The following is a 115,343-nucleotide window of genomic DNA, read 5'->3' as shown; positions in this document are numbered from 1 at the left end:
GTGGGCCGAATGGAAAAGCGTGATTGCGCGGATGCGATCGGATACTCGAGCACGACGTCGAGCATCGCCTGCGTCCAGACCAATTCGACGTCGTTCGGCAGCGCGTCGGAAGACAGCGTATGCGCAAGTGCGGCATCGTACGTCGTAAACGAGCGATCCGACGGGAGCGAGATCCTGGTCGCGACGACGGTCGGCACGGGCAACGGCGCGTCGTTCTCATAGAGCTCGACGTCGTTCGCCAGCCACAGCGCGGCCGCATCGTGCAGCAACGGCTGCGCGCGCGCGATGTCGAGGTAGCCCGGACCCGTCTCCGGAAAGTTGACGTCGCGCATCGAGGCAAGCGGCACGCGAACGACCATCCGCAGCCGCTGCGCTTGGGGCTTGATGAAAGCCAGCACCGTCACACGACTCGGGATATCGTGCGCGTACTGCGTGCCGGGCAGCAGGAGCGTCAACGCGATCGCGAGCGCCAGCGCGAGTGGCGCGAAGGCGACGCGATGCACATCTGGACGGACCAGCCTGACGCGGGGTAGAATCACCGCACGATAATACCGCTCGGTCCCACGGGACGGAACGGGACGCTCGCTCGATTTTGACTGACGAAGCCTGACAAAGCCTGACGAAGACCTCGAAGACCCAACGGAGACCTAATGCTTCGACGTAGTCTCGTGCTGCCCTTGAGCCTTGCGGCCTGTCCGGTGTCCTGGGCGGCCGCTCAGCGGGCCGCGCCCGCCGGTCCCGCGCGCGACGTCCCCGCCGCCGTGGCCCGCGCGCCACGCTTCGAGGTCGAGATGATGTGGCCCAAACCCATGCCTAATCGCTGGATTCTGGGCTCGTCGACGGGCGTCGCCGTGGACGCGCGCGATCACATCTTCGTCGTCCACTTGACCGACAGCTTCAACCAGCGCACCGAAATGGGCTCGGCCACCACTCCGCCGACCGGCGAGTGTTGCACGCCCGCGCCCAACGTCCTGGAGTTCGACGCCGGCGGCACGCTCGTGAATCATTGGGGTGGGCCGGGCGCGGGCTACGATTGGCCGGAGCAGAACGCCGGCATTGCCGTAGACGACAGCGGCTACGTGTGGATCGGCGGGGCCGGCGGTCAGGATTCGAGAATTCTAAAGTTCACGCGCGACGGCAAGTTCGTCGCGGAGTTCGGCAAGCAGCCGCCCGCACCGACGCTCGCGGCCGCACCGGGACGTGGCGCGGATACGGCGTATCAGGGCGTTTCACCCGGGCGGGGCGGACGCGGTCGCGGTGCGCGGGTGGTGAAACCGTCGCTCCCGCCGAACAGCACGAGCATGGAGTCGTTCGGCGGCCCGGCGGGCTTCGCGTTCGACACCAAGGCCGGCGAAGTGTTCGTCGCCGACGGATATCGGAATCATCGCGTCGCGGTGATCGACATGCAGACGGGCGCGATCAAGCGCTTCTGGGGCGCCTATGGCAAGCCGCCGGTCGACGCCGACAGCGCGCGGTATTCGCCGAGTAATGCGGCGGCGAAACAGTTTGGTCCCGTGCGCTGCGTGGAGCTCGCGAAGGATGGCCTGCTCTACGTGTGCGATCCACAGAACGACCGCATTCAAGTCTTCAAGAAAGACGGCTCGTTCGTCACCGAAAAAACGATCATGCCGAACACGCTTGGCCTGGGCGCCGTGTGGGACATCGCCCTGTCGCGCGATCCGCAGCAGGCGTACCTCTACGTCGCCGACGGGCAGAACATGCAGATCCACGTGCTCGACCGGAAAACGCTCGCCGTGTTGCGAAGCTTCGGCGACGGCGGCCGGCAGCCGGGCCAGTTCTACGCGCCGCACAGCCTCGCGACGGATTCCAAGGGCAACCTCTACACGACCGAGACGTACGAGGGCAAGCGGGTGCAGAAGTTCGACTACAAGGGCGTTGCGCCGGTGACGGCGAAGGATCCCGCGGTGGTGTGGCCCTCGAAGGCGTCGGGAGGCAAGCGATGAGCCGCCTGATGCGAATTCGCGCGCTCGTCATCGTCGTCACGATGGTCGCCCTCTTCTTCGCGCAGCGCGTGCTCGACGGCAAGGCACGAGTCGAGACGGTTCGCGCGCCGCGCTTCGAGGTCGATCCGATGTGGCCCAAGCCGCTGCCGAATCACTGGGTGCTTGGCAACGTGATCGGCGTCGGTGTCGACGCGCAGGATCACGTGTTCATCGTGCACCGCAACGACACGTTCGACGCGCAACACGAGATCGGCGCCGTCGCGCAGCCGACGCCGTTGTCCACGTGCTGCGTCCCTGCTCCGCCGGTGCTGGAGTTCGATCCCGCGGGCAATCTCGTGAATGCGTGGGGCGGCCCCGCGCCCGATCATGATTGGCCGCAGTCGAACCACGGCATCTCGATCGACGACAAGAACAACGTGTGGATTGGCGGCAATGGCACCTGCCCCGCCGGCGGCGACAAGAATTGCCCGCCCGGCGCCGGCGATTCGTTCATTCTCAAGTTCACGCACGACGGCAAGTTCCTGGCGGAGATCGGCGAGCCCGGACAGAAAGTCGACAGCCGAAGCCTGACGCACTTCGGGCGGGTCGCGAAGATCTCGTTCGACACGAAAGCCCAGGAAGCCTTCGTGGCCGACGGATACGGCAACAAGCGCGTGGCCGTGCTGAACATCGGAGATGGCAAGATCAAGCGCATCTGGGGCGCGTATGGCCACGTGCCGAGCGATTCGAACCCGGGCCCGTACAATCCGACCGCGCCGCTCGATCCGCAGTTTCGCAACCCGGTCCACTGCGCGGAACCGACGAACGACGGCCTGGTCTACGTGTGCGACCGTCCGAACGACCGCATTCAGGTCTTCAAGAAGAATGGAGAGTTCGTTAAAGAGAAAATCATAAAGCCCGAGACGCGGGGCGACGGATCGGTCTGGGACATCGCGTTCTCGAAGGATCCGGCGCAGAAGTACATCTTCCTGGCCGACGGCAAGAACGAGCGGATCTACGTGATGGACCGCCAGTCCCTCGAGATCATCACGCAGTTCGGCGACGGCGGCCGGCAGCCGGGCGAATTCTTCGCGGTCCACTCGATCGCCACGGACTCGAAGGGCAACATCTACACGACTGAGACGTACGAGGGCAAGCGGATTCAGAAGTTCGTGTACAAGGGGATGGCGATGGTCGAGCCGAATCAGGGTGTCGTGTGGCCCAAACCCTGACCACGGACGAACGTCGGACGACTGCTTTACCACGGACGGACGTCGGACGATCACGGAAAGGCACGGAGACGGCGTGAACTGCCGTTGACTGCAGTTTCATGACTTTTTAACAAAACCCTCAGGACGCTCCGAACCTCGAAGCATCCTGGGGGTTTTCTAAAAGAGCTCACGTCAAACGCAGTTACAAACGGTGAACGCCGTCTCCGTGCCGGTCCGCCGTTGTCCGCCGTCCGTCCGTGGTCATTGACTACACCGTCGCCCGCACGATCGCCGTTCGACGCGGCACCAGCAGCCCGTCGCTCCGCCCCGCAAAATACCGTCGCTCGGCTTCATCTCTCTCGAGCAACGCCACACTCGAGAATCCGTGGCCCTCGAGCAACGTGCGCATCTCCTCGGGCGTGAAATAGCTCACCCATGGCTCTCCCACCGCCGCCGCTTGCTCGGCGAACCGCGCGCCGGGATCGTCCGCGCCGCGGGGCTGCGCAAACGTCAACACGATCTCCGAGCCGCGCGGAAACGACGCCACCGTCGCGAGCACCGCATCGATCGCCTGGCGCTCCAGATACATCGTGACGCCGAGCCACGAGAAAAAGGTCGGCGTCCCGGTGTCGATGCCGTGGCGCGCGAACGCCGCGGCGAGCGACTCGCGCTCGAAGTCCACGTCGGCATACCGAACGTTTCCAGGAACCACGACGCCAGCCGCATCGAGCATCGCTCGCTTCATCGCCTGGCTCGCGGGCTGATCCACCTCGATGATCTCGATGTCGCGCGCCCATGCCGGCTGGCGATATGCGAACGTATCCAGACCGGCCCCGAGCAACACATACCGGGATACCCCGCGCCCCACCGCGTCAGCCAAACAATCCTCGGCGTATCGCGACCGAAGCAGCACATGTGACCTGAGTCCGCGCGCCGTGGGATTCTGCAGTTCATCGATGCGCTCGTGAACCTGCCGCTCGAAATCGGGACCGAGCAGTCGCCCGATCACGTGATCGTCGAGAATCGGCGGCTTGCCGTCGACGATCGAATGCGCTGCGCGAAGCACCGCGACACCACGCGCCGTGAGGCTCGCCGAACGCTCAGCCATCAGTCATCCGCTCCAGGAGATCGATCAACTCGCCAACCACGCTCGCCGGAACGCGCGGTCTCGTCAGCAGCTCGCAGAGCGCCGGCGCGTCCATCAGGCGCGCGATCATCAGCCAATCGTCAGGAAGCAACATCCCGCCGTCGCGCAGGCCGCGTGAGAACTGCGGCTCGTAGCACGGACGCTCCGGCCGGTGGTACCGAAGGAAGTTGCCGACGTCGACGAACGGCGACGCATCGATCGCGAATTCCCAGTCCAGCACCGCCGAGACACGCCAGCCATCCCCGTCGCGCGCAACGAACACGTTTCGAGAATTGAAATCGCAGTGCACGAGACCATGCACGAGCGAAACTTCCTCGAGCCGCGGTTGCCACGCATTGACGACGGCGAGCAGTCGTTCATGTAACGCCGCCGGAACGCGCTGCTGGTAGACTGCCGTGCCACCAAACCGCTCGACGAGCGAGCCGACCGTCTCCGCCGGCGTCGGCGGTCCGGGAAATTTTCCGATCGACGGCAGCACACGTCCCGCGGCATACGAGGCCGCGGCCAGCGCCTCGTCGTCACCCATCGACCGCAGCGTGAAGAGCGAGATGCCGTCGACCGCCGACAACACGGCGAGCGGAGGACCGTGCTCGCCCGCTTCATCGGCGTAGAACACGCGCGGCACCGGCACGTCGCGGCCGATCATGCCGAGCACGGCCACCTCGCGCGCGCACGACGACGGATCGCGATCGTAGACGCGCAGCACACACTCAGCTGGCCTTCCGCTGAGGCGCAGCAGAACATTTCGATTCATCAAGCCGCCCGACAGAAGCTCCGCGTCGAGCACGTCGCGTCCGGCGAGCCACGGATCGAGCAGCCGCGTGATCTCCGCGATGCTCAAGCGGGCGGCCGGTTCGTCGCGTTCCCAGTTCTGCTTCTCGTCGGCCAACACGCCTACGGTGTCGCGGGAATGAGTCGAAGCTTCGCGCTGACCGTCACCTTCCGATCCACCGGCTCGACCGCGGTTTGCGCACAGACCTGGACACCCGCCGAGTTCGTCGTATAGCGAATGCACGTCGTCTTGTTCTCGGTGACGGTCGTTTGCAGGACGTAGGTTGCGCGCCCCACCGGATCCCGTCGATCGAAGTTGAGGTGCACGTCGGCGCACGCATACACCAGGGCCTCGGTCGGCGTCGAAGCGGCAGCGTCGTAGTGGCATGGGCCCGGCTGCGCCTCGACGAGGATCGTGTCGCCCGTGAAGTGTACCGTACCCTGTATCGTCGTCACCGGCGCGCCGGCCGCCGCGGTGACTCGCTCGTCGAACGTGTAGGTGCCGGATGACGGCACGACGGTCGTCGCCGGAGACGCGTGCGGCTGGCATGCCGCAATGACGCACGTCATCGAGAGCATCAGAAACGTTCGCATGGACACAAGTTACCGCCTGTGTCGGCGGACCGGCCACCTATTGACGAGATCGTCCCGCACGGCGCAGTTTCGCGACTCGCGGCACATCCTTCTATCGAGCATAACATGAGTCTCGCGACGCCCTTCCGCTTTGCCTGTGCGATCACCGCGCTGTGCACCGCCGTGCTTTCGGCGCAAACGACGGCGGTCAGCGGCACGCGGCCCGCGCGACTGATCATCCGCAACGCCATCGTCGAAGACGGCAACGGCACGCCGGCCCGCGGACCGTTCGACATCGTCGTCGAGAACGGCATGATCACCCAGGTCGTGCCACTCGATCCGGTCGCGCTCAGCCGCGCCGGCAGGAGTCGTCGCCCTCGCGCCGACGCGAACACGGCGGAGATCGATGCGACGGGAAAGTATGTGCTGCCCGGGTTGATCAACGTGCACGCGCACATGCAGGATGAGCGCGCGGGCGTCGCGCAACCGATCGAATACGAGTTCAAGATCTGGCTCGCGTGCGGCATCACGGCCATCCGCGACGTCGGCAGCGATACGAAGAAGGCGCTCGCGTGGCGTGAGGCGAGCAGCAAGGGCACGATCGCAGCGCCGCGCATCTTCGTCTACCCGCAGTTCGGCCGGCCGACCAACGCCGATTCCGCGCGCGCGCGCGTGCGGGCGATCAAGGCGATGGGCGCGGACGGCATCAAGCTCTTGGGCATCGACCGCGACATCATGCAGGTGATGGAGGACGAGGCGCACAAGGAAGGCATGCGCATCGCGCATCACGTCGGCGTCGAAGAGACGAACGCGTGGGACGACATCCACTTCGGCACGACGAGCATCGAGCACTGGTACGGCATTCCGGATGCCGCGATCCTCAACGGCGTCCAGGATTTTCCGTCATACTACAACTATAACAACGAGACGGATCGCTTCCGGTGGGCGGGGCATCTCTGGCGCGAAGCCGATCCGGCGCGGTTGCAGATGGTCCTCGACTCGATGGTCTCGCATCACGTCGCATGGGTGCCGACCCTCGACATTTATGAGGCGTCCCGGGACTTACAGCGCGCGCGCACGCAGCCCTGGTTCGCGGACTATCTGCATCCGACGCTCGAGGACTATTTCCGCCCCGATCCCGCGAATCACGGTTCGTACTTCTTCGGTTGGACGTCGACCGACGAGACGTTCTGGAAAGAGAACTATCGCATCTGGATGAACGCCGTGCGCGACTTCGAGCGAAAGGGCGGCCTGGTCGGCGCCGGCGACGACGCGGGCTTCATCTATCAGATGTACGGCTTCGGCCTGCTGCGCGAGCTCGAGCTCCATCAGGAAGCTGGCTTCCCGACGATCAAGGTCATTCAGCACGCCACCGGGAACAACGCACGCATCCTCGGCAAGGAAACGGAGCTCGGACGCGTACGCCAGGGATTTCGCGCGGACCTGATCGTCGTGAACGGCAACCCATTAGAGAATTTGAAAGTGCTGTATCCGACGGGCGTCGACGACATCAAAGACGGCAAGCCGGTGCACACCGGCGGCGTCGAATGGACGATCAAGGACGGCATTCCCTATCACGGGCCCACACTGATGCGCGAGGTGAAGCAGATGGTGGCCAAGGCACGCGCCGATCGCGGCACGAAATAATCGTCCGGGAACTACAAAGGGCGGCCCGCGACAAGCGGGCCGCCCTTCTTCAACCGATCACACGATGTACTTGAAGTAGAACCATTGCGAGGTCACGATCGGCTGGCCGTTCGCATCGACGGCGGTCACCTGCCAGCGGCCGGGCTGCGCGCCGACGAACCCGCTCTGAAAACTCGTCGTTGGCGCGGCAATCGTGTTTGTCGTCCACGCGTGCCAGGGATTATTGCAATTGCGCCAATCGCCGGTTTGCGGCCAGCTGTCGCAGAACTGCACGGTCACCGTGTACGTCGCCGCGTTCGGCACGGCCGGCCAGTCCGTGCTGAACGACCGCGGGAACACGTCGAACACGGGCCCGAACAGCGCGATCGAATTCGAGCTGTACGTGAAGCCGGCGAGACGATCCACGAGATCGTAGTGCACCGCCGCGGGCGGCTGCGACCAACGCGGCACGCCGACGAACAGCCCGGTCGGATCGCTCAGCGCCGCCGGCAGCACGCAGAATGTCTGTAGCGGATTGTTGCCGCCGTCGAAGAACGTCACCCACGATCGCGACGCCGACGTGACCTGCCCGCACGGCGGCAGGTTCGCTGCCGCCGCGAACATGACCGACGGGAAGGAGCCGGCATTGATCGTGTTGATCTGATAGCGATCGACTTTCTGCCCGGCTTGGTTCACGTCCTGGACCGTTGAATGAAGGCTGATGACCGGCGGGCTCAGGACGTTGATCGTCGTCGTGCCTGTCTTCGATTGATCGAACGTCGACCGCGCCGTGATGATCGCGGTGCCCGGCGAGCCGGCGGTGACGACGCCTGTGGCGCCATTCACCGTCGCCACGAAATTGTTCGACGAGAACCATGTCACCGTCTCGGGCGCGCCGCCCACGACCTGCACGCTCGCCGTCAGCGACACCTGCGCATTGGGCGGCAGCTGCGCGCTCGGCGTATTTGTTGTAACCGACTGCACCGCCGGGGCCACGTTCACCGTGATCGCAGCCGACCCGGATTTCGTGGCATCGAAGGCGGACGTCGCCGAGATCGACGCTGTCCCGGCAGCAACGGCTGTCACGAGACCCGCACCGCTAACCGTCGCCACGCTGGGATTGCTCGATGACCAATTCACGGTCGTCGGCGCGCCGCCGCTCTGCACGACGTTCGCGGTGAGCTGCTGCGTCTGTCCCACGAGTAGCGACGGAGTCGCCGGCGTCACACCGACGCTCGTGATCGCGGCGCCGCTCGCGTTGAACGTCACTTCGCCCGGCAGTGTCACGACCGTGCCGTCGAGATTCGCCTGGATGGTCGCGTCGAGACGCGCCGACGTCACCTTGAGCGTGTTCGCGCCGGCCGCCTGCGACAGCACCCACGACGGACACTCGTACGTCCCATCATTGCTCGGCAACTCGGTCGCCGGCGCACTTGCCAGTACGGCATTGCCAACGAACAGGCCCCCACCGGTCCCGCTCGTGACCTGACAAGTGACGCCGGCGCCCGTAACACCCGCCGGATGCGTCGGCCCGCCCGTATCGTGCACGGCGAGCACGCGCACCGTCGGTCTCACCGGCAACGCGGCGCCGGCAAGCCCGAACTGATTGTCGCCAGTCACCGGCACCATCGTCGCCGGAAGACCGAGCGTGAACACGCTGAAGTCGTCGCCGATCTCGACGAGTCCACCGACGCCAAGATGAATCGCGTACGCCGGCTTCACGCCGAGCGCCCAGTTCACCGCGGTGCCGGCGCCGGAGAACACGGCCGCCGCCAACCGCTTGAGCGGATTCCGCTCGTGCGTCACGGCGCCAACGCTCACGGGACACGGCGAGGGCGGCGCGGATTCCCGCAGGAATTTCGGCGTTTCGCCGACGTCGTACTTGAGCACCATCTGACGCTCGTCGCCCGGATGCTCCCGGCACAGACCGATGACGACCGGCTGCGTCAGCACGACGTGCGGCTCGATCGAGATGCGGACGCAGAACTGCGTCGACAGTCCAAACACACCCTGCGCGTTCTCCTTCGTCAATCCGAGGCTGCAGCCGTTCGGCTGCGCCGTGTATTGGCTCGACACGTCCTCGATCGTCACCACCACGTTCGACGTGCCCGCCTGATTGGGGTCGAACCAGTCGCCGCTGAACGCCGCCATGTTGTTTCCGTCGGGCGACGTTACGACGATCTTCTGCCCCGGCGGAATCACCGGTGGCACCACCTGCGAGACGCAGCTGTTGTTGTTGACGCAGTTCCAGCCCTTCTCGATGCGCACCTTGATCGGCAGCGTACGATTGCCGTTCAGCTGGACGGCCTGCTGCGTGCCGTTGTTCTTCATGCCGTCACCGTCCTTCGACACGTCGGCGAACGCCAGCACCTTCTGTGCGATCGTCACTTCGATGCGATACGTGTGCGACGAAATGAGATTGTCGCTCTTCGTGTCCCAGTTCGCCTGATACATCTCACCATCCGCCTGCGCGGCGAGCGTGCGAACGACGTTGCCGTTCGCGGTCATGTCGCGAATGACGTACACCACCGGCAGCCCCGGCTGAAACGGATCGCCGTAGCCCGGCGAGCCCTGCGGGTTCGACACCATCGGCGGCAGGAACCACACATCGTCGTTGCCGTTGGTGTGCGCACCGTCGGAGATCGTCGAGCTGCGATCGCCGGGTACGATGGTACGCCGCTCGGTCGGCGCGCTCGAATCCCGGCACGCCGCCAGAACGAACGCGGCGACACTGAACAGCACGGCACGAGCGAGAGAGGGACGAACCCGCATTGGTACATCCTCGGATTATGAGAGAACTATAAAGCGGCTAGCGGCCGGTGCCGACCAGCCTCAGAAAACGCGGATCGGATTGGAGATCGCGCCACCACCAGGAGTTCACCTTCGCGAAGCCCGCGCGGTGATCGGGGTGGTTCGTCAAATAGCGGGCGAGCAGTTGCAACGCCTGGTCGCGCTCGCCCAAAAGCGTTCGCGCCAGCGCCTCGGTGCCGATCAATTCGCCCGTCGGATCGACGTCGGCGCCCGCCCGCGCCGACGCGATGACCTTGTGCGCGCTGTCGGCGAGGTTCGCGCGCCCCAGCACGACGGCCGCGAGCATCTCGGACGTGCGATGCTCCAGCGCCCGATCCGACTTCGGCACGAGCGTGTCGAGCTCCGCGACCAGCCGCCACGCCTCGCCCGGATTCGGATCCACCGCGCGCGACAGCATCAGATACAGCCGGCACTGCACGAAGTGCGGATCCTGCGGAAAACGGCGGCCGCCTTCGTCGCACCACTTCTCTGCGTTCGGGAACTGCTCGAGATCGTACGACGTCGCGTACAGACGCCACAGAATCTCCGGCGCGGCACGGAGATATGAATCGGCCTCGTACGCCTTGTTCGCCGCGAGATACGCCTGCGGCACATCGTTCTTTCCGTATTCGACGACGCTCAGCGCGTTCCACGCCGTCGCCAGCCGCGGATTCACCGCCACCGCGTCATTCAACTGCTTCTCGGCCGTATCCACGGCGAGCTTGATCGCGGCGTTGTCAGTGATCAGTCCGCGCTGCACGCGATAGTACGTGAGCGTTCCAGCAAGTTCTAACGCGTCCGCGTTTCTCGGATCGAGCGCCAGCGCGCGCTTCGCCGCATCCAGCCCCGCCGCGATGAATGCCTCGACCTGCTTCGTGTCGGTCGCCAACTTCGCGCGGCGCTGCGCCACGCGTCCGGTCTCCACCACCGGCTGCGCCCACTTGGCGTCTGCCTGCGCCGCCAACGCCGCCAGCGAGTCCGCCGACGTGAGCTGATGCTGCGCGTCGTCGGGTTTGCTCGCCGCCACCGACTCATCCGCGCTCTTCATGTCACGTTCGGTACGCTGCACCAGCGCCCACGCCTCCGGACTCGTCGTGCCCCCCTGCAGCTCGCGGAGATGCACCTCGTCTCCGAGACGCGAGCGGAGCAGCTCGGCCACCGCCGCCGCGAGCGAGTCGCGTGCGTGCAGGAACTGGCCTTCCGCGACGTTGAAGCCGGCGCGCTGAATGTCGGAGCCGGTCGAGCCGTCGACCAGCTCGACGGCCACGTGCAGCTCCTTTCCGTTCCGCTCGATGTTTCCTCGCACCAGCGTGCCGACGTTCAACACTCGAGCAATGCTGTCCGGTGAGAGATCCCGGCCGCGATACGCCGCCACAGCACTCGCCGGCGCCACCTGGAGCCCGTCGACGTCGCCGAGTTGCGCGATGAGCGATTCCGTGAGACCGTCCGCGACGTGACGCAACGACGAGTCGCGGCTCTGGTCGTCGAGATACAGCACCGCGAGTCGGCGCAGATCGGCGCCGCCAGTCACGGACGCACGCTTCGCCGTGCGATTGCGCGCGTACAATCCGCCCGCGGTGAGCGCGGCGACGGCGACGACTCCCGCGGCAATGAGCATCGCTCGCCGGCGCGAATTCGTCCGCGGCACCGGCGCGCTGACCGCCGCGTAGCGCGTGGTGCGCCGCATGTACGGATTGGAGCTCGTACCCGTAGGCCCGGCAAACAGTGCGGCCTTGAAGTCCGCGACCGACGCGAAGCGATCGGCCGGGATCTTCTCGAGCGCGCGCATGATCGCGCCTTCGATCTCATCCGGCACGGTCTGCCGCACGATGCGGATGGACGGCACCATCTCCATGGTATGCCGTGCCATGATCGCCATTGCGTTCGGGCCCGTGAACGGCACTTCGCCGACGAGCAGCTCGTACAGCACGCACGCCAGGCTGTACATGTCGCTGCGACCATCGACGGTCTCGCCGCTGAACTGCTCGGGACTCATGTACGCCGCGGTGCCCACCGACATCCCGGTCTGCGTCAGCTTCTCATTGCCCGATTCCTGAATGACGCGGGCGATGCCGAAGTCGGCGACGACGGCGTGTCCGCCGTGGATGAGAATGTTCTCAGGTTTGATGTCGCGATGGATGACGCCGAGCCCGTGTGCGTACGCCAGCGCGTCGGCGACCTCGCCGGTGATGAGCAGCGCGTCGTCGATGCCGAGCTGCTTTTCGCGCTCGAGGCGCGCCCGCAGCGACTCTCCCTCGACGAACGGCATCGTATAGAAGAGGAGCCCGTTCGCTTCGCCCGAGTCGAATACGGGCAAAATGTGCGGATGGCTCAGTCGCGCCGCGATCTGGATTTCGCGCTTGAAGCGATCGCCGTCGATCGACGACGACAGCTCGGGTGACAAGACCTTCAATGCAACGCGGCGCCCATGCTTGAGGTCTTCCGCGAGAAAGACCGTCGCCATCCCGCCGCGTCCGATTTCGGACTCGACGTGATAGGTGTTGCTTAGCGCGTGTTGAAGTTCCTCGAGCAAGTGCGTCATCCCACCATCAGTCTGCGTCGAGGGAAGTTGGTCGGCGATAAATTGTTGTTTACCCGGGTTGCTCGCTAGGGCGCGCATCTGTGTGGCCTCGAACGCCAATACCGACCGGTGGGGACCGATCGTACGGATCAATGGGCGGAACTTCCTGCCTGGTGAGATCACAGGCGGGAACGTACTGACGGCCCGTTCGACAAACGTCCGTTCAGCGTTCCTTTGGCGTTCTTTTTCCGGCTGGCGTTCAGTCCACCCGAAGTGCCGTCGCCGGATCGACGTGGGCGGCACGACGCGCCGGCAGCCATGACGCCGCGAGCGCGACCCCGAGCAGCGTGACACCGACGCCCGCGAACACGAGCGGATCGCGCGGCGACGTCTCGAACAACAACGGGGCGAGCCAGTGCCCGGCGGCGGCCGACACCGCCAACCCGATCGCCACACCGACGATGACCACCCGCACGCCGTCGCGAACGATGAGCGCCACGACGTCGACAACCCGCGCGCCGAGCGCGATGCGCACGCCCATTTCATGCGTGCGTTGTGTGACGCCGTACGCGACGACGCTGTACAACCCGATGGCGGCAAGCGCGAGCGCGAGCATGCCGAACACCACGAACATCGTGGCGCCAAGACGATACGACCGCGTCGCCGGCGCGAGCACGTCGGACAGCGGCGTCGCGATGATGTATCCCCCGCTCGGCAAGACGGTCTGCAGGTCGCGGCGAATTGCATCCGTCTGCGACGAAGCGTCGCCGCGAGTTCGGACGTACAGCGATCCGAATCCAGCGTTGACCTGCGCAACCGGCAGATACGCAATCGCATCCGGCGGTCCACCCAGATCGCCGAGCTTGATGTTTTCGGCAACGCCGACGACCGTGCGACATGGCATGGTGTCGTCGCTCATCCGCAAGCACTTGCCGATGGGATCCTGATTCGGCCAACCCGCGCGCGCCATCTCGGCGCTGATGACGGCAACGCGCGCGCTTCCCTCGCGATCCTGTGCGCTGATGTCGCGACCACGAATGATGCGCGTGCCGACGGTCGCGAAGTAGCCTGGCGACCCGGTCTCCATGATGCCGCTCTTGATCTGGCGCACCGAGTCGGTGCCCGACGCGAAGAAGTCGTCGCTGAACGTCATCGAGAATGGGACAGTGACGACGCGCGTGACACCGGCCACCGACCGATTTGCCCGTGCGCGGTCCATCAGCGCGTCGTACAATGCCTGCTGCTGCGCCGAATCCAGCTTCACGCCGCGCAGACGCGGCGAGAGCCAGATCAGACGGTCCGCGTCGTACCCAAGGTGCAGCGTGTTTACCGTGCGTACGCTGCGCACGAAGAGACCGGCCCCGACAAGTAACACGACGGACATGGCCGCCTGGACGATCAACAGCGCGGTCCGGACGCGCGAGCGTCGCCCGTAGCCTTCACGAGCGCCCGCCTTGAGAGCAGCGGCAACGTCCGATCGCCCCGCCTGAACGATGGGTGCGAGCCCGGCAAGCAACCCTGCGCCGAGCGCGCACGCACCGGCGAAGAGAAGCACTCGTGTGTCGCCGAGCGTGTTGTCCCATTCGACATCCGGCACCAACGTGCTGCGCAGCAATCGCCCGCCCCACTGCGCGATCACGAGGCCCGCCGTTGCCCCAAGCACGGCGAGCAGCATGCTCTCGACGAGAAGCTGACTCACCAAACGGGCACGACTCACACCAAGCGCGATCCGTACCGCGATCTCGCGCCGCCGCGCGAACGCGCGAGCAAGCAACAGATTGCCGACGTTCGCGCACGCGATGAGCAGCACGATCGACGCGACGCCCAGCAGCCACGCCGCGACTTTCGTATCAGCGGAGAGCGTCGGCGCGCGCTGCTGAAGAACCGACCCGGCAATTGCGCGCGGCTTCACCTTCGCGAGCGATCCGATCCCCGGGCTCATCGCGAAGTTCGCGGCCCAGCTTTGACGGTACGCCTGCGTGAGGTCCGCCGTCGCCGCGTCCGCGGACACGCCGGGCTTGCGGCGCGCGTACACCTCGAGCCACGAGATGTTGTAGCTCTTGCGGTACTTCGTCCACATCGTCGAGAATCCGTCGACAGCCGCGGCCGTGATGGGAATGAACGCGGACGGCGTCGTGAGCTCGAATGCCGAGAAGTGCCGCGGCGCGACACCGATGATCGTGTAGATCGATGAGCCGAGCGTCATGGTCTTGCCGATGACGTCCGACGCGCCGGCGTACTCGGATTGCCAGTAGGGATACGACAGCACGACGACGCGCGCGGCGCCCGGATCCTTGTCCTCCTCGGCGGTGAAGAAACGGCCGAGCGCCGGGCGTGCGTCGAACATTTGCCAGAGACTCGCGCTCGCGGCGCCGATCTGCAGCTCACGCGCGGCATCGCCGCTGCCGACGGCCAGACGGCGGCGCGAATATGCCGCGAAGCGCTCGATCGTCCGCGACGACTGCGCGAGATCCAGGTAGCGCTGGTACTGCGAGCTCGGTCCGACGAATTCCTTGCCGTCGACCATCCGCGCGAAGTAGACCTTGTGCGTCCGCTCCGGCGCGACGAGAAAGGCCGGCGGCCGGAACAGCAGGCGATCGACGATGCCGAACATCGCGGCGTTGGCGCCGATGCCCAAGCCCAGCGTCAGGACGACGAATCCGGCGAACACGGGCGCGAAGCGCAGGCCACGGAGCGCGTAGCGCAGATCCTGACTGAATGCGCCCCACCATTCCGCGCGGCGCTCGCGTTCGACCCGCGCGCGGTCGATTGCCTCGAGCCGCTCGCGGGTGCGCTCGACGTTCCCGAAGCGGCGCTCGGCTTCGCGCCGCGCGTCGTCCGGAGACATGCCGTCATTCATGAGGTCTCGCATGGTCATCTCGAAGTGAAAGCGCAGTTCGTCAGCGACGCCCCGCTCGATACTGCGTCCGCCGCGGTCGAGGTGCATGAAGCGCCGGAGGCCTGGAAAGCGGTGCATGACGCTGTTCCCCTGAAACGTTGATGGGAAGCTACAAAATCCGGGCTTCCCATGAAAGGTTCAGGGAAGAATCCGTACAACCTGTGACAGGGATCGCCGGAAAAGCGTTGGGTGGCCGCCGAGCGCGGTGCGCCGCTAAACCATCTCGACGGCCGACCGACGCTCGCGAAGCCACAGCCCGAACAGCACGAGCGGCGGCACGCCGACGAGCAGCGCGATCGCCAGCAGATGCGCCGAACCGGTATACGTCGTGTGCCCATTCGCCTGCACGACCAATGAAAACAGGCCGTTGCTGAAATTCAGCGACACATTTCCCTGTCCCGGACCGGACTGCGTCGCCTTCCAGATCGCGACGATGCCCGGTCCCATCGTGATCGCCGCCAGTACGACCCAGTAGCCGACCCACGACGCAAGGAGCGTCGCGGGCCGCCACCGCCCAAGAAAACGAAACATGAATTACCGCTCGCGCATGGGTGCCATGACGGACACATCGCCCGGTTCGACACGTATTACACGAAGCACCTGCGCTTGTTTCTGCCCGCCCATGTCGAGCACGACGCGATAGTCGCCAGTCGCCACGGGCTCGAGATTGCGGCCACCACCAGCGCCGCGTCCACCGCCGCCGCCGCGTCCACCACGTCCACCACCCGCGCCGCGCCCCTCGATGTCGCGCGCCTGCGCCGTCGGACTCCCCGTCGTATCCGGCGGGTTGTTCTGCTCGGCCGGACGCGGATTGAACCCCGGCGGGAATCCCGCGACGTTCGCCGGCGGCTCGGCAGCGCGTCCACCGCGACCGCCGCCGAAGAATCCGGCGATGCCACCGGCGGGAATGACCTGCTCGCCGGTCGGCAGCAAACTCCACGACACGTGATTGATGCCCGCGCTGTTCGTCCCCGTGATGCGCGCGATCGTGTCGCCCGCGGCGTCCACGATCGACACGCGCGGTGCGCTCGGCAACGGCGACGACAACCGATACTCGATTTCCGCGCCGTTCGGCCCACCGTCCGCCTTCCACGGCCGCTGCGCGCGCGTCTCGGACGCGGGCAGCATCTGGCCATACTCGAACGCCGGCGATGGCGCGAACAAGTGCGCGGAGGCCGAGAGCACGCTCGCACTCATCTGCTGCAGCGGCGCCACGTCGAGAATCTGCACCGCGCGGCCGTGCGTCGCCGCGATCAACTCGTGATCGCGTGGATGAATCTCGAGGTCATACACCGGCACCGTCGGCAGATTGCTCTGCAGCGGGAACCAGTTCTGTCCCTTGTTCAACGAGGCGAACACGCCCGTCTCGGTGCCGACGTAGAGCAAACTGTGATTCACCGGATCCTCGCGAATCACATAGACGCTGCCCGGGCGGTCCGTGCCCGCGGGGAGATTCGCCGTAATCGAACGGAACGTCTTCCCGAAATCATTCGACACGAACACGTACGGCTTGAAATCGCCGCGCCGGTGATTGTCGAGCGTGACGTATATGGTGTTTGTATCCGCATGCGACGGCTCGACGGCCGTCACGTGCGTCATCGCGGGCACCCCGGCGAAACGATCGCTGATATCGATCCACCGCCCGCCGTCGTTCGGCGAGATCCACACCTTTCCGTCGTCCGTGCCGACGAACAACATGCCGGCCTTGAGCGGCGATTCATTCATCACGACGATCGTCGCGTTCTCCTCGGCGCCCGTCGCGTCGCGCGTGATGCCGCCCGATCCATCGGCCGCGAGGTTCCCGTCGGCATCGTACCCGCTGGACACGCGCAGCCACGTCGGGTCGTGCGCCGTGAGATCGGGCGAGATCGCGATCGGATCTCTTCCCTTCTTCACCGATTTGAACACCTTGTCGGCGCCGCTGTAGAACACGTTCGGGTCGTGCGCCGAGACGAAGAAGGGCGTGTTCCAGTTCCAGCGGAGCGCGGCGTTGGGATCGGCCATGTCGCGCTTCATGCGAGTGCGCACGTCGGCGAGCTGGCTCTCCATGTTCGGCCCGCCCTGCGCCTTGATGTTCGCGATCTGCGCGCCGTACGTGTTCTCGTTGATCGTGCGCGGCTTGATGTTCACCACCTCGCCCGTGGCCAGGTTGCGGCGCTGCATGTTGCCGCCCTGTGACTCGAAGTACACGATGTTGGGATCGAGCGGATCCTGCGCCGTGTAGAGACCATCCGCCGCGAAGAGCGCGAACCAGTCGGTCATTTGCAGCTGGCCGTTCAACCGCCGGCTCCAGCCGCACGACGAGCCGTTGTCCTGCAACCCGCCGCACACGCGATACGGCACCTGATAGTCGTAGCTCACGACGTAGAACTGGCCCATCGCCATGTTGTTCATCGAGTCGTACGTGCCGCCGCGGTCCCACGTCTGGAAAATCCCCGCGTCGCCGCCGATGATGAAATGCTCGGGATCGTTCGGGTCGATCCACATCGCGTGATAGTCCTCGTGATTGCCGAACATGCCGGTGCGCCACGAGTAGCCGCCGTCATCAGAGAACTGGAAATCCACCGCCATGCGATAGATGCGGTTCGGATTCTTCGGATCGACGCGAATCTGCGAGAAGTAGAACGGCCGGTTATCGATGGTGCTCTGCCATTTCCAGGTGCGACCCGCGTCGGTCGACTTGTACAAGCCGCTCAAGAGCCGCTGCGGCTTCGCGCCGCGCACCGAATCCGCCTCGACCATCACGTACACGATGTTCGGATTGCTCGGCGCGATCTGAATGTTCATGCGGCCTTTCTGCGTCTCGGGAAATCCGCCGCCTTTGATCTCGTGCCAGGTCGCACCACCGTCGGTCGTCTTCCACAGCGCCGACCCCGGTCCGCCGCTCTTGAGATAGTAGGGACCGCGCGAGCGCTCCCACGAGGCCCCATAGAGCGTGTTCGGATCGCGCGGGTCCATCGCGACGTCGATGAAGCCGGCCTTGTCGCTCACGAACTTCGACAGCTTCCACGTCTTGCCGCCGTCGGTCGTCTTGTACAACCCGCGTTCGGGATTCGACGCCCACGTCGCGCCGACCGCGGCGACGTACACGATGTTCGGGTTCGTCGGATGCACGACGATGCGCCCGATGTGCTGCGTCTTCTCGAGCCCGACCGACTGCCAGGTGACGCCGCCGTCGGTCGACTTGTAGACGCCCCATCCCGGCGCGACCGAGTTGCGCGCGTTGTCTTCGCCCGTCCCGAGATACAGCGTTTTCGGATCGCTCGGCGCAATCGCGATGTCGCCGACCGACGCGATCGGCCCGTGATCCCACAAGGGAATGAACGTGGTGCCGGCGTTGATCGTTTTCCAAACGCCGCCCGTGGCGCCGGTCACGTAGAACGTCTTGGGATTGTGCGGGTCCGCTTCGACGTCGGTGATGCGGCCGGCCATGTTCACCGGGCCGATCGACCGCCATTTCATCGATGCGAGCGTGGCGGAATCAGGCGTTTGAGCAGCGGCCGAAGTCGCCGCGGCGAACACGAGCGCAAGAAGTTTTTTCATTGGGGGCAGAAGGGAGGATCGCCGATTATGGCGCGTCCTCGCGCCACTCGCCAGATTGGGGCGTCAACTCGGCGACGCACGCGCGTCTCGACGACGGACCTTCAGCTTCCCCCTCCATGCCCTCTCGCCGCGAGTTCTTCACCAAAGCAGCGTCCACCGGTCTTCTTGCGGCGATGCCGATCGATCGCGCGCTCGCCCTGCACGGCGATGAGCGCGCGCTCGGCGCGAACACCGCGGTGGACGACACGGATTTGACCTGGGTCAACCGCCTGCGCGGCAAGTCACGCGCCGTGTTCGACTCGCCGCAGGTCGACGAAGGCGGGGCGCTATTTCGCGCCGTGATGTGGCGCTCGCAAATCAACAAGGTCTTCGGCACGCCGAAGGAAGAGGTCACGCCGGTCGTCGTCTTTCGGCACGACGCAATCCCCATGGTGATGGATGACCAGTTCTGGGATCACCTGGGCATCGGCAAGGACGTCAAGTGGAAAGATGAGAAAACTGGAAAGTGGATCAGGTACAATCCGCTCTCGAAGATTCCAACCGACGGCCCCGCGGCGATGAAGGACTACAACATCCCCGCGTTCATCCAGAGCGGTGGCATCGTGCTCGCCTGCGGACTCGCGTACCAGTACGTCGTGTCGCAGTACGCCGCGAAGGACAAGCTCTCGCACGACGACGCCGCCAAGCGCGCCAGGGAACACCTCATTCCGGGCGTGATCATTCAGCCGTCCGGATTCTTCGCCGTGCTCAAGGCGCAGGACGAAGGCTGCAAGTACATGATGGGCAGCTGACGACTCGTTCTCGGGGCTCGTTCAGGGCAGCAGCGCCAGGCTGCGCGCGTGCCCCGGACGTACGACGGCGAAGTGCCGGCGATCCGTCGTCAGCACGTCGCGCGTCCCCAACCGCTCGGCCACGGCGATCACCGACGCGTCGACGAAGCCGAGCGGAAGGTCGCGGTACCCGCGCATGATGTCGGCAATGCGCGGCATGTCCTCGTCGAGCAGTGGCTCGACCACGAGCTCGGCGTCCGCGATCGAGCGCACGAACGCCTCTTCGGCCACCGCGCCGATGCGCCGCTGTAGCAGGTAGGCGACTTCGGGAACGATCGTCACCGGCAGGACGATGTCGTCAACGGCTGCCGCCCACCACGCGGTGACGTCGTCATGCCATGCGTCGCTGGCATCGATCAACGCGTAGATCGCCCCGGTGTCGGCGACGACCGTCATCGCTCAATACGGCTTTCGTGCTGGCCGTCGTGGCACGGACGGCTCATGCGTGCGGGTCGGTCCACAACAGCTCGTCCACGCGTTCCGACGTGTCGGCATGTCCGCTCCGAAATCGTCCGGCGATGGACGGCACGCCGGTGTTCGCTCCGGGCGCGGTGAGATACTGGGCCAACGCTTCGCGCACGACGGTAGCGAAGCTCACGCCGCGCGTGCGGGCGAGCTTCTGCAGCCGTTTGATCAGCTGATCGTCGATGAACAGGCTCGTGCGCTTCATGACATATATATTACTCCATGGATATGCCGGTGTCCAGGGGGGCGCTGGCATCGGTGGCCCCGCTCAGGCAAGTTCGGGAATGCTCAAATCCCTGCTCTTCTCCACGGCTGCGGTCGGCTCGTTCATCGCAATGCCGGCGTCGGCGCAGCGCCCCAAGCTGGCTCCCGCGGTTCGACAGTTCGTCGCGATCGACACCGACGTCGTGGCGATCACTCACGTGCGTGTGATCGACGGCACGGGTGCTCCGGCGCGCGCCGATCAAACGCTCATCATTCGTGACGGGCGCATCGCCTCGCTGGGCGACGCCGCGCAAGTCGCCGTCCCTGCGGGCGCGCGCGTCGTCGACGGCACCGGCAAGTCGGTGATCCCCGGTCTCGTGATGATGCACGAGCATCTGTTTTACCCGACGTCGCCGGTGCTCATGGGCGCGCCGCCCGTCTATGCAAATCTCACCGAATCGTTCGTGAGGCTCTATCTCGCCGGCGGCGTCACGTCGATGCGCACCGGCGGCAACATGAATGGGTTCGCCGAGATCGAGATCAAGCAGGCGATCGACCGTGGCGATCGCGCGGGACCGTGGATCGATGCGACGGCGCCGTACCTCGAAGGCCCCGGCCTCAACTTCATGCAGGTTCACGAGCTGAAGGATGCGGCCGACGCGCGCGCGCTGATCGACTACTGGCACGGGATCGGCGCGACGTCGCTCAAGGCGTACATGCACATCACGCGCGACGAGCTCAAGGCGTCGGTGGCCGAGGGGCACAAGCTGGGCATGAAGATCACGGGACATCTCTGCTCGGTGACCTATCGCGAGGCCGCGGCGCTCGGCATCGACGATCTCGAGCACGGATTCTTTGCGTCGACCGACTTCGCGCCGAACAAGAAGCCCGACGTGTGTCCCGGGCAGGCCGCGACACAGGCTGTGATGGCCGCGATGGACCCCGCCTCCGATTCGATCAAGTCACTGATTCGAGATCTCATACAACATCACGTGGCGCTCACCTCGACGCTGACGGTGTTCGAGACCTATACGCCGGGCCGACCCGTGCCGCCGGGCATCGACGTGCTCGATCCGCTCCTCCGCGACCAGTTCCTGCAGCTCAAGACGTTCATCGACCACAATCCGGCATCGCTCTACGGCAAGCTCTTTCCCAAGATGCGGCAGTGGGAGGTCGACTTCTTCCATGCCGGCGGCCTGCTGCTCGCGGGCACGGACCCGACCGGCGGCGGCGGCGTGATTCCCGGCTATTCGGATCAACGCCAGCTGGAGCTGCTCGTCGAAGGCGGGCTCACGCCGCTCGAGGCGATCAAGGTCTGCACGCTGAACGGCGCCACCTACCTGGGGCGCGCGAACACGATCGGATCGGTCGCCGTCGGCAAGCAGGCCGATCTGGTGCTCATCGACGGCGATCCGTCGGCGCGCATAGAGGATGTGCGCAAGGTGAGTGTCGTATTCAAGGACGGCATCGGCTACGATCCCACGAGGCTCATCGCGTCGGTGAAGGGCCGGGTCGGGCTGTTCTAGAACTCTAAATAGCGGCGGGTGTCGGGATGACGGCGGTCCTCGATCGGCTGGTCAGCGACGGGCGCTTTGCGCTGCGCGGATTTCGGCGCACGCCGGGCTTCTTTGTGACCGCGGTGCTCATTCTGGGGCTGGGCATCGGCATGTCGGTGGCGATGTTCACGGTGTTCCGCACGGTGCTCGTGCGCCGGCTGCCCGTGACGGATCAGGATCATGTCGTGGTGATGTGGACCTATCGCAACGATCCGAGCGCCGACTATGCGGTGGGCACGAAAGAGCTGTCGGTGGTGCGGAAGCAATCACACACCATGCGCGACATCGCCGCGGTGGCGCACTGGCCGGCGACTCCGTATCCGTTCATCGACGGGAATCGGTCGGTCACGCTCAATCGCGGCATGGTGACGGGCAACTTCTTCGACGTCCTCGGGGTGCGCCCCGCGCTCGGACGATTGATGAAGCCGAGCGATGATTATCCCGATGGGTCGTTGCAGCGATCGAATCAAGCACCGTCGGCGATGGTGTTGAGCTATCGGGCGTGGAAGGAGCAGTTCGGCGGAGACCCCGGGGTTATCGGACGACGGTTGGTCGAACCGTACCTGCATTCCGTGTTCGAGATCGTCGGCGTCGCACCGGCGGGATTCGACTATCCGGCCAACGCGGATTATTGGCAGCCGATGTGGGCGGGATGGCAGTCGGGTGTATCGGCGTTCGCGGTCGCGCGGCTCCAACCGGGAGCAACGCTCGCGAGCGCGCGCAACGAATATCTGTCGATGGAGCAGCGTCTCGCACCCGACGCCGACTTCAAGGGCGCCCACGCGGCGACGTTCACCGAGACCGTCGTCGGCAACGTACGACCGGTGATCGCACTGCTGAGCGCCGCGGTGGGATTGTTGCTGCTCATCGCGTGTCTCAACGTCGGCAATTTGTTGTTGTTGCGTGCGTCCTCGCGCATGCGGGAAATCGCCGTGCGGCGCGCGTTGGGAGCCTCGCTCGGCGACATCGTCGTGCAGCTGCTCGTCGAGGCGTCGGTCATCGCGATCGCCGGCGGCGCGCTGGGGCTTCTCGTCGCCATCGCGCTGCTCGACGCGCTCGTGCGATTCGCGCCATCGAATCTTCCGCGCGTCGACGACATCCAGCTGTCGGGAACGCCGCTGGTGCTCGCGGTCGGCGTGTCGGCCGCGGCGGTGTTGATCTTCGGATTGGCGCCGGCGCTGATCGCGGCGCGCGGGAGTCTCGCGTCGCCGTTGCGGATGGACGGACGTTCCGGCGGCGAGACGCGCCGCCGGCGCGCGATTCGACAGTCGCTCGTGACCGCGCAGGTCGGGCTCGCGATGCTGATGCTCGGCGGCGCGGCGCTCTTGGCGCGGAGTCTCGCGCGCCTCGAAGGTCAGGACGCGGGGTACACGACCGACCACGTGTCGAGCATGGGGTATTCATGGAACGCGAAGCGCCAGGATTCCGTCATCAAGATGGTTCAGCTGGGCGATCGTCTCGTGCATCGGCTGCGCGAGATACCGGGGGTCACTGCGGTCGCGCAGATGGTGGCACCGCCGCTGCTCGGCGACGGGGTGTGGTTCGCGAAGTTCCAGGTGGAAGGCCAGGCCGATGCGGACGTCGCGCGGAGTCCGTCGTTCGTGCTCGAGTGCGCGGGTTCAGACTTCTTTAAAGTGCTCGGCATCCATATCGAGCGTGGACGGGCGTTCACCGATGCGGACGGTCCGGGCTCGGAGCTCGTCGCCATCGTGAGTGAATCGGTCGCCAACCAGCTCTGGCCCGGGCAGAATCCGATCGGCAAACGCATCAAGATGCCTGGTGGAGATCAGGCGGGTTACATCGGTGGCGCGGCGTGGCGCACCGTCGTCGGCGTCGCCCATGACACACATCTCCGAACGGTGCGGAAGGCGTCGCCCACGGTCTACATGCCGTCGATGCAGGGGTATTGGCAGGGCGTTCTCATCTTGCGGAGCAGCGTCGATCTCGCCGCGCTCGTTCCCGCGCTGCGCACCGCCGGCAAGGACGTCGATCCCGATTTACAATTGTGGAATCCTCGCACGATGGATGACGTGCTCGCCCAGCCGCTGGCGCAGCCGAGGTTGGGCGCGTTGTTGATGTCGAGCTTCGGGCTGGTGGCATTGCTGCTCGCGGCGATCGGGTTATACGGCGTGATGGCGTCGCTCGTGCGCGATCAAACGCGCGAGATCGGAATTCGTCTCGCTCTTGGCGCGCCGGCGTCGGTCGTGCGACGCGCGGTGCTCGGACGGGCGGCGATCGTGACAGGCGTCGGGGTTGTGGCCGGCCTCGTGCTCGCGCTGGTGTCGTCGCGCCTGGTGACTTCGCTGCTCTTCCAGACGAGCCCGACGGATCCCGTATCGCTCGGCGCCGCGTGCCTGGTGTTGCTCGGAGTCGGCGCACTCGCGGCGTATCTCCCGGCGCGGCGTGCGACGCGAATTGACCCCGTGCAGGCGCTGCGGGCGGATTGAATCGCTCGGTACGTCGATTGCCCTCGGTATGACCGACCCATACGGAGCGAACATGCGCGAGACTGAAAGGAACGTCGGGCGAGCCGATCAGAGCCGTGCGGGCACGAGGTCGACCGCCGAGGGCGAGACGCAGGAGCCGGAGAAGGTCGTCGAGGATGACAACGTGCGTCCCGAGCGCGCGATCAGTGCGTCCGAAGGCAGCGAGGGATCGTCGTCGACGGGGCCGGACAAGGGCAGAAAACCAAATGCGTGAAGAGCGACTGCTGGCGCACGCGGACTAACGCGGGCACTTCGCGGGCTCACGCGGACGACACCAGAACACCAGAACACCAGAACGACAGCACACCAGAACGACAGCACACCAGAAAAAGCAAGAAAAAACCAGGGCCTCGGCGACCGATTCTCGACTCGGCCACGGGCCCCTGGTTTTGTCCGCGTTAGTCTGTGCCGTGACAGCGTTAGTCCGCGTGCGAGCTGTTGTCGTTCACCGCCACGCCGCCAAAATGATTCCCGCCACGACCATCGACACCAGATTGTACCCGGAGTTGATCATCCACAGTCCGCGGCGCTGAAACGAGAAAAGTCCCGTGCCGTAGCTCGTAACGCCGGCGACGAGCCAGAGCAGCACCCCGACCATCAGTCCGCGCGCGATCGTGAGATTGATGAAATGGTTTTCGATCACCGCGACGACGTACGCCACCACCAGCCCGCAGATGAAGACCTGCAGGAGCATGACGGGCGTCGCGCCCTTTTTTCCTTCCGTTTCGAAGTCTTCCATCGTCTTGCCCTGCAGCGCGACCCACTGCTTCGCGAACAACGCTTTCGAGTACCACAGGCCGCCGAGCATGAAGATGACGACGGCGGTAACGAGGACGGCGACGTAGTTGACATGCGATGGCATCGGCGGCGCTCCGGAGGAAGGGATGACAGCGGGCGATGGGCGTACCACTGCGTTCGGTGCGACGCGAGGCGGGAAGAACGGCAACAGCATGGCGCGCACTGCCGCATTCGCGCAAGATTAGGTGTCCCATACTCCCTACCCCCGGAGCGCGACACTCATGTCACGAATGATGTTTGGAGCTGGTATAGCAGCAGCGGCATTTGCCACCGTCGCACCGATCGCCCCGCGCGTGTCGACGTTCGTTCATCGCCCGGCGTCCGCGGCGACAGACACCGTGCTGGCGAAAGGGCTTCGTTGGCGAAGCATTGGGCCCGACCACGCCGGGCGTTCGATCGCCATCAGCGGCGTGAAGGGACAACCGAAGCTCGGCTACGCCGGCGCAACCGGCGGTGGTTTGTGGAAGACGACCGACGGCGGCGCGTCGTGGACGAACATTACCGACGGGCAGATTCACAGCTCGTCGGTCGGCGCGGTCGCGGTCTCCGAGACCGATCCGAACATCGTATTCATCGGCATGGGCGAAGCCGAGATTCGCGGCGACATCCAGCCGGGCGACGGCGTGTACAAGTCGACCGATGCCGGCAAGACGTGGTCGCATATCGGCTTCTCGAATTCCGACGCGATCTCGCACATTCGCATTCATCCGACGAATCCCAACATCGTGTTCGTCTCCGACTTCGGAAAATACGGCGCGAACTCCGACGAGCGCGGGATTTACAAATCGACCGACGGCGGCAAGACGTGGCGGCGCGTGCTGTACAAGGGACCGGAGTCTGGCGGCATCGACGTCGAGATCGATCGGCAGAATCCGAACGTGATGTACGCCGCGCTGTGGGAGGCGTATCGCAAGGAATGGCAGATGTCGAGCGGCGGTCCGGGATCGGGCATGTACAAGTCGACTGACGGCGGCGAGACGTGGACGGACATCACGCGCAATCAAGGCTTGCCCGCGGGCGTCGATGGGAAGATCGGCATCTCGGTGTCGCCCGTCGATCCGAATCGCGTGTTCGCGCTCGTCGAGAACGAGAACGGCGGGTTGTTCCGCTCCGACGACGCCGGCGCGACGTGGACGCTCGTGAACAACGAACGCCGCTTCCGGCAGCGCGCGTTCTACTACACGCACGTCTTCGCCGACACGAAGAACAAGGATCTCGTGTACGTCGAGAACGTCGGCACGTATCGCTCGCGCGACGGTGGAAAGACCTTCGCGCAACAGAACTTCGCCGGCGGCGATTCACACGATTTGTGGATCGATCCGGATGACGATAACCACGTGCTGCATGCGGCGGATCCCGGCGGCGACGTGACGTTCGACGCGCTGGCCGACAATCCAACGTGGAGCGCCAAGACGTATCGCACGGGACAGTTCTATCATGTCGTGGCGACCGCGCACTTGCCGTATTTCGTCTGCGGCTCGCAGCAGGACGCGAGCGAGACCTGCGTCTCGAGCGCGCAACCGGGCGGCGGCCGCGGGTTTGGCGGCGGCCGAGGCAATGCGGCGCCGGAGACGTTCAGTCCGGGCGGCTCCGAGGACGGATACATCGCGCCCGATCCGCGCGACCCGGACATTTTCTATTCCGGAACGAACGCGAACGGTGGCGGCTTTCTCACCAAGCTCAATCGCCGCACCGGCGAAGTGCGTGAGGTCAGTCCCTATCCGCGCATGTTCTCCGGCGAAGAGTCGGCGGTGATCAAGGAGCGCTGGCAGTGGACCTATCCGATCGTCTTCTCGCCCGTCGATAAGAAAACTCTCTACGCCGGCTCGCAGCACGTGTGGAAGACGACGAACGGCGGCGACAGCTGGGAGCGCATCAGCCCCGACCTCACGCGCCACGATCCGAAGACGATGGGACCGTCGGGTGGTCCGATCACGCGCGACATGAACGGCCCCGAAGTGTACGCCGTCGTGTTCTCGATCGCGCCGTCGAAGCGCACGACCAACGTCATCTGGGCGGGCTCGGACGACGGCATCATCAGCGTCACGAAGGACGGCGGGAAGAGCTGGAGCAACGTCACGCCGAAAGACATGCCCGACTTCGGGCGCGTGAGTCAGATCGACGCATCCGCCTTCGACTCGGCGACGGCGTACGTAGCGGTCAAACGCTTCCTGCTCGACGACAAGGCGCCGTACGTCTATCGCACGCACGACATGGGCAGGACGTGGACGAAGATCGTCACCGGCATTCGCGGCGACGATTTCGTTCACGCGGTCCGTGAGGATCCGACGCGCAAGGGCCTGTTGTACGCGGGCACGCAGCACGGCATCTACGTCTCGTACGACGACGGCGATCACTGGGAGTCGCTCAACTTGAACCTCGCCGACATTCCCGTGTGGGACCTCATCGTCGTGGATCACGACCTGGCGATCGCCACGCACGGGCGTGGATTCTACATCCTGGACAACATCCAGCCGCTGCGGCAGTACAACGCCGCGGCAATGGCGAGCGCCGATCCGGTGCTGTTCAAGCCGGCCGATGCCATCCGCTCGCAGCCGGCGACGATTCAGTATGTGCTCAAGCAGCAAGCCCAGGCCGTTCGATTAGAGATCCTTGATAGCAAGGGCCAGGTCATTCGCTCGTACCCCGACACGGCGAACGCGGCGAACGCGGCGAACGCCGCCGGCCGCGGCGGACGCGGCGCGGCGCCGGCGGACTCCGAAGCACCTGCGGGACGCGGAGGACGGGGTGGTCGCGGTGGGTTCGGCAACGTGAATCCCGGACGCAATGCCGGGTTGAACTCGTTCGCGTGGGATCTGCGCTACGCGCCCGCGACGACGTTCCCGAACATGATCCTGTGGGGCGGATCGACGAACGGACCATTCGCGCCGCCCGGGAAATACACGGTGCGCCTGACCGCCGACAACAAGACGATCACGCAGCCGCTCGTCGTGAAGCGCAATCCGATGCACGAAGCGACCGACGCGGATCTGCAAGCGCAGTTCGCGCTCGCGATTCAACTCCGCGACAAGGTCAGCGAGGCGAACAAGGCGGTCCTCGAGATTCGCGACGTGCAGCGACAGGTCACCGACCGACTCGCGAAATCGCAGGACGCAAAGCTCAAGTCGGCGGGGGACAAGCTGACGAAGGACGCAACCGCGGTCGAGGGCGATATCTACCAGGTGCGGAATCAGAGTGGACAGGATCCGCTCAACTTCCCCATCAAGGTCAACAACCGTCTCGCCTCGCTGCTTGGCGTCGTCAGCAACACCGACGCGAAGCCGATCGCGAGTGCATACCCAATCTTTAACGATCTCAAAGCGGAGCTGAAGGTGCAGACCGACCGGCTGCAGCAGGTGATGCGAACGGACCTGCCGGCGTTCAACGTCGAGGCCAAGCGACTGGGGCTGGAGCCGATCGTCGTCTCGAAGCCGGTGGTGTTCTAAAGAGGCTCGTCCGACTCGCGCTGCGCGCTCGCTCAGGATGACACGAAAGGCGCCAGCACTTCCCGCATTCCCTCCGTCAACTCCTTCGCCGTATTCGTGTCGTAATCGAAGTGCACCACAACAGACTTGACATCGGCCGCACGCGCGTCGTTCGCGTAGATCGTTTGCGCGAGTGTCATGCTCGTGCGGCCGAGCTTTTCCACCCACGACTCGACGCGCACGCGGTCGCCGAGCGCGACCTGACGGCGAAAGTCGATGTACAGGCTCGCGAGGATGAGCGACCGCACCGACCCGCCGAGCGTCGACAAGAAGTCGAGTCGCCCGAGCTCGGCGTATGACGCGAAGCTCGCATTGTTGATGTGGCCGAGCGCGTCGGTGTCGCCGAAGCGCAGTTGAACGTCGGTGCGATGCGTGCGCATTCGGTGCAAACTATACCGCACGGGAACGGGCTAGGTTTCCGCCGATGGACGAACCGCCGTCGCCCGCCGAACCACGGCTTCCCATCCGCCTGCTCTCGTTCACCGCGGGCGCCGTCGTCGCGAACCTCTACTATAGTCAGCCGCTCCTGCCCGAGATCGGCCGCACGTTCGGGCTGACGAACGGACGCGTCGGACTCGTCTCGACGGCATCGCAGCTTGGCTACGCGGTCGGGTTGCTCTTCTTCGTCCCACTGGGCGACATCATCGAGCGGCGGAAGTTGATCGTCGTGCTGCTGTGGTGTGTCGCGGCGTCGCTCGCCGCGTCGGCGATCGCGCCGAACGTCATGCTTCTCGCCGCCGCGAGCTTCGCCGTCGGCGTCACGACCGTGGTCCCGCAGCTGGTGATTCCATTCGCCGCGGGACTCGTCGATGCGTCGAGTCGCGGGCGCGTCGTCGGACGCGTGATGGGCGGACTGCTCATCGGCATTCTGGCGGCGCGGGTCGTCGCCGGCGCGGTCGGCGCAATCGCCGGCTGGCGCACGATGTTCGCGCTCGCGGCGGGGCTCATGGTGGCGCTCGCGTTTGCACTCGCGCGTGCGCTGCCCCGCGAGGCACAGCGCGCGCACGTGCCGTATCCCGCACTCATGCGATCGCTCGTCACCGTCGCGCGCGAACAGCCGGTGGTGCGCGACGCCGGCGCGATCGGCGCGCTCTGCTTCCTGGGCTTCAGCGCGTTCTGGACGACGCTCGCGTTTCGGCTCGAGCTGGCGCCGCTGCACTACGGCAGCGCGGTCGCCGGCGCGTTCGGGCTCGTCGGGATCGTCGGCGCGTCGGCGGCGCCGCTCGTCGGCAAACTCGCCGATCGACGCAGCCCGCGCGCGACCGTTGGAGTCGGACTCGGCATTATTGCCGCGTCATTTTTGATATTTGCGCTTGGCGGCGCAACGCTCGCCGGGCTGATCGCCGGCGTGATTTTGCTCGATGCGGGCATGCAGGCGGTGGGCGTGTCGAATCAGACGCGGATCTATCGCCTGCCGGCGGAGCAGCATAGCCGATTGAACACCGTGTACATGGTCACCTACTTCGCGGGCGGATCGATCGGCTCGGCGCTCGGCGTCTGGGCGTGGGGCCAGTGGCGATGGACGGGCGTTTGCACGGCGGCGCTGGCCTCGATCGTGGCCGCCGCCCTGGTCTACTGGCGGGGGCGGACAACCCTTTAGCCAATCGCGTTGTCTGACGGTATGATCAAGCTGAGCATAGTATACTCGGATTGATCATATACCTCCTGAAAAGGACCGTCGGATGACGCCAAGCCGCCGCCGCGAGCGCGACCCGAACGCGCTGCTGCCGCTCAAACCCATCGAGTTGCTGATCCTCACCATGCTGAGCGTGGGCGACCGGCACGGCTATGGGCTGCGCCAGGACATCGTCGACCAAACCGAAGGGCGCATCGCGCTCGAGGCGGGGAATCTCTATCGCCACGTTCGGAAGCTGCAGGCGGATGGCCTGGTCGACGAGACGGAGCCGCGCCTGGTCGATGCGGATGCGGACGAACGGCGCATCTATTACCGCCTGCTGCCATTCGGGCGCCACGTCCTCGCGGCGGAGATGTATCGCCTTCGCGCGCTCATGCGCATCGCCGAGGCGAATCGCGTACTCGTGCCGGGGCGGCCGTGAGCGGCGCCGCCGAACGGTGGTACGCGCGGCTGCTGTGGTTGTACCCGGCCGAGTTTCGGCGACGCTACGCGCGCGCCATGCTGGACTTCCACCGCGACCGTGTCGCCGCGGCGCGCCAGCGCGGCGAATCCATGCTCCTGCTTTGGACGAGCACCGTTCTCGACGTCATCGTCACCGCGGCGGCCGAACGCCTGCGGCCACTCACCACTCGCTCCACCCGCGAGCCCGTCATGCAAACCATGATTCAAGACATTGAATACGGCCTGCGCGGCTTTCGGCGACGGCCGGCCTTTGCCGCGATCATCATCGCGACGATCGCACTCGGTGTCGGCGTCAACGCGGCGATCTTCAGCGTCGTCAGCGGCATTCTCTTGCGTCCCCTGCCCTATCCGCATGCCGAGCAGGTGTTCTCGTTCAGCCACGAGGCGCCGACGTGGCTGAGTTCGGAACCGGATTTCATCGATTACAAGCGTGGGATGAAAACGCTGTCGGGCCTCGCCGCGTACACTCGCGGCAACGCGACGCTGACGGCCGCCGCGACGCCCGAACGTGTTCGCGCAATTCGGGCGACCGAGGAATTCTTTCCGGTACTGCAGGTGAAGCCACTGCTCGGGCGGACGTTCGTGAGTGAGGAGTACGGGCCTCGTATCGCGCCGTCGGTGGTGTTGAGCTATGGGCTGTGGCAGCGCGACTTCGGCGGCGATCGCCGCGTGCTCGGGCAGCGCGTGCAGATCGAAGGCGTCGCGCGAACGATCGTCGGCGTGATGCCGCCGAACTTCGCGTATCCCGAAGCGCGCACGGACCTCTGGATGCCGATGCAACGTTTTCGCGTCGACAGCGCCGGCGATCGGCAGAACAACTACCTGTTCATGGTCGGGCGTCTCAAACCGGGCGTGTCGCTCGAGCGGGCGCTGGTCGAAGCGAAAGGGGTCGCCGGCCGAATCATGGCGGCGGAGCCAAACCGCTTCGACCCAAAGCGACCGCTCACGCCCCACTTTTCGAGCGTGAACGACGACGTCGTCGGAAGCACACGACCGTATTTGCTGTCGCTGCTCGGTGCCGTGGGTTTCGTGCTGCTCATCGCGTGCGCGAACGTCGCGAACCTGCTGCTGGTGCGCGGCGAAGCGCGGCGGCGCGAGATGGCGGTGCGCAGCGCCCTCGGTGCCTCACCGCGGCGCCTCGCGACACAACTACTTACCGAGAGCGTTGCCTTGTCGTGCATCGGCGGCGCGTTGGGCCTGCTGCTCGCGTGGTCGGGCGATCGCGCGTTGATTGCGCTCGCGCCGCCATCAATCCCGCGCCTCGACGAGATCGGTATCGACTGGCGCGTGTTGTCGTTCACCGCGGTCGTAGCAATGGCGACCGGTGTGCTCGTTGGCGTGATGCCGGCGTGGCGTGGCTCGCGGTCCGATCCGGTGAGCACGTTGAACGAAGGCGGCAAGACCACCGCGATCGACAGCGGCCGCGGAATCGCGCGGCGCGGACTCGTGATCGCCGAAGTTGCGCTCGCCGTGATGATGCTGACCGGCGCGGGCATGTTGTTGCGCAGCCTGTGGCATCTCGAGAAGGCGGGCGTGGGTTTCAATCCCGCAAACGTGTTGACGGCGAAGGTCTCGATCTCGCCGCGAGAGTACAACGACGCACGCGCGGCGGTTTTCTTCGATCAATTGGTGAGTCGACTGCGCGCCGTGCCCGGTGTGCGGGAGGTCGGAGCGTCGGGATGGCTGCCGGTCGTGGATGCAGGCGGATTGTGGGGCTATCGTCCGGAAGGCGGCGTCTTTCCCGATGGGCGTTGGCCATTCGCGGTGCCGCAACAGGTCACGCCGGGATACTTCAAGGCGGCGGGCATTCCATTGTACGAAGGGAGATCGTTCACCGCGCAGGATCGCGCCGACGGCGAGCTCGTCGTGGTCGTGAGTCGCAAGCTCGCGGAGAGTGCGTGGCCGGGAGCGAGTGCGATCGGCAAGCGTATCCAGCTCGGGGGCGATGACGCGCCGTACCTTCGCATCGTCGGAGTCGTCGGCGACATCCGGGCGCGCGGCTTCGGCGACGTGGTGGAACCGACGATGTACTTCGCGTACGCTCAATCGGCGAAGAGCGCGTACTTCATGCCGCGGTCGATGGCGCTGTTGCTGCGCGTGAACGGCAATCCACTCGGCTACACGGCGCAGGTGAATCGCGTCGTGCATTCATTGGACGCGAATGCGCCGGTCTCGGAGGTGCGAACCCTCGAGGCGGTCGCGGGCCAGTCGGTGGCGGTGCGCCGATTCAACACCGCGCTGCTCGCGGGGTTCGCGGGGCTTGCGCTGCTGCTCGCGGGCATTGGTGCGTATGGCGTGATCTCGTACGGCGTGTCGCAGCGGCGATTCGAGATCGGCGTGCGTCGCGCGCTCGGCGCCGCCGATCCGTCGGTGATGATGCTCGTGATGTCGGATGGATTGCGGTTGGCGGGCGTCGGACTGGTCATCGGGCTGGCCGCATCGATCGCGGCCGGTCGTGCGATTCGGGCGATGCTGGTTGATGTTCCGATCGTCGATGCGCCGTCGCTCGCGGTCACGATGGCGGCGTTGATCGTCGTCGCTTCGCTCGCGTCCCTGCTTCCGGCGCGGCGAGCGCTGCGGGTGAATCCAGCGGAAGCGTTGCGCGGAGATTAATCGAGATTAATCGAGGTTAATCGCCGAGTGCGAGCCGATACCCTTCCACGCGCTCGGCGCCGGGGGGTTGGAAGTCGGATTCCGGTGCGCGCTCGAAGCCCATTGCGCGATACATGCGGATGGCGGCCTGCATGCTGTGGGACGTGTGCAGACCGATCTCGGTAGCGCCGGCCGCGCGCGCGCGGCGTACGCATTCGGCCATGAGCGCGCGCGCGATGCCGCGTCCGCGCATGGCGGGATCGACGGAGACGAGCCGCACTTCCGGCCAACGCACGCGGCGCGCGGCGTCGCCATAGGCATTCGCGGCCGGCGGATAGAGCATCGCGGCGCCGACGATGCGCCCGTCGTCCTCCGCGACGATGCGTTCGGCGGGCTCGCTCGATGCGAGCGCGGTCTCGATCGCCGCGGACAGTCCGGCCCATGACGTCGGGCTCATGATCGTGCCGTACTCCGCATAGGCGCGCCGAATGAGATCGGCGACGACGGGCAGCTCGTCGTCGCGAGCGGCACGAACGGTGATCACCGAGTCGGCTGCGCACCGCGCCGCGTCGATGCGCTCCAATCGACGACCGGCCCTTTCGGCACGATGCGATTCGGATTGATCTGATCGTGCGTCATGTAGTAGTGCCGCTTGATGTGATCGAAGTTGACGGTCTCACGGAATCCCGGCTGCTGATAGAGAAAGCGCGCGTAGTCCCAGAGATTTGGATAGTCGATCAAGCGCCGGATGTTGCACTTGAAGTGGCCGACGTACACCGCGTCGAAGCGGACGAGCGTCGTGAAGAGGCGAATGTCCGCTTCGGTGAGCTGCTCGCCGACGAGATAGGTGCGCTCGTCGAGATGCGCCTCGAGCGCATCGAGCCGAGCGAAGAGCATATCCACGGCGCGCTCGTAGACACGTTGCGTCGTCGCAAAGCCCGCCATGTACACGCCGTTGTTGACGTCGCGATACACGTGCGCGTTCAGCTGGTCGATTTCGGCACGCAGCGGTTCGGGATAGAGATCGGGAGCTCCCGGCTCATCATACTTCTTGAATTGCTTCTCGAAGTCGATCGTGATGTCAGGATAGTTGTTGGTGACCAGGCGACGCGTCTCCCGATCCCAGAGACACGGCACGGTGTAGCGTCCGGTGTACGACGGATCGGTCGCGAGGTATGCCTCGGAGAGAAATTGAAAGTCGCAGACCGGGTCGTGCGTATGACCGTCGCCCTCGCGAAAGGCCCAGCCACGTTCGTCGCGAATGGGATCGACGACGGACATCGAGATGACGTCCTCGAGCCCGAGCAGCTTGCGCACGATGATGGCGCGGTGCGCCCACGGACACGCGAGGGACACGTAGAGATGATAGCGCCCGGGCACGGCGGGAAATCCCGAGGATCCGTCGGCGGTGATGCGGCCGCGAATCGAATATTTCTGTCGCACGAATGCGCCGTCGGTGGACATCTCCGCCGGGAACTGTGCTGAAGCGGTCATGTCGAAATAGTAGTGACATCGCCGTTGGTCATCCCGAGCGGAGGCGCGCAGCGGATGACAAAGACGTAGAGCTACTTCCTCGTCGTGTCGGGCCGCACGCGCGTCGTATCGGGGCGCGTACGTCCCGTGTCCGGACGTGCGCGCGCCGTATCACGCGGGGCGGTCGCCGTGTCGCGGCGCGGTGTCACTGGCGCCGGCGGGGGCAGTACTGGCTTCGCCACGCTGTCCGCCGGTGGATCAGGAATCGGACGCGGCGTCGGATTCGTGAAGTCGCGCTCGGCCGCCGCGCGTTCGCGAGCGGCTTCGCGCCGTGCGGCCGCCCGGCGTGCCGCGGCAGCGGAATCAGCAGCCGGATTCGACGCCGTTGCATTCGCGCGATGCGTGCTGTCCGTGTGCGCGGACGTGCTGTCGATCGGAGCCGCGGCGGCGGCCGGATTCGATGAATCGGGACGCGTGAACGGCGTCGCGCTGAACTTGTTCGGTGCGAGCGCGCCGCCGGCGGTTTGAGTGAGGAATCCACCGCGTGGAGTCACCGCGGGTGCCGGCGGAATTCCGGGCGCCGTCGGCACGACCGTCGAGTTGCCGAGTCTGATCGCCGGCGCCGAATTCGTGCGATGCGTCAAGCTGAATATGCCGGCGACGAGAATGATGAGCATTGTCGCGATGCCCGCAGGAATCATCCAGCGCGGGCGTCCGCCTTCGCCGCCCACCGCCACGAGATCCGATTCGTCCTGGTCGATCGCCTCGAACTTCTCCCAATCCGTCTTGGGTGGCTTCTTGAGATGCGGCGGCGGCGCGGGTACCGCCGTGGCGGCGACAGCCGCGCCCGCGGCCAACGCTTCCTTGCGGACGCGCTCGACTTCGAGACGATACGCTTCGAGCTCCGACAAGCGGCGCTCGAGATCGGCACGCTGTTGATCGAGCTCGGCGCGCACCGCCGCGAGCTTGTCCTTGCGCTCCTTCATCAAGCGATCGAACTCGGCGCGCTCAGATGCCATCGCGGTGCGCTCGGCCTCGATGGCGGCGCGCTCGTCCGACATGATGCGATCGAATTCCTCGCGTTCTCCCGCGAGAATCGATGCCTGCTCGGCCGCGTGCTGCTCGGTCTCCTGACGCTGCACCTCGCACTTCTGGAGCTCGCGCGCGTGCTGTTCGTCGTACTCTTCCTTCATCGCGGCGATCTCGACTTCGGCTTGCTTGAGCACGTCGGCGGCGGCGATCGTCGCGATGAAGGTCGCGACGTCGGGGGCAGCCGCGTGGTCCTTGGCCGCGAGCATCTTGGTCACGGCGTCGGTCACGCGCGTCGCGAGGTTCGGCGCGAGCGAGGCGAGCGGCTCGACCGAGTCGCTTTCGCCGTACGGCTTGCCGGCGTACATGGCCCAGGCCAGCATGGCGATCGTGCGCGCGTCGCCCGCGCCGTCGGGCACTCCACTCATGGCAATCGGCGTCGGCCCCAGTGACACACGGACACGATCGCTGCCCTGCTCGAAGATCAATGTGTCGGGCGTGACGCCGCGATGCACTACGCCTTTGTCGCGGGCCCAGTCGAGCACGGCCTTCACGTCCTCGAGAATGGCGGCGATGCGCGGGCTGCTGAATTGCTCGCCGCGCTCGAGCCGTTCACCGAGCGAGTCGCCGTTCACCCGATCGGTGACGACGGCGAACGCGGTGGTGCCGAGCCAGCAGCCGTCGATCACGCGAATCATGCCGGGGTGCGACATGTTCACGAGCATGCGTGCGTCGGACGCGAGGTGTGACAGCTCGTTGTTCTGCCCCGGCGCGCGGACCACCATGATGGCGACCTCGGCCGCGGGGTCTTTCATCCTGCCGATATATGTACGAACGGCGTCGGTGCCGCGGAGCTCGCCAAGCACCTCGTAGCGTTGATCCAGCCCGCGCAATTCGGCCGTGTTCTGCCCTTCGCTCATCGAGCGCACTCCAGTCAGACGGTGGGGGTCCCGCGCGGAGAGAAGTGCGGAATCCGTGCCGCGGCGAAGTGGGCCGTGGACAAGGTCCGGCGCTGCCGGACTCGGGCGGGGATACCATCGGCGAAGAACAGCAGGGAAACAGCAACCACGGACCACGTCTGACGAGATCTGAAAACAGCTTGCTGTGCTGTTGTGGTTTTCTCAGATCTGGTCAGATCTGGTCTGTCATTGTCGTTTTTTTCGCGTTCATGCACCGACCGCCAGCCTGTCACGGTTCCAAGCGGCCCTCCTCGAGGGACCACGCGACAGCGCTCGGCCACGACTCGGCTTCATACCGCAACACGCCTCTCCGCGCGCGTGCACAGTCGTGACGAAACAGACTCGGTCCGCCCACCGAAGACGTACATCATCTGAACATCCTCATTGAACCTCGCGTGTGTCTCATCACGTAGAAGAGGTCACTGCAGGACGTCCGTTATTCTCAGAGAGAGAGAGAGGTGCACCATGTTGTTCTCCGCGCTGCTCGCCGCTTCGCTGCTCGCCGCTCCGTCGAACGCGTGTCCGACGCCGACACAAACCGGCACCTATCGATTCACCGCGCTCACCAAGGACAGCACGAACGCCAAGATCGGCATGATCGTGCTCGAGAACATCGAAGGGTGTCTCGAGGCGACGATGCTCACCGACGACGCGGGTCCCGCGATCATCGATCACCTCGCGGTGAACGACGGCGTGCTCACCGGCGTGCTTCGCGTGTCGAACGGCATGGCGAAGGTCACCCTTCGGTTCACTCCATCCGGCATCGCGGGCTCCATCGTCGATGGCAAGAAGGAATGGAACCTCGCCGCGCGTCGGACGAGCGGAACCGCGCTGGACGTCGCCGTGAAGTAGTCGTTGTACGGCGACTGGAGTCGGCCGACCCAACCCATACGTGTTCCGGGCTGTCAGATACCGTGGAACTCTCGTCCCGCCGATCGCGTACGGCCATGGGCCATCACCGACTCCAATGCGCCATCTGAAGCTCGCTTTTCGGACGCTCTTCAAGACGCCCTTCGTCACCGTCGTCGCCATTCTGTCGCTGGCGCTCGGCATCGGTGCGAATGCGGCGATCTACTCGATGTTCAATCAGATTCTTCAACGGCCGCTTCCGGTTCCGCATCCGGAGCGGCTGGTGAATCTGGGGAACCCCGGACCGCAGTACGGCTCGAACTCGTGCAATCAGGCGGGCGGCTGCGACGAGATCTTCAGCTATCCGATGTTCCGCGATCTCGAGAAGGCAAAGACCGCGTTCTCCGGCCTCGCGGCGCATCGCTTGATGAGCGCCAACGTCGCGATGCCCGGACAGACGCCGCTCAACGGCGAGTTGATGCTCGTCTCCGGATCGTACTTCGACGTCCTCGGCATCAAGCCGACGATCGGCCGGCTCATCGCGCCCGAGGATGATGCGACCATCGGCGCGAACTACGTCGCCGTGCTGAACTATGCCTACTGGGAAAACCAGCTCGGCTCGAATCCCAACGTGCTCGGGCAGAAGATGACGGTGAACGGACAGCAGTTCACGATCGTCGGCGTCGGCCCGCGCGGCTTCAACGGAACGACGATGGGTGCGCGTCCGTACCTGTACATCCCGATCAGCATGCGCACCGCGATCGACGGCGGCTTCCATGGTTTTGAGAACCGCCGCAACTACTGGGTGTATCTGTTCGCGCGACTCAAACCCGGCGCGTCGATCGAACAGGCGACGAACGCGGGCAATACCGTCTACAAGCCGATCATCGACGACGTCGAGGCGCCGTTGCAAAAAGGAATGAGCGCCGCCACGTTGTCGCGATTTCGCGCGAAGACGTTGAAGCTGACGGACGGCCGCAAGGGGCAGAGCTCGATCATCAAGGAATCGAAGACGCCGCTGCTGCTGCTCTTCTCGATCACCGGCATCGTACTGCTCATCGCGTGCGCGAACATCGCCAATTTGCTGCTGGCGCGCGCGGCAAACCGCTCGATGGAGATGGCGGTCCGCCTCTCGCTCGGCGCGCTTCGGCGACAGCTGATCACGCAGCTGCTCACCGAGTCGGTGCTCCTCGCCGTGATGGGCGGCCTCGTGGGAATTGGCGTCGCGGTCTGGACGCTGCGCGGCATGACCGCGATGCTGCCGCCCGAGGTGACGTCGACGATGCCGTTCACGTTGAGCGGTGCCGCAATCGCGTTCACGGCGGTCGTCTCGCTCATCACGGGCATTCTGTTCGGGCTCGTTCCGGCACTGCAAAGCACGCGGCCCGATCTCGTCACCGAATTGCGAAACAACTCCGGCAAGTTGTCGGGCGGCCGCGGCGCCGCGCGCTTTCGTACGTCGCTCGTCACGGCGCAGATCGCGCTCTCCATGGCGCTGCTCATCGCCGCGGGGCTATTCATCAAGAGCTTGCGCAACGTGAGCCGTGTGGATTTGGGGATCACGGTGGACAACATGGTGACGTTTGGCATTTCGCCCGGACTCAGCGGATACGACAGCACGCGCGGCACGGCATTGTATGCGCGCATCGAAGACGTCATGCAGTCGCTGCCGGGCGTCTCGGGCGTGACGACGGCGATGGTTCCAATTCTTGCCGGCAACAACTGGGGCAACGGAGTGTCCGTCGAGGGATTCAAGAAGGATCCCGACACGGACGACAACTCGCGATTCAATGCGGTCGGCCAGAACTACTTCAAAGTCCTGGGCGTGCCGCTGCTCTCGGGTCGCGACTTCACGGCGAGCGACGGCACCGGCCAGCAAGTCGCGATCGTCAACGAGGCGTTCGCCAAGAAGTTCAACCTCGGCCGCAACGCGGTCGGCAAGCACATGTCCGTCGGCAACGACTCGCTCAATATCGAGATCATCGGGCTCGCGAAGGATTCAAAGTACTCGGAGGTCAAGGATCAGATTCCCCCCGTCTACGTGCTTCCGTATCGTCAGGTGGGCCGTGTCCCGAACATGACGTTCTATCTGCGCAGCGCGCTGCCGACGGATCAAATCGTGCGGGCGATTCGCTCGTCCATGCACAGCATCGATCCCAACCTGCCGATCGAGGAGCTCAAGACGATGCCGCAGCAAGTGCGCGACAACGTCTTCCTCGATCGGATGATCAGCACGATGTCGGTGGCGTTCGCCGTGCTGGCGACGATCCTCGCGGCGATCGGTCTCTACGGCGTGCTCGCGTACTCGGTCGTGCAGCGCACCCGCGAGATCGGCGTTCGCATGGCGCTCGGCGCCGACGGCTCGCGCGTGCGCTCGATGGTGCTTCGGCAAGTCGGCGTGATGACGCTGATCGGCGGCATCATCGGACTCGCGGGCGCGATCGCGCTTGGCAAGAGCGCGCAGTCGCTGCTCTATCAATTGAAGGGCACCGACCCGCTTGTATTCGGAATGGCGGCGTTGTCGCTGCTCATCGTCGCGTTCGCGGCGGGGTACGTGCCGGCCTTGCGGGCGTCGCGCATCGATCCGATCCAGGCGTTGCGTTACGAGTGACGCCCGGCTGGCGGGACCGGCTGGGCGATCTCGCCGGCGAGGTATTCAACGAGGCCGAACGTTTGGGCCTTCGCATCCTCGCCGGCTCCGGTCCGCAGCCGTATGAGATTCAGGCGTACCGCGGGTTCGGCACGCACCAACGCATGCTGGTCCAGGGTCGCGTGCTGGAATCGCGCGACATCGGTCCGTCGCGCGACAGCGACAGCGCGATCGGCAATCTGATCAACACCTATAAGCGAATCGGCAGCGCGGGCGTCCCGCGTGCGCGCGTGCGAGTCACGTTCGACGACGTCGTGCGCGAAGTGGTCGCCGACGACGAAGGATTCTTTCGCGAATGGATGGAGGTCGTTCGACCGGTCTCGGCTGAGGACTGGCAGCGCGCGCGACTGCGCTTGCTGGCGCCGCTACGCGCGAATCAACCGGACGTGCTCGCGGCCGCCGACATTCGCGTTCCGCGGGAGACGGCGTCGTTCGGCGTGATCAGCGATCTCGACGACACCGTGATTCAATCCGGCGTATCGAATGTGTTGTCGGCGGCGCGCGCGCTCGCGTTGGGAAATGCGCGCACGCGATTGCCATTCGAGGGTGTGGCGTCGTTCTATCGGGCACTCGAGCGCGGCGGCGACGGCCAGCGTCGCAACCCGATCTTCTATGTCTCGTCGAGCCCGTGGAACTTGTACGACGTCATCGCCGAATTCCTGGAGCTCAAGGAAATTCCGGCGGGCCCAATTCTGCTTCGCGATTGGGACGTGAGCATGAACGCCCTACATGGCGAAGAGCTGCGGCGCTACAAGGAGCCGTTGATTCGAGAGATCCTGACGCTCTATCCGTCGCTGCCGTTCATTCTGATCGGCGACACCAGTCAGCATGATCCGGAGATCTACCGCGCGATCACGCATGAATTTCGCGGGCGCATTCTCGCGATCTACATTCGCGACGTCAGCGCGAATGCGGAGCGTTCGGCGGCGGTGCGTGCACTCGCGGACGAAGTGCGCGCGGCGGGTTCGTCATTGGTGCTGGCCGAGGATACGAGTGGCGTCGCGCGGCATGCGCGGGAGAGCGGATGGATCGCGTGACGATGCGTGACGATGCGTGACGATGCGTGACGACGCGTAATTACGCGGGCCGCTGCGATTCGTCGGCGGGCGACTTGGGCGGTGCTTCGGCGCTCACCAACTCGTTCAGATACTCGAGCGTGACGAGCGGCGATGCCTCGCCCTTCTTCCGCCGTGCCTGAATGTGCGTGGAGATCTCGAGACGCTGCGCGCCCGAGAGGGCGTCGAGCGTGATGTGATAGCCGGGGATTTCCACCCGGAATTTTCCGCACTTCGGACAGTCCACGTCGATGACGCGGCTATCCTCGGTGAAGTGCACTTTTGCGGTCGCGACGCGGCACAACCGACACGTTGATTCGGCGAACGGCTCCATCACCTGGTAAGTTAGTCGATCTCTCAGCCTCAGCCGAGCCCAACCATGCCTCTGCGCGAGCTTCCTGACTTCGTTACGACGACCGCGAACGACATCGCGGGCTACGACATCGTGCAAACGTTCGGCGTCGTCCGCGGGATCGTCGTCCGCTCCCGTTCCATTTTCGGCACCATCGGCGCCTCGCTACAGACTTTGGGCGGCGGCAACATCACCTTGCTCACCGAGCTGTGCGAGCGAACGCGCGCCGACGCCTTCGAGGCCATGGTGGAGCACGCGAGGGCGCTCGGGGCGAACGCGCTCATCGCGGTGCGCTATGACGCGACCGAAGTGATGAAGGGCGTGAGCGAAGTGCTGTGCTACGGCACCGCGGTTCGCGTGGCGCCGAAGATGCGGACCCCGGACGTGTGACCAATCGCGCCGATGCGGGTGCCGGATATCTCCGGCCGCGCTGGATTTTTCTGCGTGCGCTTGGCGCGATCTTCTTTTCCGCGTTCTACTCGCTGGCGTTTCAGATTCATGGACTGATCGGCGAGCGGGGCATTCTGCCCGCGGGTCAGTATTTGACCGACGTCGCCGCGGCCGCCGGCGCCGCGCGCTTCTGGTACGTGCCGAGCCTCTTCTGGCTCGGCGCCGGCGACCGTGCGCTGACGATCGTCGTCGCACTCGGGCTCGTGAGCTCGATCGCGATCGTGCTCAATATCTGGCCGCGCCTGAGTCTCGTCGTGGCGACGCTCCTGTTTCTGTCGTGTGTCACGACGCTGCAGGATTTCTCGTCGTATCAATCGGACGGGATGCTGCTGGAGGCCGGCGCGATCGCCGTGTGCTTCGCGCCGCGCGGTCTTCGCCCCGGACTTGGGGGCGGTGATCCGCCGTCGCGGATCAGCCTCTTCATGCTCCGCTGGGAGTGGTTTCGGATCTACTTCGAGTCAGGGCTCGTGAAGTTGATGAGCGGCGACGTGCACTGGCGCAACTTCACCGCGATGGACGACTACTACCAGAATGGTCCGCTGCCGGCGTGGCCGGGCTGGTACGTCCAGCATTTCCCGCACTGGTATCACGCGTTCACGGTCGGCGTGACGCTCGGCATCGAGCTGTTCGTGGTGTGGGCGGTGTTCTTGCCGAGGCGGTTGCGGCTGTGGTGCGCGTTCGGGACGACGTTGTTGCAGATCGGGATCATCGCGACGGCGAATTATGCGTTTTTGAATTATCTGGTGCTCATGCTCGGGGTGTTGTTGGTGGATGACAGGGTGCTGCAACGTGTCGCCCTGAGAGGGCGTAAGGGAGCGTATGTCATCCCGAGCGAGCGTCAGCGAGTCGAGGGACCCCCGTACGCCGAGGAGAGCTCCTCCGCCGGGACGGGGGTCCCTCGACTCGCTCGCTTCGCTCGCTCGCTCGGGATGACAGGAGGGGGGAAAGGCTCGCTCGGGATGACGCGAGGGGCGGTCGCCGAGACTTTCTTTCTCGCCTGGATCTTCTACGCCACGCTCTGGGCCTTCCTCGCGCCGGGCTCGCGCAGCTTCTTCGCCGCGCCCGAGCGCGCGCTCGAGCCGTTCCGCATCGCGAACGCGTATGGCCTCTTCGCCACGATGACCGTCGCGCGCTACGAGATCGAATTTCAGGGCACGAGCGACGGCGGAAGGACATGGACTGTCTATCCCTTCCGCTACAAGCCGCAGGATGTCATGGAGCGGCCGGGCGTCTACGCGCCCTATCAGCCGCGCTTCGAGTGGAATTTGTGGTTCGCGTCGCTCGGGCCGTGGCAGGGGTCGCCGTGGGTGGTCGCGGCGCAGGAGCGGTTGGTCGAAGGCAGCCCGTCGGTGCTGCGGCTGTTTCGCCGAGATCCGTTCGGAGGGCATCCTCCCGCGGCGGTGCGCACTGTGCTGTGGCAGTACTGGTTCACCGACTGGGCAACCAAGCGGAGAACCGGAGCGTGGTGGCGGCGGCAGGAGTTGGGCGTCTTCTCGGGCATCGTTCAGCGGGATAGCACCGGAAAGATCGAGTTCATTGGCGCGAGGTAGCAAGCGCCAACAGCGCGGCGCGCGTCGGCAGGATCCAGCAAGATCCAGCAAGATCCAGCAAGGTTCAGCAAGGTGCAGCAAGATTGAGCACGGTTCAGCAACGCGTAGCGAGCGGTAGCGCGGGGATGACCGTGCGGGGGCCGCAAGCCGCTTCAGGCCAATTGGTTGACCCGTTGTGTATACAATCTGCGCCTTGCGATGGCCGTTTAAACGCCGGACATTGCTTGTACGTAGAAGCAACTATAGATGGCGAGAGGCGACTTGCGCGGATTTCTGGCCCGGTCGTCCCACCCATCGATTCTGGCAAGTGCAGTCGATCGACGCGCGTGGTTTGTAAGGCCGTACCGCCCCTCGTCCCCTTCGTAAGCGCGGAGGAAGGCTCAGCGTGAAGGTCCTCTTTGCGATCGTCGCGGCCAGTACGGCCGTTCTCGCATTTCGCGTCGGCACCGCGATCGGCGGCAACCCCGCGCATTCGTTCTTCGCACCGGCGGGTCCTGCGCCTTCGGCCGTTCATCGCCCAGCGCCCATCGCCCATCGCCCGTCGCGCGTCTCCTCCGCCGCGCTCAATCAAGTCGTCGCGCAGTATTGCTCCGTGTGTCACAACTCGAGTGACATGACCGGCAATCTCTCGCTCGACGATTTCGACGTCGACAAGATCGTCGCCCGCCGCGACGTCGGCGAGCTGATGATTCGCAAGCTGCGCGCGCAGATGATGCCGCCGCCGGGTGTGCCGCGTCCGGGCGGCGACACGCTGCTCTCGCTCGTCGAGACGATCGAGAACGTGATCGACCACGGTGCGCCGGTGAACGCCGGCACGCGTCCGTTCCAGCGGCTCAACCGCGACGAGTATGAGAATGCTGTAAAAGATCTGCTCGGCGTCGACATCAACGCCGGCGATTATCTGCCGCTCGATACCAAGAGCGCGAACTTCGACAACATCGCCGACGTTCAGGCGCTGTCGCCGACGCTGCTCGAGTCGTACTTGAATGCCGCATCCGCGGTGAGCCGTTTGGCCGTTGGCGACACGAAGGCCGCGGTCGCGCAGACGACGTATCCCGTGTCGTCCTACATCTCGCAGCATCCCTGGGATCATATCGAGGGAACGCCGTACGGCACGCGCGGCGGCATCGTCGCCGATCACGTCTTCCCCGCCGACGGCTATTACCAGTTCAAGATCAACATCGAAGGCGGCGTGGGCATGGAGCTGGAGGACGTCGACGTCTCGATCGACGGCCAGCGTGTCTCGCTCATCAAGTACGAGCGCAACGTCGACAAGTCCGTGAACTCGGCGGATCTGCCGCTGGGCGTCGACAAGTTCGTCACCGAGCCGATCCTCGTGAAGGCGGGCCAGCAGAAAGTGTCCGCGGCATTCGTGCGTCGCTTCGAGGGGCCGTACGAAGATCTCATTCGTCCGCACGAATGGTCGCTGGCGTCGAACGGCACCGCGAGCGCCGGCACCACCGCGCCGCCGCATCTGCTCGACCTGTCGGTGATCGGGCCGCAGAAGACCGTCGGCCTGTCCGAGACGCCGAGCCGGAAGATCATCTTCTCGTGTCGCCCGTCGGCCAAGTTGAGCGAGACCGCGTGCGCGCAGCAGATCGTCAACCGGCTCGGCATGAAGGCGTATCGCCGTCCGTTGACGAAGCACGACGTCGACGGCTTGATGTCGTTCTACACGAAGGGCGCGGCGAAGAGCAATCCGGACGGCGGCGGCTTCGAGGAAGGCATTCGCTCGATGCTGCAGGCCCTGCTCGCGAGCCCCTACTTCGTGTTCCGCATCGAGACGGCGCCGCTGAACGTCACGAGCGGGACGAATTACGAGCTGAGCGACTACGAGCTCGCCTCCCGGCTCTCGTTCTTCCTGTGGTCGAGCATTCCCGACGATACGTTGTTGGCGCTCGCCGCCAAGCATCAGCTGTCGAACCCCGCGATGCTCGAGAAGCAGGCCAAGCGCATGCTGGCCGATCCGCGCGCCGCGAATTCGCTCTCCACGCGGTTCGCCGGCCAGTGGCTCAGGCTCTCGGACATCGACAAGGTGCGGCCCGATCCGTTCTGGTTCCCGGATTTCACGCAGCAGCTGGCCGACGACATGCGGCGCGAGACGGAGCTCTTCTTCGCGGACATCGTGCACCGCGACAAGAGCATGATGGATTTATATAACGCTAATTATACTTTTGTAAACGAACGGCTGGCCGAGCACTATGGAATTCCCAACGTGTCGGGCGAGGACTTCCGGATGGTGCAGTATCCGGACTCCAACCGCCGCGGCATTTTCGGGCAGGGTTCGATGCTCGTGCAAACGTCCGTCGCGAACCGCACGTCGCCGGTGCTGCGCGGCAAGTGGGTGATGCAGGTGCTGCTTGGCTCGCCGCCGCCCCCGCCGCCGCCGAACATACCGACGCTCGACGAGACGGCCGACGGCAAGGACGGCCATCAGCTCACGACGCGCGAGCGCATGGAGATCCACCGCCGCAATCCGACGTGCAACGCGTGCCACCAGTTCATGGATCCGATCGGCCTGTCGCTCGACAACTTCGACGTGACGGGACGGTGGCGGTATCGCGAAAACGGCGTGTTGCTCGACACGCAGGGCAAGCTGTACGACGGCACGCAGGTCGCGAGTCCGACGGAGCTCATGAACGCGCTGCTCAAGCGACCGATTCCGCTCGTGCGCACGTTCACGGAGAATCTCATGGCCTACGCGATCGGCCGCCGCGTCGAGGACTTCGATCAGCCGACGGTGCGCGCCATCGCGCGTGATGCCGCGCGGAATGACTACAAGTTCTCGTCGTTCGTGATGGGAATCGTGAAGAGTCCGGCGTTCCACATGAAGCGCGCCGAGGCCCAGACGGCCGACGCGGAGAAACAGTAGGCATGTCACGGGGAGATCAATAATGGAAATCATCACCGGTAAGAGCCTTCCGCGGCGCACGTTCCTTCGGGGAATGGGCGCGATGGTCGCGCTGCCCTACCTCGACGCGATGGTCCCGGCGTTTCGCAATCTCAGCCGGCTCGGTGAGTCGGCCGCGGCGGGCGCGAAAACGCGGTTCATCGCGATCGAATCGGTGCATGGCGCGGCGGGCTCCAACCTGTGGGGCTCGAGCAAATACCTCTGGGCGCCGCAGGGCACCGGGTCGAGCTTCGACTTCGTCGCCGACTCGGCGCTCAAGCCGCTGGAGCCGTGGCGCAATAATCTCGCGATCATCAGCAACACCGACGTCCGCATGGCCGAGGCGTTCGAGGCGAGCGAGATCGGCGGCGACCACTTCCGGTCGAGCGCGGTGTTCCTGACGCAGTCGCATCCGAAGCAGACGCAGGGCTCGGACGTGTACGTCGGCACGTCGATGGATCAGCTCATCGCGCGGCGCATTGGGCATGACGCGGCGATTCCGTCGATGCAGCTGTGCATCGAGAACCTGGATCGTGGCGGCGGTTGCGATTACAACTACGCGTGCGCCTACACCGACACGATTTCGTGGGCGGGTCCGAGCGAGCCGCTGCCGATGATTCGCAATCCGCGCACGGCGTTCGATCTGTTGTTCGGCGCGGGCGACAACAACGCCGATCGCGCGGTGCGTCGCAAGGCGAAGGGCAGCATTCTCGATTGGGTCGCCTCCGAGGCGAACGATCTCAAGCGGCAGGTCGGGCCGGAAGATCGCCAGCGCATCGACAAGTATCTCGAGGACGTCCGCGAGCTGGAGCGCCGCATTCAGACGGTCGAGGCGCGCAACTCGAGCGGTGAAGCGCGCGAGCTGCCCGAAGCGCCGATCGGCGTTCCGGATTCATTCGCCGAGCACATGCAGTTGATGTTCGACTTCCAGGTGCTCGCGCTGCAGAGCGACATGACGCGCGTGTTCTCGTTCAAGACGGGTCGCGACGCGTCGAGCCGCTCGTATCCGGAGAGCGGCACGGACAAGGGATTCCATCCCGCGTCGCACCACGGCGGGCGTGAAGCGAACATCATGGATTTCAACAAGATCAATCGCTATCACGTCGGCATGCTGCCGTATCTGCTCGAGAAGCTCAAGAACACGCCGGACGGCGATTCGAACCTGCTCGACAACACGGTCGTCATGTACGGCTCGCCGATGGCGGATGGCAACGTGCACAACCATCGCCGCTGCCCATTGATTCTGATGGGCGGCAAGAACGTGGGCATGCCGAGCAACACGCATCTCAAGGCGCCGGACGGCACGCCGATGGCGAACGTGTTCGTGTCGTTGATGCACCAGCTCGGGTGCGATGACGTGAAGCAGTTCGGGGACAGCACCGGAGCGTTCTCGTTGAACGGCTAGGTGTTGACGAGAGAGAGTGTACAACGACAAAAGCGTACCACGGACAACATCGGGACGTCCACGGACGGGCACGGAGACGGCGTGAACTGTCGTCAACTGCCGTCGGAAGACTTTTTTAAGAAAACCCTCATGATGCCCCTCGGCGCGAAGCGTCTTGAGGGTTTTCTAAAAAAAGAGTTTTGAACTTCAAACGCCCTTCACCCGTTTTAACGCCGTCTCCGTGCCGATCCGTGGACGTCCGACGTCGTCCGTGGTCATTGAGGACTTTATGAATCGTACGCAGCTAGCCGCGCTCATCTGCATCGTTGCGGCCGGTCCCGTTCATGGTCAGGACACCCGGAAGGCCATGTCCCTCAAGCTTCCCGCGCCGAAGACGTCCGCGGTTGCCGACGCGGCCATGCGCGGAGACGACGGCGCGGTGAAGAAGCTCATCGCGCAGGGCGCCGACGTGAACGTCGCGCAGGGCGACGGCATGACGGCGCTGCACTGGGCCGCCGAGCATGGCGATGCCGAGCTCGCGAGCGCGTTGATCAAGGCGCACGCGAGCCTCAAGGCCACGACGCGCATCGGCGCGTACACGCCGCTGCACATCGCGGCCAAGTCCGGCAACCCGAACGTCATCAACGAGCTGCTCGAGGCCGGCAGCGACGCCAAGGCGATGACCGCGACGGGGGCGACCGCGCTCCACTTCGCCGCGGCGGCGGGCAATCCCGAAGCGGTGGAGTTGCTGATCAAGGCCGGCGCCGATCCCAACCTCAAGGAAGCCGCGTGGGGGCAGACCCCGCTCGTCTTCGCGGCGGAGTTCAACCGCGCCGACGCCATCAAGGTGCTGTTGAAGAACGGCGCGGACGTCTCGGTGCACACCCGCGTGCAAAGCGTGCAGGAAGAAACGGCGCGCGAGCAGGCCGCGGAGAAAAAGCGGAACGAGGTGCTGCTCTCGTTCGAGCCCAAGGCCGTGCGCGATTCGATCATGAACGCGTTCAAGCGAGACTCGGCCGCGCAGGTCGCGCAGCAAGCCACCGCGGCGCAGGATGCGGCCAATTCCGGCTACGGCAATGCGGTCCAGCAACAGGCGCGCGTTTCGTTTGGCCGCGGACCGCGCACCCCGCAACCCAAAGGACCGTTCACGCCGTCGCAGATTCAGATCGCGATCGACTCGGGCCGCACCGTGCTGCTCGATCCCAAGTCGGCGAAGGGCCCGGCGGTCGAGCAGGTCGATACGCTGAACGGCGGCGTCGCCGGATTCGCGAACGCGGTCGGCGGCGTCGGTGGATTGTCGGCGCTCGATCACGCGGTACGCCAGGGCAATCTCGCGTCGGTCGTCGCGCTGCTCGATGGCGGCGCGAACATCAACGATGCGACGGTGGTCGATCACACGACGCCGCTCAATCTCGCGGTGATCAACGGCCAGTTCGACGTGGCGATGGAGCTGATCAAGCGCGGCGCCGATCCGAACCTCGCGGCGACGAACGGCATGACACCGCTCTACGCGGCGATCAACACGCAGTGGGCGCCCAAGTCCCGCTATCCGCAGCCCGAAGCGATCCAGGTGCAGAAGACGTCGTACCTGGAGCTCATGAAGGCGCTGCTCGACGCGAAGGCGAATCCCAACATGCGGTTGACCGCGCAGCCGTGGTACTTCGCATATAACAATTGTGGCAACGCCAACTGCGGCCTCGAGAACATCGAGGGCACGACGGCGTTCTGGCGCGCCGCGTACGCCGTCGACGTCGACGCGATGAAACTGCTCGTGAAGTACGGCGCGGATCCGAATCTGCCCAGCCAGCGTGTCGCGGCGGCGGGTGGCCGCGGCGGGCGTGGCGGCGGCGGACGTCGTGGTGGCGGCGGTGGCGGTGGCGGCGGCGGCGGCGCGCCCGGTGATTCGGCCGGCGGTGCGGCGCGCGCGCCGCGCGGTGGTGGAGGCGGCCGCGGACAGATTGCGGCACCCATTCTCGATCCCGAGATCGATTCAGCCGCGAAGGCCGTCCCGCCCGGCATCGGCGTGTATCCGATTCACGCGGCGGCGGGCGTCGGCTACGGCAACGGTTTCGCCGGCAACTCGCATCGTCACGCGCCCGATGGCTGGATGCCGGCGATGCGGTATCTCGTCGAAGAGTTGCACGCCGACGTGAACGCGCGCGACAACAACGGCTACACGCCGCTGCATCACGCCGCGGCGCGCGGCGACAACGAGATGATTCTGTATCTCGTGGCGCACGGCGCCGATGTGCGCGCGGTCGCGCGCAACGGGCGCACGACGCTCGACATGGCGAACGGCCCGGTGCAGCGACTCAGCCCGATTCCCGACACGATCAAGCTGCTCGAGAAGCTGGGCGCAAAGAACACGCACCATTGTGTATCTTGTTGGTGAGGTAACGAGGTAACTCGGAAGCATGCCCATCTTCGATTATCGCTGTCGTTCCTGCTCGCACGCGTTCGAGGTCTTCATTCGGGGCGCGAAGATCCCGTCGTGTCCCGAGTGCGGAAGCGAGGAGCTCGAGAAGCAGTTTTCGCTTCCGGCCATCAAGTCCCAAGGCACGCACGACAAGGCGATGCGTGCCGCACGCGCGCGGGACAAGGCGCAGGGCAAGGAGCGCGAGCACGCGCAACGGCAGTACGAACTGAATCACGACTAGGCAGGCATATCATGTTCCCGCTCCTCTTTCGCGCCGCCACCGGCTGCGCGCTCGTTCTCGTCACCTGGGCGCTCCCACGAGCGGCCGATGCGCAGGCGCCGATGTCCGGCGTCGAGCAGGCACGCCAGGACAGCATTCGCCGCCCGTACACCAAGGCCGACATCGGGTTCATGTCGGGCATGATCTACCATCACGCGCAAGCCGTGAAGATGGCCAACTGGGCGCCGTCGCACGGCGCGAGTCCGGCGCTCCAGATCTATTGCGGCCGCGTCGCCATGGCGCAGACCGCCGAGATCGGGTTGATGTCGGACTGGTTGAGGGATCGCAATCAGCCGGTGCCCAATCCCGACGCCGACGACATGGGCGGCATGCCCGGCATGTCGGGAATGTCCGGGATGCAGAGCCACATCATGCCCGGCATGTTGACGCCGGAGCAGATGAAGCAGCTCGACGCCGCGCGCGGTCCCGAGTTCGACCGTCTCTTCCTGACCTACATGATTCAGCACCACCGCGGCGCGATTCAGATGGTCGATACGTTGCTGGCCACGCCGGCGGCGGCGCAGGACGAGATCGTATTCAAGTTTGCGAATGACGTACAGGCCGATCAGTCGACGGAGATCGATCGGATGCAGCAGATGCTGGACGCCATGAAGGCCGGAAGCAGATAGTTCCCTCCTCCCTCCCCATTCCAATGAAGTCACTCCGCATTCTCATTCCCGCCGTCTTCGTCGCCGCGGCGTGCACGAAGACATCGTCCACGTCGGTCATGCAGTCCGGGTCGACGGGTCCGGACATGTCGGCGCCGCTCGTCGTCGCCCCGTCGCCCGATCCGCGCGTCGATCTCAAGGGCGGTCTCCAGGACGCCGGCGAGGCGATCTGGAACATGCGCATGGTCTCGCACACGCCGGCGCCCGAAGGATTCGCCGGCATCACCAACTCCGATCTGGCGTTCAGCGGCACCGACGTCATTCAGGGCAACTACAACGGCTTCCAGATCTGGGACATCTCGAATCCGGCGCAGCCGCGCCTGCGCGATGCGACGCTGTGTCCGGCGTCGCAGAGCGACGTCTCCGTCTGGAAGAACCTGCTGTTCGTCTCGGCCGAAGCGCCGACCGCGCGCCTCGACTGCGGCACGCAGGCGCCGACCGCGCCGGTGAGCAAGGAGCGCATTCGCGGGCTTCGCATCTTCGACATCTCGGATATCTCGCATCCGAGATATCTGGCCAACGTGCAGACGTGCCGCGGCTCGCACACGCATACGGTGGTGCACGATCCGCACGATCCGAACAACATCTACGTGTACATCTCGGGGACGTCGACCGTGCGTCCGGCCGAGGAGCTGCCGGGGTGCGTCTCGAACCCGAACGATCCGAACACGGCGGAATTCCGCATCGAAGTGATTCAGATCCCGCTGGCGCATCCGGAGCAGGCGCACATCGTGACGTCGCCGCGCATCTTCTCGGCGAACGGCGAGGAAGGCGGACTGCCGTACATCCGCGCGCATGGTGATTCGCCGGCGGATACGGCGGCGAATCGCGCGCGTGCCGATTCGATCCGACAGGGCCTGCTCGACGCGAACGCCGGCCGGGGTGGCCGCGGCGGCCGCGGTCGCGGCAACAACGGACCGCCGGTGACGCGCGAGGATTCGGCGCGAGTGAATTTCCAGAACGCGATGAACGCGCTGCCGAAGCCGATGACGGCGGCCGACAGCGTGCCGTACCGGGCGAAGGTCACCGACCTCGCGAAGCAGTACGGTGTGGCGTCGCCGTTCGCGCCGCGCGTGCTCACGCAGTGCCACGACATCACGGTGTACCCGGACGTTGGTCTGGCGGGCGGCGCGTGCGCCGGCATGGGTCTCTTGCTCGACATTCACGACGCGGCGCATCCGCAGCGTATCGCGGCGGTGGCCGACTCCAACTTCTCGTTCTGGCACTCGGCCACGTTCTCGAACGACGGCTCGATGGTGTTGTTCTCGGACGAGTGGGGCGGCGGCGGCGCGGCCTACTGCCGTGCCGGCGACCCGAAGAACTGGGGCGCCGACGCGATTTTCAAGATCGTGAATAAGCAAATGGTATTTCAGAGTTACTACAAGCTGCCGGCGCCACAGACCAAGTACGAGAACTGCGTGGCGCACAACGGCTCGCTCATCCCGATCCCGGGCCGCACGATCATGGTGCAGGCGTGGTATCAGGGCGGCATGAGCGTGTTCGAATGGACCGATCCGCGCCATCCGCACGAGATCGCGTTCTTCGACCGCGGCCCGAACGATCCGACGCGCCTGCGCGGCGGCGGCTACTGGTCGGCGTACTGGTACAACGGCCACATCATCGGCTCGGAGATGCAGCGCGGCCTCGACGTGTTCGAACTGACGCCGAGCCCGGCGATCAGCCAGAACGAGATCGATGCGGCGAAGTCGGTGCACTTCGAGTTCCTGAACGTGCAGGACCAGCCGAAGTTCGTGTGGCCGGCGTCGTTCGCGCTGTCGCGCTCGTACACCGACCAGCTCGAGCGGTGGCACGGGCTCTCGGCGGACCAGGTCGCGTCGGTTCGGAGTGCGCTGACGAGCGCCGAGGCCGCGTCCGGGTCGGCGCGCAGTGCGGCGCTGAACGCGCTAGCCGGCAAGGTCAGAGAGTACGAGAGCGGCTCGACGGATCCTCAGCGCGTGCAATGGCTGGCGCAGTCGCTCCGGGATCTGGCTTCGTCGCACTAGGCCTTTGTAAGTGCGCAGTGCATGCGGGCCGGCGTTCTGCGCCGGCCCGTTTTGCATTCTCGCTGTGGTCGCGCCCGAGTCGCGCGGGGCGGGCGTGCCCGCCCCGCGCTCCTTGCCTCTTTGCGGCGAATGAGTTGTACGGGCGTTCAAACGCTGACGTCCGGCCCGCGTGTTACGCATATCGTCCGCGCATGCGCTACGTCGATCCGGTCCCGGAGCTCAAGCGGCAAGTAGGACACGAACTGGCACGGTTGCTCGCCGGCGGCAACACCTTCGACGCGGGCGTCGCGATCGGCTCGGGCCGCGACCGCAGATGAAATAGTGGCGTCGGGCCGACGTGGCCCGATGCGAGGAGGCGGAACGGTGCCCAGAGCGGCAGGCGTGGCAATAGTGCCCGGCAGTATCGGCACTATTGCACTCGCTGCCGCGGCGGGCACCGTCCCGCTTGACCGCCGCGCCGGGATCTGTCCGGACGCGCGCCGGACCCTAACGCCGCAACGCCGCCAGCCGCGCCGCCGCGCGCGTCGCATCGGCGGTGTCGCGAGTCGCTCGCGCGAACTGAGACTCGAGCCGCAGCTCCGATGAGAGAAACAGCGGCTCGCCCGTGAGATGTTCGCGCCGCCGCGCGGCAACGAGCGCCGCGGCCGTATCGCCGAGCGCGGCGTGCAGACGCGCCGCGAGGAGCGTACCCGCCTCGAGAATGACGTGCGGCGGCACGCGCTCGCGCAGGAGAATCGTGTCGAGTCGCGCGACCTCGAGCCGTGCATCGGACGCTCTGGCCGTCGTCGCGATCGTCGCCGACAGCATCGCCAGGCACACGTCGGCGTTTCGCTTGGCGAAATTATTGTCTTCGGCGCGCGCATCCGCCGTCACCCGATCGAACGCCGTGCGCGCGGCCGCGAGATCGTTGCGCGTCGCTCGATAGACGCCGAGCAGACACGCCGCCTGGTCGTGTTGATCCCGCCGCACGTGATCGCCCGCGTTCGACGCGCGCGCGAACTCCTCGAGACGTCGCGCGGCGTCAGCCGCGAGCGCCGTGTCTCCGTCGCCGAACATCGCGCCGTACAGGTCCCAGAGCGCGCTCACCGGACGATCGGGAAACTGTGCGCCGAGTGCGGCGGCAGCCACACGCGCCTCCTGCTCATGTCCGCGATTCATGCTCAAGGCGAACAGCAGGATCGCCGCGTGTTCGTGCTCGCTTACCGTGCCGGCCTTTCGATCGACGAGCGTGGCCGCACGCTCGGCGTCGGCGGCCGGCCAGCCGTTCGCGTCGGTCACCCACACGATGCGCGTCAGATCCTCGCGCGGCATGCTGTCGACGTTCGCGCGGATGCGCCGCAGCCAACCCGCGTCGCCCAACGCCGTCGCCATTTCCCACCCGATGGCGGATCGGTCGCGATCGACGGTGGGATTCGCGGCGAAGTATCGCGCGCCGACTGTTCGTAAACTCGAAAGATCGCCGTGCGCCGCGTACAACTCGACGAGATGATGCAACGGCGCCGCGAACGTCGAGTCCTGCGCGAGCGCGCGACGGAACGCGGTGAGCGCGCGGTCGGGTGCATCGGCAAGACCGGACAGCCCGCCGTAGTGATAGTAGCGATCGCCGAGTTGGTACCAGGCCTCGGTCCAATCGGGATACTTCTCGACGAGATCTTCCCAGCGCTTGAGATACACGGGCGCCGGTTGCGCGGGCCCAAGCGCGGGATCGGGCCCGAAGAACGCGATCGCGAACGCGCGATCGCGATCGCTCATCGCGGCAAGATGATGCATCGCCGCGTCGCGGCCCTGCCCGTAGTGATCGTTGATGACCGTCCAGCTGTTCGCCATCGCCAACCCGAGGCCCGCCGCGCCGAACGTCGAGTCCGCGTCGAGCGCCTGCGCGTAGAGACGTTCCGCCTCGGCGTAGCGCGCGGACTTGTACGCGAGCTGCGCGGCGACATATTTGCGCGCCGCGATCAGCGGCCGATTCACGAGCTCGGGAATGCGGTCGTCCGGCTCGCCCGCCGCACGTGCGAGCAACTCGATGCTCAGTCGATCGGCGATCCCGCTCGGCGAGCTGGCGAGCGATGCATCCGCGCGCGCCGCGGCGACGACCTTGCCCGTCGCGACGTCGTAGAGTCGCGCGGCGATCGCCGTTGAATCACTCGCGCTGACGATCTCGCCGGCGACCACGCGCGCCGCGCCGAGTCCTCGCGCCAACCGAAGCGTTTCGTCGACCGACGGCGGCCCGGACTTCGATGCGGCGTTCCACGATTGGGCGACCAGGCGTGGATCGATCGACGTGAGCCCGGCTTCGCCCGTGAAGCGTGACGACAGCAAATCGAACAGTCCGTCGCGCAACGCGGAGTCGCGACCGACGACGTGGAACGGCACGACTGCAACGAGCGCGGGGCCGCCGCGCATCACCGGCTTCGCTCGTCCGCCCAAACGCGCGAGCAGCACGACGCCAACAACCGCGGCGAGGGTGACGATGCCCGTCGCGCCGCGCGCGACGAGCCGTCGCCGGTTTGTCGCGCGCGGCGCGAGGACAAGCGGTTGCGACGCAGGCTCCGCCATCGGCAGCGCGGTCGCTGCTGCCGGTGTTGCGGGTGATGCCGGTGTTGCGGGTGATGCGGGTGTTGCGGGTGATGCGGGTGTTGCGGGTGTTGCCAGCTTCGCCGCCGGCGCGGGCGGTGAATACGCGCTCCGCAATTGCCTGGCGATCGCCACGATCTCGTGCTCGTCGCTCAGATCGAAGTCGCGCTTGCGGCGCTCCACGTACGCCTCGGCGAATTGAATCGCGCCGGTGCGATCGCCCGCCGCGGCGAGCGTTTGGACGAGACGATGCGCGACGTCGGGATGATAGGGATCGTGAGTCGCGTGCGCACGGCGCCACTTCACGGCCGCTTCGAGATCGCCGCGCGATTCGGCGGCGGTCGCGAGCCGGTCGAGCGCCGCGCCGTACGTCGCGGCGAGACGCGTGCGTTCGCGATCCACCCACTGCTCGAACTCGGGTGAGTCCTTGATGAAGAATCCGTCGAGGAGCGGACCGTGATACACCGCCACGGCGGATGCATCGTCACCGCGCGCGATCGCCGCGTGGAAATCGATGACGTCGCACGAGAGCTGTGAGAGATCAGCGCTCAGTTGATCGCCGATGGAACGAATCGCGGAGTCGCCAAGCTCCTTGCGCAACTCGTGCACGTTGACCTTAAGGAGATTGCGCGCCGACTCGGCGTCGCGCTCGGGCCAGAGCAGCGCGATGAGCTTGTCCCGCGTGACGCCACGGCCGGCGCTGACGATCAAAAACGCGATGAGCGCCAGCGGATGCCGGTGCGTGGCGCGCCCGCTGACTGGCGTGGCGCCGGCGTGAATGCCGGCGCCGCCCAGCAGCGTGATCACACGTTCGGCGTCGGCGGGCACATTCATGGGGAGAGGTTATCGCCTGGACGCGGACCCGCAAGAGCAAAGCAGCAGTCAGTTTACCATGGGTTAACCGGCGAGTCACGAAGATTTTACCGCGCGCGCGTAATATGCGGTCGAACTCACCCGAATTTCACGTGCTTCGCTTTCTTGGCTCGCTCCTTTGGCTCGTCCATGCGCACTTCCCCGCGCCCGCCGCACCGGCGTTGAATGCGTGCGCGGGCGGCGGAGGACCGGCGGCCCACGCGTTCGCCGTGGTGGACCGCGTCACCGCGACGGACACGCTGGCGACGATCACGATCTGCCTGGTGAGCGATGCGCCGCGGTTGCGCGTGGGGGGCTATCACGGCGAGCTGACGCTGCCGGTCTCGATCCGCGTCGTGCGCGTAGAGCGACCGAGCGGTGGAACACGCATCGAGAACACCACCGTGGCCGGGCGAGTGTCGTTCGCGGGCGTGGCGTCGGAGGGGATTCAGTCCGGCGCGGTGCTCGGGCTGACCGTCGCGCGGCGTAGCGCGAGCGAGGATGCGCGGATTCGGCTGGCGATGATCGATGTCACGGACGTCGCGGGGCGAGAAGTGGGCGGGCAGTTTGTGACCGATTCGTTGCCGAGAGTCGGGAAGCCGTAGAGAGAGGGTGCGAGAAAAAAAAGGGAGCACGGACCGTGAACCGCGACATGCTCGGACAGGCACGGAGACGGCGTGAACTGCTGTCGACCGCAGTCAACTTCGGTCGAGCGCGAAGCCGTGATTATTCTGGTATTTAGAAAACAAGAATAACAAGCCCTCGGCCGAGTCGATGTCGAAGCGGGCCGAGGATTTTTTCTTCTTGTCGTTGACAGCAGTTAACGGCTGTTGACGGCCGTTGACGCCGTCTCCGTGCCCGTCCGCGTTTGTCGCCGTTCACAATCCGTGGTCATTGTTTTGACCCTACCCCTTCACCTACGGTCTGAGATGCCAGGGCTCCAAACACGGCAGCCGCCAGGCACACGATCCCGCCAAGGATGATCGGCGCCCGCCCGCCAAGCCAATCGGCGAGCGAGCCGCACAGCGGACCGCCGATCACGCCCGTCCCCGCGACGAACACCGTCTGGAGCGCGAGCAGCCGGCCGTGCATCTCCCGGCGCGAGCGCACCTGCACGATCGACGTCGTCGACGTCATGTAGAGAATGCTCCCCATCCCGACGAGGAACACCGCAGGCAGGGCGAGCATCACGCCGGGCGCCGCGGCAAGGAGCAGCATCGCCACGCCCATCGCCACGGCGCCGATCACGACGTGCCGCAGCTGCACCATCCGCCGATTCGCGACGATCAACGCGCTCGCGACCGCGCCGACGCTGAACACCGAATAGAGAATTGTGAACGTTGCCTCGCTGCTGTGCAGCGAGCGCGTCACGAACAGCGGAAGCGCCACATTGAAGTTGTAGGCGAGCATACCGACGGCCGCGAGCATCGCGAAGCTGATCCAGAGCACGGGCACCGAGAGGAGATACCGCACGCCGTCGCGCACGCTCGACGTCGCCGCGTCATCATGCCGCTCACGGTGCAGTTCCTCGTCGCGCATGCGCCAGAGGCAGAACAACACGGCGAGGTAGGTCGCCGCGTCGATCGTGAAGCACCACCCGTAGCCGAGCGTGGTGGCGAGCAGTCCGGCCAGCGCGGGCCCGAAGATGCGAGAGACATTGACGATCGTGCTGTAGAGCACCACCGCGTTCGCAAGATCTTCCTTCGGCACCATCTCCGTGACGAACGATCGCCGCAGCGGATTGTCGAACGCGAGCACGACACCGCCGGCAAGCGCGAGCGCGTACAATCCGAACAGCGGCGGATGCGCGAGAAACGCCAGCACCGCGAGCCCCGACGACTGCATCATCTCCAGCACCTGCGTCAGCAGCAGCGCGCGCCGCTTGTTCGAGCGATCGGCGACCGCGCCCGCCCACGGCGTGATGATCAGAATCGGACCGTATTGGCACGCCGCGCTCACGCCCACCGCGAAACCGCTGCCCGTAATCCGGAGCACGAGCAGCGTCAGGGCAACGTTGGTGAGCCAATTGCCCGTGTTCGAGATCGATTGCCCGACGAAGAACAGCCGAAAGTTGCGGTGCCTGAGCGACGCGAACGTGTTCACTCAGCCTCTGCTCGCAATCCGCGCTCCCGTCAGATCGTCAGATCGCGCTCAGGGCAGCTTCTCCGCCGCGAGCATCAAGGTGACGTGTTCCTGCGCCATCTGCAGCCCGCCTTCGTCGATGCTCACCTTGCCGTCGTTGTTCGTGTCGGCGCCGGCGGTGAGCTGCTGCGTCAACGGGATGAGCTGATTCAACAACTTCATCGCGTCGTCGGCGGTGGTCGCGGCCTGAATCTCCTTCGCGAGCGCGATGCACTGATCGGCGCGCGTCACCGTATTGCGCGCGGCCGTCGCGATGTGCGCCGCGTGCGTCTCGATATTCGGCGTCGCGCCCGCGGCCTTGGCGGCGAGCTCGATGTGCGTCGCGATGCCGGCCGCGGCTTTCTTGAGCCCGTACCCCGAGCCCGGACCGGTCGGCACGATGGACGGATCGAGCGCATTGAGCACGTGACCCGCATGCAGCTTGATCGCGTCGAGATTCGTCGGATTCCGCGCCGCGAGCTGCGCGTGCTGCGCCGCGACACGCGCATCGGAGAGCGCGATCGGCAACAGGCCCTTCGAATCGGGCGTGTCGTTGAACGTGTTCACGACATGGCCGATGTGCATGCCCGCCGCGGTGGCCGGCACCTTCACCTGGGGACCGAGATTGGCCGGCACGTACACACTCGGAATCGGCTGGCCGCTGATCTTCGCGACGAGGCTGTCGTAGGCGTGCCGCGTCGTGGAGTCGGCGCTGACGATGTAGGTCTTCTTATCGAAGTCCGCCTCGCTCAACCCCGCGTGATGCAGGATCTCGGCGACCTGTGACTGGAAGTGCGCGCGGATCTCCTGCTGGGCCGAGGTCTTGGCGTTTTTCGGCGCGGAGATCTGGGCCTGCATGGAGTCGCGCGCCGCGGCGATGGCGACCGCGGCCTGCGCGAACGTCTCGAGGTCGGCGCGCGGAATCCGGGTCGCCTGCATGGCCGACGAGGCCTGTTGCCGCGCCTGGGCCGAAACGCGAGGCGCCGCGCCGGCCAGAGAAACCAGCGCGGCGGCGATCGCGAGAGTGGAGTCAGCGTTGGGGAGCGAAACCAGGGCGGGACGACGCACGAAAACCTCCGGAAACCACGATGCAGCGGACGCAGTCGGATACTGCCAGGTACCGCCAGATGGCGGCGGGTGCAGCGGGAATATGCCCTAGGTACGCTTGGGGTCAATTGGGTGTTGCGGTCCACCTTTGGGACTCTACGTTTCATAGCTGCCCGACTTATTTCGCCGTGTTCGGCGCCGTGGCCCCGGATTAGCGGTGTAAGCCGGCAACTCTCCTGACGGCGCTTAGATAGCGCCGCCGTCGTTCTATTGCTGACCCCGCTCAATCTTGGCCGATAAGCCCAAGCGTTCGACGTCGTCGAGCCGAACCCCGCCGAACGATGCGCCCTCAGCGTCCCCGCCGTCGCCCAAGAACTACTCCGGCGACGAAGGTGCGGGCACGAAGAGTGGAATTGCCGCGGAAATAGGCGATCTCCACCGGCTGCTCGTCGAAAGCGTTCAGGACTACGCCATCTTCGCGCTGGACCCGGCGGGCTACATCCTCAGCTGGAATGCCGGCGCCGAGCGGTTCAAGGGCTACAAGGCCGAAGAAATCATCGGGAAGCATTTCTCGATTTTCTATCCGCGGGATCTCGTCGAACAGGGCTTTCCCCAATTCGAGCTGCTGACGGCGGCGAATACCGGGCGCTTCGAGGACGAAGGCTGGCGCATTCGCAAAGATGGATCGCGGTTCTGGGCAAACGTCGTGATCACCGCCCTGCGCGACCGAAACGGGAAATTGCTCGGTTTCGGCAAGGTCACGCGCGACCTCACCGAACGCCGCGAAGCGGAAGAAGCACTGCGTGAAAGCGAAGAGCGATTCCGCCTCATGGTCGAGGGCGTGAAAGACTACGCCATCTTCCTGCTCGATCCCACGGGACTGGTCACCACGTGGAACGACGGGGCCGAGCGCATCAACGGCTACCGGGCGAAGGAGATCATTGGACAGCACTTCTCCAAGTTCTATCCGCAGGTCGACAAGGATGCGCGAAAGCCGGCGCGCGAGCTGGAAATCGCGACGCGCACGGGCAAGTACGAAGAGGAAGGGTGGCGCGTACGCAAGGACGGCTCGATGTTCTGGGCCAGCGTCCTCATTACGGCCATTCGCAACCGCGCCGGTGAATTGATCGGGTTCGCAAAAGTGACGCGCGATCTCACCGAACGACACGCGTCGGAGCAGCGTGCGCTCGACGACGCGCGGCGCGTTGCGACGGAGCAAGGCGCGCGACTCGCCGCTGAAGCGAGAGCGGCGGAGTTGCGCGAAGTGACCGATCGGCTCAAACGACAGACCGAAGAGCTCGAGGCTCGCACGCGCGAGGCCGAGGAAGCTCGGCATCGCGCGGACGATGCGCGGCGTCGCGCCGACGAAGCAAATCGCGTGAAGAGTCAGTTTCTCGCCGCGATGTCGCACGAGCTGCGCACACCGCTCAATGCCATCGGCGGCTACGCGGATCTCATCAACATGGGACTCTCGGGGCCCGTCACGGCGCGGCAGAAGGACCAGCTCGAGCGCATCAAGCGCAGCCAGGCGCACCTGCTGGGGATCATCAACGACATCCTCAACTTCAGCCGCATCGAAGCGGGGCAATTGAGCTACGACCTGGCCGCCGTACCGATCCAGGAGGTGGTCTCGTCGGTCACGCACATGATCTCGCCACAGGCGCTGGCGAAAGGCATCGCGTTCGTCGATGCCGGGTGCGACGAAGGCCTCACGGCATGGGCCGATCGCGCGAAGGTCGAGCAGATCGTGCTCAACCTGCTGTCGAACGCCGTGAAGTTCACGCCGAGCGGCGGGACCATCACGCTGTCGTGCATCCTCGACGCGGCTCAACGCGTGTCGATCTCGGTGCGCGACACCGGCATCGGCATCAGCAACGAACAAATCGAGACGATCTTCGAGCCGTTCGTGCAGGTCGGCCGCACGCTCACCGCCTCTGCCGAAGGCACGGGATTGGGCCTTGCGATCAGCCGCGATCTCGCGCGCGCGATGGGTGGCGACATCGTCGTGACGAGCACACCGGACGTCGGATCGGAGTTCACGGTGACGCTGCCCGCGCTTCACGCCACGAAGGCGCCCTGATGCTTTCGCGAGCGGTCGTCGCAGCGCTCGCCGCGGCACCGCTCGCGAACGTTGCGCTCTCGGCGCAAGTGCTGGACACCATTCGAGTCGACTATCCGCCGTCGCGCTGCGCCAACTGCGCGGTGTGGAACGCACCGCAGAAGCCGTTTCGCATCTTCGGCAATACGTACTACGTCGGACCACAGGGGCTTGCGTCGATTCTCATCACGTCGAACCGGGGTCACGTGCTCATCGACGGGGCGCTGCCGATGTCCGCGCCGAGCATCATCGCGAACATCAAGGCGCTTGGCTTTCGCGTCGAGGACGTGAAGCTCATTCTGAACTCGCACGCCCACTCCGATCACGCGGGTGGAATCGCCGCGCTGCAAGCGGCGTCCGGCGCGCGCGTTGCCGCAAGCGAGTGGAGCGCGAAGACGCTCGAGCAGGGAGAATCCGATCGGCGTGATCCGCAGTTCGGCATTCTCAATCCATATCCGCCGGTGCATGACGTGCGCGTCATTCACGACGGGGAGACGCTTCGTGTGGGGCCGCTGGCACTCACCGCGCATTTCACGCCGGGGCATACGCCCGGGGGCACGAGCTGGACGTGGCGGTCGTGCGAGGGTGCGAAGTGCGTGAACGTGTTGTACGCCGACAGCCAGACCGCCGTCTCGGCCGACGGCTTCTATTTCACGCTGAGCACCGCGTATCCTGACGCGCTGGCCGACTTCGCCCGCGGGCTGGCGACGCTCGAGCGCCTGCCCTGCGATGTGTTGCTGACGCCGCATCCGGGCGCATCCCGATTGTTCGAGCGCGTTGCCGTGGGCGATACCGCGGTCGTCAATCCGCGGCTCTGCAAGGAATTCGTTGCTGATGCCCGCAAGGGAGTCGCGGAACGCGCGGCGAAAGAGCGCGCCAATCGCTGACGTCGTTGAGCCAGATGTCAGCGGCGTTTTTTCGCGGGGCGCTTCCCTGCTCGTGATTTCGCCGACACGGTCATGAACTCGTGTCCCGACTCGAGGAGCTCACGGAGCGCCTTGTCCGGCATCGCGGGGACGCGCGCGAGCACCGACGGATAGTCCTTGTAATGCGGCGTCACATAATAGACCGACGGCTCGGCGCCGATACGATATTCTCGTTCAAGAATACTCATCCGAACGCCGAGCGAGCCGGCTTCGACCTCTTTCTTTTTTGGAAACCAGGCGAAGGTTTTGCCGCCGACCTTGAAGGCGGGGAAACCAAACGTCGTGCCTTCCTCGACATCGGGGAGTTTCATGGCAATCGCGCGGACTCGGACCAGCGGATCAGATTTCGTCATTTCGGTATGGTATCGCGTGGGCTCACGCCTTGCCGGCGCAGCTGCGCCGATAGACGCTGCAGATCCAGCTGGCGTTCCGCAAGCTCCACGCGCGCCTTGAGCACCTCGATATCCTCTGCGGAACCCAACGCGTGCCGCCGCTCGAGCAAGTCCAGCCGCTGCTTTGCCAGCTCATACGACTGCTGGGCGGCCGTCGCCTCGAACTTGAGCTGTGCCTCGGCCAGACGCCTCGCGAGTTGATCGGCCGGTGTTCCCTTCGCGAGAAACTCCCGCCGCAGCGTGTAGCGTTCCGCCAGCGTGTTGAAGTCGGCCTGCGCGCGCGCCAGCTGCGCGGCGGCTTCGAGGCCGGTGATCTCGGCCGCGGCGCCCAGACGTACGCGACGATCGGCTTCGTCCTTCGCTTCCTCGGCCGCGGCCAATCGATCGTGCGCCGCACTCAGGTCGAGCTGAAGCCGGTTGCCGACGAAGTCCTTCCCGCCGACGAGCGGCGCACTGAGATCATCACGCACCGCCTGTGACGAGGCCGTGATCTCGTCGATGTTGTCTTGCGCGCGCACGAGCGCCGCCAACGCCGCGCGGCGATCCGCCTGCACGTCGAGCAGCGACGAGTGCATCAGCCCGCCCGAGTTGAACTGCTTCAATGCGTCGTCCGCGCGTTGATTCGCGAGATCGAATTTCACCTTCGCGACCTGCGCGTCGGCCCGCGCCGACGCGAGCAGCGAGTCGCGCCGTGCGCTGTCGCGGATCTGGCCTGAAGCGATTCCGGCCGTGGTGCCGAGCGTGATGGAAATCAGCACGACCGCGGCGGCGCGCCACCACCCGGGCGCGCGATATCGCCGCTCGCTCCGCACGAAGGTTTCGCTTCGATATGCCGCGAGCACCTCGCGCTCGAGACTCGCGCGAAACTCGGGACTCGGGGAATGCATGTCGTCGATCGTCATCGTTTCTCTCCTTCTCGTTCGGTCGCGAGATCGGCTTCGACTTCGCGGCGCAGATTCTGTCGCGCGCGGCGCAGACGCCCCTCTACCGCCCGCTCGGTCAATCCCGCGGCGGCGGCGATGTCGCCCACCGGTTGTTTCTCGAAGTGAAATGCGTGCAGCAGTCGACTTTGCGGCATCGGCAGACGCGCGAGCGCACGGTGCAGCATCGATTGACGATTCTCTGAATCATCGATCATCGTGTCGTCGGCATCGACGGCAGGTTCGGCCGCCGCGTCGAGATGGTCGGTGTACGGCCGCCGGCGATGATTGCTCAACAGCCGAGCGGCGACGGTCGTGAGCCAGCCGAGCGGGCGGTCGGGCACCCCGTCCACACTCCATGCACGCACTGCGCGAAGCCACGTGTCCTGCGCTACGTCCTCGGCGAGGTCGCGATTGCCGTCGCAGCGACGCGAGACGAACCCATAGAGGTCGTCAATGGTCTCGCGGTAGATCCGACGGATGTCGTCCTCGGTCGCGGCACGCGGCATCTCGAGCTCCGTGTCTTCGATAGTATGACACACGGCGTCTGAAAAACCCACGCGGCCGATCCTCGGATCAATCCAGGCCCACGGCGTCCCGCGGCGCCTCGTCGACCTCGACGCCCGCGCGAGCGCGCTTCCGGCGCTCCCACCACGCCGCGAGCGTCTGCGTTTCGCGCGCAAAGCCGGCGCCGCCCATTCCGGCGACGGCGATCATCATGAGCGCCTCGACCCAGCCCTTGACCGGGCCGTGGGCGATGCGCGAACTGATTTCGATGGGCGTCATCGCCAGCACACCCGCGATCGCCCCCCAGCGCGCGATACGGCCGGGCCAGATGTCGAGAAACCGCTTGCCGCGCTCGGCAACCAGCGTGATGGTCGCGAAGAGCGCGCCGACGAACGCGGTGCCGCCGCTTGTGAATTTCAGCGTGTCGATCGTGTCGCCGATCGTCCATGTACTGGGCAGGCCGTTGCTTCCACTCCATATCAAGAACATCATCACGAGCATGATGACATTCATGGAAACGGCCCAGCACGCGGCGACAGCGACGACGAAACTAATTCGGCGGGCGAGCATTGTTTCGCTCCTGCGTGCGACAAGGTCGGTGGGCGTGCGCTATATCTTGGGGAACAACGACCAGATCTGACAAGATCTGACAAGATCTCACCACGTCCGTAAACCGATCTTGTCGGACCTGGTCAGATCTTGTCGTTTTGCGAGCCGTTGTTCAGCACCAGTCCCCGAGCGAAACTGAATCCATGCAGACATTCACCATCACCCCGATTGGCGTCGTCCACAGTCCATTCACAGAGACGAAGCAGATTCCGAAGGGCCCGGGAGCCAGACACGATGAGGAAGGTGTCCTCGAGCTTCGCGCGGACCTCGAGCCCGGTCTCGCCGACATCGAAGGGTTTTCACACCTCTTCGTGCTGTGGATCTTTCATCGCGCCGGAGATTATGACCTCACCGCCTACCCGCCGTCCGACGACAAGCCGCACGGCGTCTTCGCCACGCGATCGCCGCGGCGACCCAATCCCATCGGGCTGACGGTGGTCGAATTACTCGGGCGCGAGGGGACGAAGCTCCGTGTGCGCGGCGTCGACATGCTCGACGGAACGCCGATCGCGGACATCAAGCCATATTTGTCGAGCGTGCCGGCCGAAAAGCTCAAGCGTGGATGGTTGGAAGGGCGCGACTGATCGCGTTTGAAGGCGCGCTATCGGAACTTCATCTCGAATCGAACGATGCGCCCGGGCTGGGGCAGACCGCACTGGTCGTAGACGGCCTCCGCGCCGACGTTGTCCGCGGCCACCGCGGTTTCGAATCCCGAGAACCATCCGCTGCCTCGAGACGCAAGTCTCCAACGGCGCGATAGCTCGACGCTCGTGCGCGCCGTTGCGGACAGGTGGTCGTAGCCCGCGGCGCTGGCGGCGTCGACGCAATACTGCGCGCCGACCATGCGCGTCGATGCGATGAGCGCCGTCCCGAACGCAATCGGCGCCGTCACGCTCGCGCCGCCCGCGAACTTGGGCTGGTACTCGGCGCGAAAGTCTGTTGCCGTCGTGGGATTGCGGCCGCCGACATTCTGCGCCGTCAAGTCCGCGGTAAAGCTCGCGCGACCGATAGGCAGCGCACCGAGCAGCTCGAGTCCCGTCGCCGTCGTGCGATCGCGGTTGATGCGCTGCACCTTCTTCTGCGGCGTGGTACTCTGGACGATTTCGTCCTTTATCAAATTGTGAAACGCCACGGCCTGAAGTTGCGCGTGAGCGAACGACACGGTCGTTCCCGCTTCGCCGGCGACCATCATTTCGGGACGCAGGTTCGGATTCGGCTGTACCTGTCCGCCCAACGAGTACAACTCTCTGAGCGACGGAAAGCGCACGCGGCGATTGACACCGACGTGCAGCAGCATGCGATCGCCCGCGCGGCCCGCGAGCCCGAGACGACCGCCCCACGTGCGCATCTCTCCAACGGCCGGCTTTCCAGCGGTGTCCGGCGTGTCGGCGGCATCGATCGCGGCACCCGCGCTCGCGCGCAGCGCCGAGAGTCCAAGGGCGTCGGGCAGGAGCCAGCCGAAATCCGTCGCACCACTCCAGAGCCGCTGGCCGTAGTCCGACGTTGCGCCCGGCGCGAGCGCCTCGTGCCGGCGCACGCTGCCGTAGGTGATCGCCGCGTGAAGGTCGCCGTTGCTGGCGACGGTCTGATCGGCGACGACGCGTGCGGTGACATTGTGATCGTCGTCGGCCTCGCGCGTTTTCACCACGTCGTAGGTGCGTGTCGTGAAGCCGAGCAGCTCCGTGCGTCCGCCGTCGTAGCCCACGTTCGCCTGCAGCGCGGCCTGGCCGCCGAGGAGAGAGCTCACATCGCCTGTGCCGAGCGACAGCACGGAGAACGCGCGTCGCTCGGCGGGATATGCCGCGAGCATCGGCGTTTTCGAATTCAACTCGGCCGGTACGCCGCGGCGCATCGAGTAGCCCGACGACGACAGCGACATCCACCGCCCTCCGTCGGACTCGTACCGGAGCGCGGCGAAGCCGTCGCCCTGCTCGTGATATGAGTTGAGGCGCAAGTCACCATCGCCGAACGGTGCAGGCTCGTGCACGCTCGGCGGCAACGGAAATCCAAGACTGCGATTGTACCCGCCGCCCGCGCGGACGAGCAGCTCGCCCGCGCCGACTCGCTGCGGCACGCTCACTGACGACGCCACACCGTACGCGCCCGTCTGATCGATTCCCGACTCGAACCGCGCGGACGGCTTCGCCGCGGCGTCGAGCGGGACGCGCGCGAGCCCAAGGTTGATGACGCCGCCAAGGACGTTGGGCCCATAGAGCAGCGAGGGGAGTCCGCGCACGACCGTGAGCGTTTGAATTCCCGCCACCGGCAGCAGCGACAGATCCGCGCGGTGATCGAAGTTGAGACTCACCGGTACGCCGTCGACGAGCACCGCGACCTCGCGCGCACTGAAGCTCGAACCGCGCAGCGCGAAGTACGCTTCGCCGCGCGGGTTCGTGCGTATCTGCATGAACGGCACGTCGCGAAGGGCGCGATCAAGATTCGACGCCGCGGGCAACGGCAGCGAGTCGAGACGAATGTCGAGCGCGCTGCCGCCGTCGCTCGTGGCGATGGGCCGCACGCCCTCAGTCACGACGACCGGCAAGCGGTACGTCGTGTCACGAGACTGCGCAGGTTTGGGCGACTGCGCCTGTGCTCCGGTCGCGATGACGACGGCGACCGGAAGCAGAATGCGACGGAGAAACATCATCGATGCCGGTACGGTGTCGTGCTCGGAACGACTTCGATGAGCTGCATCATTCCTCGATCTTCGTGAATGAGAATGTGGCAGTGCAACACGTACATGCCGGTGAAGTCGACGAAGCGCGAGCGCATCTTGAACCAGCCGGGAATGAATTCGACACAGGTCGTCGTGCCGTTCTGTGTGGTGCATTCAGTGAACGGCCGCAGCTGTGCCGGACAGTCCTCGAGCTTGGTGCAGCTCAGTGTGACCTGCCGCCCCGTTGGAATCGCGAACGTGTCCCACCACACCCACGGCGCCTTCGGCTGGCGTGTTGCGCACGGCTTGAACGTCGTCGTATCCGCGGGATTCACATAGCACGGACTCGACGGATTCAGCGCTTCCGGCGCGTTCGGCTCGAACATCTCGATGATCTGGAACGGATTGATGTGGATGTGGAACGGGTGCGACTTGTCGTTCGCCTGGTTCTTCACGACCCATTCTTCCGCCGTGTTCAGGAGCATGGCCTGATCGACGGTCGTGTCCTGGAACATCTTTCCGTTGATGGTGCTGTTGCCCGGGCCGAATACGAGCTCGCGATGGTTCTTGATCTCGCCCGGCGTGATGTCCGTCAGGAAGGGCGGGAACGTCGGGAACTGCGCGTCCGGAATGAACGTCTGCGCCGGCACGATCGCGTTGCCGGTCACGTTCACGGTCAGGAGCACGCTCGGCCGATCCGGCGGCGCCGGTGCGCCGGGCTGCACGAATAGCGCGCTGTTGCGCACGATGCACACCGTGTACGTCCCGGGCTGGCTCGGCGCGCTGACGAGGAAATCGGCGCGGTTCGCCGGCGCGAGATTCACCTTCGCGTTGGCTGTCCCAACCTGCTGATAGTTCGCGAGGCTGAACTGCACGCCGTCCTGCGCGATCTGACGCCACTGCACCGGATTCGTCGCGGGCGCGTTCACGCTGTCGCACAGTCGTCTGTTCTGCGCCGGCGGACCCTGCGTGTACATGAACTCGACCGCATCGCGGAAGGCGCCGTTGATCGTGCGCCATAGCTGCACTTCACCGGGCCGCATGGTGACGACGGGATCGAGCCGACCGTTGACCGAGATCTGCGGGCGTGCCGCGCCGGGCCCGCGCGTGCTCGGCGTCGTGAGCGGGAACGGCGCCGTCGACAGCTGCTGGAGCATCAATACGCGCTCGACGAGGTTGGGATAGTAGCGATGCAAATCCACGTCGTACTGCCCTTCGATGATGAACGCGCCCGTCATGCCATTCGCCACGTTCAGCGCCGTCGATCCGTGTTTGTGCGCATGATACCAGTGCGTTCCGGGCGCCTGGCCCATGCGCATGGTCGCCGGATTGTAGTTCGGCAGCGGGAAGCAATACGGGTTGGCGCCGAGCTGATATTGCGGCCACAAGCCGCGCGCGATTTCCATGGAGTCGACGGGCCACAGCCGCATACTCGCCGGCAATGCACCGTTCTTTCCCTGGTAGGGCGCGGTCTTATCGTAAGTTTGAATGAGATTCTTCTGAAGTGTCCGCCAGGCGACCGGCATTTGTGCCCAGTTGGTCGGCGGCCCCTTGGCTTCGCATGTCGAATAGAACCCGGCCAGCATCGCGTCGACCTGTGTCTCACTTGGGGAAAACACCCCGCTCTTGCTGCGCAGCGACGGACGAATGAACAGAAGAACGTTGTCGCCCGTGGTCGACGGCGTGGTGTGCGTGCCGTGGAAATGGATGTTCGTGGTGCTCGAGCCGTGCAGGCAGTTCGGCATCGAGTCGGGGCCCGAGGAACCGCCGTAGATCATGCGACTCTGCGAGCGCGACGTGCTGGTGCTGTACTGATCGCACGCCGACATGTCGCCCATGTCCGCGTGGTCGAGCGAGCCCGCGAAGTTGTTGACGTTGATCTGGTTGAAGAACGTGATCTCGACGAGATCGCCGACCTGGGCGCGGAACGTGGGACCGGGAATGGGCTCGGGGCCCGTCGGCCACGGCGTCCGGTGCGCGGGATCGTATCCCATGAAGTAGCGCAGATTCTGCGTCGCGCAGCGGTTGTCGCCGGTCGATCCCCACATCGTGCGCACGCCGTCCACGAGCTTGAGCGTGGCGCGCAGATGCTTGTCGACACTCTTGATCTCGGGGATGGTGATCAGCGGGAGCTGCTCCGCCGGACACGCCACTGGTTGCGGATTCTGGGCGTGAACGACTCCGCTCGGCACCGCCGTGAATACCACGAACAGCATGAACGACATGAACGACATCAACGACGTGAGAAGCGCGGCGCGGCCGAAGCCGCCGCGCCTTGGATCGCGCACCGTCATACGCCCTCCGGGATTGTGCTGGATGTTGGTGATGGCGAGCACGGGGCTCACACGACGTTGATCGTTCCCGCCGGCCCGTTCGGGTCGAGTGAATCCACGTAGACCACGGTGCCGTTGACGCCAGGAACGAACGTCGACGAGGGCGAGTTCGGCGCGATCTGCGTCTGCATGAAATACGTGGGATTGTCCTTGACGCCCGGCCAGTGCGGCTTGTCGTCGTTGTTCGTCCAGATGATCTGGTCGCCCGTCGCGACGTTGTTCAGCGGGTTCGGGTCGTAGGTATAGCCGATACCGCCGGGTGTTTTGTTGATGCTGATCCGCCAGACGAATGGCATCAGAGAGGTCCTCGCGTCGATGCGCCAAGGGTACTGCGGGAGGTGGGGACGCACCGGCGGCGGCGCGACGCGCAGAGTATAGCGCATTCGTGCCGACAAGCCACTCAAATTTTTGGTGATGGATGTTTATGAGAAAGCGCTAATCTTTGCGGTCACGGCGTATCGCCGAAGTTGACACCCACACGAACGCCGGCGGCGTAGCGCGAATAGCGGGTCAGGTCCGATCGTGCGCCGTTGTAGGCCGCATGCGGGGCGATCGTGACGCGGCCGGCGAAGACCACGCCGAGTGCGAGGTCGAGCCGGCCATAGGTGATGTCTGAAGCGGCATCGCCCGTTTGGCGTGGCGCGGTTACCACCCATACGGCAATCGAAGGCACGAGCGCGAAGCCAGACTCGCCGCCCGAATGAATCGCCTGGCCGATGCCGGCGCCGATCATGAGCATGGTCTGGCTGGCGTTGGCGGACGCGTTGCCGAACCCGGGGGTGACCACGTCCTGCGACGTGAACGTGTAGGCAAGGCGCGCCATCGGGCAAACTCGCAGTGCGCCTGTCGCGCCCACGCCGAGCTCATATCCCCCGCTTCCAGCAACGGTGCGCGTGCTCGGCGCCGAGAGGTCGTCGACGTCCCGCCAGGAAAACGCGCCCTCGAGGAATGCAGAGGGGCCGGCGCCCGCCGCAAAGGATAGAGTCTTCGTATTGCGTGCGTCGGCGCGATCGATCCCCGCGCCGGCCCGCAGTGCACCGGCGCCGAATGATGCCGCGCCGGTGCAGACCTGCGCTCTGGCCGTCACGCCAGTGAGCAGTGCGATCAGCACACTCCAGAATGCTCGCTTCATAGCACGGGTATACCGGAGTAATACCGTGGTCATACCACCGCCCAGCTCACCAGATCTTCACGCGGTCCGCCGGCGCGCGATACATCTTGTCGCCCGGCTTCACGTTGAATGCTTTCATGAACGCATCGTTGTTCGTGAGCGGCACGAACGCGCGCGCCATGCCCGGCGAATGCGGATTGGTGAGCAGCTGGTTGCGCAGCGCCGCGTCGCGGAACTTCGTGCGCCAGATCTGCGCGAACCCGATGAAGAACCGCTGGTCGCCCGTGAGGCCGCCGATCACCGGCGCTTCCTTGCCGTGCAGCGAGATCCGATACGCGCGATACGCCTGCATCAACCCGCTGTTATCGCCGATGTTCTCGCCCATCGTCAAACCGGGGTTGATGTGCAAATCATCAATCGGATTGATCGCCGCATACTCGGCGCCGAGCTTCTGCGTGCGCTCCTTGAACGCGGCCGCGTCCGACGGCGACCACCAGTCGCGCAGGTTGCCCAGACCGTCGGACTTCGAGCCCTGGTCGTCGAAGCCGTGACCGATCTCGTGCCCGATCACCGCGCCGATCGCGCCATAGTTCACCGCATCGTCGGCGTTCATGTCGAAGAACGGCGGCTGCAGAATGGCGGCCGGGAAGACGATCTCGTTGTTCGAGGCGTTGTAATACGCGTTGACCGTCTGCGGCGTCATGCCCCAGCGCGTCCGATCGACCGGCTTGCCCAGCTGGCTCGCCATGTCTTCATACCGGAATTCGGCGTTCCGCACCTCGTTGCCGAGGAGGTCGTCGCGCGTGATGGCGAGCTTTGAGTAATCTTTAAACTTGTTCGGATAGCCGATCTTGACCGTGAAGTGCGCCAGCTTGTCCTGCGCGGCCTTCTTGGTCTCGGGGCTCATCCACGGCACCGAATCGATGCCGACCTTGTACGCCGCCAGGATGTTCTTCACGAGCGCATCCATCCGCGCCTTCGCCTCGGGCGGGAAGTACTTCTGGACGTAGAGCTCACCGGCCGCTTCGCCGAGCGCGCCTTCGACCGTCGCGACGCCGCGCTTCCAGCGCGGAGAGATCTGCTGCGCGCCGCTGAGCGTCGAATCGCGGAACGCGAAGCGGGCGTTCACGAACGCGGCCGGCAGGTCGTTCGCGTACTCGTCGAGCAGCTTGAACGTGAGATACTCGCGCCACGTCGAGACCGGCGTGCTCGAGATAATGGAATTCATCGCCTTCACGTAGTCCGGCTGCGCGACGATGACGTCCTTTGCGGCCCCGAGATCGGCGGCGTTCAAGTACGCATGCCAGTCATATGAAGGCGTGGCGGCGGCGAGATCCGCCACCGACATCTTGTTGTACGTGAGGTTGCGATCGCGGCTCTTCGCGCGCTCCCACTGCGGCGTCGCGATCTGCGTCTCGAGCGCCACGATGCGCTGCGCGGCGCCGGAAGGATCGGGCTGGTTCGCCAGCGTCAGCAGCCGCGTGATGTACGCGACGTACGCGTTGCGCGTCGCGCTGATCGCCGCATCCTTGCGCAGATAGTAGTCGCGGTCGGGAAGCCCGAGCCCGGACTGGGAGATCGCGACGATGTTGACCGTCGAGATCTTGGGATCCTGCCGCACGCCAACGCCGAACGGATTCGCGATGCCCAGCTTGGCGAAGTGCGCGAACGTCGCGGGAAGCTGCGCGTTCGACGTGAGCGCCGTGATCTTCGCGAGCTCCGGCTTGAGCGGCGTGAGGCCGAGCCGTTCGACGCGCGCCGAGTCGAGGTAGCTGGCATACAGATCGCCGACCTTGCGCTTGGGGCTGCCCGCGGGCGCATTGGCCTTCGCGGCGTCCTCGAGAATGCCGTGGAGCGCGTTGCGGCTCTTCTCGGTCAGCTCGTTGAACGCGCCCCAGGACGATGCATCGGCCGGAATGGCCGTCTTGGCGAGCCAGGTGCCGTTCACGAAGCGGAAGAAATCGTCTTGCGGGCGAACGGAGCGGTCGAAGTTCGCGGTGTCGATGCCGAGAGCGCGGGTGGTTCCCTGCTGCTTCTGGGCGGAGGCGATGGCGGGAAGCGCCAAAAGGGCGACGGCCGCCAAAGCCTTGGGGGTCTTGGAGGTAGGAGTCATGTCCCTGCGAGGGTTTGTGGGTACGCAGAATCTACACGCGAACGCACCCAACGATTCGGTGAGCTCGCTTCCCCGGTCCGGAGCGCCTACCCAACCCTGCGCGACCGGCGCGTGTCTATGCAGGATCGGTCCGCGTCGATCGCCAACTCATAAACCCGGCTCCCCATGCTCCGCTCCTGGACCCAAGCCGCGCGACGTCTCGCCCGTCGCCCCTGGTTCACGCTGTCGGCTGTTCTCATCCTCGGCGCCGGTATCGCCGCCACGACCGGCGTATTCTCCGTCGTCGACACCGCGGTGCTTCGGCCGCTGCCCTATCCCAATCCCGACCGGTTGGTCATGGTGCTCGAGGCCAACACGGCCAAGAGCGACGCCGCCGGACTGCTCGCCCCGGTGCGATTAGAGGATTGGAATCGCCTGAACCGCAGCTTCAGCGCGATCTCCGGGAGCTATAACGAGAACATGACGGAGACGAGCGGTGATTTGCCGGAGCGGTTGCCGGCACTGCGCGTCGCGCCGCGCTTCTTCAGCGTGTACGCGACGCACGCCGCCGTCGGGCGAACGCCGACCTCGGAGGAAGAAGCGTTCGGCGGCCCGTCGGCCGTCGTCATCAGCGACGGATTCTGGGCGCGGCGCTTTCAACGACGCGCTGACGTCACGAGCCAGCATCTCATGCTCGGCGGCCAGCGCTATGCCATCGTCGGCGTGATGCCGGCGACTTTCGCCGTCGGAGGCGCCGGAGTCGACCTGTGGATTCCGGCGCAGTTCGCGCCCGGCATGCTCGCGGCACGCGATGCACGCTTCCTCACCGGCATCGGCCGGATGAAGCCCGGTGTGACGCTGGCCGCCGCGCAACGAGATCTCTCGCGCGTGCAAGCGGAGCTCGGCCAGGCATTTCCAAGAACGGACAAGGACTGGTCGGCGCAGCTGACGGATCTCAAAGGCGCGCGCACGGCGCAGGTGCGCCAGCCGCTGCTCTTCATTCTCGGTTCCGTCGGAATGCTGCTGCTGATCGCGCTCGCCAACACCGCGGGCCTCATGCTCACGCATCTGCAGCGGCGCGAAACAGAATTGGCGATTCGTGGCTTGCTCGGCGCAACGCGCCTCCAGGTGGTCGCGGCGGTCGTTCAGGAAATACTCATCATCGCCGCGGCGGCCGTCGTGTTGGCAAGCGTCACCGACGTGGTGCTGCTCAGAATGGCGAGAGCATCGCTGGCGTCGCTGCCGCGCGCGTCCGAGCTTGCGATCGACTGGCGCGCGCTCATCGTGGCGTCGCTGTGTGGGATGTGCGCGGCGGTGGTGTGCGGTGCGCTGCCCGCGTGGCGCGCGACTCGGCGCGGTATCGCCGCCACCGTCACGCGCATTGGGCGAGGGACGTCCTCCGACAGCCGGTCGCAGCGCGCGCTCGTGGGCGGGCAGATCGCCGTCGCGACGGTTCTCCTCTGCAGCACCGCGCTCATGCTTCGCAGCTATCACAACCTGACGCACGAAGATCCCGGCTTCGACGCCGGACGCAGCGTGACGTTTCACGTCGGCGCGGGCTGGGGTGAGGATCGCGCCGCGGTCGCGCGCATGCAGCTCGAGCTCCTGAATGCGTTTCGCAACATCCCCGGGGTGACGAACGCGGGATTCGCGAACTTTCTGCCGGCGTCCAACGCGACGATTCGCTATCAGGTCGATCTTGGCGCCGGCGCTGCGTCAGATCGAGCGAATGGCCGCGACCATCTCACCGTCGGTGAGCGAAGCATCACCGACGGGTATCTCCCGGCGTTGGGCGCGCACATGGCCGCCGGCACTACGTGTCCCAATCTCGCGGTCGTACAGGCGAACGCGCCCAAGGTGCTCGTGAATCGGCGATTCGTGCAAGAGTATGCTGGAGGGCGGAACGTCGTCGGGCAGCTCATGCACTGGACGACGGACCGTCCGACGATGCCGGCAAGCGAGATCGTCGGCGTGGTCGACGACGTTCGAGAGGACAATCTCCGCACGCCCGCCGTGCCGTATGTGTATTCTTGCATAGTCGCCGGCGGCTGGCCCGATCCGGAGTACGTCGTGCGCACGAACGGGAACCCGCGGGCGCTTCTCGCGGCCATTCGGGGCGCGGTGCACGATGTCGCTCCCGCGCGCGCCGTGTTCGGTCTCATGACGCTCCAGGACGATCTCGACGACACGCTGGATCAGACGCGGCTTCAGACGACGGTGATCGCGGCCTTTGGTCTCGCCGCTGTCGCCTTGGCGGTAATCGGGTTGTATGGCCTCGTCGCACTCGCCGTCGCCACGCGCCGCCGCGAGATCGGCATTCGCATCGCACTCGGCGCGTCACCGCGGCGAGTAGTGGGCGAAGTCGCCGCGCACGTCGGCTGGCTGCTCGCGGGCGGCGCGGTCGTGGGACTCTTGCTGACCGTGGCGGCGCAGCGCGAGCTCCGGACATTGGTATTCGGCGTCGCGGCGCTCGACCCGGTGACGCTGGCCACCGCGGTGATCGTGCTCAGTGCCGCGGCGGCGGTGGCGACCGTGATTCCCGCGCTGCGCGCCGCGAAAATCGACCCGGCGTCAGCGATGCGCGATAGCGGGTGATGTTCAGTTCTCGTTCGCGGCGAGCTCCAATTCTTCCCAGCGAGCCATCGCGGTCTCGAGCTCCGTCTCGATGCTCGCCAGGCGCGCCTTTGCCTCGACGACAGCGCCGCCGTCGCGCAGAAATGCGGGATCGCCAAGCGATGCATAGATCACATCGCGCTCTCGCTCGAGCGCGTCGATGTGGTTGGGTAACGCCGCGAGCTCCGCGGATTCCTTGAAGCTCAGCTTCTTGCGATCCTTGCGATCCTTGCGATCCTTGCGCACGCGCGGACCCTGCGTTGCGACCGGTTTCGGCGCGGTGACCTTCGGTGATTCGACCGTCTTGCGCTGGCGCACCCAATCCGTGTACCCGCCGGCATACTCACCGACTCGACCGCCGCCCTCGAGCACCAGCGTACTCGTGACGACGTTGTCGAGGAACGCGCGATCGTGACTGACCAGAATCAGCGTCCCCGAGAACTCGAGGAGCAGCTCCTCGAGCAGGTCGAGCGTCTCGATGTCGAGATCGTTCGTCGGCTCATCGAGCACGAGCAGGTTGAAGCGGCGCGTGAACAGTCGCGCGAGCAGCAGACGATTCCGCTCGCCGCCCGACAGCGCGCGGACCGGCGTCCGCGCGCGATCGGGCGGAAATAGAAAGTCCTGTAAATAGCTGAGCACGTGCTTGCGATTGCCCTGCAACTCGATGAAGTCCGCGCCGTCGGCGATGCTGTCGAACACGCTCCGCTCCGGGTCGAGCTGCTCGCGCAACTGATCGAAGTACGCGAGCTCGAGGTTCGTGCCAAGGCGGATCGTACCTTCGTCCGGTGCGAGGTCGCCGAGTAGCAGGCGAAGTAGCGTGGTCTTGCCGGAACCGTTCGGTCCGATGAGTCCCACGCGATCACCGCGCACGATCGTCGTGCTGAAGTTGCGTACGATTCGACGTTCGCCATAGGAGAAGTTGACGTCGCGCGCTTCGACCACCAGTCGCCCCGAACGCTCCGCCTCCTGTGTCTGGAGCTTGACCGCGCCGACGCGCTCTCGGCGCCGGCTGCGCTCGACGCGCAATGCTTCGAGCGCGCGGACGCGCCCTTCATTGCGCGTGCGACGCGCCTGAATGCCGGTGCGAATCCACACTTCTTCCTGCGCCAGCTTCTTGTCGAACTCCGACCATTCTTTCGCTTCGGCGGCGAGCGCGACTTCCTTGCGCTGGAGGTACGCGTCGTAATCGCCGCCCCAATCGACGAGTCGCCCGCGATCGAGCTCGACGATGCGCGTCGCCAGCCGCCTGAGGAACGCGCGGTCGTGCGTGACGAATACCAGCGTGGTGCCGCGCTCGATGAGAAACGATTCCATCCACTCGATCGCCTCGATGTCGAGGTGGTTCGTCGGTTCGTCGAGCAGCAGCACGTCGGGCTGTCGCACGAGCGCGCGCGCGAGCAACGTTTGTCGTTTGCGTCCACCGGACGCGTTGGCGAACCCGGCGTCGGGATCGAGGCCCAGATGCGAGAGGACCGTGTCGACGCGCGTCTGCATCTCCCACGCGCTCGCGGCGTCGAGCGCGTGATGCAGCCGATCGAGCTCGCGCAGCGCGCGGTCGCTGTTGTCGGTCGACACGCGGTGACTGGCTTCGTGATAGCGCGAGAGCAGCGACCCGGCTTCGCCCAGTCCAGCGGCAACGACGTCGAAGATGGAGCCGTCGACGTCGCCTGGAACTTCCTGCTCGAGATGCGTGACCGTGATTCCCGTTTGACGAACGACGTCGCCGGCATCGGGCGTCATGGTGCCGTCGAGCAGGCGCATGATGGTGCTCTTCCCCGCACCGTTGCGGCCGAGCAGGCAGACGCGTTCCCCGCGCTCGATGGAGAGGGTGGCGTGGTCGAGGACCAGCGGTCCGCCGAACGCAATGGAAACGTCTTGCAGCGTGAGCAAGGACATGACGAACGGTAGCTCCTGTCCAAATCCCGCGCGCCGGATAGCTTGTCGCTCGTGCTGAGATCAATCGAAGTTCAAGCCCACTGCCCGAGCTGCGGCAGCGAACGCAGCGTGGCGGGCCAGTTGAGCGGCGGCGATTCGTCCGTCGCGTTCGTCCCCACCGGGTTGCGGTACTCCGAACGGCGCACCGGCCGGACCTCGATTCAACGCGTCGTGCGCGCGTGCAGTGAATGCGGTCTCGTATGGACGATGCTCGACCCGGTCGACCTGCGCGACCGTCTGGACGTCAGCGGGACCGAAGAGACTCGCGCGTGGCTCGCTCGCGAGGATGATGAGAAGCCGCTTGTGTAGCCCTCGGCACGGAAATCGTCCATCGAATGGACGCCAGGAATGTCGCCGCGACGACGGCGAACGCGATGCTGAACGTCGCCAGGATGAATCTGGGCGAAGCCGGCGCGTCGGCGTGACGTCCGACCGTATCGGCCCGTGTGATCGAATCGATCGACGCCTGCTGCGCCTCGGCAGCCACGGCGCGTTGCATCTGCGCTTGTGTCGGTGGATCCATCCAGCGGCGGATGCTCCGGTTGAGCTGCCGCAGCTCGTCGTTGCCGCCGAGGACGTAGGCCGCGCCGATGACGAAGATCAGCGTCGCGAGCGTCCAGCCCAGGCGGGCCGAGCGATGCTTATTCATGAAACTGGCATTCCACTATGCTCATCCATGCCGCCTGAACACTGCGTCGGCCGTCAACTGCAATATAGATCATGTGTAGGGACGCAGCCCCGCGCAGGGACCTTTCGCCGTTCTCAGCGGTAGTTTGAAGCATGCGATTGATGAAACAACTATTGGTGGCGGCGAGTGCTCCGCTCCTGGCGGCATCGACGGCCCGCGCGCAGGCGGACAGCAGCAACGCCAACCACGGCGTGTGGCTTGCCGCGTCTCTGGGCGCAGTGGGCACGCGCGCACTCATTCGCCACGGCGCGCCGGTCGCTTCACTCGAGCTCGACGTGCAGCGAGGCTCCACGGTCTACAGTGCGCGCCCACAATTCATGGGTGGGCTCGGCGACTTCGACGCCAAGTCGCTCTCGCTCCTCGTGGGGAAAGGCACGGCGTCGCGGGGCGTCGGGTATTCGGCCATTTCGTTCGGGCCGAGTGTGATCAAGGCGCAGAACTGCGCGGGAGGGTGTACGGCCTTCTCGGACACGCCGCGCGGGCTCGGGCCGACTCAGTGGGGTGTCGGAATTTTCGCCGCCGGCGATGTGGCGTTGCGCTTTGGACATCGATATGGCGGGGGAATTGGGCTGACGGGATACGGAAGTCTGAATACGGCGAAGTCGTACGCTGGAGTCGGGTTGGAATTGTTGATGGGGCGCTGGCGTTTATGAGAGAGTGAGCCGCGGCCGGTGCGCACAAGCTGAGATGATCGTATAATATCGATCTTCTCTCACCCTCCGGCCCATGACCCGCCGACTTTCCCTTGCAGTCGCGTTGGCCGCCGTAACGTTCGTCACGTTTCTGAGCTTTGCGATCAGCACCACGACGGCGCCCCTATCGTCGATGTCGCCCATTCCGGGCACCGGGACGCTCGGTGCCGCGCCGTCGGACACGTTCAGCTTCATCGTCGCCGGCGATAATCGTCCCGCGTCGGCCGCTGATTCGCAGCCCAAGACGCCGAAGCACATCTTCGACTCGGCCGCCGCGCGGCACGTGGCGTTCGTGGTCTGGACCGGCGACATGATTTACGGGCTCGACTCGACGAATCCGTCAGCGCTCGCCGCGCAGTACAAGGGATTCTTCAAGCTCGCGAAGCGGGCGACCGTGCCGGTATTCGCGGCGCCGGGCAATCACGAGATGGATGTGAAGCACAAGCTGGGCGATACGACCATCGAAGTCGGCAACGCGACGATGCAGCAGTATTATCGCAAGGCGTTCGCGCTCGCGGACAGCACGCCGATCTACGGCACGTTCACGTATGGCAACTCGCGCTTCATCCTGTTGAACAGCGAGGAGATCCCGGCGCCGAGCGTGTCGCGCGCCGCGTTCGCGACGGCGTCGGCGACGGTGAAGCTCGACCCGGGTTACGTCTCGGCGCAACAGTTGGCGTGGCTTGGCCAAGTGCTCGACAGCAATACGTCGCTGCACACGTTCGTGTTCATGCATCACCCGTTGCACGCGCTCAAGGCGGACATGGCGCTCGACACGGCGAGCGCGGCGAAGGTGTTGGCGTTGTTGGGCAAGCACGCGAACATCTCGTATGTGCTCGCGTCGCACGAGCATTTGTATTACAACGTGCAGACCAGGGATACGACGTCGCCGCCGGGGCGGACGGATCCGTCGACCAGTCCGCCCTACTATCTGATCTCAGGTGGGGCGGGGGCGAAGTTGACGGGGAAACCCAAGGATGGCGGGTTTCATAATTATTTGACGTTCACGGTGCGCGGGACGCAGGTGCAGGCGACCTTGAACCGGTTGCCGTGAGGTGGCCTTGACTCACTGTGCATCGTGCTGCACACCGTCCGGCAAAACGACTCGAGATTGACCACGAGGAGTTCGGACCGGACGGTGCGATGGCGTTCGATCATGGTCGAACGACGAGATTGACTTCGAGTGAGTCGACGGGCGGCGGGCCAATGACCACAGAGTCACGCTCGACGAGGTCGTGCATGCTCGTCCCCGCGGCAGCCGACGTCGCCTCAACGAAGAGGCATGCGACGATCGGACGCGCCGCGCCTGTCACGGTGACGCGATAGCGCCCGTCTTGCCCCGACGTTGTGGAGATGGGGGCATTGAGCGCGCCGGCGCAATTCCCACGCACATCCTTGGGGCTATCACCCAACAAGAGTGTTTGAATCGTGACTGAGGCACCGGCCACCGCGCGGCCAGAAGCGTCGTGAACGGCGCCACCGATCTGTGCGGTCCACAAACGGCTAGGCGCCGTTGAACTGGCACACGCGGCAGTCAAGAACGTGCCGGACACTAGCGAGATGAGGATTGCGCGCTTCATTGGGCCTCCTTCAACGCGAGCACATGGACGGTTGCTCGTCGAACTTGAATTCGACGGTGAGGTCGGCAGCCCAACCGGGAAATGCCGGGCGGCATCCGCGTGCTGTCGGAGTCCATCATCAGCATATTGGGTAAACTTTAAATAGGCCGTCAGCTATGGTTTTGTTCGTTCTCGGTGGCTTGCGAGAATGTGAACATCGTTACGGGTGCCGGAGCGCCGCCGAGGGCGCGGTAGAAGTCTAGGGCGTGGAGATCGGTGACGTCAGCGGCGACGAAGACTTCGTCGATGCCCTGCGCGGCAGCGGCGGCGAGCAGAGCGGTGACGAGCGCTCGGCCGATGCCCTGGCGTTGGTGGGCGGAGCGGACGGCGCGGTCGTAGATGAACAACTCCGACAATTCGCGTCGCATCGCGGGCGGCCACGAGCGATGACGTCGCGGGGACGCGTTGGCATCGAGCGAGCCGAACTCGCCTTGCTCAGCGCGATATGTCAGTGCGACAGTATTAAAGTCATTTTAATATGTAAATTCTGATCAATTCCCCTTGTCCGGCTAAACATCCGAACGCGAGTTTGATCGACGCAGATGCATTGCGCGACCGAGCTAACCCCCCTAACGACTCGGCGCCGGCGTGCAGCCTGTGCCCCGCGAAGGGTTGCGAAGTGGCACCCCACCAAAAAGCGCCCGTTCGCATCGCTATGCGACGAACGAGGCAAACGCCGTTTGATGGAGTAGTAACATCATGCAGCACCAGAACCGAAAACTCATAGTCGCAACGCTAGCGTTTGTCGCCATCGTGAACTTGACTGCGTGCGCCGGCGAACCAACCTCGCTTGACGAAGGCTCGGCGAAGAGAGCGCGTAGCTCGACGGCCGCGCTCGGCACAGGGGCCACGCCGGGGAGTGTGGCGACACTCAATCCCGATGATGAAGATGCCCGCATTGACCGCGAAGAATTGATCGGATACGCCGGATCATTCCTGGACCGGAACACAGGAGAGATTGTTGTTCGCGTGCGCGGTGAGATTCCCGCCCCCGGCGTGATGGAACAGTTTGCGGCGAGACACGCGAACCGTTTCAGCGGCCACCGCGCGCGTTGGGAGACAGCTGACTACGGCTTTAGTGAGTTGAAGGGCTACTTTGACTTGCTCGCTCGTGACGTAAAGGCGTTCAACGGAACCTTCCTTGACGTCGACGAGGTCGCCAACCGAGTCCGGGTCGGGATACACGCTGCGTCGGACATCGCCACGCTTAATGCAGTGTTGGCGTCTCGCGGCATCCCTCGAGCAGCGATCGTCACCGAGATCGCGCCGTATCTCACAGACAATGCTGAACCCGCAGACGCCGACGCGACCGGGACGGGGCCGGGTGATGGGCTCCAGGGGTATAACCGACCGCTTGTGGGAGGGCTCCAAACTGAATACTTGGACAGCAACAGCGGCCACATGGGTCTATGCACAATCGGCGCTGTTGGTACAGACTTCGGATCGGTTCTTGGATTTGTCACGGCGGGGCACTGTTCAACCATCACCGGTGGTGCGCCCGACAGCACCCTGTTTTACCAAGGGTATTTCAACGGTGTGACATCACCTGTCGCCCGTAAGGCAATCGATCCCGCGTTTAATCCGTTCATGAGCGGGTGTAGCGCCGGATACTCGTGTCGACAGTCAGATGCTCAGTTCGCGGAGTTCGACGCTTTCGGTCCGTCATATTCGCAGGGCTATATCGCTCAGCCCGTTTCTATGGACGACCCGGATACGACACAGGCCAAGTGGATTGCGAATCCTGCCGGCATCAAGATTACGTCGATGCGCGCCATTCCCTTGGCGTGGATCGCATCCAACACCACCGTGTTTAAGGTTGGGCGAACGACAGGCCTGACGACGGGAACAGTCGGTAACACGTGTGTCAGCGTCTTCTTGAGCAATGGCCACGAATTCCTATGCCAAGTCCGAGTGAATGGCATTTATCCGACCGTACTAGTTGCGTGGCATGGGGACAGTGGCGCATCGGTGTTCAGCGGATCGGAGTCTTCGGCAATGTGGGAGGGGATTCTGAGCACTGTTCCAGTCTCACCATCGAGTAACTACTACTATTTCAGCCCATCGTTTAACGTGATTTATGAACTCAGTGCGACGAATCACGGATTGAACTTGGTTGCCCCGTAACTGTCGGAGTCGAGCATGCAGAAAACCGTGCGGCTTTCCTGTATCATAATCGCGCTAGGGTGCTCGAATGCTCCGAGCCGACCGCTGACTGATTCGACGATGTTGTTGATTCCCTCACCGACGTCGTCAGTGCTTCAGCTATCGAGCGCGCACGGCTCTGCTGCGCCAGCGCGGCTGCCATACCAGTTTCGCAATTCTTCGTCCGACACGGTCTTTGTCACGCGGTGCGGTGACCGGCCCGCTTGGATTCTCGAAGAGCGCCAAGTGCTTCGATGGAGCACGGCGTTTGAGTTTGAATGTCCTGCGAACGCTGTCCCACCAATCGAGTTGGGTCCCGGAGCTGAGTTCGTCGATACGGCTCTCGTCGGCGCCCCATCCAGGTTGCCAACGGGAGTGGTTCGAATTGCCGTCCGGGCTTACACGACCCGAGGAGCCGCAGCGGCGGCCGGTTCGGATGACTTGGTAGCGACCGACGCGAGGACCTCTCGTCCGTTTGTTATTCGTGGGCCCTAGCTGTCTGAGACGATCGTCGTTCGCAATAGCAGGCGTCGCCGGTATTCCCTAAGTTGACACTTCTGCCGAGCGGTCAGCGCAGCGCCGCCGAGGGCGCGGTAGAAGTCGAGGGCGTGGAAACCGGCGACGTCGGCGGCGACGAAGACTTCGTCGATGCCCTGCTCCGCAGCGGCGGTGACGAGTTGGCGGCCGATGCCTTGCCGTTGGTGGGTGGCGCGGACGGCGAGATCATCGATGAAGAGCTCTGACGATTCGGCTCGTGTCATTGGGAGCGTGTGGGCGGTGAGGCCGCCGACGACTTCGCCGCCTTCGCTCAGGGCCGCAATTGCCCAGAAGATGTCGCGGGTCAGAAGTGGGATCAGGTAGGTGTCGTTCAGCCGCGTCGCAGCTTCCTTGAAGACGTCGGCCATCATGGCGGAGAGCTCGCGCGCGAGATCGACACCACCGGCGACCAGGCGACGGACGCGCGCGATTGTGGCGCCCGAGTCGATCAGCGAGACGAATTCACCACGACGGCGGGTCTGAGTGCGGCCTCAGCTATGCTGCGTGCTTGCCACCGCGAACCTTCACTGTAACACCAGCGCCGGCGCGCGCCAGCATGTCGACGAGCGTATCAATGCTGAAGCGGTCAATGCGCCCACGCACGAGATCGGAAACGCGCGGCTGGGTGACGTGAAAGAGTCGCGCTGCTTCAGCCTGCGTCAGCTCACGCGCCGCGATAATGGCTTCCACCTCGAGCATGCGATCGGCGCGAAGATCTCGCCCCATGATGCCGGGACGCGTTCCGCATAGATGGACTCGCTCGCGTTCAGCGCCGCGGCGACGGCGTAGCGGCGCATGATTCGAAGATGACATTGTATGGATCGTCTGGCCAGCTCTCCACAGCAGCGGGCGCGAAGGCTTATAGTATGCGCTGGGTGGCGGCGCCTCCGAAACGGAGCGGTCTATATATGACCTACATGCTCAGCGGTATTTCAGGATTTGCCTGGGCTCTCGCGATTGGAGTCGCGGTATCGGGAGCCGCGGCACAGAGCCAATCGGCGGTGATTTCGCGAGCCATCGTCCTCGCGGCGCCATACAACTACAAATACAAAGGGTCCCGCCGGCAAGGCAGACAAGTCAGTACGTGGAAAGGAGCGCCGCGTGGATGAAACAGCTGTTGACCTCGAAACCGGAAGAGATCCCAGGGGTCGGTCGATCGCTGACCATACCAATCACGCCACCGTAGACTTCTCGTTCGCCGGACGGCCCAGGCGAATCACTGACCGGAGAGGCAATGCCATTCCGCTGGTTAGTCCCGGTTCTCTTCTTCTCCATGGCTTCGTGCGGCCTCTCGAGCGAGGATTGCGACACGATCCAATCGGTCGCCTTGGCGGTGAAAGTCACCGATGCGAATTCTGGTCAACCGCTCACCTCGGGCGTCACCGTTGTCGCGCGCGGCCCTTCCTATGACAGCGTTACGACCATGTCCGTCTCGGCGTTCCAGGTAGGCGATCGTCCGGGCACGTATACGATCGTCGTACGCAAGGCCGGCTACCGGGACTACGTCCAGGATGGAGTACGAGTGCCTGACTCTGGCTCGTGCAATCGGCCGGTGACGCAAGTGCTGACCGTCGCATTGCAGCCGCAGTAGGCCGCAGTAGACTGGCACCGTATCGCTGTCCTGGCGGACGGCGAACGGCGAACGCGACGCGAGCCTCGGTCCTTCGAGCACAGAGAAGCTGCGGGGCCCCTAGTCCTCGATGAGGTCCAGCCCCTTCTCCTTGAGCGCCGCGAGTCGCTCGAGCATGCCCTTGATGGTCTCCGGGCTGTGCTCCTCCCAGTCGGTCACCTCAGCGATGATCCGGAGCGGATGCCTCGTCCGGTACGACTTCGTGGGATTGCCGCGGAATCGCTTGTTCGTGACGTTGGGGTCATCTTCGAACGGACCGGTTGGCTCGACGATGTATACGTGCCCTCGGCCCTCGACCCCCGTCAACGCCGCGGCCATCTGCGCTGCCAGGCTCGCAACGGTCAAGCTGAAATAGACGTGGTTGGAGATGCGTCCCTTCTGATAGTTGGAGGCGTAGCCGGGAACCAGCAGATCGCCCGCATGGAGCTCGGCGGCGGTTCCGTGGTAGAAAGGGCCATGGATGGAATGACAATTCTCGAAAGTGACGGGCGTCCACTCGATATCATCCTGCACGCAGCGCTCCTGATCCGCGGGGAAATTGGTGCGCCACGCGCATGCTAGCTTCGCCAGCCGATCGTCGCGTACAATCGGAGGTCAGCGCGCAACTCAGGCCGATCGCGGCGTAGCTTCGCGATCCCCGCTTCCCAGGCCGTATCGCCGATCACGAGCAGTTGAGAGGTCGATTGGCGATCCAGTATCCCTTTCGCCATCGCTTCGGCGAACGGAATGCGCGCTGGAATGTGTTGCGCGACGATAGTTTCTGTCCGTTGAAATCCCGCGGAAGTCAAACCGCGGCGGATAACATCGGCACCCGGATATCGTGAGCGGTCGGCTGTCAGCGCTTCAGGGAAATAGACGTAGATCCACCATTGGTCCACACCGCGATGCGGATCGAGGCCGATGGTGAGGAACGCCCCCTCGGCGTGCAGGACACGCGAGCATTCGCGAAAGACGAGGCTATGGTTCGGAAAATGATGCAACGCGTTGACGCAAAACACGCGGTCGAACGCGGTGCGCCACGGAAGACGGTCGGCGGTGGCCTGGACCAGCGGCGTCGTTGGTCCCAGCCGATGGCATTCGGCGAGCATGGCCGAAGAACGATCGAGTCCAACTGCCGACGGTCGATGTGGGAGCTCACTCGCGAACCGCACCCAGTGGCCCGTTCCGCATCCGAGCTCGGCGACCGTGCGAGCTTGGCCGATGAAGGCTCGAAGACAGCGCTCGATACCGTCGAAAGAATTGACCGCGTACCGCCGATCGTATGCGGACGCAATCTCGTCGTAGTCAACAGGCTGCATTGCGCCGATGCGTGATGGCGTCCGTACGTCGTAGCTCAGCTGCGAACGAGTCAGGTAAGAGCGAACGCGCGGCGTTCGCAATCCCTTGGACGTGGCTGACGAGCGGGCATTCGGCCGGCCAGTTCGCGCCTTGCGGAGTCCCGAGCGCAGCACGACTTTGTCGACGCGTTGCTCCCTGACCGCGCAGGTCGCACACATATCCTACGGAGAACGAATGACGCCACGAACGCGCAACATGATAGCCAATGCTTTGATCGTCCTGAGCATTCTCTTTCTCGCGGTGTTTGTCGCGCAGCACTTCATGGCCCCGCCTCGTCCGGCCTGGCACAAGGATCTGGGCTCGCTTGGGCTTGTCTCCGCGATCCTGGCGGGCGCCGTGCGCAGCCGCGAGGGCCGGCGTTCGACGCGCACCGTGGTAATCCGTGTGTTGTTCCTGGTGATCATTCTCGTCATCCTCACGTATGGCGGCTAGCACGTCGCGCTTCCGCCGCATACGACGACTTCTGAACATTACAATCACTCCGCGGTGATCTGGTCATCGGCGTCGGGAAGTTCGCAGGCGCACGGAGCTTCGCGGCTGGAGCGGCATGTTCATCGGCGGCGATCTTTTCTCTAAGGAAGGCAGAGGAGATTCAGCGCGGAGCCAAGCCATCTGTTGGCCGTGACGTGCCCGGTTCACGCCGGGACTGGAACATTTCGCGTCGCGACATGCACGGTTCGTTCGCGACCTGCGCGCTCGGGCTCGAGCAAAGCCCAGTGAATCGCCCACACTGGGCTCTTGATCTCGATCGATGTTCGCTCATGCGCTGAGGTGCGATGTAAACGAGCGTCAATTGATGTTGCGCGAACGGCCACCAGTGGGTGGCCGTTCGCGCAACGACATCCTGCAACGTCACCGTCGCTCGCCGCGCCGCACTCTCCTACGCCGCCGGGTGCATCACCGCGTCCGGTGATGCACTGGCTGCTCCCGTACTTGCTGTCTGTGTTTGCTGCGTCCCCGCATCCACACCTGCTGCCGCACCGACCGCTCCGCGCGGCAGTCCGGGCTTGGCCGCGATCTTCTTGGCAGCATTCCATCCGGCGAGCAAGCTCGCGTCTTTCGCCCGATCGATCAACGGCCGCACCTGCGTGTCGATCAACCGAATGGCTTTCATGGCGCCCTGCTCCGCGTTCTTGAGACCCGCGGTTCCCACCGTCCGTCGATTCTGATGCCCATTCCGCTCGGCGAGCGATGCCGCGAGTGCGGCGGCTGCCGCGTCGAGCTCCGCGACGAAATTCGCCGGAACGCCGGCGGCGATCAGCGTGGCACTGTGCGTCGTGCCTGCCTCACTCATGCCCGCCGCGGCCTTGAGCAGCTGCTGCGCGGACACCTTGCCTCGCGGAACGCTGAGCTCCGCCAGGTCGGGCGAGTTCGGCAACGCAATGCGTGCGGCGTGCTCGATCGCATCCATATGATAGATGCGAAGCGCGAGCCGCAGGTTGCGCCGGTTCGCGGTCTCCAGCCTGGCGGCTTGCCGGCCGCCCGACTGCAGTGCGCCGAACCGATCGAGCGCGGTGATGGCCGCGTCGATGTTCTTGCGCGCGACGGAGTCTTTCAACGGCGCGAACAATTCGTTCGCGTCGAGAAAGGTCTCGATCGCGTGCAAGGTGTTGATGGTGCTTCCCTGCCGGTGGTTCATGAAACGCTCCTGAAGAAGTAAGAACGGGGCGCGAAAGAAACGGCCGGTCGGGGCGCCCGCCCGACCGGCCAAGAGTGGATCAATATCGAATGTTGGTGTGGCTATAAGACGGAAGGCGGGGAGGAGGGTTTCAAGTCATGTCTGAGCGCACAATTTCGTTGCAAAGGAGCGATCGCTCGCGACGTGGTCTCCACCAGCGTCTTCCTCGCGACGTTGACGAACGCGATTATATCATTCTGGCTAATCGCACTCGCAGAAGTGTTGCCAACGTTCCCGGACACTTGGGTTACCCATCATCCCGGCTGTTCAGCGCAAGAAGCCGACGTTATTCAACCTCTCTTGAGTCGACGGACCTTCATACTCACCAAGTCGTATTCGTGCGCGATTGAAAGATCGCGCCAAGGAGCAGTCGGGTTCTTTGCAAGACGTACGACGTACTCGATAACTCCGAATAGGCGAACGAACGCCAAGATATGCTCTCCGGCACCCTTTTCCCACTTCACGTGAAGCAGGTGCCCATTGAAAGCGCCCGCCTCCGTTAGCCCAACGATGCTGGTCGGCATCTGCCAGACCTGGACGAATTGTCCGCCTCGGCCCTCGCCATATCGAATGAACCTCCGGACAGGATCGAACATCGAGTCGTGAACGAACGACTGGTCCGACTCGCCACTGGTCTTTGCAAGATAATTCATTGCGGTCTTCGCGACGGCACGCGCGATGTATTTATCCGCGAAAGCCAGCGTTTCAAAGTCCATTTCCTGGTTTGGTGGAGGGACGAACGGATTGCCAGGTTTGAACGCGATGTCATAGCGCTCTAGCAACGAGATCAGGCGAGACGGAGCATCCTCATCATGCGACGGCCAGAAGAGATCCCGTTTCCTGCTCAGATCTATGTCTGGATCGAGCCGCGGATCTTTACCTTTCAGCATTTCCTCAGTCAGTGACTTGAATTCGTCGTTTGCCGTGCGAAACCGAACTTGTGGAACGGGGACGACGCGATACTCAGTGCCGTCATCGGACGGCACCATATCTAAGTACAACGGTCCAAGTCCCATCTCGTTGTCGGACGGCAACCGGAATCGCACACGTTGGCGAAACAAGTTGGCAACTTCCGCAGGGGACTTCAGCCCTACGTCGAGGCGGAGCATCGCTTCCATCGAGTCACGCGTAATCGCCAAGTCAATCGTTGAGCTGAACTCGGTGTTGCAATCTGCGCACACGCCCGGATCGTAGGGCGAGACGAGGGTTAGAGCGCCCTCGAAACCGCCGAACGCGGCGTTGATGACGTGCTCCCGATTGAAACCGCCGATCGGCTTGTCTTGGCCGCAATAGATACAGCGGGGCATTGTTTGACGCGAAGAAAGTTGATCAGCCGCGTATCGACTTGGCTAAGTTGCGGGCGAGTACAATAAGAGCGCATGCGAAGCATGCGAAATTCCTAATATCGCTCGCCAGCATCAGCGTTCGTCGGGCACCCTCGAGGAAGATAGTCGTCTATTCGTCGTCGTTCTGACGTACCACGCCATCGGTCAAGAGGAGATACTGATCTGGAGCCGCCGGTGACTTATGCCGCGGCGGCGCTTCCTTACCGAGTTTGGCGTTGGTCGCCTTCTGCACCTGGCCTTCATGGTGAAGGACCGAGACAATTGTCTCTGCGGTGCGGTGCACTGCTTCATAGGTCTCGGGACTAATCGTCTTGAGGTCGGCGAGAAAACCAAAAAGCACGAACGCGGTCGAGATCACAATCCCCCAACGCACCTTTGGTCGCTTCAACTCCGTCTCGAGCCGGTCTACCGTCTCGCCTATCCGTTGTTTATTGGCAGCATCAGGGATCTCAGCGGCCTGAATGCGAAGAATTGCAATGAGTGCGGCTAACCGATTTCGATCAATGAGGTTCGGGTCAAAATGATCGGTCGAGTCGACCAGCGCCTCATCATAGTCGACTGGCTCGATCGAGGCAGTGAACGTGAGTACCTGAGCGAGGCGACCCAGAGCTGTTCGGATGTCGAAGAGCTCACTTCTACTGAGTGTCCCATCTTCGTAGCCGAAACTCGGGCGGAGAAGCATGCCGACAAGATCCACTTTGACCGACGCACCCGTGCGCCGACGTCGATAGTGTTCCAGTTCATGTTCGGAAAGACTCGCGAGTCTCGCGAACCGATCGCACAATTTCTCTCCGTCAACGATCTGTTTGACCTGGTTCTTGACACCGTCGGGATATCCCTTGATACGATCGGATAGCCAGAGGTATACCGACTCGAATGAACCGAGTAGGTCGGGAGGAATGACGATGGCGCCGCGCTGATCGATGCCGGACGCTAGATATCGACAATACTCCGAAATGAAACGAATAGAATGCGGCGCGTCACCGACCGTCGACGCGTAGAACAGGTGCTCGATGCGCTTGCGGAAGTAGTCGGCGCGTTCGCGGTCTCTGACGATGGCCATCAAGTAGCGGATGAGGGGCCGATAAGACGCCTAACGCCCGAGCTGAGCCGGAAAGGGATCATATAAGAGTGCATGCGAAGCATGCACAGTTCAATAAAGCCTTTGTCAGCTTGAGCGTTCGTTAAGCAACACTATGTGAGGGATTTGACGCGTTCCCACTCGCGTTTGAAAATCGATCGCGACAAATCACGAATCTGATCGAGGAAATCCTTCACGTCTTTTCCTGGCAGATCTATTGGAATGAACCATTGGATCTGGTCACGCAATGCGGTGGCGAGTTGCTCGTGATCCGATTCTTTGGGATTTAGCGCAAGGATGATATTGAACTCAATGGCACGAAGCTTGGAAAGGCTGTCCTTCACAGCTTCATGATAGCCCGCCGAGCCACGCAGGCCCGCAGTCCTAATGTTCGTCTCGACAACGAGCGCAAGAAAGGCCGCTACCTGCGAGCGCAGAGAGTCGATCCATTTCTGGCGATTGGCTGACAACACAGTCGCGCGTATCTGGCTCTTAGCAATGCGTAGTTGCACAAACGGGCCGACGAACAACGCGACGAACGCAACTGCAAGACCGCCCCAGGCTAATGCTGAGGCCTTTCCCTGTGCCGCGGCGCTTGCCGATCGCAATGAATCGACCAGGTGGCCGACGGAGTCGGGCCGCAGTGCGCTGACCGTCTTCTGGTACATGAGGGGAGATGCGTGGGTGTTGCCTAACACCAGTTAGACAGCGAACTTGACCAACAAACCAGTATCAACTTTGATCTACGCCGGCGCAATATGACAGTTGTATAATATTGCTGTTTTGTCAACCACGAAACACCGCCGCCTAGCGTGAGCAACTCGGAAAGCGATTCCAAACCTCAACAATGGACAAAGGCGGCGCTCTCGCGCCGCCTTTCTCTCGTTCTCACCTCAGCGCGCCGTCGTCATCCACACTCGCTGAATCCGCAAACATGACACTTCACACACCCCTCAGCATACTCCATCTGCGACCCACAATCCGGACACGTCCCGATATACGCCTCAGCCGCATGATGTAACCCATACTGCATCTCGAGCTCGGCGCCCCCCTGCCCTCGCAATGCCGCAGGCACCTGATGCGTCATGCTCGTAATCATCTCCGACGCCGGCGGCCCGCCAACCTCCGTCACCGACGGCGGCATCAACTCCTGCTGCACACCGACCACGCGGTCCCGATGCCACTCCTCGATCGCGATACCAATTGCATCCGGCACCGATAGCACCTTGTTCGGCCCCAGCCCGACCGCGCGATCCGACGAGATCCCGCGCAGCTGCTTCCGAATCTCCATGATCGGAATGCCCGACCGCAGCGCCAGCGAAATCAGACGGCCCATCGCCTCCGCATCCGCCATTGCCGAGCCGCCCGCCTTGCCCAGCGTGATGAACACCTCGAACGGTTGGCCCTTGTCGTCTTCCGTGATGTTCACGAACATCACGCCGAGCGGCGTTTCCTTGCGAATGGTCGTGCCGCGGAGCTTGTCGGGGCGGCTGCGCTTCGCGCGGCGCTGAAGATTCTCGGCTTCCGCATCGTACAGCGCCTTCTTCAGGCGCTCCATCTCCGCATCCTTCTCGGCGATCTCGCTTCTGAGATCCGCCAGGAGCGCGCGATCCTCCTCGCGCCGCGGATTGGAGTTGCCGTCGCGCGCTTCCTTCGCCTTCTCCGTCGCGCCCGTGCTCAGCACCTGATTGTCGCGGCTGCCGTCGCGATACACCGTCACGCCCTTGCAATGCATGTCGTACGCGAGCTCGTAAATCTCGCGCACGTCGTCCATCGTGGCGGCGTGGCTGAAGTTCGTCGTCTTCGAGATGGCCGAGTCGCAGTGCTCCTGGAAGGCTGCCTGCATCTTGATGTGCCATTCCGGCGCGATCTGATTCGCCGTCACGAACACCTTTTGCCACTTGTCCGGGATCTCGGCGTGCGCCACGCTGCCCGTCTTCGCGATCCGCTCCATCAGCTCGTCCGAATACCAGCCCTCGGCCTTCGCGATGTTGACGAAATCCTCATTGACGTCCGGCATCATCACGCCGGCCTGATTGCGCATGAACGCCACGGCGAACAGCGGCTCGAGACCCGATGAGCATCCTGCAATAATGGAAATGGTACCGGTCGGGGCCACCGTCGTCACGTTGCAGTTCCGCAGGAGCTGCATGGGGCGAATGCGCTGGCCGCTCGCATCGCGGGCACACGTATCGTCCGGGCCCCAGATGCTCTTTGCCCACTCGGGGAACGGACCACGCTCGGCCGCCAGGCGGCTCGATTCCTTCTTGCCCTCGACGTCCACGAACTCCATCACCTTGCGGCCGAACTCCACGCCGGCATCCGTATCGTACGCGATGCCCAGACGCACGAGCGCGTCCGCGAAGCCCATGACGCCAAGCCCGATGCGGCGAATGCGCTTGGAGAGGTTGTCGATGGCCGGCAACGGATACTTGTTGACGTCGATGATGTTGTCGAGGAAATGCGTGCTCAGATGGATGTCCGCGCGGAACGCGTCCCAATCCATCTGGCCGTTCGTCACGTAGTGGCCGACGTTGATAGAACCCAAATTACAAACGTCATATGGCAGGAGCGGCTGCTCGCCGCACGGATTCGTCGCCTCGTAGTTGCCGAGGTGCGGCACGGGGTTGTAGCGGTTGGCTTCGTCGATGAAGAACACGCCCGGCTCGCCCGTGCGCCAGGCGCCAAGGATCATCTTGTCCCAGATGGTGCGCGCGTCCTGCTTGCCCGTGGCCTGACCGGTGGACGGATCGATGAGATCGTACGACGCGCCCGCCTTCACCGCTTCCATGAACTTCCGCGTGATCGCGACGCTGATGTTGAAGTTCGTCACCTGCGTCAGGTCTTCCTTGCAGGTGATGAAGTCCATGATGTCGGGGTGATCGACGCGCAGAATGCCCATGTTCGCGCCGCGGCGCGTGCCGCCCTGCTTCACGGCGTCGGTCGACGCATCGTAGAGCTTCATGAACGACACCGGGCCCGACGCGACGCCCGTGGTCGAACGCACCATCGATCCCTTCGCGCGCAGGCGCGAGAACGAGAAGCCGGTGCCGCCGCCGCTCTGATGAATGAGCGCCATGGCGCTCAGCGTGTCGTAGATGCCGTTCTTGCCGTTGGCGAGCGCATCTTCGACCGGCAGCACGAAGCACGCGCTCAGCTGGCCCAACGGACGACCGGCGTTCATGAGCGTCGGCGAGTTGGGCTCGAACCGGCGCTGCGTCATCAGGAAATAGAAGTCCGCCGCCTGCTGCTCAACCGCCGCATCGCTCGCCCCGTACTTTCGATCCGCCTCGGCCACCACGGTGGCCACGCGCCAGAAGAGATCCTCGGGCTGCTCCACCGGCTTGCCCTTTTCGTTCTTCACCAGATAGCGCTTCTCGAGCACGGTGCGCGCATTGGCGGAGAGCGAAACAGGCCCCGACGGGGGGTTGATCGGAAGAGGCATGGCGACAGAACTCCTGAGCGGTGGTGGTGCGGTGAATCGATTGTCGGAGGGTCGTGCGGGCGGGGGCGCTGCTAGTTCGGCTGGTTCGCTAGCTCAGACGGCCCGTCAGTTCGTTACGCGTGTTACAATCGCGGTCACGACGAGTCGGAGGGCTCGTTGTGAATCCGTGGGACGTGCGGGTCGAACGTATGAGTCGTTCTAATGCTTTTGATGCGGGGCGGCAGAATACAGGGGTTCGTGATTCCGCGCCAGTAGTAATATAACGCCATTCACAGCAACGGCTTACGAAATCAACATCACGAAGGTGCATGGGTGCCATCGTGTGCGTTGAAAACGACCAGGTCCGTGTCGACAACTGCGTTTGGAGTAACTGGTCGGGCACGGCGGCGAGGCGTGGGAACATCCGTAAGCTCCTTCATGGCAACAACTTGATAACACCTGACTTCGTGTCGCGGCACCGGCTGCGGAGCCCGGTTTGCGTCTTCCGTGAGTCACGGAACGGCGACTGAAACGTTACGGCTTGCTCGGAATCACGTGCATAATCAGGGCCGGAATATGACTGATACAACGACCGAATCTGACAAGATCTGACCAGATCCGCTGTGATGTGTGAGCGAAAAAGTGGCGTCCGCTTCGACTACTGCTACTTCAACTACTGCTTCCCTTCCTTGTATTGCTGTTGCAGCTCCAGGTAGCTCTCGACCGTGCGGCGAATGCGGTCGCGCTCCTCGGCGGTCGTCTCGCGCGCCACACGGCCCGGAACGCCGAGCACGAGTGAGTTGGGCGGAATCTTCATGCCTTCGCGACAGACGGCGCCGGCGCCGACGATCGAACCCGAGCCGACGTGCACACCGTTCAGGAGAATCGCGCCCATCGCGATGAGGCAATCATCTTCGACCGTTGCACCGTGCACGATGGCGCGATGGCCGATCGCCACACGTTTGCCGACGCGCGTCGGCACCCCGTGATCGACGTGCACCACCGTTCCATCCTGCACGTTCGAGTCGTCGCCGATCTCGATCGTGTCGCTGTCGCCGCGAATCACGGCGGTCGGCCACACGCTCACGCGGCGGCCGAGCGTGACGTTGCCGGTCACGATCGCGGAGGGGTGGATGTAGGCGGATGGGTCGATCATGCGATGGGCGATGGGCGATGGGCGCTGGGCGGTAGACCATGCGCCGAGTGTGCAACCTATCGCGCTTCAAACGTCGCGCTATTCCTTGACAGGGAATGCGCGAGAAATTTTTGAGATGAGGCGCGAAGTGTAACCGTTGACATCGGGTTTCTTCGCGGGGTGATACTAACTGCGTCAGAACGGCGCTACGGCGAATATTCTACTTCTTATATGTAATCTTCCAAATCCGGCCGCCGCGGTCGTCGCTCAGATACAAGGCGCCATCGGGGCCCTGCGCCAGGCCCACCGGGCGATGCGCGGCGCTCGTCGGCGTCATGCCGCCGCCCGCGAAGCCCGTCGCGAACAGCGTGTAGTCCGCCGCCACGCCCTCCTTGAATTCCTGGAAAATCACCTGATAGCCCTCTTCCGCCATCGGCGAGCGAAACGCCGAACCGTGGAAGGCGATGAACGCGCCCGTCGTGTACTGGGGCGGAAACATCTTGCCGGTATAGAACAGCATCGACATCGGCGACCAGTGCGCCGGATACGTCGTGAGCGGCTGAATCAACCGGTCGCAGCGGCCGATGTCCTGCTTGTTGCCGCCATACTCGGGCGCCATCACGCGCTGCTGCTTTAGATAATCATAATAACAGTACGGCCAGCCGAAGTTCGGACGCGTGGACGCGATGCGGATCATCTCCTCCGCGGGAAGGGTCGCGTTCTCTTCGGCCGTGTAGAGATTCGGCCAGAGATCGTGCAGGCCGTCCCGGTCGTGCGAGACGGCGTAGATCATCGTGTCGCGCGGATTCACCGCGAGCGCCACCGCGTTGTGCAATCCGGTCGCGATGAGCGTCCCGTCCTTCATCGTTTGATTGTTCCGGTCAGACTTGAAGCTCCAGATGCCGCCGCTGTTCTCGAGCTCGGGACAGGGATCGCGCCCCGGTGCCTGCACGCCCTCCTTCGCAGCGCAGCCATTCGAGACCGCGCCGATGTTCACGATGATGTTGCCGCGGATGTCGATCGCGAGGCTGTGCGAGGGGATCGGCCGAGCGATGAGACCGCTGATCACGGTGTCGACGCGCTTCTTCGGCGTCATCGAGTCGACGAACTGGTAGCGCAGCACCTGCGACGCGGTCGAGACGAGCAGCGTGGAATCGCCGGCGAGCGCGACACCGTGTACGCCCTCGTCGCCGAAGCGCTCCTCGAGATCGGCGTGCCCGTCGTGATTCGTATCGCGCAGCACCAGCACGCCACCCGGCTGCCGGCGTTGATTCAGCACGCCGACGATGACGTCGCCGTTTTTTCGCACGACGAGATGGCGCGCCGGGCCGGCGCTATCGGAAAAGACCGTGGCGCAGAAACCAGGCGGAAGCTTGATGCTGGGGTCGCAGCCGCCGGTGGCCGACGTGGTCGCGGTCCTGTGGCCGCCGCCGCAGGCGATCAGGGCGGTGAGGGCGATTGCGGAAATTGTCGTTGGGAACGTGCGAGGCATGGCGAGCCCAGCGAATTGCAGAATCCGTGCGAGACCGCCCGCAAGTCATCCCGAGCGAAGGCGCGAAGCGCCGAAGTCGAGGGACCCCCGTCCCGGCGGAGGAGCCACATGCAGCGCTCCGCTGAGAAGGGGGTCCCTCGACTCGCTCGCTACGCTCGCTCGCTCGGGATGACAGCTCTTTCCTACCCCCACTCTCAGCGTTTCTTACCGCTCGCGCTGTTTCCCGCCGGTCGCTAACCGCTAAAACGACAACCCCGCCACCACATAGAACTGCGTCGCCGAGCGCGCGAAGATCGCGCGATCGTGCGTCGGCACCGCGAGACCAAACCGCAAATGCGTCGGCGAATCCCACGACAGCACACCGAGATTCAAATTCAGCTCCCCACCCACCGACGCAATCTTCAGCCGGCCCGTCAATATCGGACTCGGCTGATTACAGACGTCTCGCCCGATCACGATGTTCGGACACCACGCGGTGCCCCAGTCGCCGAACAGCGTGAGCGAGCTGCGATCGATGAAGAACGGCAACACGCCCGGCGCGTTGCCCGTCAGGAACAGCGGCACGCGATACTCCGCCGATCCGGTGAACGCGCGCGTGCCGATCAGCGTGCCCGGCGCGAAGCCGCGCACGGGAAATGTCTTGCGGCCTTCGCCGATCGTATAGCCGGGGATGACGTCGAACGTCGAGCCGCTCACGCCGCCCACGGAGAAGTATCCCGCGGCGCGATCGTCGGCCACACCCGCCGAGCCGCGCAGTGCGATCACGTGATGCGCGAACCCGGGCAGGTCGATCGACTTGTAGAGCGATGCCGACGTCACCGCGCTGTAGCTCGCGCCGCCGTTGCCCGATGGGCCGCTGTTGAATCGGTCGCGCGCCGTCACGTTGATGATGACGCCATCCTCGGGCGAAATACTGTACGGCGGCCGCTGGTAATTAGAGAATCCTACCGCGGCGATGAAGGTCGGATACGTCGGCGAGCCCAACACGCCGATCGAGTCGAGGCTCGCCAGCGGAAGATTCGCCGTCGTCGTGTGCGTGCGATGCTCGATGCCGAAGCCGCTCGTGAACGTGACGAGCGTGCGATAGCGCTGGCGCAGCCAGGTCGCGAGCAGGTCGCCCGTCCACGTGCGGCGAAAGACGTCGCCGAGCACGGTGCGACTGGCGTCGCGCGAGAAGACACTGCCGAGCCATTCCCAATCCTGCGCCGCGTCGGCCTGAATGATCGGCAGGCCGAAGCCTGAATACTGGTACACGATGTTGCCGACGACGCCCGTGTTGTCGGTCGGCACCTCGAACGTCGCGGTCATCGTGTGGCGGCCGACGACGTCGGCACCGCTCGTTCTCAGGCCGATGCGATATCCGCTCTTCGCGCCTTGATCCACCGTCGGCAGCCAGTAGCGCGGCAGGAACGTGCGCCACGGATTGTAGCGCACCACGGGGCTCGAGTCGGCGACGATCGGCGCGAGATCGCGCGCCGGGATCGTGTCGAGCATCGCTGCCACGGGCGCGAGCGACGCGGCGATCGGCATGTCGGGCGACAGCGGGCAACAGTCGCCGACGCCAAGATGATATCCGTCGTATCGAAAGATCACCGCCGCGAGCTTGCGCGCGTTCGGGCTGGCGTTCGGCTCGAAGAGACCGGTGACGGCGTTGCTCGCGCGGAAGGTCGTGGCACCGGCAAAGCGCAGCGGCGCGTTGAATCGCTCGACGTAGATCTCGGTCGAGCCGCTCCGATCCGAGCTATACGCGATCCCCGTGTCGTCGTTCAACCAACTCGGGGTCGTCTCGATGGAGTGGCCGCTCGACACGATGTGGACGATGCGTCCCGTGGTGTCGATGACGACGATCTGCGAGATGTTGCCGCGCAGCCACCGCGACGCGGCGATGTACGTGCCCGAGTGCGACCAGCGCGGCTCCGTCCATTGCTCGTCGTAGCTGCCGGACGTGATCGGCGTGATGCGCTTGCCGTCGGGCGAGACGAGCGCGAGACGTGTCGCGCCGGGAGTGATCTGTCCCGCGACGATGAGACCGTCGCGGCGTACGTCCGGCGTGGTCAGGCGCTGGCCGAACGTGAGCTGGCGCTCGTGGCGGCCGCGTTGAATCCAGAGGTCGGAACGCTGCTGGTACGGATTGACGAAGTCTATTTGAGAATACAAATACTGGCCGGGCGCGATCTGCACGTTGGCCGAACGGGAGTTGCGCCGGCCGACGCGCGTACGCTTCCCGTTGAGATCCACGCGATACGCCCCAAAGCTCTCACGTCCCGGCGCGCCACTGTAGACGATGGTGCTGTCGTTCGTCCAGCGCGGCGCGAACACGAAGACGCCGTCGCGCGTGAGATCGCGCCAACCTGGAACCGGCGCTTGTTCGGGGCCAACCGACCGAACGACGGAATCGGCAAATTCCTTCCACGCTTTCGAGAAGGAAACGCCGAAGCCCTGTTTCGCGGGCACGTCCATCAGATACGGAATGATGTCGGCGCTTTCCTTGTCGACGAAGTCGCGGACGCGCGACTCGCCGCGCGTGCGCGCGAGATAATCGACGAAGAGCGAACCGTAGCCGTATGCGTACTCGCCGAACGGAAAGCGCCCCTGCGCGAGACTCAGAGCGCCGATGCCCGGAAATTGGTGATCGACCGCCGCGGCGCGCGCGATCATGCGATGCTCGGAGCCCTCGATCCGTCCCGCGCCGGTGAGCTTCGATTCCTCGTAGACCGCGAGTCCTTCAACGAGCCACGACGGCGCGTAGAGATTCGGAAAGAGCGCATCCGCGCGGCCGAAGATGTGTTGGCCGAGCGACCATAGTCCGCGCGTGCGATCGAGATGGAAGATGTGCGTGAGCTCGTGCGTGATCACGAGCTGGCCCCAGTCGTTCGTGTAGCGCAGCGCCGATTCGTCGACCGGCGGATTGGCGTAGATAACGATGCGATTCGTCGGGTACGGCGTGGCCGAGCCGTTGGAGGCGTCGACGTCGTCGGAGATGACGACGTCGATCATCCCGCGCGGCGGGTGCAGCTGTTGCGAGAGTTGTGAATAGGCCCGCTCGGCGTCGCCGGCGATGCGGCGGGCGAGGGGTTCGAGCGGCGGGGTGAAATGGACGTAGAAATGCTGGGTCTTGAGTGAGTGCCAGTTCGCGTTTGGAGAGACCTGGGACAAGAGAGAGTGCGTAAACAGCGAAACGGCGCAAACCGATAAGAGCGCACGGCCCGAACGGCGCACAGCCCGAACGGCGCCGGCGCCGTATGGGCCGGCGCCGTCTGGGTTAGCGCCGTTCGGTGTAGCGCCGTTCATCGCTGTCCAAGGCTTCTGAAGTATGCCTCGATCCCATCCGCGACCCCACGCGCATACCGCTCCTGAAACCCCGGATCCTTCGCCGCATTTTCCTGCTCGGGCACCATCAGAAACAACCCTTCCGTGATGATGGCGGGCATCCACATGGTTCGTCCTATTGCAATATTCTGATAATGAATCCCTAAATCCCGCAATCCCATTTGATTCATCATCCCTTGCTGCACCAGCCGCGCGAGCGGCTCGGATTGCGGGTGGAAGAACAACGTGCTCGTTCCGACGTTGGGGAACGGATCGATCCCCTCGCCGAACGCATTTTCATGAACCGACACGAGCAGGTGAGAGTTCGCTCGGCGGGCAATCACGGACCGAAGGTGCAGGTCGACGGCGTTCATGTCCGTCCGCGTCATCACGACCCGCGCGCCGCGCTGCTCCAGGATGTCGCGGAGCTTCATCCCCACCGCGAGCACACCCTGCGCTTCAGTATAGCCTGTGGGACCGATCGCGCCACCGGGCGGATGGCCGGGATCGACCGTGATCGTCAATCCCTCCAGCGGATGCGCCAGGTTGATCCGCGGCGCGCGGCGCAATCGCAGCACGAAGCCGCGCGCGGGATCGAACAACACGAGGTAACCGTACGGCTGCGCGGTTAATTCGAGCGTCAGTCGAACGCGATCGGACTCCTCCGGCACCCAGTTGATCATGCGCACCAGCGAATCGTTGCCCAGGAACTTGATGATGTCCGGCGTGGCCTGCGTGCCGTAGAGCGTGAGCGTGATCCGATTCAGCTCCTGCTCGATGAGATACGGCGGCGGCGACGACACCGGCATCACGAGATCCACCCACTCCGCCGACGGAACGAAGGCCATCGCGCCGACGGTGCGATGCGGCATCGGATAACCCGTCGCGAGCGAACGCACGCTCGCCGAGTCCACCCAGACCTCGAGACGCGAATCGAGACGCACGCGCACGTTGTCGCCGCTGCGGCCCGTCTCCTCGACGATCGTGCCCGGCACGAACATCCATTTGTACGTCCCGGCGGGCGTCGAGCGGCCGATGACGTATGCGTCCGTATCGCGCTGCGCGGACGCGTCGCCGAGCGAAACGAGCGTCGTCCGGCGCGGAGGCGATGCGACGTGCGAGAGCGCGAAGCGCACCGTGTCGCGATCGCGCTCGACGTACAGCGTACCGCCGTTGCGAAGCGCCGATGCGGGAACGTCCGTCGCGAACGTGTTGCCTTCGACGTCGACGAGCGGCATCGTCGCGCCGCCGGCCGTGACCCACGCGCTCGCATTGGTTGGCGCGCGAATGCTCACGCGCACCGGCTCACTATCGCGCAACGCGAGCGTGACGCCGCGCGGCGACGCGCTCGACGAATCGACGACGAGGCGGCCGGTGAGCGAGAGATCGGGGCGCGCGCGCGGCACGTTCACCGGCACGCTCAATCGCGCGCTGTCGGTGCCGACGCGGGCGACGAGGTCGTAGCGCGGCGCGGTGGGCGGCGGAACGGGAAGAAATGCGAGGAACGTCCCGTTCGGTGCAACGCGAACGTTCGCGCCGTTGATCGTCAGCGTCGCGTGGCCGTTGCCGACCGAGCCGAAGATGAAGTTCGAATCGCGGACGGGGATGGTGCTGTTGGCCGACGGATAGACGAGGTGCGGCGCGAGCGGACCTTCAACGAGCGGAATGGCGGGGAGCGGCGGCGCGGCGCGCGGCGTGATGCCTCGCTGGAACGTGGGAATCGTTGGTGGAGCGAGCGGCGGCGTCGGCGGGCTTGGACTTGCCGTGGCGGGTGGCGCGGGCGTCGAATGGCAGGCGGCGAAGAGCAGCACGAGCGCAGCGAACGCGATGAATCCGACCGATGTGATGATCCGTTTCCGCATGCGGGAATGCTAGGGTGGTAAGAGACGACGTTCCATGGGGTTCGATGGGCAGTCGCATGGGTCGTGCAATTCATTGACCACCCCCTCCCCCACGGTCTATATTCGCGCCCCATGGATGTTTCCCCGCCGGAGGCCACCGCGTGACGTCCTGCGCCTTCTGCGGACGGGAGAACGAGCTCGAGTCGCGGTTCTGCATCGACTGCGGGAAGCCGATGAACCCGTCCGCCGCACGCGTTGGTCCAGCCTACGTGCCCCACCCTACAGGTGGCCAACCGCAGCCCGTCAGCGCATCTGTTGGTACCGCCGCTACTGCTGCTTCGGCCGGCGCAGCGAGTGCGTCGCCGTTCGTGCCGCCCACTCGCGTGAGCGAGTCCGCGAACAGTCCCACGCCCGCGCGCAAATGTCCGCGCTGCGGAGAGTCGACGACCGGCGGCCTCCCGTTCTGCGGCTACTGCGGCACCCTCGTCGGACGCCGCGTATCGGTCCAGATGGCGAGCACCGACACCGCCGGCGCCGGCACCGCGGTCTTCGGCGCCAACCGCATGCTCCCCGGGCCCAAGCTCGCCCTCCTCGGCGAGTCCGGCGAGGCGACGCAATCGTATACGCTCGACCGCGGCGAAGCGGTGATAGGACGCGGCGACGCCGACATCAAATTCGAGAACGATCATTTCATGTCGCCGCTGCACGCTCGCTTCGAGCTGCGCGATGGGCAGTTGTGCCTGCGCGATCTGGGATCGCGCAACGGAACGTGGGTATTCATCGATCAGCCGACGAAGCTGACCGATTGCGATTTGCTCTTGATCGGCTCGCAGGTGATTCGCTTTCGGCGGTTGGGCTATCCGGGTCCGCATCCGCCGGAGGCCGACTCGACACGCCGCATGGGCTCCGCGGTGCCGACGGTCGACATCGCGGTGCTCGAGCAGCTGCGCGCCGACGGCAGCGTACGTGACGTGTTCCATCTCTCACCGGGGCGCTCGATCGAGATCGGGCGTGAAGCCGGCGACTGGCTCTTTCCGTATGATTCAACGATGAGCGGCAAACACGCGGACGTGCGGTCCGAGGACAGCGAGTTCTTCGTGCACGACGCCAACAGCCGCAACGGCGTGGCGATGAGCGTGCGCGGCGAACGGTCGGTGAAGAAGGGCCAGCGCATTCTCGTCGGCGATCAGATCCTGCGGGTGGAGTCGGTGTGAGCGCATTGAAAGTCTGTCCGCAGTGCGGGGCCGAGTATCCCGCCAACGCGCGCTTCTGTGAGATCGATGGAACGGCGTTGCGAAGCGCAACGCCGACGTCGGATCTCGTGGGATCAATAGTAGCAGATCGCTACCATGTCCTGCAGAAGCTCGGCGAAGGCGGCATGGGCCAGGTCTATCTGGCCGAACACGTGAAGATGGGGCGGAAGCTGGCGCTCAAGGTGATGCATCCCGGCATGAAGGCCGACGTCGATGCCATCGCGCGCTTCAACCGCGAAGCCGCCAACGCCAGCCGCATCGCGCACGGAAACGTCGCCGCGGTCTACGACTTCGGCGAGACGCCCGACGGCATCATCTATCTGGCGATGGAATACGTGGAGGGCCCGCCGCTCACGAAGGTCATCGAGGAGCAGGGCGCGCTGCCGCCCAAACGCGCCGCCGAGATCGTGCGGCAGGCCGCCGACGCGCTCGCGGTCGCGCACGATATGGGCATCGTGCATCGCGATCTCAAGCCCGACAACATCATGATCGCAAGGAATCGTGATAAGTCGGATTGCGTGAAGGTCGTGGACTTCGGCATCGCGAAAGCGGCGGGCAACGACGCGCAGAAGGTGACGAAGACCGGCCTCGTCGTCGGCACGCCAGAGTACATGAGCCCCGAGCAGCTCGCCGGTGACAAGCTCGACGGACGCAGCGACATCTATTCGCTCGCGCTGGTCGCGTTCAACATGCTCACAGGCAAGCTGCCCTTCCCCGGCGAGTCGGCGCAGGATTCGATGATCATGCGCCTGACGGACAAGCCGAAGCCGCTGGCCGAGATGAAGCCGGAAATGAGTTGGCCGGCCGAAGTGCAGGCGGTGATGGACAAGGCACTCGAGCGCGACGTCAATCAGCGGTATCAGCAGGCGACGCAGTTCGGCCTGGCGTTGTGGAACGCGGTCGACCGCATGCCCGAGACACAGGCGATGGAAGTCGGCACGATGGTGATGGGCCAGATCCCGCCGACCCGTGTGTCCACGGCGGCTGATTCGGGTTCGTCCGCGCCGCCTGGTGCGCCGGCGGGCCCTGTGACCCACGGCGCTGCGGATTCAAAGAAGTCGAACAAGGTTCCCATGATGGTTGGCGCGGCGGTGGTGGTGGCCGGCATTGGGTTCGCGGCGATGAAGCTCGGCGGCGGCGGCTCGACGGCGCAGCCGCAGTCTTCGCCGCCGGTGGCCGATTCGTCGGCGAGCGCGACGAAACAAGCCGGGGCTCCGACGACGCCCGCCGCGCCCGCAGCGACCAAGTCGGCGCCGCCGGCCGCGCACTCAGATGCGCGGCTCAGACAATTGATGGAAGATGCGACAGACTCAACGAAGTCAGCCGCGGTGTTGCGCGCCATTGCGCGCATTCCGCTCAGCACGCGGCTCGACACGGTGATGGCCGGAATCGCCACCTACAACGCCTACGTGTACGGCAAGAATGTGGATGACAAGAAGGCATGCGATGCGCTCAAGAGCATCGAGGGTGCGTCGGTCGGTACTGAGTTCGAGGTAAACGTGAAGCACAAACTCGCCCCCGGCGCAGCATGCGCGGATTAGCCTATCTTCCATCGCCGACGTGCCCGTCTCCAACCCCTCGCTTCCCTCGATGAGCTCCAACGACGCCGCGCGCGGCGAAATCGTCGTTCACGTGTTCGGCAAGACCGACGTCGGCCGCACACGCGAGCACAACGAGGACGCGTTCGTCGTCGCCGACCTCACGACGGACAACGCCACCCTGCAGCCCGAAGTTCGCACGCACACCGCGGGCAAGCGTGGATCGCTGTTCATGGTCGCCGACGGCATGGGCGGCGCCGCGGCCGGCGAGATCGCCAGCGACATGGCGGTGAAGATCGTGCTCGAGGAGTTGCGCAGCACGTGGATCGCGGCACCGGTGTCGAGCAGCGAAGCGTTCGTGCGCTCGCTCAAGGCGGCGACGAAGAGCGCCAATGAGCAAATTCACACGTACGCGACGAATCATCCCGAATACCGCGGCATGGGCACCACCGCGACCGTCGCCGGCCTGCTCGGCGATACGTTGTATCTCGCACAGGTCGGCGACAGCCGCGCGTATCTCGTGCGCGAGGGCGTGGCGATTCAGATCACGAAGGACCAATCGCTGATGCAGAAGTTGATCGAGGCCGGCGAGCTCACGGAAGAAGAAGCCGAGCATAGCGAGCGCCGCAACATCATTCTGCAGGCGCTCGGTCCCGAACCCACGATCAAGATCGACCTCACCCACCAGAACGTGCGGCGCGGCGACACGCTCGTGCTGTGCAGCGATGGCTTGTCGGGTCAGGTGACGAAGGACGACATCGCGACGGTCGTGAGCAAGGAGCCCGATCTCACGAACGCGTGCAAACAGTTGATCGATCTCGCCAACGCGGCTGGGGGACCGGACAACATCACGGTCATCGTCGCGCGCTTCGAAGGGCCGGGACTCACCAGCGCGGCGCAGTCGGACGAAGTCGGGCATCGCGTCTTTCCGCTCGCGGAAACGGGACAGACGCCGGCGATGGCGATCGATCGGATCGTGGACACGAACTCGCCGACCGAGCCCATTCCCGTCGTCGCACGGCCGCGCACCACGCGTCCCATCTCGGCGGATGATGATGCGATGGCCGACGAGCCCATTGGCGGGCGGACGTCGGGCACATCGAATACGACGAGTACGACCAGTACATCTGGCGCGGCGATTGACCGCGCGGACGATGACGACGGCGTCGTTCGTCCCGCCGTCACGCCCACCGTGTCGCCGCGCCGCCGCAACGCCGGACGCACGATCGCGCTGGTGCTGTTCGTCGTGCTGCTGGCCACGGTCGGCTGGTTCGTGTGGCGCGGCACGCATGCCATCACCAACGCGCCGTCGACGACGCCGTTGCACTGATGCCGATCGAGCTGCGCATACTCAGCGGAGCGCGCGCCGGTCATTCGCAATCGTTCGACAAGCCGGTAGTGACGATCGGGCGGCATCCCGCGAGCGACCTGCAGCTCGACATCGCGCGCGATCTCGACGTGTCGACGAAGCACGCGGAGATTCGCTTCGCCGACGGCCGCTATGCCGTCGTCGACAACATGAGCACGAACGGCACATTCGTGAACGGCGATCGTGTGGCCGCGGGTTCATCGCGCGAGTTGCGTGATGGCGACGTGATCGGATTCGGCGCGCAGGGACCGACCGTTTCGGTGTCCATCGCCGGAGCACGCAGGACGCCCGTCGGCGACCGCGTCACGGAATCGATCCCAACTCCCGCACTCGGCGCCGCGGCGGTGCCTGTGTCGCCCGCGTCGCCGGCGTCGGGGCCGCGCCGGCCGACGCAAGAGCGCGTCGCGGTGGCCGTCGCCGAACAGACGCGCAAGCTCAAGCTCCTGGCCGGCGCAGTGTTCGTGGTGTGCGCGGCCATCGCCGCCGCGGCCTACTGGCTTGGCCATCGTGAAGCGGCGGCGAGCGATGCACGGCTCGAGCAACTCATGGCCAGGTACGAGCAATCATCGAAGGTGCTCGAGCAGAAGCTGCAATCCAACGGCAACGCCGCGGCGGTGATCGACCACTTGCAGCGCGAGCGCGACAGTCTCGTGCGGCTCGCACGCGCGGCGAAGGGCACCGACGCTTCGGTGCTGCAGCGAGCGCTCGCGCGGCGCGACACCGTGGCGCGTGCGATCACGGAGCTCGATCCCGCGGCGGTGTCGCGCGCGAACAATCCGGCCATTGCGCTCGTGCGCGCCGAGTTCGCGGGGCAGACCGCGCTCGAGGCGACGGCGTTCGCGGTGACGGCGAATGGGAAGCTCGTGACGAATCGTCACGTCATCGAGAACAACGGCGTCAACGCGGCGCGCGTGCTCGTGAAGTTCGCCGACGCGGACGTGTGGCGTCACGCGCATGTGCTGCGCGCGCCGGCCGATCCGAGTGTGGATCTCGTGCTGCTCCAGCTGGATGATCCGGCGACGGTGCCGGTCGTGTCGGTCGCGAGCACGGTCGACGTCTCGGCCGGCACGCCGATCGTGTCGATCGGGTTTCCGGATGGCAGCGACTTGCCGATGAATGGCCTCAAGGCATCGACCACGCTCACCGTCGGTGTGGTGAGCAAGGTCGTGCCCGAGGTCGTGCAGATCGATTCGTACGCGGCGGAGGGATCGAGCGGCAGTCCCGTGTTCGACGCGCGCGGATCGGTGGTCGGCGTGATTTACGGCGGCCGCAAGGGGTCGAACGGCCGCATCGTGTACGCGGTGCCGTCGACGCGCGTCGTGGAGCTCATGAAATGATCGGGAGGGCGCGTCATCCCGAGCGGAGCGAGGGATCTCGCCGACCGATAGAGAGCCACGTCTCTACCGATCGACAAGATTCCTCGCCGTCGCGTGGGTATGCGGGCGCCATTACGGATCTATCGTGATTGAAAACGGTCCCGTCACGCCGGCAAACTGCGATGTGACATAGATGACCGGCAATGACGCCGCGGACGTCGGCGTGAAGGACACCGTGACCGTGCTCGATCCATTCTGATCGGCCGACGACGCGAGCAATGTGTTGTTCTTGTCTCGAATCTCGACGAGCGGCGAAAACGACTGCGACGTGACGTGCACCGTGAGCGCGTGCCCGACCGGCATGTTCATGAAGAACGCCTGCGCGAAGAACGAGCCGCTCGAACTCGCCGGCTTGTAGGAACACGAGCCGGTGGACAGCACGAAGTTGCCCGAGACGTCCAGCGTCGTGCGAATGTCATTGCATCCGCTGGGTATCGACGAGATGAACGATGAGGCCAGCGTGTAGGCGCCGAGCTTGGTCGAATCCGTGGTCGCGACCTGCGCGGTATACGACCCGGCTTTGAGGAGAGCGTAGGTCTGGACCGTGCCGGTACCCGTGACGGCCGACGTGGCGCTGCCCGCCGGAATGACCGGCGTGAGCGAGATGGGGAACGCGCTACTGGTGACCGACATCGACAGCAACAAGCCGCTCGAAGCGACGTTGTACGCGTAGATGTCGTTGTAGGTATTCGACGCGAAGCAGCTCGTCGTCGACAGCGCGGGGTTGACGGTCGACGGAATGGTGAGGTTCGTCGTGCCCGAGCACGGGTCGATGATCGTGATGGCGGCCGTTGCCGTCTTGCTGGCGTCGGCCGTGGATTTCGCCGTGATCGTCGCCGTGCCGTTGCCGACGGCAGTGAGCGTGCCGTCGGTCCCGATGGTGGCGACGCCCGTGTTGCTCGAGGTCCACGTCACACCGGTCACGACGCCGGCGTCGGCGCTGACCGTGGCGGAGAATTTGGCCGTGCGGCCTTTCTGCAGCGTGAGCGTGGCCGGTGTGATGTTGACGGACCGCACGCCCGCGACAACGGTGATGGCGGCGGTGCCCTGTTTCGTCGCGTCGAAGCTCGAGATCGCGCTGATCGTCGCCGTGCCGGGACCGACGGCGGTGACAACGGCGGTGGCGTCGCCGCTGGGTGCGACCGTCGCCACGCTCGAGTTGCTCGTGACCCAGGTCACCGCGGTGCTGGCTCCGCCGTTGGCGGCGACGGTAACGGCGAAGGTGACGGTGGTGCCGACGGCCATGGACGCCGACGGGGGTGAGATGCTGACCGAGCTCACGCTCTTGCCGTTCGGGGACGTCGTCGTTCCACCGGTGCTTCCATCACTGCCGCCGCACGACGCGGCGCCTGCCACCAGCATGGTGCCGCACAACAGGACCAACGTGTCGTGCATTACCAATTGCTGTGCCGATTGCATCACACATCGTATCGCACGCATGTCCGGCGCTCCATTTCGTAGGTCACATTCGTTAACCAAACCCGGGCGACGCCCGCGTGGACCTGGATCACAGCAATCGGCGAGCCGACGGGGCCGCCACGGCTTGACAATTCGCGGTTTCGCCCGGACTTTAGCCGGAGCGTTCCACGCGATGCCGCATGGGATCCATCGTGCGCGGCGCCCGCCCCTTCCCTCCCCACGTTCCGCAGCCAGCGGGTTTCCGTGTCGATGCGCGTCGCGCCTCCACGGCGCGGCATTAGCATCTTGGAATATGAGATGCATCATGGCCACGCGGGCGCTTCACCACACCGTCGCGCTGCTGCCCGACACGCTCCTGCACCAGCGCTACCTCGTGGAGCGCATGATCGGCACGCCGGGCTCGTCCGGCGTCACGTATTTCGCCTATGACCAGATCGGCAACCGGTCCGTCGCGATTCGGGAGTTCCTGCCCTCCACGCTCGCGAGCCGGTCATCCGATCGCACGACGGTCGTCCCGCGCGGCGGCGAGCACGACGCGGCGTTTCAGGACGCCCTCGCGCGCTTCGTGGCCGACGCCGAGCGATTGATGCGCGTCGCGCACCTCAACGTCGTGCGCGTCAGCGGCATGTTTCGCGACAACGACACCGCGTACCTGGTGCTCGACGGCTACGAGGGTGTTCCACTCGAAGAGCACGTCATGCGCGCCGGCGGCCGGCTGCGCTGGAAGGCGGCCTCGCAGCTCGTCCTCCGCTTGCTCGATGGCCTCGTCGCGGTCCACGCGGCGGGGCTCGTTCACGGCGACGTGAGCATGTCGAACGTGCTGTTCACGGCGGGCGGCCGGCCCGTGCTCGCGAACTTCGGCGGTCTCCTCGAGCGACACGACGGCGAGGAGCCCGGACCGGCGACCGACGTGTACGACGCGGCCGGGCTGCTCTACCGGCTCGTCACCGGCCAATCGGCGACCGATTTCGCGGATGAGGTCGCGCTGTCCGACGAGGAGTGTCCGCCGGGTCTGCGCGCCACGATCGCGACCGGCCTCGCGCGCGACCCCCGGCACCGGCCGCCCGACGCGCAGAGCTATCAGAGATTGCTCAAGGCCGCGCTGGGACAGAATCCGTTGTCGATGACGTTGACGCGCCCGCCGGAGACTGTGCCATCGGACTGGTCGATGACGAAGTCGGGGACGTTTTCGGCGCCGACGGCGCCGGTCGCGCGCACGAGATTGCCGGTGGAGAAAATCATCACCGTGGCGATCATCCTGCTCGTGGTGGCGGTTGGGGTGTGGTCCCTCTTAGGGCGATGAAGATCCGACGCGTTCAGCCGCGTTCAACTCGTATTCGTTTTGGTCGCCGCGCCTAGCTCGCCGGCGTGAGCTTCCCCAGGACGCGGGGCCCCCGCGCCCCGGTCGCTCGCGGCACATTGGCGGCGCGATGCTCGAGATGCAGATGGGCGAGCAGCGCAAACGCCACCGCCTCCTTCGCCTCGCCATCAAAGAATGCTGATGCAAAATCGCGCACGGTCATCGGCGCGACCGCCTCGGCAATCATGCGCACCAGCGTCGGGTTCTTCGCGCCGCCGCCCGAGATCAACACCTCGCTGACGGGCTCCGGCAGAAAACGCCGATACGCGTCGGCGATACTGCGGGCGGTCAGCATCGTCGCCGTCGCGATCGCGTCGTCGTCGTTCGAGCCGGGCGCGAGCGCGCGGCAGCGCGCGATCAACCGCTGCACATACGCCGCGTCGAACAGCTCCCGTCCCGTCGACTTGGGCGGCTCGGCCGCAAAATAGGAATGCCCCAGCAGTTCGCGCACGACGGCGTCGAGCGGCCGGCCCGCGGCGGCGTGGATCCCGTCCCGATCGTATTCCAGTTCTGGTATGAGTGTTCTGGCAACGGCGTCGATGACCGAGACGCCGGGTCCGGTGTCGAACGCGCGAACGCCGGCCAGATCGCCTCCGGGCGGCACGACCGTCACGTTGCCGATGCCGCCGATGTTCTGCAGCGCACGCCAGTCGTCGCCCGCAAAGAGCAGCGCGTCGGCGATCGGCACGAGCGGCGCGCCCTGCCCGCCCGCCGCCACATCCCGCACCCGAAAGTCGCTCACCACGTCGATCCCCGTTCGCTCGGCGATCACCGCCGCTTCGCCGATCTGCCACGTCGAATGCGGCGCGTCGTGCCACACGGTCTGGCCGTGCGAGCCGATCGCGCGAATCTCGTCACGCGGAACACCGGCTTCGGCGATCGCGGCGATCGCCGCATCGGCGAGCCAACCACCGAGGTCGAAGGCGAGCCGGCAGTACTCTCGTGCCGAGCCCGACACGAGCGCCGCGCGCAGGCGGTCGCGTTGCGCATCGGTATATGTCGTCGACACGAACGCCAGCAACTGCGACTGGAGTCCGTGGCCGTCTTCCGCCTCGCGGAATCGCACCACCGCCGCGGAGATGCCGTCGAGCGACGTTCCCGACATCAACCCGACGTAGACGCTCATGCCCCAGGTGCGCCAGGCGCCGCCGGCACGGGCGGCGGCTCGCGCTGAACGACGCGGCGAATGACGCCGCCCGCGGCGTCGAGGGCCTCCTCCGCCTTGTCTCGCGGCACGCCGAGGAAATGCATGACGATCGCCGTCTTCACGGTGCCGCCGCTCGCCGCCAACAGCTCGCGCGCCCGCTCGCGCGTCACCTCGCAGATCTCCATGAGAATTCTCTCACTGCGGTCCTTGAGCTTGTTGTTCGTGGCGCGGAGATCGACCATCAGATTGCCGAAGGTCTTGCCCAGGCGGATCATCGCGCCGCTCGTGATCATGTTGAGCACGAGCTTGGTCGCGGTGCCCGCCTTCATGCGCGTCGATCCCGTCACGACCTCGGGGCCCGTGATCGGCAGAATGAGAATGTCGGCCGCGGCAACGACTTCCTCCGGCGGCGGCGAGCAGGCGACGAGTGCCGTCGCCGCGCCGACGTCGCGCGCATAGATGAGCGCGCGATGCACGTACGGTGTCGTGCCCGACGCCGCGATGCCGACGACAAAGTCGCCGGCGCGCACGCCTCGCTCGCCGAGATCTTCCGCCGCCGACTCGAGCCGATCCTCGGCGCCTTCGGCCGCGCGCGTCAGCGCACTGTATCCGCCCGCGATGATCCCTTGCACGAGCTCGGGATCGGCGCCGTACGTCGGCGGAATCTCGGACGCATCGAGCACGCCGAGCCGGCCCGATGTGCCCGCGCCGACGTAGAAGAGCCGGCCGCCCGAGCGAAACGTCTTCTCGGCCTGCTCGATCGCCGCGGCGATTGGAACACGTTGCGACGCGACCGCATCAGGTACCGTGCGATCTTCGGTGTTTATTAAATCGACGATCTCGATCGGTGACGCGAGATCGATCCCGGCAGTGCGGGGATTCCGGCGCTCGGTGAGCCGAGGGTCGATGAACGTCATGTCGCAAGCTAACTTAGATCCAACGGGGTGGGGTGGAAAGATGAGACGAGCCACGATGCTCGCGAGCGCGCTTCTCGCAACCGTGCTGTATGCCGCGCAGGGACGCGCGCAGGTTGGCCGCCGCGGGCAGGTGCGTGCGAGTCCCGACTACTGGGTCGGGTTGTCATACGGCTACATGGACGGCGCGACGATGGTCGACGGCGGGACCGGCGCGACGTGGCAGTTCGGCTATTCGTCGCAGATTCGCGCCACGATCGAGAAGTCGTTGCAGCCCGGCATCGCGGCGGGACTGAGCGGCGGATTCTCGACCGCGCCGCTCACGTACAGCGGCGCTGGATTCAATACGGCGTGCGGCGGCTCGTGTCGCGCCGACGCCGACATCACGCAATGGTTGTTGTTCCTGCGCGGCGGCGGCGGTGGATCGCGCGGGTACGGTTTTCACGGCGACTTCGATCTCGAGGGCGGCTTCACCACGTTCTCGAACTTCCGCGAGCATTCGACGTCGGTGTCGCTGCCGAGCACGTCGCACTACGATCCGACGTTCGGCTTTGGCGGCGAGTTGAGCTACTCGTTGTCGCCGACCGTCGATATCTATGTAGGTGAAGTCGCCGACTGGGTGTTGCACCCGCAAGGCGACAACGTGACCGCGTCGGCGCCTCGCGTCTACACGTTTCGCGTCGGGGGACGGGTTGGGTTCTGACTGATTGTCATCCCGAGCGCTCTTCTTGTCATCCCGAGCCCTCTTCTTGTCATCCCGAGCGCAGCGAGGGATCTAGCGTAACGGTCTGAGAGCCAACCACTCTGTCAGACCGCTAGATTCCTCAGTCACTTCGCCCCTTCGGAATGACGATGAAACGCTATGTCGTTGGTCTTCTTGTAGCGGGAGTCGCGTGCCATCGCACCCCGCCGCTCAACTCCGGCGCGACGGACGTCGGCTTTCCGTCGTCGAGCGCGAAGGGCGCCGCGGTGTATTCGGGCGATCGCCGGCGGCCGGACTTTCCAGCGGACTGGCCATACAGAGCGGGCCGCGCCGCCGTGTTCGGCGCGCACGCGATGGTCGCCGCCGACGCGCCGCTCGCGAGCGAAGCCGGCGTCGAGATCATGAAGCAGGGCGGCAACGCGGTGGATGCGGCCGTCGCCGTTGGATTCGCGATGGCGGTCGTCTTCCCCGAAGCCGGCAACATCGGGGGCGGCGGCTACATGGTGATTCGCATGGCCGACGGCCGCAGCGCGGCGCTCGACTATCGCGAGATCGCGCCGCTGGCCGCGACGCGCGACATGTATCTCGACGCGAACGGCAATCTCACGAACAAGAGTGTGGTGGGTCCTCTCGCGAGTGGCGTGCCCGGTGCGGTCGCTGGCCTGACGGCCGCGCTTGCGAAGTACGGCACGATGTCGCTCGAGGCGGTGATGGCGCCCGCGATTCGCTTTGCCGAGCAGGGGTTCGTGGTCGACAGTGCGCAGGCGCGATCGTATGCGTCGAACGCGCGGCTCATCCGACAGTTCGCGGGAGCGAGCGTGTTCCTGCCGGGTGGCAAACCGCTTGCCGCGGGAACGCGGCTCGTGCAGCCGGAGCTCGCGGCGACGCTGCATCGCATCGCCGATCAGGGTGCGCCGGGATTCTACACGGGCGAGACCGCGCATCTCATCGCCGAGGAGATGCGGCGCAACGGCGGGATTGTGACGGAGGCGGATCTCGCGCGCTACAAACCGATCTGGCGCGACGCGGTGAAGTCGGCCTATCGGGGCTATACGCTGTTCACGATGCCGCCGTCGTCGTCGGGGGGCGTGACGGTTACTGAAACTCTAAACATTCTCGAAGGATTCACGCCGTCCACGTTCGGAAGCGCGGAGTATGCGTATCGTCTCGCTTCGGCGTATCAGCGCGCGTTCGTCGATCGCAACGAGAAGCTGGCCGATCCCGCGTTCGCGACGGTGCCGATGCAGCAGCTCACGAGCAAGGCATATGCGGAGAAGTTGCGTGCGACGATCGGCAACGATCGCGCGACGCCGACGCCCGCGCTGTCGCGCGAGATGCGCGAGATGCGCGAAGGGATGGAGACGACGCACTACTCCGTGGCCGACGCGAACGGCAACGCGGTCGCGACGACGACGACGTTGAACGCGCTGTATGGATCGGGCGTGTATGTGCGCGGCGGTGGATTCTTTCTCAATGATGAGATGGACGATTTCGCCGCGGCGCCGGGCAAGCCGAACATGTTTGGCCTCGTGCAGGGCGAAGCGAACGCGATTCAACCGGGCAAGCGCATGCTGAGCGCGATGTCGCCGACGATCGTGCTCGACCGCGATGGATCGCTGCTGCTGGTCGTCGGCAGTCGCGGCGGACCGCGCATCATCACGTCGACGTCGCAGGTGATTCTCAACGTGCTCGATCAGCACATGATTCTGTCGGACGCGGTGAGTGCGCCGCGCATTCATCATCAGGCGCTGCCGGATTCGTTGATGTACGAGCGGGATGGCTTGCGGCCCGCGGTTGTCGATTCGCTGAGGCGCATGGGGTATGGTGTCGAGCCGATCGGCGGCGTGGGGTTGATCAATGCCATCATGCACGTGCGCGGCGGATATGAAGGCATGTCCGATCCGCGCTCTTCTGGGCGGCCGGTAGGGTACTAGTCGTATTCAGGGCCGCGGATTCGATCATTTCGCGCCGCGGTGCGCG

General features: G+C 65.0%; 88 protein-coding genes (1 of these 88 running past the window's edge). 41 read left to right on the top strand and 47 right to left on the bottom strand.

Annotated elements, in window-relative coordinates:
* Positions 1–503, bottom strand: partial view of a HupE/UreJ family protein gene (locus VN706_12300; protein HXT16408.1) — the 5' end (the start) only. 862 nt of this gene lie to the left of the window's left edge; only the first 503 of its 1,365 coding nucleotides appear in the window; its start codon is at positions 501–503; its stop codon lies off the left edge, out of view.
* 147 nt (positions 504–650) lie between these two features.
* Here VN706_12300 and VN706_12295 point away from each other — a divergent pair, with 147 nt between their 5' ends.
* The gene (locus tag VN706_12295; protein ID HXT16407.1) at positions 651–1,964 is read left to right on the top strand and encodes an NHL repeat-containing protein; all 1,314 of its coding nucleotides are present in this window, start codon (positions 651–653) and stop codon (positions 1,962–1,964) included.
* Positions 1,961–3,175 (top strand): hypothetical protein, encoded by a 1,215-nt coding sequence (locus VN706_12290; protein HXT16406.1) that lies wholly within the window; start codon positions 1,961–1,963, stop codon positions 3,173–3,175. Before VN706_12295 ends, VN706_12290 begins: the two co-directional genes overlap by 4 nt.
* A 247-nt stretch (positions 3,176–3,422) precedes the next feature.
* On the opposite strand, the gene VN706_12285 is transcribed toward VN706_12290, so the two are convergent.
* From VN706_12285 to VN706_12275, 3 genes are read right to left on the bottom strand one after another with little or no spacing between them, the layout of a single operon-like run.
* Entirely contained in the window at positions 3,423–4,262 is an 840-nt protein-coding gene (locus VN706_12285; GenBank protein ID HXT16405.1) for a class I SAM-dependent methyltransferase, read from the bottom strand.
* Complete coding sequence (locus VN706_12280) at positions 4,255–5,190, bottom strand: phosphotransferase (protein HXT16404.1); 936 nt, start codon at positions 5,188–5,190, stop codon at positions 4,255–4,257. The genes VN706_12285 and VN706_12280 overlap by 8 nt, the downstream gene beginning before the upstream one ends.
* Before the next feature lie 5 nt (positions 5,191–5,195).
* Positions 5,196–5,666: a hypothetical protein gene (locus VN706_12275; protein ID HXT16403.1), complete on the bottom strand. Its 471-nt coding sequence runs from the start codon at positions 5,664–5,666 to the stop codon at positions 5,196–5,198.
* 105 nt (positions 5,667–5,771) lie between these two features.
* Between VN706_12275 and VN706_12270 the strand changes: the two genes are divergently transcribed.
* Positions 5,772–7,292 carry an amidohydrolase family protein gene (locus VN706_12270; GenBank protein HXT16402.1) on the top strand — a complete coding sequence of 507 codons (1,521 nt, stop codon included), beginning with the start codon at positions 5,772–5,774 and terminating at the stop codon, positions 7,290–7,292.
* Between the two features lie 57 nt (positions 7,293–7,349).
* Here the strand turns inward: VN706_12270 and VN706_12265 are convergent, their stop codons facing one another.
* The 5 genes from VN706_12265 to VN706_12245 form a co-directional block, all read right to left on the bottom strand.
* The gene (locus VN706_12265; GenBank protein HXT16401.1) at positions 7,350–10,043 is read right to left on the bottom strand and encodes an Ig-like domain-containing protein; all 2,694 of its coding nucleotides are present in this window, start codon (positions 10,041–10,043) and stop codon (positions 7,350–7,352) included.
* A gap of 37 nt (positions 10,044–10,080) precedes the next feature.
* The gene (locus tag VN706_12260) at positions 10,081–12,603 is read right to left on the bottom strand and encodes a protein kinase (GenBank protein HXT16400.1); all 2,523 of its coding nucleotides are present in this window, start codon (positions 12,601–12,603) and stop codon (positions 10,081–10,083) included.
* 238 nt (positions 12,604–12,841) lie between these two features.
* Entirely contained in the window at positions 12,842–15,559 is a 2,718-nt protein-coding gene (locus tag VN706_12255; GenBank protein ID HXT16399.1) for an ABC transporter permease, read from the bottom strand.
* 135 nt (positions 15,560–15,694) lie between these two features.
* Positions 15,695–16,012: a hypothetical protein gene (locus tag VN706_12250; protein ID HXT16398.1), complete on the bottom strand. Its 318-nt coding sequence runs from the start codon at positions 16,010–16,012 to the stop codon at positions 15,695–15,697.
* 3 nt (positions 16,013–16,015) lie between these two features.
* Positions 16,016–19,024, bottom strand: coding sequence for a hypothetical protein (locus tag VN706_12245; protein HXT16397.1), 3,009 nt, complete (start codon positions 19,022–19,024; stop codon positions 16,016–16,018).
* Between the two features lie 116 nt (positions 19,025–19,140).
* Between VN706_12245 and VN706_12240 the strand changes: the two genes are divergently transcribed.
* Entirely contained in the window at positions 19,141–19,815 is a 675-nt protein-coding gene (locus VN706_12240; protein ID HXT16396.1) for a hypothetical protein, read from the top strand.
* Positions 19,816–19,836: 21 nt separating this feature from the next.
* Here the strand turns inward: VN706_12240 and VN706_12235 are convergent, their stop codons facing one another.
* On the bottom strand, positions 19,837–20,250 hold the full coding sequence (locus tag VN706_12235; protein ID HXT16395.1) for a PIN domain-containing protein: 414 nt from the start codon (positions 20,248–20,250) through the stop codon (positions 19,837–19,839).
* 43 nt (positions 20,251–20,293) lie between these two features.
* Entirely contained in the window at positions 20,294–20,524 is a 231-nt protein-coding gene (locus VN706_12230) for a CopG family transcriptional regulator (protein HXT16394.1), read from the bottom strand.
* Between the two features lie 79 nt (positions 20,525–20,603).
* Between VN706_12230 and VN706_12225 the strand changes: the two genes are divergently transcribed.
* From VN706_12225 to VN706_12215, 3 genes are read left to right on the top strand one after another with little or no spacing between them, the layout of a single operon-like run.
* Positions 20,604–22,049 carry an amidohydrolase family protein gene (locus VN706_12225; GenBank protein ID HXT16393.1) on the top strand — a complete coding sequence of 482 codons (1,446 nt, stop codon included), beginning with the start codon at positions 20,604–20,606 and terminating at the stop codon, positions 22,047–22,049.
* A 26-nt stretch (positions 22,050–22,075) separates the two neighbouring features.
* Positions 22,076–24,526: an ABC transporter permease gene (locus VN706_12220; protein ID HXT16392.1), complete on the top strand. Its 2,451-nt coding sequence runs from the start codon at positions 22,076–22,078 to the stop codon at positions 24,524–24,526.
* A 28-nt stretch (positions 24,527–24,554) separates the two neighbouring features.
* A complete protein-coding gene (locus tag VN706_12215; protein HXT16391.1) occupies positions 24,555–24,779 on the top strand; it encodes a hypothetical protein in 225 nt (74 codons plus the stop codon).
* 231 nt (positions 24,780–25,010) lie between these two features.
* Here VN706_12215 and VN706_12210 read toward each other — a convergent pair whose 3' ends face one another.
* Positions 25,011–25,427 (bottom strand): DUF1761 domain-containing protein, encoded by a 417-nt coding sequence (locus VN706_12210; protein HXT16390.1) that lies wholly within the window; start codon positions 25,425–25,427, stop codon positions 25,011–25,013.
* Between the two features lie 229 nt (positions 25,428–25,656).
* Here VN706_12210 and VN706_12205 point away from each other — a divergent pair, with 229 nt between their 5' ends.
* A complete protein-coding gene (locus VN706_12205) occupies positions 25,657–28,809 on the top strand; it encodes a glycosyl hydrolase (protein ID HXT16389.1) in 3,153 nt (1,050 codons plus the stop codon).
* A gap of 32 nt (positions 28,810–28,841) precedes the next feature.
* Here VN706_12205 and VN706_12200 read toward each other — a convergent pair whose 3' ends face one another.
* Complete coding sequence (locus VN706_12200; protein ID HXT16388.1) at positions 28,842–29,228, bottom strand: thioesterase family protein; 387 nt, start codon at positions 29,226–29,228, stop codon at positions 28,842–28,844.
* A 44-nt stretch (positions 29,229–29,272) separates the two neighbouring features.
* Here VN706_12200 and VN706_12195 point away from each other — a divergent pair, with 44 nt between their 5' ends.
* The 3 genes from VN706_12195 (at position 29,273) to VN706_12185 (ending at position 33,559) form a co-directional block, all read left to right on the top strand.
* Positions 29,273–30,448 (top strand): MFS transporter, encoded by a 1,176-nt coding sequence (locus VN706_12195; GenBank protein ID HXT16387.1) that lies wholly within the window; start codon positions 29,273–29,275, stop codon positions 30,446–30,448.
* 82 nt (positions 30,449–30,530) lie between these two features.
* Positions 30,531–30,905, top strand: coding sequence for a helix-turn-helix transcriptional regulator (locus VN706_12190; GenBank protein ID HXT16386.1), 375 nt, complete (start codon positions 30,531–30,533; stop codon positions 30,903–30,905).
* A complete protein-coding gene (locus VN706_12185; protein ID HXT16385.1) occupies positions 30,902–33,559 on the top strand; it encodes an ABC transporter permease in 2,658 nt (885 codons plus the stop codon). The genes VN706_12190 and VN706_12185 overlap by 4 nt, the downstream gene beginning before the upstream one ends.
* 16 nt (positions 33,560–33,575) lie before the next feature.
* Here VN706_12185 and VN706_12180 read toward each other — a convergent pair whose 3' ends face one another.
* The 3 genes from VN706_12180 to VN706_12170 form a co-directional block, all read right to left on the bottom strand.
* Positions 33,576–34,082 (bottom strand): GNAT family N-acetyltransferase, encoded by a 507-nt coding sequence (locus VN706_12180; protein HXT16384.1) that lies wholly within the window; start codon positions 34,080–34,082, stop codon positions 33,576–33,578.
* Entirely contained in the window at positions 34,079–35,032 is a 954-nt protein-coding gene (locus VN706_12175; protein HXT16383.1) for a glutathione S-transferase family protein, read from the bottom strand. The genes VN706_12180 and VN706_12175 overlap by 4 nt, the downstream gene beginning before the upstream one ends.
* Positions 35,033–35,103: 71 nt before the next feature.
* Positions 35,104–36,960, bottom strand: a complete 1,857-nt coding sequence (locus VN706_12170) for a protein kinase (protein ID HXT16382.1) — start codon at positions 36,958–36,960, stop codon at positions 35,104–35,106.
* A 504-nt stretch (positions 36,961–37,464) separates the two neighbouring features.
* On the opposite strand from VN706_12170, the gene VN706_12165 reads away from it, so the two are divergent.
* The 3 genes from VN706_12165 (at position 37,465) to VN706_12155 (ending at position 41,535) form a co-directional block, all read left to right on the top strand.
* On the top strand, positions 37,465–37,851 hold the full coding sequence (locus tag VN706_12165; protein HXT16381.1) for a hypothetical protein: 387 nt from the start codon (positions 37,465–37,467) through the stop codon (positions 37,849–37,851).
* A gap of 115 nt (positions 37,852–37,966) precedes the next feature.
* Entirely contained in the window at positions 37,967–40,459 is a 2,493-nt protein-coding gene (locus VN706_12160) for an ABC transporter permease (protein ID HXT16380.1), read from the top strand.
* Complete coding sequence (locus VN706_12155) at positions 40,456–41,535, top strand: phosphatase domain-containing protein (protein ID HXT16379.1); 1,080 nt, start codon at positions 40,456–40,458, stop codon at positions 41,533–41,535. Before VN706_12160 ends, VN706_12155 begins: the two co-directional genes overlap by 4 nt.
* A gap of 40 nt (positions 41,536–41,575) precedes the next feature.
* Here the strand turns inward: VN706_12155 and VN706_12150 are convergent, their stop codons facing one another.
* Complete coding sequence (locus VN706_12150; GenBank protein ID HXT16378.1) at positions 41,576–41,833, bottom strand: hypothetical protein; 258 nt, start codon at positions 41,831–41,833, stop codon at positions 41,576–41,578.
* Positions 41,834–41,932: 99 nt separating this feature from the next.
* On the opposite strand from VN706_12150, the gene VN706_12145 reads away from it, so the two are divergent.
* The 9 genes from VN706_12145 to VN706_12105 all read left to right on the top strand — a co-directional run bounded on the left by VN706_12145 (position 41,933) and on the right by VN706_12105 (position 53,863).
* Complete coding sequence (locus VN706_12145) at positions 41,933–42,295, top strand: YbjQ family protein (protein ID HXT16377.1); 363 nt, start codon at positions 41,933–41,935, stop codon at positions 42,293–42,295.
* Positions 42,292–43,905, top strand: coding sequence for a lipase maturation factor family protein (locus VN706_12140; protein HXT16376.1), 1,614 nt, complete (start codon positions 42,292–42,294; stop codon positions 43,903–43,905). Before VN706_12145 ends, VN706_12140 begins: the two co-directional genes overlap by 4 nt.
* Before the next feature lie 385 nt (positions 43,906–44,290).
* Positions 44,291–46,777 carry a DUF1592 domain-containing protein gene (locus VN706_12135; GenBank protein ID HXT16375.1) on the top strand — a complete coding sequence of 829 codons (2,487 nt, stop codon included), beginning with the start codon at positions 44,291–44,293 and terminating at the stop codon, positions 46,775–46,777.
* Positions 46,778–46,799: 22 nt separating this feature from the next.
* Positions 46,800–48,200, top strand: a complete 1,401-nt coding sequence (locus VN706_12130) for a DUF1552 domain-containing protein (GenBank protein ID HXT16374.1) — start codon at positions 46,800–46,802, stop codon at positions 48,198–48,200.
* 268 nt (positions 48,201–48,468) lie between these two features.
* On the top strand, positions 48,469–50,571 hold the full coding sequence (locus VN706_12125; protein ID HXT16373.1) for an ankyrin repeat domain-containing protein: 2,103 nt from the start codon (positions 48,469–48,471) through the stop codon (positions 50,569–50,571).
* Positions 50,572–50,593: 22 nt separating this feature from the next.
* Complete coding sequence (locus VN706_12120; GenBank protein HXT16372.1) at positions 50,594–50,836, top strand: zinc ribbon domain-containing protein; 243 nt, start codon at positions 50,594–50,596, stop codon at positions 50,834–50,836.
* An 11-nt stretch (positions 50,837–50,847) separates the two neighbouring features.
* On the top strand, positions 50,848–51,504 hold the full coding sequence (locus VN706_12115) for a DUF305 domain-containing protein (protein ID HXT16371.1): 657 nt from the start codon (positions 50,848–50,850) through the stop codon (positions 51,502–51,504).
* Positions 51,505–51,527: 23 nt separating this feature from the next.
* On the top strand, positions 51,528–53,546 hold the full coding sequence (locus VN706_12110; protein ID HXT16370.1) for a hypothetical protein: 2,019 nt from the start codon (positions 51,528–51,530) through the stop codon (positions 53,544–53,546).
* 191 nt (positions 53,547–53,737) lie between these two features.
* Positions 53,738–53,863, top strand: coding sequence for a hypothetical protein (locus tag VN706_12105; protein ID HXT16369.1), 126 nt, complete (start codon positions 53,738–53,740; stop codon positions 53,861–53,863).
* 169 nt (positions 53,864–54,032) lie between these two features.
* Here the strand turns inward: VN706_12105 and VN706_12100 are convergent, their stop codons facing one another.
* Positions 54,033–56,948: a winged helix-turn-helix domain-containing protein gene (locus VN706_12100; protein ID HXT16368.1), complete on the bottom strand. Its 2,916-nt coding sequence runs from the start codon at positions 56,946–56,948 to the stop codon at positions 54,033–54,035.
* A 137-nt stretch (positions 56,949–57,085) separates the two neighbouring features.
* Here VN706_12100 and VN706_12095 point away from each other — a divergent pair, with 137 nt between their 5' ends.
* Entirely contained in the window at positions 57,086–57,577 is a 492-nt protein-coding gene (locus VN706_12095; protein ID HXT16367.1) for a hypothetical protein, read from the top strand.
* Between the two features lie 286 nt (positions 57,578–57,863).
* Here the strand turns inward: VN706_12095 and VN706_12090 are convergent, their stop codons facing one another.
* The gene (locus tag VN706_12090) at positions 57,864–59,075 is read right to left on the bottom strand and encodes an MFS transporter (protein ID HXT16366.1); all 1,212 of its coding nucleotides are present in this window, start codon (positions 59,073–59,075) and stop codon (positions 57,864–57,866) included.
* A 48-nt stretch (positions 59,076–59,123) separates the two neighbouring features.
* On the bottom strand, positions 59,124–60,161 hold the full coding sequence (locus VN706_12085) for a DUF4168 domain-containing protein (protein HXT16365.1): 1,038 nt from the start codon (positions 60,159–60,161) through the stop codon (positions 59,124–59,126).
* Between the two features lie 268 nt (positions 60,162–60,429).
* Here VN706_12085 and VN706_12080 point away from each other — a divergent pair, with 268 nt between their 5' ends.
* Together VN706_12080 and bla are read left to right on the top strand one after the other, a co-directional pair.
* Complete coding sequence (locus tag VN706_12080; protein ID HXT16364.1) at positions 60,430–62,220, top strand: PAS domain S-box protein; 1,791 nt, start codon at positions 60,430–60,432, stop codon at positions 62,218–62,220.
* Positions 62,220–63,125 (top strand): subclass B3 metallo-beta-lactamase, encoded by a 906-nt coding sequence (bla, locus tag VN706_12075; GenBank protein ID HXT16363.1) that lies wholly within the window; start codon positions 62,220–62,222, stop codon positions 63,123–63,125. Before VN706_12080 ends, bla begins: the two co-directional genes overlap by 1 nt.
* 17 nt (positions 63,126–63,142) lie before the next feature.
* Here the strand turns inward: bla and VN706_12070 are convergent, their stop codons facing one another.
* The 4 genes from VN706_12070 to VN706_12055 are packed head-to-tail and all read right to left on the bottom strand — an operon-like array spanning position 63,143 to position 65,553.
* Positions 63,143–63,475, bottom strand: coding sequence for an MmcQ/YjbR family DNA-binding protein (locus VN706_12070; protein HXT16362.1), 333 nt, complete (start codon positions 63,473–63,475; stop codon positions 63,143–63,145).
* Between the two features lie 38 nt (positions 63,476–63,513).
* A complete protein-coding gene (locus tag VN706_12065; GenBank protein HXT16361.1) occupies positions 63,514–64,458 on the bottom strand; it encodes a hypothetical protein in 945 nt (314 codons plus the stop codon).
* On the bottom strand, positions 64,455–65,036 hold the full coding sequence (locus VN706_12060; protein ID HXT16360.1) for a sigma-70 family RNA polymerase sigma factor: 582 nt from the start codon (positions 65,034–65,036) through the stop codon (positions 64,455–64,457). Before VN706_12060 ends, VN706_12065 begins: the two co-directional genes overlap by 4 nt.
* A gap of 16 nt (positions 65,037–65,052) precedes the next feature.
* Positions 65,053–65,553: a hypothetical protein gene (locus VN706_12055; GenBank protein ID HXT16359.1), complete on the bottom strand. Its 501-nt coding sequence runs from the start codon at positions 65,551–65,553 to the stop codon at positions 65,053–65,055.
* A gap of 182 nt (positions 65,554–65,735) precedes the next feature.
* On the opposite strand from VN706_12055, the gene tsaA reads away from it, so the two are divergent.
* Positions 65,736–66,176 carry a tRNA (N6-threonylcarbamoyladenosine(37)-N6)-methyltransferase TrmO gene (tsaA, locus tag VN706_12050; protein ID HXT16358.1) on the top strand — a complete coding sequence of 147 codons (441 nt, stop codon included), beginning with the start codon at positions 65,736–65,738 and terminating at the stop codon, positions 66,174–66,176.
* Positions 66,177–66,193: 17 nt separating this feature from the next.
* Here the strand turns inward: tsaA and VN706_12045 are convergent, their stop codons facing one another.
* From VN706_12045 to VN706_12025, 5 genes are all read right to left on the bottom strand, one after another.
* A complete protein-coding gene (locus tag VN706_12045) occupies positions 66,194–68,239 on the bottom strand; it encodes a TonB-dependent receptor (GenBank protein HXT16357.1) in 2,046 nt (681 codons plus the stop codon).
* Positions 68,236–70,593: a multicopper oxidase domain-containing protein gene (locus tag VN706_12040; protein ID HXT16356.1), complete on the bottom strand. Its 2,358-nt coding sequence runs from the start codon at positions 70,591–70,593 to the stop codon at positions 68,236–68,238. The genes VN706_12045 and VN706_12040 overlap by 4 nt, the downstream gene beginning before the upstream one ends.
* Positions 70,590–70,877 (bottom strand): hypothetical protein, encoded by a 288-nt coding sequence (locus VN706_12035; protein HXT16355.1) that lies wholly within the window; start codon positions 70,875–70,877, stop codon positions 70,590–70,592. The genes VN706_12040 and VN706_12035 overlap by 4 nt, the downstream gene beginning before the upstream one ends.
* 152 nt (positions 70,878–71,029) lie before the next feature.
* The gene (locus VN706_12030; protein ID HXT16354.1) at positions 71,030–71,713 is read right to left on the bottom strand and encodes a hypothetical protein; all 684 of its coding nucleotides are present in this window, start codon (positions 71,711–71,713) and stop codon (positions 71,030–71,032) included.
* A gap of 46 nt (positions 71,714–71,759) precedes the next feature.
* The gene (locus VN706_12025) at positions 71,760–73,805 is read right to left on the bottom strand and encodes a M13 family metallopeptidase (protein ID HXT16353.1); all 2,046 of its coding nucleotides are present in this window, start codon (positions 73,803–73,805) and stop codon (positions 71,760–71,762) included.
* A 165-nt stretch (positions 73,806–73,970) separates the two neighbouring features.
* Here VN706_12025 and VN706_12020 point away from each other — a divergent pair, with 165 nt between their 5' ends.
* Positions 73,971–76,379, top strand: a complete 2,409-nt coding sequence (locus VN706_12020; GenBank protein HXT16352.1) for an ADOP family duplicated permease — start codon at positions 73,971–73,973, stop codon at positions 76,377–76,379.
* Positions 76,380–76,382: 3 nt separating this feature from the next.
* Here the strand turns inward: VN706_12020 and VN706_12015 are convergent, their stop codons facing one another.
* Entirely contained in the window at positions 76,383–78,293 is a 1,911-nt protein-coding gene (locus tag VN706_12015) for an ATP-binding cassette domain-containing protein (GenBank protein ID HXT16351.1), read from the bottom strand.
* A 283-nt stretch (positions 78,294–78,576) separates the two neighbouring features.
* Positions 78,577–78,981 (bottom strand): hypothetical protein, encoded by a 405-nt coding sequence (locus VN706_12010; GenBank protein ID HXT16350.1) that lies wholly within the window; start codon positions 78,979–78,981, stop codon positions 78,577–78,579.
* Between the two features lie 140 nt (positions 78,982–79,121).
* Between VN706_12010 and VN706_12005 the strand changes: the two genes are divergently transcribed.
* Both VN706_12005 and VN706_12000 read left to right on the top strand, forming a co-directional pair.
* Positions 79,122–79,673: a hypothetical protein gene (locus VN706_12005; protein HXT16349.1), complete on the top strand. Its 552-nt coding sequence runs from the start codon at positions 79,122–79,124 to the stop codon at positions 79,671–79,673.
* 73 nt (positions 79,674–79,746) lie between these two features.
* A complete protein-coding gene (locus VN706_12000) occupies positions 79,747–80,766 on the top strand; it encodes a metallophosphoesterase (GenBank protein ID HXT16348.1) in 1,020 nt (339 codons plus the stop codon).
* A gap of 675 nt (positions 80,767–81,441) precedes the next feature.
* Here VN706_12000 and VN706_11995 read toward each other — a convergent pair.
* Positions 81,442–81,699, bottom strand: coding sequence for a GNAT family N-acetyltransferase (locus VN706_11995; protein HXT16347.1), 258 nt, complete (start codon positions 81,697–81,699; stop codon positions 81,442–81,444).
* 331 nt (positions 81,700–82,030) lie between these two features.
* Here VN706_11995 and VN706_11990 point away from each other — a divergent pair, with 331 nt between their 5' ends.
* On the top strand, positions 82,031–83,455 hold the full coding sequence (locus tag VN706_11990) for a hypothetical protein (GenBank protein ID HXT16346.1): 1,425 nt from the start codon (positions 82,031–82,033) through the stop codon (positions 83,453–83,455).
* A gap of 509 nt (positions 83,456–83,964) precedes the next feature.
* On the opposite strand, the gene VN706_11985 is transcribed toward VN706_11990, so the two are convergent.
* Positions 83,965–84,381: a GNAT family N-acetyltransferase gene (locus VN706_11985; GenBank protein HXT16345.1), complete on the bottom strand. Its 417-nt coding sequence runs from the start codon at positions 84,379–84,381 to the stop codon at positions 83,965–83,967.
* Positions 84,382–84,514: 133 nt separating this feature from the next.
* On the opposite strand from VN706_11985, the gene VN706_11980 reads away from it, so the two are divergent.
* Positions 84,515–84,760, top strand: a complete 246-nt coding sequence (locus tag VN706_11980) for a hypothetical protein (GenBank protein ID HXT16344.1) — start codon at positions 84,515–84,517, stop codon at positions 84,758–84,760.
* Positions 84,761–85,283: 523 nt separating this feature from the next.
* Positions 85,284–85,601, top strand: coding sequence for a carboxypeptidase-like regulatory domain-containing protein (locus VN706_11975; GenBank protein HXT16343.1), 318 nt, complete (start codon positions 85,284–85,286; stop codon positions 85,599–85,601).
* A 99-nt stretch (positions 85,602–85,700) separates the two neighbouring features.
* On the opposite strand, the gene arr is transcribed toward VN706_11975, so the two are convergent.
* Entirely contained in the window at positions 85,701–86,153 is a 453-nt protein-coding gene (gene arr / locus VN706_11970; protein ID HXT16342.1) for an NAD(+)--rifampin ADP-ribosyltransferase, read from the bottom strand.
* A 44-nt stretch (positions 86,154–86,197) separates the two neighbouring features.
* On the bottom strand, positions 86,198–86,938 hold the full coding sequence (locus VN706_11965) for a class I SAM-dependent methyltransferase (protein ID HXT16341.1): 741 nt from the start codon (positions 86,936–86,938) through the stop codon (positions 86,198–86,200).
* 214 nt (positions 86,939–87,152) lie between these two features.
* On the opposite strand from VN706_11965, the gene VN706_11960 reads away from it, so the two are divergent.
* Positions 87,153–87,410 (top strand): hypothetical protein, encoded by a 258-nt coding sequence (locus VN706_11960; protein HXT16340.1) that lies wholly within the window; start codon positions 87,153–87,155, stop codon positions 87,408–87,410.
* 448 nt (positions 87,411–87,858) lie between these two features.
* On the opposite strand, the gene VN706_11955 is transcribed toward VN706_11960, so the two are convergent.
* The 9 genes from VN706_11955 to VN706_11915 form a co-directional block, all read right to left on the bottom strand.
* Positions 87,859–88,617: a hypothetical protein gene (locus tag VN706_11955; GenBank protein HXT16339.1), complete on the bottom strand. Its 759-nt coding sequence runs from the start codon at positions 88,615–88,617 to the stop codon at positions 87,859–87,861.
* Positions 88,618–88,946: 329 nt separating this feature from the next.
* On the bottom strand, positions 88,947–89,963 hold the full coding sequence (locus VN706_11950) for an HNH endonuclease (GenBank protein ID HXT16338.1): 1,017 nt from the start codon (positions 89,961–89,963) through the stop codon (positions 88,947–88,949).
* A gap of 148 nt (positions 89,964–90,111) precedes the next feature.
* On the bottom strand, positions 90,112–91,065 hold the full coding sequence (locus VN706_11945; GenBank protein HXT16337.1) for a hypothetical protein: 954 nt from the start codon (positions 91,063–91,065) through the stop codon (positions 90,112–90,114).
* Between the two features lie 131 nt (positions 91,066–91,196).
* The gene (locus tag VN706_11940) at positions 91,197–91,751 is read right to left on the bottom strand and encodes a hypothetical protein (protein ID HXT16336.1); all 555 of its coding nucleotides are present in this window, start codon (positions 91,749–91,751) and stop codon (positions 91,197–91,199) included.
* A gap of 239 nt (positions 91,752–91,990) precedes the next feature.
* A complete protein-coding gene (locus VN706_11935; protein ID HXT16335.1) occupies positions 91,991–94,528 on the bottom strand; it encodes a vitamin B12-dependent ribonucleotide reductase in 2,538 nt (845 codons plus the stop codon).
* Positions 94,529–95,180: 652 nt separating this feature from the next.
* The gene (locus VN706_11930) at positions 95,181–95,663 is read right to left on the bottom strand and encodes a gamma carbonic anhydrase family protein (protein ID HXT16334.1); all 483 of its coding nucleotides are present in this window, start codon (positions 95,661–95,663) and stop codon (positions 95,181–95,183) included.
* A 199-nt stretch (positions 95,664–95,862) separates the two neighbouring features.
* Entirely contained in the window at positions 95,863–97,134 is a 1,272-nt protein-coding gene (locus VN706_11925; protein HXT16333.1) for a hypothetical protein, read from the bottom strand.
* A gap of 240 nt (positions 97,135–97,374) precedes the next feature.
* Positions 97,375–100,290: a hypothetical protein gene (locus tag VN706_11920; GenBank protein HXT16332.1), complete on the bottom strand. Its 2,916-nt coding sequence runs from the start codon at positions 100,288–100,290 to the stop codon at positions 97,375–97,377.
* Between the two features lie 131 nt (positions 100,291–100,421).
* Complete coding sequence (locus VN706_11915; protein ID HXT16331.1) at positions 100,422–102,305, bottom strand: N-acetylmuramoyl-L-alanine amidase; 1,884 nt, start codon at positions 102,303–102,305, stop codon at positions 100,422–100,424.
* Positions 102,306–102,445: 140 nt separating this feature from the next.
* Here VN706_11915 and VN706_11910 point away from each other — a divergent pair, with 140 nt between their 5' ends.
* Genes VN706_11910 through VN706_11895 form a run of 4 tightly spaced genes read left to right on the top strand, consistent with a single transcriptional unit; the run spans position 102,446 to position 107,781 of the window.
* Positions 102,446–103,498, top strand: a complete 1,053-nt coding sequence (locus VN706_11910) for an FHA domain-containing protein (GenBank protein HXT16330.1) — start codon at positions 102,446–102,448, stop codon at positions 103,496–103,498.
* Entirely contained in the window at positions 103,495–105,078 is a 1,584-nt protein-coding gene (locus tag VN706_11905; protein ID HXT16329.1) for a serine/threonine-protein kinase, read from the top strand. The genes VN706_11910 and VN706_11905 overlap by 4 nt, the downstream gene beginning before the upstream one ends.
* Before the next feature lie 49 nt (positions 105,079–105,127).
* The gene (locus tag VN706_11900; protein HXT16328.1) at positions 105,128–106,405 is read left to right on the top strand and encodes a Stp1/IreP family PP2C-type Ser/Thr phosphatase; all 1,278 of its coding nucleotides are present in this window, start codon (positions 105,128–105,130) and stop codon (positions 106,403–106,405) included.
* Positions 106,351–107,781 (top strand): trypsin-like peptidase domain-containing protein, encoded by a 1,431-nt coding sequence (locus tag VN706_11895; protein ID HXT16327.1) that lies wholly within the window; start codon positions 106,351–106,353, stop codon positions 107,779–107,781. The genes VN706_11900 and VN706_11895 overlap by 55 nt, the downstream gene beginning before the upstream one ends.
* A gap of 111 nt (positions 107,782–107,892) precedes the next feature.
* Here VN706_11895 and VN706_11890 read toward each other — a convergent pair whose 3' ends face one another.
* Positions 107,893–109,260 (bottom strand): Ig-like domain-containing protein, encoded by a 1,368-nt coding sequence (locus VN706_11890; GenBank protein HXT16326.1) that lies wholly within the window; start codon positions 109,258–109,260, stop codon positions 107,893–107,895.
* Positions 109,261–109,543: 283 nt separating this feature from the next.
* Between VN706_11890 and VN706_11885 the strand changes: the two genes are divergently transcribed.
* A complete protein-coding gene (locus VN706_11885) occupies positions 109,544–110,542 on the top strand; it encodes a serine/threonine-protein kinase (GenBank protein ID HXT16325.1) in 999 nt (332 codons plus the stop codon).
* Positions 110,543–110,594: 52 nt separating this feature from the next.
* On the opposite strand, the gene VN706_11880 is transcribed toward VN706_11885, so the two are convergent.
* Both VN706_11880 and murQ read right to left on the bottom strand, forming a co-directional pair.
* Positions 110,595–111,725, bottom strand: coding sequence for an anhydro-N-acetylmuramic acid kinase (locus VN706_11880; GenBank protein HXT16324.1), 1,131 nt, complete (start codon positions 111,723–111,725; stop codon positions 110,595–110,597).
* The gene (murQ, locus tag VN706_11875; GenBank protein HXT16323.1) at positions 111,722–112,663 is read right to left on the bottom strand and encodes an N-acetylmuramic acid 6-phosphate etherase; all 942 of its coding nucleotides are present in this window, start codon (positions 112,661–112,663) and stop codon (positions 111,722–111,724) included. Before murQ ends, VN706_11880 begins: the two co-directional genes overlap by 4 nt.
* 40 nt (positions 112,664–112,703) lie before the next feature.
* On the opposite strand from murQ, the gene VN706_11870 reads away from it, so the two are divergent.
* Positions 112,704–113,363: a hypothetical protein gene (locus tag VN706_11870; protein ID HXT16322.1), complete on the top strand. Its 660-nt coding sequence runs from the start codon at positions 112,704–112,706 to the stop codon at positions 113,361–113,363.
* A gap of 149 nt (positions 113,364–113,512) precedes the next feature.
* Complete coding sequence (ggt, locus tag VN706_11865; GenBank protein ID HXT16321.1) at positions 113,513–115,297, top strand: gamma-glutamyltransferase; 1,785 nt, start codon at positions 113,513–113,515, stop codon at positions 115,295–115,297.
* Positions 115,298–115,343 lie beyond the last annotated feature (46 nt).

The sequence above is a fragment of the Gemmatimonadaceae bacterium genome (genome assembly GCA_035606695.1).
In the GTDB taxonomy this organism is placed as follows: Bacteria; Gemmatimonadota; Gemmatimonadetes; order Gemmatimonadales; family Gemmatimonadaceae; genus JAQBQB01.
Note: the sequence above shows the minus strand (reverse complement) of the source record. Positions and strands in the feature narration are given on the sequence as shown.

What these genes read in the sequence shown, in the direction of transcription:
- VN706_12195 (HXT16387.1), top strand. Translation starts at nt 29,273, where the DNA reads ATGGACGAACCGCCGTCGCCCGCCGAACCACGGCTTCCCATCCGCCTG.
- VN706_12260 (HXT16400.1), bottom strand. Translation starts at nt 12,603, where the DNA reads ATGACGCACTTGCTCGAGGAACTTCAACACGCGCTAAGCAACACCTAT.
- VN706_12110 (HXT16370.1), top strand. Translation starts at nt 51,528, where the DNA reads ATGAAGTCACTCCGCATTCTCATTCCCGCCGTCTTCGTCGCCGCGGCG.
- VN706_11985 (HXT16345.1), bottom strand. Translation starts at nt 84,381, where the DNA reads ATGATGGCCGACGTCTTCAAGGAAGCTGCGACGCGGCTGAACGACACC.
- VN706_12230 (HXT16394.1), bottom strand. Translation starts at nt 20,524, where the DNA reads ATGAAGCGCACGAGCCTGTTCATCGACGATCAGCTGATCAAACGGCTG.
- VN706_12215 (HXT16391.1), top strand. Translation starts at nt 24,555, where the DNA reads ATGACCGACCCATACGGAGCGAACATGCGCGAGACTGAAAGGAACGTC.
- VN706_11945 (HXT16337.1), bottom strand. Translation starts at nt 91,065, where the DNA reads ATGGCCATCGTCAGAGACCGCGAACGCGCCGACTACTTCCGCAAGCGC.
- VN706_12275 (HXT16403.1), bottom strand. Translation starts at nt 5,666, where the DNA reads ATGCGAACGTTTCTGATGCTCTCGATGACGTGCGTCATTGCGGCATGC.
- VN706_12070 (HXT16362.1), bottom strand. Translation starts at nt 63,475, where the DNA reads ATGAAACTCCCCGATGTCGAGGAAGGCACGACGTTTGGTTTCCCCGCC.
- murQ (HXT16323.1), bottom strand. Translation starts at nt 112,663, where the DNA reads ATGACGTTCATCGACCCTCGGCTCACCGAGCGCCGGAATCCCCGCACT.
- VN706_11870 (HXT16322.1), top strand. Translation starts at nt 112,704, where the DNA reads ATGAGACGAGCCACGATGCTCGCGAGCGCGCTTCTCGCAACCGTGCTG.
- VN706_11990 (HXT16346.1), top strand. Translation starts at nt 82,031, where the DNA reads ATGCAGCACCAGAACCGAAAACTCATAGTCGCAACGCTAGCGTTTGTC.
- VN706_12015 (HXT16351.1), bottom strand. Translation starts at nt 78,293, where the DNA reads ATGTCCTTGCTCACGCTGCAAGACGTTTCCATTGCGTTCGGCGGACCG.
- VN706_12025 (HXT16353.1), bottom strand. Translation starts at nt 73,805, where the DNA reads ATGACTCCTACCTCCAAGACCCCCAAGGCTTTGGCGGCCGTCGCCCTT.
- VN706_12125 (HXT16373.1), top strand. Translation starts at nt 48,469, where the DNA reads ATGAATCGTACGCAGCTAGCCGCGCTCATCTGCATCGTTGCGGCCGGT.
- VN706_11995 (HXT16347.1), bottom strand. Translation starts at nt 81,699, where the DNA reads ATGCGACGCGAATTGTCGGAGTTGTTCATCTACGACCGCGCCGTCCGC.
- VN706_12225 (HXT16393.1), top strand. Translation starts at nt 20,604, where the DNA reads ATGCTCAAATCCCTGCTCTTCTCCACGGCTGCGGTCGGCTCGTTCATC.
- VN706_12210 (HXT16390.1), bottom strand. Translation starts at nt 25,427, where the DNA reads ATGCCATCGCATGTCAACTACGTCGCCGTCCTCGTTACCGCCGTCGTC.
- VN706_12045 (HXT16357.1), bottom strand. Translation starts at nt 68,239, where the DNA reads ATGATGTTTCTCCGTCGCATTCTGCTTCCGGTCGCCGTCGTCATCGCG.
- VN706_12020 (HXT16352.1), top strand. Translation starts at nt 73,971, where the DNA reads ATGCTCCGCTCCTGGACCCAAGCCGCGCGACGTCTCGCCCGTCGCCCC.
- VN706_12000 (HXT16348.1), top strand. Translation starts at nt 79,747, where the DNA reads ATGACCCGCCGACTTTCCCTTGCAGTCGCGTTGGCCGCCGTAACGTTC.
- VN706_12010 (HXT16350.1), bottom strand. Translation starts at nt 78,981, where the DNA reads ATGAATAAGCATCGCTCGGCCCGCCTGGGCTGGACGCTCGCGACGCTG.
- VN706_11950 (HXT16338.1), bottom strand. Translation starts at nt 89,963, where the DNA reads ATGCCCCGCTGTATCTATTGCGGCCAAGACAAGCCGATCGGCGGTTTC.
- VN706_12190 (HXT16386.1), top strand. Translation starts at nt 30,531, where the DNA reads ATGACGCCAAGCCGCCGCCGCGAGCGCGACCCGAACGCGCTGCTGCCG.
- VN706_11915 (HXT16331.1), bottom strand. Translation starts at nt 102,305, where the DNA reads ATGCGGAAACGGATCATCACATCGGTCGGATTCATCGCGTTCGCTGCG.
- bla (HXT16363.1), top strand. Translation starts at nt 62,220, where the DNA reads ATGCTTTCGCGAGCGGTCGTCGCAGCGCTCGCCGCGGCACCGCTCGCG.
- VN706_12120 (HXT16372.1), top strand. Translation starts at nt 50,594, where the DNA reads ATGCCCATCTTCGATTATCGCTGTCGTTCCTGCTCGCACGCGTTCGAG.
- VN706_12030 (HXT16354.1), bottom strand. Translation starts at nt 71,713, where the DNA reads ATGAAGCGAGCATTCTGGAGTGTGCTGATCGCACTGCTCACTGGCGTG.
- tsaA (HXT16358.1), top strand. Translation starts at nt 65,736, where the DNA reads ATGCAGACATTCACCATCACCCCGATTGGCGTCGTCCACAGTCCATTC.
- VN706_12200 (HXT16388.1), bottom strand. Translation starts at nt 29,228, where the DNA reads ATGCGCACGCATCGCACCGACGTTCAACTGCGCTTCGGCGACACCGAC.
- VN706_12295 (HXT16407.1), top strand. Translation starts at nt 651, where the DNA reads ATGCTTCGACGTAGTCTCGTGCTGCCCTTGAGCCTTGCGGCCTGTCCG.
- VN706_12115 (HXT16371.1), top strand. Translation starts at nt 50,848, where the DNA reads ATGTTCCCGCTCCTCTTTCGCGCCGCCACCGGCTGCGCGCTCGTTCTC.
- VN706_11890 (HXT16326.1), bottom strand. Translation starts at nt 109,260, where the DNA reads ATGCGTGCGATACGATGTGTGATGCAATCGGCACAGCAATTGGTAATG.
- ggt (HXT16321.1), top strand. Translation starts at nt 113,513, where the DNA reads ATGAAACGCTATGTCGTTGGTCTTCTTGTAGCGGGAGTCGCGTGCCAT.
- VN706_12265 (HXT16401.1), bottom strand. Translation starts at nt 10,043, where the DNA reads ATGCGGGTTCGTCCCTCTCTCGCTCGTGCCGTGCTGTTCAGTGTCGCC.
- VN706_11955 (HXT16339.1), bottom strand. Translation starts at nt 88,617, where the DNA reads ATGAACCACCGGCAGGGAAGCACCATCAACACCTTGCACGCGATCGAG.
- VN706_12240 (HXT16396.1), top strand. Translation starts at nt 19,141, where the DNA reads ATGCCCTCTCGCCGCGAGTTCTTCACCAAAGCAGCGTCCACCGGTCTT.
- VN706_11885 (HXT16325.1), top strand. Translation starts at nt 109,544, where the DNA reads ATGGCCACGCGGGCGCTTCACCACACCGTCGCGCTGCTGCCCGACACG.
- VN706_11900 (HXT16328.1), top strand. Translation starts at nt 105,128, where the DNA reads ATGAGCTCCAACGACGCCGCGCGCGGCGAAATCGTCGTTCACGTGTTC.
- VN706_12035 (HXT16355.1), bottom strand. Translation starts at nt 70,877, where the DNA reads ATGCCATTCGTCTGGCGGATCAGCATCAACAAAACACCCGGCGGTATC.
- VN706_12220 (HXT16392.1), top strand. Translation starts at nt 22,076, where the DNA reads ATGACGGCGGTCCTCGATCGGCTGGTCAGCGACGGGCGCTTTGCGCTG.
- VN706_11965 (HXT16341.1), bottom strand. Translation starts at nt 86,938, where the DNA reads ATGCAGCCTGTTGACTACGACGAGATTGCGTCCGCATACGATCGGCGG.
- VN706_12165 (HXT16381.1), top strand. Translation starts at nt 37,465, where the DNA reads ATGTTGTTCTCCGCGCTGCTCGCCGCTTCGCTGCTCGCCGCTCCGTCG.
- VN706_12145 (HXT16377.1), top strand. Translation starts at nt 41,933, where the DNA reads ATGCCTCTGCGCGAGCTTCCTGACTTCGTTACGACGACCGCGAACGAC.
- VN706_12250 (HXT16398.1), bottom strand. Translation starts at nt 16,012, where the DNA reads ATGTTTCGTTTTCTTGGGCGGTGGCGGCCCGCGACGCTCCTTGCGTCG.
- VN706_12105 (HXT16369.1), top strand. Translation starts at nt 53,738, where the DNA reads ATGCGCTACGTCGATCCGGTCCCGGAGCTCAAGCGGCAAGTAGGACAC.
- VN706_11975 (HXT16343.1), top strand. Translation starts at nt 85,284, where the DNA reads ATGGCTTCGTGCGGCCTCTCGAGCGAGGATTGCGACACGATCCAATCG.
- VN706_12170 (HXT16382.1), bottom strand. Translation starts at nt 36,960, where the DNA reads ATGAGCGAAGGGCAGAACACGGCCGAATTGCGCGGGCTGGATCAACGC.
- VN706_11930 (HXT16334.1), bottom strand. Translation starts at nt 95,663, where the DNA reads ATGATCGACCCATCCGCCTACATCCACCCCTCCGCGATCGTGACCGGC.
- VN706_12175 (HXT16383.1), bottom strand. Translation starts at nt 35,032, where the DNA reads ATGACCGCTTCAGCACAGTTCCCGGCGGAGATGTCCACCGACGGCGCA.
- VN706_12290 (HXT16406.1), top strand. Translation starts at nt 1,961, where the DNA reads ATGAGCCGCCTGATGCGAATTCGCGCGCTCGTCATCGTCGTCACGATG.
- VN706_11940 (HXT16336.1), bottom strand. Translation starts at nt 91,751, where the DNA reads ATGTACCAGAAGACGGTCAGCGCACTGCGGCCCGACTCCGTCGGCCAC.
- VN706_11960 (HXT16340.1), top strand. Translation starts at nt 87,153, where the DNA reads ATGACGCCACGAACGCGCAACATGATAGCCAATGCTTTGATCGTCCTG.
- VN706_12005 (HXT16349.1), top strand. Translation starts at nt 79,122, where the DNA reads ATGAAACAACTATTGGTGGCGGCGAGTGCTCCGCTCCTGGCGGCATCG.
- VN706_12245 (HXT16397.1), bottom strand. Translation starts at nt 19,024, where the DNA reads ATGAAAAAACTTCTTGCGCTCGTGTTCGCCGCGGCGACTTCGGCCGCT.
- VN706_11925 (HXT16333.1), bottom strand. Translation starts at nt 97,134, where the DNA reads ATGCCTCGCACGTTCCCAACGACAATTTCCGCAATCGCCCTCACCGCC.
- VN706_12270 (HXT16402.1), top strand. Translation starts at nt 5,772, where the DNA reads ATGAGTCTCGCGACGCCCTTCCGCTTTGCCTGTGCGATCACCGCGCTG.
- VN706_11935 (HXT16335.1), bottom strand. Translation starts at nt 94,528, where the DNA reads ATGCCTCTTCCGATCAACCCCCCGTCGGGGCCTGTTTCGCTCTCCGCC.
- VN706_12055 (HXT16359.1), bottom strand. Translation starts at nt 65,553, where the DNA reads ATGCTCGCCCGCCGAATTAGTTTCGTCGTCGCTGTCGCCGCGTGCTGG.
- VN706_12255 (HXT16399.1), bottom strand. Translation starts at nt 15,559, where the DNA reads ATGCACCGCTTTCCAGGCCTCCGGCGCTTCATGCACCTCGACCGCGGC.
- VN706_12160 (HXT16380.1), top strand. Translation starts at nt 37,967, where the DNA reads ATGCGCCATCTGAAGCTCGCTTTTCGGACGCTCTTCAAGACGCCCTTC.
- VN706_11880 (HXT16324.1), bottom strand. Translation starts at nt 111,725, where the DNA reads ATGAGCGTCTACGTCGGGTTGATGTCGGGAACGTCGCTCGACGGCATC.
- VN706_12130 (HXT16374.1), top strand. Translation starts at nt 46,800, where the DNA reads ATGGAAATCATCACCGGTAAGAGCCTTCCGCGGCGCACGTTCCTTCGG.
- VN706_12065 (HXT16361.1), bottom strand. Translation starts at nt 64,458, where the DNA reads ATGACGATCGACGACATGCATTCCCCGAGTCCCGAGTTTCGCGCGAGT.
- VN706_12285 (HXT16405.1), bottom strand. Translation starts at nt 4,262, where the DNA reads ATGGCTGAGCGTTCGGCGAGCCTCACGGCGCGTGGTGTCGCGGTGCTT.
- VN706_12235 (HXT16395.1), bottom strand. Translation starts at nt 20,250, where the DNA reads ATGACGGTCGTCGCCGACACCGGGGCGATCTACGCGTTGATCGATGCC.